The 112,687-nt window shown below is 71.3% G+C and carries 104 protein-coding genes, 1 tRNA gene and 1 pseudogene (1 of these 106 cut by a window edge); 64 read left to right on the top strand and 42 right to left on the bottom strand.

Going from position 1 to position 112,687, the window contains the following annotated elements:
• The 9 genes from xerD to F8A92_RS03950 all read left to right on the top strand — a co-directional run.
• Positions 1-651: the 3' portion of a site-specific tyrosine recombinase XerD gene (xerD, locus tag F8A92_RS03990; RefSeq protein ID WP_153503562.1), read on the top strand. Its footprint begins 282 nt before the window's first position; 651 of the gene's 933 nt are visible here — the last part of the coding sequence; its start codon lies beyond the left edge, outside the window; its stop codon occupies positions 649-651.
• A 362-nt stretch (positions 652-1,013) separates the two neighbouring features.
• Complete coding sequence (locus F8A92_RS03985; protein ID WP_456064326.1) at positions 1,014-1,886, top strand: ParA family protein; 873 nt, start codon at positions 1,014-1,016, stop codon at positions 1,884-1,886.
• On the top strand, positions 1,883-2,863 hold the full coding sequence (locus tag F8A92_RS03980) for a segregation and condensation protein A (protein WP_228389172.1): 981 nt from the start codon (positions 1,883-1,885) through the stop codon (positions 2,861-2,863). The genes F8A92_RS03985 and F8A92_RS03980 overlap by 4 nt, the downstream gene beginning before the upstream one ends.
• Complete coding sequence (locus F8A92_RS03975; protein ID WP_153503558.1) at positions 2,860-4,044, top strand: SMC-Scp complex subunit ScpB; 1,185 nt, start codon at positions 2,860-2,862, stop codon at positions 4,042-4,044. The genes F8A92_RS03980 and F8A92_RS03975 overlap by 4 nt, the downstream gene beginning before the upstream one ends.
• A complete protein-coding gene (locus F8A92_RS03970; protein ID WP_153503556.1) occupies positions 4,044-4,907 on the top strand; it encodes a pseudouridine synthase in 864 nt (287 codons plus the stop codon). The genes F8A92_RS03975 and F8A92_RS03970 overlap by 1 nt, the downstream gene beginning before the upstream one ends.
• 156 nt (positions 4,908-5,063) lie before the next feature.
• Entirely contained in the window at positions 5,064-5,465 is a 402-nt protein-coding gene (gene aroH, locus F8A92_RS03965; RefSeq protein WP_228389171.1) for a chorismate mutase, read from the top strand.
• Positions 5,462-6,145 carry a (d)CMP kinase gene (gene cmk, locus F8A92_RS03960; RefSeq protein ID WP_153503554.1) on the top strand — a complete coding sequence of 228 codons (684 nt, stop codon included), beginning with the start codon at positions 5,462-5,464 and terminating at the stop codon, positions 6,143-6,145. The genes aroH and cmk overlap by 4 nt, the downstream gene beginning before the upstream one ends.
• Positions 6,142-7,545, top strand: a complete 1,404-nt coding sequence (gene der, locus F8A92_RS03955) for a ribosome biogenesis GTPase Der (RefSeq protein ID WP_153503552.1) — start codon at positions 6,142-6,144, stop codon at positions 7,543-7,545. Before cmk ends, der begins: the two co-directional genes overlap by 4 nt.
• 242 nt (positions 7,546-7,787) lie before the next feature.
• Positions 7,788-9,413 carry a nuclease-related domain-containing DEAD/DEAH box helicase gene (locus F8A92_RS03950; RefSeq protein WP_153503550.1) on the top strand — a complete coding sequence of 542 codons (1,626 nt, stop codon included), beginning with the start codon at positions 7,788-7,790 and terminating at the stop codon, positions 9,411-9,413.
• Between the two features lie 196 nt (positions 9,414-9,609).
• On the opposite strand, the gene F8A92_RS03945 is transcribed toward F8A92_RS03950, so the two are convergent.
• Entirely contained in the window at positions 9,610-10,620 is a 1,011-nt protein-coding gene (locus tag F8A92_RS03945; RefSeq protein WP_153503548.1) for an LLM class flavin-dependent oxidoreductase, read from the bottom strand.
• A gap of 86 nt (positions 10,621-10,706) precedes the next feature.
• On the opposite strand from F8A92_RS03945, the gene F8A92_RS03940 reads away from it, so the two are divergent.
• Both F8A92_RS03940 and F8A92_RS03935 read left to right on the top strand, forming a co-directional pair.
• A complete protein-coding gene (locus F8A92_RS03940) occupies positions 10,707-11,717 on the top strand; it encodes an NADP-dependent oxidoreductase (RefSeq protein ID WP_153503546.1) in 1,011 nt (336 codons plus the stop codon).
• A complete protein-coding gene (locus F8A92_RS03935; RefSeq protein ID WP_153503544.1) occupies positions 11,714-12,481 on the top strand; it encodes an enoyl-CoA hydratase/isomerase family protein in 768 nt (255 codons plus the stop codon). Before F8A92_RS03940 ends, F8A92_RS03935 begins: the two co-directional genes overlap by 4 nt.
• A gap of 354 nt (positions 12,482-12,835) precedes the next feature.
• Here the strand turns inward: F8A92_RS03935 and F8A92_RS03930 are convergent, their stop codons facing one another.
• Genes F8A92_RS03930 through F8A92_RS03915 form a run of 4 tightly spaced genes read right to left on the bottom strand, consistent with a single transcriptional unit; the run spans position 12,836 to position 16,531 of the window.
• Positions 12,836-13,804: a glycine betaine ABC transporter substrate-binding protein gene (locus F8A92_RS03930; protein WP_153503542.1), complete on the bottom strand. Its 969-nt coding sequence runs from the start codon at positions 13,802-13,804 to the stop codon at positions 12,836-12,838.
• A gap of 41 nt (positions 13,805-13,845) precedes the next feature.
• Positions 13,846-14,646, bottom strand: a complete 801-nt coding sequence (locus tag F8A92_RS03925; protein ID WP_228389170.1) for an ABC transporter permease — start codon at positions 14,644-14,646, stop codon at positions 13,846-13,848.
• Complete coding sequence (locus tag F8A92_RS03920) at positions 14,643-15,890, bottom strand: betaine/proline/choline family ABC transporter ATP-binding protein (protein WP_153503540.1); 1,248 nt, start codon at positions 15,888-15,890, stop codon at positions 14,643-14,645. Before F8A92_RS03920 ends, F8A92_RS03925 begins: the two co-directional genes overlap by 4 nt.
• On the bottom strand, positions 15,887-16,531 hold the full coding sequence (locus F8A92_RS03915; RefSeq protein ID WP_153503538.1) for an ABC transporter permease: 645 nt from the start codon (positions 16,529-16,531) through the stop codon (positions 15,887-15,889). Before F8A92_RS03915 ends, F8A92_RS03920 begins: the two co-directional genes overlap by 4 nt.
• 165 nt (positions 16,532-16,696) lie before the next feature.
• On the opposite strand from F8A92_RS03915, the gene ligD reads away from it, so the two are divergent.
• From ligD to F8A92_RS03900, 3 genes are all read left to right on the top strand, one after another.
• Positions 16,697-17,695, top strand: a complete 999-nt coding sequence (gene ligD, locus F8A92_RS03910) for a non-homologous end-joining DNA ligase (RefSeq protein ID WP_153503536.1) — start codon at positions 16,697-16,699, stop codon at positions 17,693-17,695.
• A 17-nt stretch (positions 17,696-17,712) separates the two neighbouring features.
• Positions 17,713-18,471 (top strand): SDR family oxidoreductase, encoded by a 759-nt coding sequence (locus F8A92_RS03905; RefSeq protein WP_153503534.1) that lies wholly within the window; start codon positions 17,713-17,715, stop codon positions 18,469-18,471.
• An 86-nt stretch (positions 18,472-18,557) separates the two neighbouring features.
• Positions 18,558-18,631 (top strand) — tRNA-Pro (locus F8A92_RS03900).
• Positions 18,632-18,655: 24 nt separating this feature from the next.
• On the opposite strand, the gene F8A92_RS03895 is transcribed toward F8A92_RS03900, so the two are convergent.
• From F8A92_RS03895 to F8A92_RS03885, 3 genes are all read right to left on the bottom strand, one after another.
• Positions 18,656-19,528 (bottom strand): LLM class flavin-dependent oxidoreductase, encoded by an 873-nt coding sequence (locus tag F8A92_RS03895; RefSeq protein ID WP_153503532.1) that lies wholly within the window; start codon positions 19,526-19,528, stop codon positions 18,656-18,658.
• Between the two features lie 34 nt (positions 19,529-19,562).
• Positions 19,563-20,330, bottom strand: a complete 768-nt coding sequence (locus F8A92_RS03890) for an alpha/beta fold hydrolase (protein ID WP_153503531.1) — start codon at positions 20,328-20,330, stop codon at positions 19,563-19,565.
• Between the two features lie 77 nt (positions 20,331-20,407).
• A complete protein-coding gene (locus tag F8A92_RS03885) occupies positions 20,408-20,812 on the bottom strand; it encodes a nuclear transport factor 2 family protein (RefSeq protein ID WP_153503529.1) in 405 nt (134 codons plus the stop codon).
• Between the two features lie 153 nt (positions 20,813-20,965).
• Here F8A92_RS03885 and F8A92_RS03880 point away from each other — a divergent pair, with 153 nt between their 5' ends.
• From F8A92_RS03880 to F8A92_RS03865, 4 genes are all read left to right on the top strand, one after another.
• Positions 20,966-22,684 carry a class I adenylate-forming enzyme family protein gene (locus F8A92_RS03880; protein WP_153503527.1) on the top strand — a complete coding sequence of 573 codons (1,719 nt, stop codon included), beginning with the start codon at positions 20,966-20,968 and terminating at the stop codon, positions 22,682-22,684.
• A gap of 4 nt (positions 22,685-22,688) precedes the next feature.
• Complete coding sequence (locus F8A92_RS03875) at positions 22,689-23,456, top strand: enoyl-CoA hydratase/isomerase family protein (protein WP_153503525.1); 768 nt, start codon at positions 22,689-22,691, stop codon at positions 23,454-23,456.
• Between the two features lie 95 nt (positions 23,457-23,551).
• Entirely contained in the window at positions 23,552-24,139 is a 588-nt protein-coding gene (locus tag F8A92_RS03870; protein ID WP_153503523.1) for a hypothetical protein, read from the top strand.
• Positions 24,136-24,336, top strand: a complete 201-nt coding sequence (locus F8A92_RS03865) for a DUF6186 family protein (protein WP_153503521.1) — start codon at positions 24,136-24,138, stop codon at positions 24,334-24,336. The genes F8A92_RS03870 and F8A92_RS03865 overlap by 4 nt, the downstream gene beginning before the upstream one ends.
• Positions 24,337-24,427: 91 nt before the next feature.
• Here F8A92_RS03865 and F8A92_RS03860 read toward each other — a convergent pair whose 3' ends face one another.
• Positions 24,428-24,808 (bottom strand): YchJ family protein, encoded by a 381-nt coding sequence (locus F8A92_RS03860; protein ID WP_153503519.1) that lies wholly within the window; start codon positions 24,806-24,808, stop codon positions 24,428-24,430.
• Positions 24,808-25,758 (bottom strand): NADP-dependent oxidoreductase, encoded by a 951-nt coding sequence (locus F8A92_RS03855; protein WP_153503517.1) that lies wholly within the window; start codon positions 25,756-25,758, stop codon positions 24,808-24,810. Before F8A92_RS03855 ends, F8A92_RS03860 begins: the two co-directional genes overlap by 1 nt.
• Positions 25,759-26,179: 421 nt before the next feature.
• On the opposite strand from F8A92_RS03855, the gene F8A92_RS03850 reads away from it, so the two are divergent.
• The 6 genes and pseudogenes from F8A92_RS03850 (at position 26,180) to F8A92_RS03830 (ending at position 32,161) form a co-directional block, all read left to right on the top strand.
• A complete protein-coding gene (locus F8A92_RS03850) occupies positions 26,180-27,241 on the top strand; it encodes a GAF domain-containing protein (RefSeq protein ID WP_153503515.1) in 1,062 nt (353 codons plus the stop codon).
• Entirely contained in the window at positions 27,238-28,065 is an 828-nt protein-coding gene (locus tag F8A92_RS03845; protein ID WP_228389169.1) for a glycosyltransferase, read from the top strand. Before F8A92_RS03850 ends, F8A92_RS03845 begins: the two co-directional genes overlap by 4 nt.
• Positions 28,002-28,418, top strand: coding sequence for a glycosyltransferase (locus F8A92_RS18880; protein ID WP_228389168.1), 417 nt, complete (start codon positions 28,002-28,004; stop codon positions 28,416-28,418). The genes F8A92_RS03845 and F8A92_RS18880 overlap by 64 nt, the downstream gene beginning before the upstream one ends.
• Positions 28,419-28,484: 66 nt before the next feature.
• Positions 28,485-30,710: pseudogene (locus F8A92_RS19255) on the top strand (hypothetical protein); the annotation flags it as partial.
• A gap of 45 nt (positions 30,711-30,755) precedes the next feature.
• Positions 30,756-30,986 (top strand): glycosyl hydrolase family 65 protein, encoded by a 231-nt coding sequence (locus F8A92_RS18870; protein ID WP_228389175.1) that lies wholly within the window; start codon positions 30,756-30,758, stop codon positions 30,984-30,986.
• Positions 30,983-32,161, top strand: coding sequence for an STAS domain-containing protein (locus F8A92_RS03830; RefSeq protein ID WP_153503510.1), 1,179 nt, complete (start codon positions 30,983-30,985; stop codon positions 32,159-32,161). The genes F8A92_RS18870 and F8A92_RS03830 overlap by 4 nt, the downstream gene beginning before the upstream one ends.
• An 8-nt stretch (positions 32,162-32,169) precedes the next feature.
• Here F8A92_RS03830 and F8A92_RS03825 read toward each other — a convergent pair whose 3' ends face one another.
• From F8A92_RS03825 to F8A92_RS03800, 6 genes are all read right to left on the bottom strand, one after another.
• On the bottom strand, positions 32,170-33,174 hold the full coding sequence (locus F8A92_RS03825) for a zinc-dependent alcohol dehydrogenase family protein (protein ID WP_228389167.1): 1,005 nt from the start codon (positions 33,172-33,174) through the stop codon (positions 32,170-32,172).
• Positions 33,171-35,567, bottom strand: coding sequence for a phosphoenolpyruvate synthase (gene ppsA / locus F8A92_RS03820; RefSeq protein WP_228389166.1), 2,397 nt, complete (start codon positions 35,565-35,567; stop codon positions 33,171-33,173). Before ppsA ends, F8A92_RS03825 begins: the two co-directional genes overlap by 4 nt.
• A gap of 128 nt (positions 35,568-35,695) precedes the next feature.
• A complete protein-coding gene (locus F8A92_RS03815; protein ID WP_153503508.1) occupies positions 35,696-36,523 on the bottom strand; it encodes an acyl-CoA thioesterase in 828 nt (275 codons plus the stop codon).
• A 64-nt stretch (positions 36,524-36,587) separates the two neighbouring features.
• A complete protein-coding gene (locus F8A92_RS03810) occupies positions 36,588-37,058 on the bottom strand; it encodes an SRPBCC family protein (protein WP_153503506.1) in 471 nt (156 codons plus the stop codon).
• A 59-nt stretch (positions 37,059-37,117) separates the two neighbouring features.
• Positions 37,118-38,077, bottom strand: a complete 960-nt coding sequence (locus tag F8A92_RS03805; protein WP_153503504.1) for an SDR family NAD(P)-dependent oxidoreductase — start codon at positions 38,075-38,077, stop codon at positions 37,118-37,120.
• Positions 38,078-38,111: 34 nt separating this feature from the next.
• Positions 38,112-39,572, bottom strand: coding sequence for a flavin-containing monooxygenase (locus tag F8A92_RS03800; protein WP_153503503.1), 1,461 nt, complete (start codon positions 39,570-39,572; stop codon positions 38,112-38,114).
• A gap of 364 nt (positions 39,573-39,936) precedes the next feature.
• Between F8A92_RS03800 and F8A92_RS03795 the strand changes: the two genes are divergently transcribed.
• Positions 39,937-42,204, top strand: coding sequence for a CaiB/BaiF CoA-transferase family protein (locus F8A92_RS03795; RefSeq protein WP_194291346.1), 2,268 nt, complete (start codon positions 39,937-39,939; stop codon positions 42,202-42,204).
• A gap of 54 nt (positions 42,205-42,258) precedes the next feature.
• On the top strand, positions 42,259-42,849 hold the full coding sequence (locus tag F8A92_RS03790) for an acyltransferase (protein WP_153503499.1): 591 nt from the start codon (positions 42,259-42,261) through the stop codon (positions 42,847-42,849).
• A gap of 226 nt (positions 42,850-43,075) precedes the next feature.
• Here F8A92_RS03790 and F8A92_RS03785 read toward each other — a convergent pair whose 3' ends face one another.
• Positions 43,076-44,401, bottom strand: coding sequence for a UDP-glucose dehydrogenase family protein (locus F8A92_RS03785; RefSeq protein WP_153503497.1), 1,326 nt, complete (start codon positions 44,399-44,401; stop codon positions 43,076-43,078).
• Positions 44,402-44,685: 284 nt separating this feature from the next.
• Between F8A92_RS03785 and F8A92_RS03780 the strand changes: the two genes are divergently transcribed.
• From F8A92_RS03780 to F8A92_RS03725, 12 genes are read left to right on the top strand one after another with little or no spacing between them, the layout of a single operon-like run.
• Entirely contained in the window at positions 44,686-45,747 is a 1,062-nt protein-coding gene (locus tag F8A92_RS03780; RefSeq protein WP_153503496.1) for a Gfo/Idh/MocA family protein, read from the top strand.
• Complete coding sequence (locus tag F8A92_RS03775; protein WP_153503494.1) at positions 45,744-46,736, top strand: NAD-dependent epimerase/dehydratase family protein; 993 nt, start codon at positions 45,744-45,746, stop codon at positions 46,734-46,736. Before F8A92_RS03780 ends, F8A92_RS03775 begins: the two co-directional genes overlap by 4 nt.
• Positions 46,736-47,872, top strand: coding sequence for a DegT/DnrJ/EryC1/StrS family aminotransferase (locus F8A92_RS03770; RefSeq protein ID WP_153503492.1), 1,137 nt, complete (start codon positions 46,736-46,738; stop codon positions 47,870-47,872). The genes F8A92_RS03775 and F8A92_RS03770 overlap by 1 nt, the downstream gene beginning before the upstream one ends.
• 5 nt (positions 47,873-47,877) lie before the next feature.
• On the top strand, positions 47,878-48,498 hold the full coding sequence (locus F8A92_RS03765) for a NeuD/PglB/VioB family sugar acetyltransferase (protein WP_153503573.1): 621 nt from the start codon (positions 47,878-47,880) through the stop codon (positions 48,496-48,498).
• A gap of 3 nt (positions 48,499-48,501) precedes the next feature.
• On the top strand, positions 48,502-49,614 hold the full coding sequence (locus F8A92_RS03760; protein ID WP_153503491.1) for a DegT/DnrJ/EryC1/StrS family aminotransferase: 1,113 nt from the start codon (positions 48,502-48,504) through the stop codon (positions 49,612-49,614).
• On the top strand, positions 49,611-51,068 hold the full coding sequence (locus tag F8A92_RS03755) for an oligosaccharide flippase family protein (protein ID WP_153503489.1): 1,458 nt from the start codon (positions 49,611-49,613) through the stop codon (positions 51,066-51,068). Before F8A92_RS03760 ends, F8A92_RS03755 begins: the two co-directional genes overlap by 4 nt.
• The gene (locus F8A92_RS03750; protein ID WP_153503487.1) at positions 51,065-53,452 is read left to right on the top strand and encodes a glycosyltransferase family 4 protein; all 2,388 of its coding nucleotides are present in this window, start codon (positions 51,065-51,067) and stop codon (positions 53,450-53,452) included. The genes F8A92_RS03755 and F8A92_RS03750 overlap by 4 nt, the downstream gene beginning before the upstream one ends.
• Positions 53,449-54,792, top strand: coding sequence for a glycosyltransferase family 4 protein (locus F8A92_RS03745; protein ID WP_153503485.1), 1,344 nt, complete (start codon positions 53,449-53,451; stop codon positions 54,790-54,792). Before F8A92_RS03750 ends, F8A92_RS03745 begins: the two co-directional genes overlap by 4 nt.
• A complete protein-coding gene (locus F8A92_RS03740; protein WP_153503483.1) occupies positions 54,792-56,339 on the top strand; it encodes an acyl-CoA ligase (AMP-forming), exosortase A system-associated in 1,548 nt (515 codons plus the stop codon). The genes F8A92_RS03745 and F8A92_RS03740 overlap by 1 nt, the downstream gene beginning before the upstream one ends.
• Positions 56,336-57,562, top strand: a complete 1,227-nt coding sequence (locus F8A92_RS03735; protein ID WP_153503481.1) for a pyridoxal-dependent decarboxylase, exosortase A system-associated — start codon at positions 56,336-56,338, stop codon at positions 57,560-57,562. Before F8A92_RS03740 ends, F8A92_RS03735 begins: the two co-directional genes overlap by 4 nt.
• A gap of 20 nt (positions 57,563-57,582) precedes the next feature.
• Positions 57,583-57,843 carry an acyl carrier protein gene (locus F8A92_RS03730; RefSeq protein ID WP_153503479.1) on the top strand — a complete coding sequence of 87 codons (261 nt, stop codon included), beginning with the start codon at positions 57,583-57,585 and terminating at the stop codon, positions 57,841-57,843.
• Between the two features lie 2 nt (positions 57,844-57,845).
• A complete protein-coding gene (locus F8A92_RS03725) occupies positions 57,846-59,582 on the top strand; it encodes an asparagine synthase-related protein (RefSeq protein ID WP_153503477.1) in 1,737 nt (578 codons plus the stop codon).
• Here F8A92_RS03725 and F8A92_RS03720 read toward each other — a convergent pair.
• The 4 genes from F8A92_RS03720 to F8A92_RS03705 are packed head-to-tail and all read right to left on the bottom strand — an operon-like array spanning position 59,579 to position 63,870.
• Positions 59,579-60,781 carry a glycosyltransferase family 4 protein gene (locus tag F8A92_RS03720; RefSeq protein WP_228389165.1) on the bottom strand — a complete coding sequence of 401 codons (1,203 nt, stop codon included), beginning with the start codon at positions 60,779-60,781 and terminating at the stop codon, positions 59,579-59,581. The two genes, F8A92_RS03725 and F8A92_RS03720, sit on opposite strands and share 4 nt — an antisense overlap.
• A 19-nt stretch (positions 60,782-60,800) precedes the next feature.
• Complete coding sequence (locus F8A92_RS03715; RefSeq protein WP_194291345.1) at positions 60,801-61,700, bottom strand: glycosyltransferase family 2 protein; 900 nt, start codon at positions 61,698-61,700, stop codon at positions 60,801-60,803.
• A 5-nt stretch (positions 61,701-61,705) separates the two neighbouring features.
• Positions 61,706-63,013, bottom strand: a complete 1,308-nt coding sequence (locus tag F8A92_RS03710) for an O-antigen ligase family protein (RefSeq protein WP_153503471.1) — start codon at positions 63,011-63,013, stop codon at positions 61,706-61,708.
• On the bottom strand, positions 63,010-63,870 hold the full coding sequence (locus F8A92_RS03705; RefSeq protein WP_153503469.1) for a hypothetical protein: 861 nt from the start codon (positions 63,868-63,870) through the stop codon (positions 63,010-63,012). The genes F8A92_RS03710 and F8A92_RS03705 overlap by 4 nt, the downstream gene beginning before the upstream one ends.
• Positions 63,871-63,932: 62 nt before the next feature.
• Here F8A92_RS03705 and F8A92_RS03700 point away from each other — a divergent pair, with 62 nt between their 5' ends.
• Both F8A92_RS03700 and F8A92_RS03695 read left to right on the top strand, forming a co-directional pair.
• Positions 63,933-64,607 carry a hypothetical protein gene (locus tag F8A92_RS03700; RefSeq protein WP_194291344.1) on the top strand — a complete coding sequence of 225 codons (675 nt, stop codon included), beginning with the start codon at positions 63,933-63,935 and terminating at the stop codon, positions 64,605-64,607.
• The gene (locus F8A92_RS03695) at positions 64,608-65,474 is read left to right on the top strand and encodes a hypothetical protein (RefSeq protein WP_153503467.1); all 867 of its coding nucleotides are present in this window, start codon (positions 64,608-64,610) and stop codon (positions 65,472-65,474) included. It begins immediately after the preceding gene.
• 40 nt (positions 65,475-65,514) lie between these two features.
• Here the strand turns inward: F8A92_RS03695 and F8A92_RS03690 are convergent, their stop codons facing one another.
• Positions 65,515-67,107 carry a DUF4082 domain-containing protein gene (locus F8A92_RS03690; protein ID WP_153503465.1) on the bottom strand — a complete coding sequence of 531 codons (1,593 nt, stop codon included), beginning with the start codon at positions 67,105-67,107 and terminating at the stop codon, positions 65,515-65,517.
• Between the two features lie 184 nt (positions 67,108-67,291).
• On the opposite strand from F8A92_RS03690, the gene F8A92_RS03685 reads away from it, so the two are divergent.
• Positions 67,292-67,708: a VanZ family protein gene (locus tag F8A92_RS03685; RefSeq protein WP_194291343.1), complete on the top strand. Its 417-nt coding sequence runs from the start codon at positions 67,292-67,294 to the stop codon at positions 67,706-67,708.
• Here the strand turns inward: F8A92_RS03685 and F8A92_RS03680 are convergent.
• A complete protein-coding gene (locus tag F8A92_RS03680) occupies positions 67,692-68,345 on the bottom strand; it encodes a polysaccharide deacetylase family protein (protein WP_153503461.1) in 654 nt (217 codons plus the stop codon). The genes F8A92_RS03685 and F8A92_RS03680 overlap by 17 nt on opposite strands.
• Positions 68,342-69,193 (bottom strand): glycosyltransferase, encoded by an 852-nt coding sequence (locus tag F8A92_RS03675; RefSeq protein ID WP_153503459.1) that lies wholly within the window; start codon positions 69,191-69,193, stop codon positions 68,342-68,344. Before F8A92_RS03675 ends, F8A92_RS03680 begins: the two co-directional genes overlap by 4 nt.
• Positions 69,194-69,376: 183 nt before the next feature.
• Here F8A92_RS03675 and F8A92_RS03670 point away from each other — a divergent pair, with 183 nt between their 5' ends.
• Together F8A92_RS03670 and F8A92_RS03665 are read left to right on the top strand one after the other, a co-directional pair.
• A complete protein-coding gene (locus F8A92_RS03670) occupies positions 69,377-70,069 on the top strand; it encodes a hypothetical protein (RefSeq protein ID WP_153503457.1) in 693 nt (230 codons plus the stop codon).
• Positions 70,066-71,865 (top strand): hypothetical protein, encoded by a 1,800-nt coding sequence (locus F8A92_RS03665; protein WP_153503455.1) that lies wholly within the window; start codon positions 70,066-70,068, stop codon positions 71,863-71,865. The genes F8A92_RS03670 and F8A92_RS03665 overlap by 4 nt, the downstream gene beginning before the upstream one ends.
• 95 nt (positions 71,866-71,960) lie before the next feature.
• Here the strand turns inward: F8A92_RS03665 and F8A92_RS03660 are convergent, their stop codons facing one another.
• The 5 genes from F8A92_RS03660 to F8A92_RS03645 are packed head-to-tail and all read right to left on the bottom strand — an operon-like array spanning position 71,961 to position 76,626.
• Entirely contained in the window at positions 71,961-73,214 is a 1,254-nt protein-coding gene (locus F8A92_RS03660; protein ID WP_153503453.1) for a dihydrolipoamide acetyltransferase family protein, read from the bottom strand.
• Positions 73,214-73,588: a transketolase C-terminal domain-containing protein gene (locus F8A92_RS19430; RefSeq protein WP_228389174.1), complete on the bottom strand. Its 375-nt coding sequence runs from the start codon at positions 73,586-73,588 to the stop codon at positions 73,214-73,216. Before F8A92_RS19430 ends, F8A92_RS03660 begins: the two co-directional genes overlap by 1 nt.
• A 21-nt stretch (positions 73,589-73,609) precedes the next feature.
• Positions 73,610-74,227, bottom strand: a complete 618-nt coding sequence (locus tag F8A92_RS19425; protein ID WP_228389164.1) for an alpha-ketoacid dehydrogenase subunit beta — start codon at positions 74,225-74,227, stop codon at positions 73,610-73,612.
• Positions 74,224-75,477: a thiamine pyrophosphate-dependent enzyme gene (locus F8A92_RS03650; protein ID WP_228389163.1), complete on the bottom strand. Its 1,254-nt coding sequence runs from the start codon at positions 75,475-75,477 to the stop codon at positions 74,224-74,226. Before F8A92_RS03650 ends, F8A92_RS19425 begins: the two co-directional genes overlap by 4 nt.
• Positions 75,478-75,528: 51 nt before the next feature.
• Positions 75,529-76,626: a CaiB/BaiF CoA transferase family protein gene (locus tag F8A92_RS03645; RefSeq protein ID WP_153503451.1), complete on the bottom strand. Its 1,098-nt coding sequence runs from the start codon at positions 76,624-76,626 to the stop codon at positions 75,529-75,531.
• A 158-nt stretch (positions 76,627-76,784) separates the two neighbouring features.
• Between F8A92_RS03645 and F8A92_RS03640 the strand changes: the two genes are divergently transcribed.
• Complete coding sequence (locus F8A92_RS03640; RefSeq protein WP_153503449.1) at positions 76,785-77,933, top strand: alkaline phosphatase family protein; 1,149 nt, start codon at positions 76,785-76,787, stop codon at positions 77,931-77,933.
• A gap of 34 nt (positions 77,934-77,967) precedes the next feature.
• Here F8A92_RS03640 and F8A92_RS03635 read toward each other — a convergent pair whose 3' ends face one another.
• Entirely contained in the window at positions 77,968-78,759 is a 792-nt protein-coding gene (locus tag F8A92_RS03635) for an SDR family oxidoreductase (RefSeq protein WP_153503448.1), read from the bottom strand.
• Between the two features lie 79 nt (positions 78,760-78,838).
• On the opposite strand from F8A92_RS03635, the gene F8A92_RS03630 reads away from it, so the two are divergent.
• From F8A92_RS03630 to F8A92_RS03610, 6 genes are all read left to right on the top strand, one after another.
• Positions 78,839-79,477 carry an MBL fold metallo-hydrolase gene (locus F8A92_RS03630; RefSeq protein WP_153503446.1) on the top strand — a complete coding sequence of 213 codons (639 nt, stop codon included), beginning with the start codon at positions 78,839-78,841 and terminating at the stop codon, positions 79,475-79,477.
• A gap of 2 nt (positions 79,478-79,479) precedes the next feature.
• On the top strand, positions 79,480-79,710 hold the full coding sequence (locus tag F8A92_RS18855; protein WP_228389162.1) for an NAD(P)/FAD-dependent oxidoreductase: 231 nt from the start codon (positions 79,480-79,482) through the stop codon (positions 79,708-79,710).
• Positions 79,689-80,666 carry an NAD(P)/FAD-dependent oxidoreductase gene (locus tag F8A92_RS03625; protein ID WP_228389161.1) on the top strand — a complete coding sequence of 326 codons (978 nt, stop codon included), beginning with the start codon at positions 79,689-79,691 and terminating at the stop codon, positions 80,664-80,666. The genes F8A92_RS18855 and F8A92_RS03625 overlap by 22 nt, the downstream gene beginning before the upstream one ends.
• Positions 80,667-80,724: 58 nt before the next feature.
• Entirely contained in the window at positions 80,725-81,981 is a 1,257-nt protein-coding gene (locus tag F8A92_RS03620) for an acyl-CoA dehydrogenase family protein (protein ID WP_228389160.1), read from the top strand.
• Complete coding sequence (locus F8A92_RS03615; protein ID WP_153503444.1) at positions 81,978-83,114, top strand: acyl-CoA dehydrogenase family protein; 1,137 nt, start codon at positions 81,978-81,980, stop codon at positions 83,112-83,114. The genes F8A92_RS03620 and F8A92_RS03615 overlap by 4 nt, the downstream gene beginning before the upstream one ends.
• A gap of 80 nt (positions 83,115-83,194) precedes the next feature.
• Positions 83,195-84,730 (top strand): AMP-binding protein, encoded by a 1,536-nt coding sequence (locus F8A92_RS03610; protein ID WP_153503443.1) that lies wholly within the window; start codon positions 83,195-83,197, stop codon positions 84,728-84,730.
• Here the strand turns inward: F8A92_RS03610 and F8A92_RS03605 are convergent.
• Positions 84,727-86,124 (bottom strand): phosphotransferase family protein, encoded by a 1,398-nt coding sequence (locus F8A92_RS03605; protein WP_153503441.1) that lies wholly within the window; start codon positions 86,122-86,124, stop codon positions 84,727-84,729. The two genes, F8A92_RS03610 and F8A92_RS03605, sit on opposite strands and share 4 nt — an antisense overlap.
• An 84-nt stretch (positions 86,125-86,208) precedes the next feature.
• On the opposite strand from F8A92_RS03605, the gene F8A92_RS03600 reads away from it, so the two are divergent.
• Both F8A92_RS03600 and F8A92_RS03595 read left to right on the top strand, forming a co-directional pair.
• Positions 86,209-87,468, top strand: a complete 1,260-nt coding sequence (locus tag F8A92_RS03600) for an acyl-CoA dehydrogenase family protein (RefSeq protein WP_153503439.1) — start codon at positions 86,209-86,211, stop codon at positions 87,466-87,468.
• Positions 87,469-87,504: 36 nt separating this feature from the next.
• Positions 87,505-87,816, top strand: coding sequence for a putative quinol monooxygenase (locus F8A92_RS03595; RefSeq protein WP_153503437.1), 312 nt, complete (start codon positions 87,505-87,507; stop codon positions 87,814-87,816).
• A 990-nt stretch (positions 87,817-88,806) separates the two neighbouring features.
• Here F8A92_RS03595 and F8A92_RS03590 read toward each other — a convergent pair.
• A complete protein-coding gene (locus F8A92_RS03590) occupies positions 88,807-89,613 on the bottom strand; it encodes an SDR family NAD(P)-dependent oxidoreductase (protein ID WP_153503435.1) in 807 nt (268 codons plus the stop codon).
• 110 nt (positions 89,614-89,723) lie between these two features.
• Between F8A92_RS03590 and F8A92_RS03585 the strand changes: the two genes are divergently transcribed.
• Complete coding sequence (locus F8A92_RS03585) at positions 89,724-90,479, top strand: SDR family NAD(P)-dependent oxidoreductase (RefSeq protein WP_153503433.1); 756 nt, start codon at positions 89,724-89,726, stop codon at positions 90,477-90,479.
• A 130-nt stretch (positions 90,480-90,609) separates the two neighbouring features.
• Here F8A92_RS03585 and F8A92_RS03580 read toward each other — a convergent pair whose 3' ends face one another.
• Positions 90,610-91,878: an ABC transporter substrate-binding protein gene (locus F8A92_RS03580; RefSeq protein ID WP_153503431.1), complete on the bottom strand. Its 1,269-nt coding sequence runs from the start codon at positions 91,876-91,878 to the stop codon at positions 90,610-90,612.
• A 109-nt stretch (positions 91,879-91,987) separates the two neighbouring features.
• Here F8A92_RS03580 and F8A92_RS03575 point away from each other — a divergent pair, with 109 nt between their 5' ends.
• Genes F8A92_RS03575 through F8A92_RS03565 form a run of 3 tightly spaced genes read left to right on the top strand, consistent with a single transcriptional unit; the run spans position 91,988 to position 95,138 of the window.
• Complete coding sequence (locus F8A92_RS03575; RefSeq protein WP_153503429.1) at positions 91,988-93,001, top strand: phosphotransferase family protein; 1,014 nt, start codon at positions 91,988-91,990, stop codon at positions 92,999-93,001.
• A gap of 29 nt (positions 93,002-93,030) precedes the next feature.
• Positions 93,031-94,326: an acyl-CoA dehydrogenase family protein gene (locus F8A92_RS03570; protein WP_153503427.1), complete on the top strand. Its 1,296-nt coding sequence runs from the start codon at positions 93,031-93,033 to the stop codon at positions 94,324-94,326.
• A gap of 23 nt (positions 94,327-94,349) precedes the next feature.
• Positions 94,350-95,138 carry a hotdog family protein gene (locus tag F8A92_RS03565; protein ID WP_153503425.1) on the top strand — a complete coding sequence of 263 codons (789 nt, stop codon included), beginning with the start codon at positions 94,350-94,352 and terminating at the stop codon, positions 95,136-95,138.
• 20 nt (positions 95,139-95,158) lie between these two features.
• Here F8A92_RS03565 and F8A92_RS03560 read toward each other — a convergent pair whose 3' ends face one another.
• Both F8A92_RS03560 and F8A92_RS03555 read right to left on the bottom strand, forming a co-directional pair.
• Positions 95,159-95,974: an enoyl-CoA hydratase/isomerase family protein gene (locus F8A92_RS03560; protein ID WP_153503423.1), complete on the bottom strand. Its 816-nt coding sequence runs from the start codon at positions 95,972-95,974 to the stop codon at positions 95,159-95,161.
• On the bottom strand, positions 95,971-97,425 hold the full coding sequence (locus F8A92_RS03555) for a class I adenylate-forming enzyme family protein (protein WP_153503421.1): 1,455 nt from the start codon (positions 97,423-97,425) through the stop codon (positions 95,971-95,973). Before F8A92_RS03555 ends, F8A92_RS03560 begins: the two co-directional genes overlap by 4 nt.
• A gap of 81 nt (positions 97,426-97,506) precedes the next feature.
• On the opposite strand from F8A92_RS03555, the gene F8A92_RS03550 reads away from it, so the two are divergent.
• Entirely contained in the window at positions 97,507-99,873 is a 2,367-nt protein-coding gene (locus F8A92_RS03550; protein WP_153503419.1) for a xanthine dehydrogenase family protein molybdopterin-binding subunit, read from the top strand.
• Between the two features lies 1 nt (position 99,874).
• Here the strand turns inward: F8A92_RS03550 and F8A92_RS03545 are convergent, their stop codons facing one another.
• Entirely contained in the window at positions 99,875-101,458 is a 1,584-nt protein-coding gene (locus F8A92_RS03545) for a bifunctional NAD(P)/FAD-dependent oxidoreductase/class I SAM-dependent methyltransferase (protein ID WP_153503417.1), read from the bottom strand.
• 71 nt (positions 101,459-101,529) lie between these two features.
• Between F8A92_RS03545 and F8A92_RS03540 the strand changes: the two genes are divergently transcribed.
• Both F8A92_RS03540 and F8A92_RS03535 read left to right on the top strand, forming a co-directional pair.
• Complete coding sequence (locus F8A92_RS03540; RefSeq protein WP_153503415.1) at positions 101,530-102,102, top strand: helix-turn-helix domain-containing protein; 573 nt, start codon at positions 101,530-101,532, stop codon at positions 102,100-102,102.
• 100 nt (positions 102,103-102,202) lie between these two features.
• The gene (locus F8A92_RS03535; protein WP_153503413.1) at positions 102,203-102,751 is read left to right on the top strand and encodes a type 1 glutamine amidotransferase domain-containing protein; all 549 of its coding nucleotides are present in this window, start codon (positions 102,203-102,205) and stop codon (positions 102,749-102,751) included.
• 75 nt (positions 102,752-102,826) lie between these two features.
• Here the strand turns inward: F8A92_RS03535 and F8A92_RS03530 are convergent, their stop codons facing one another.
• Positions 102,827-103,384, bottom strand: coding sequence for a Dps family protein (locus F8A92_RS03530; protein ID WP_153503412.1), 558 nt, complete (start codon positions 103,382-103,384; stop codon positions 102,827-102,829).
• A gap of 160 nt (positions 103,385-103,544) precedes the next feature.
• On the opposite strand from F8A92_RS03530, the gene F8A92_RS03525 reads away from it, so the two are divergent.
• The 3 genes from F8A92_RS03525 (at position 103,545) to F8A92_RS03515 (ending at position 106,395) form a co-directional block, all read left to right on the top strand.
• Entirely contained in the window at positions 103,545-103,805 is a 261-nt protein-coding gene (locus F8A92_RS03525) for a MarR family winged helix-turn-helix transcriptional regulator (protein WP_153503410.1), read from the top strand.
• Positions 103,806-103,921: 116 nt separating this feature from the next.
• On the top strand, positions 103,922-105,556 hold the full coding sequence (locus F8A92_RS03520) for a M23 family metallopeptidase (protein WP_153503408.1): 1,635 nt from the start codon (positions 103,922-103,924) through the stop codon (positions 105,554-105,556).
• Positions 105,553-106,395 (top strand): hypothetical protein, encoded by an 843-nt coding sequence (locus F8A92_RS03515; RefSeq protein ID WP_153503406.1) that lies wholly within the window; start codon positions 105,553-105,555, stop codon positions 106,393-106,395. The genes F8A92_RS03520 and F8A92_RS03515 overlap by 4 nt, the downstream gene beginning before the upstream one ends.
• 42 nt (positions 106,396-106,437) lie before the next feature.
• Here the strand turns inward: F8A92_RS03515 and F8A92_RS03510 are convergent, their stop codons facing one another.
• From F8A92_RS03510 to F8A92_RS03500, 3 genes are read right to left on the bottom strand one after another with little or no spacing between them, the layout of a single operon-like run.
• Positions 106,438-107,469 carry a phosphotransferase family protein gene (locus F8A92_RS03510; protein WP_153503404.1) on the bottom strand — a complete coding sequence of 344 codons (1,032 nt, stop codon included), beginning with the start codon at positions 107,467-107,469 and terminating at the stop codon, positions 106,438-106,440.
• 41 nt (positions 107,470-107,510) lie between these two features.
• Positions 107,511-108,908: an amidase gene (locus tag F8A92_RS03505; protein WP_153503403.1), complete on the bottom strand. Its 1,398-nt coding sequence runs from the start codon at positions 108,906-108,908 to the stop codon at positions 107,511-107,513.
• On the bottom strand, positions 108,908-109,108 hold the full coding sequence (locus F8A92_RS03500; RefSeq protein ID WP_153503401.1) for a hypothetical protein: 201 nt from the start codon (positions 109,106-109,108) through the stop codon (positions 108,908-108,910). Before F8A92_RS03500 ends, F8A92_RS03505 begins: the two co-directional genes overlap by 1 nt.
• Before the next feature lie 101 nt (positions 109,109-109,209).
• Between F8A92_RS03500 and F8A92_RS03495 the strand changes: the two genes are divergently transcribed.
• Both F8A92_RS03495 and F8A92_RS03490 read left to right on the top strand, forming a co-directional pair.
• Positions 109,210-110,397, top strand: a complete 1,188-nt coding sequence (locus F8A92_RS03495) for a glycosyltransferase (RefSeq protein WP_228389159.1) — start codon at positions 109,210-109,212, stop codon at positions 110,395-110,397.
• Positions 110,394-111,128 carry a PIG-L family deacetylase gene (locus F8A92_RS03490; protein ID WP_153503399.1) on the top strand — a complete coding sequence of 245 codons (735 nt, stop codon included), beginning with the start codon at positions 110,394-110,396 and terminating at the stop codon, positions 111,126-111,128. Before F8A92_RS03495 ends, F8A92_RS03490 begins: the two co-directional genes overlap by 4 nt.
• Positions 111,129-111,135: 7 nt before the next feature.
• Here F8A92_RS03490 and F8A92_RS03485 read toward each other — a convergent pair whose 3' ends face one another.
• Positions 111,136-111,780 carry a 3-oxoacid CoA-transferase subunit B gene (locus F8A92_RS03485; protein WP_153503397.1) on the bottom strand — a complete coding sequence of 215 codons (645 nt, stop codon included), beginning with the start codon at positions 111,778-111,780 and terminating at the stop codon, positions 111,136-111,138.
• A complete protein-coding gene (locus tag F8A92_RS03480) occupies positions 111,777-112,448 on the bottom strand; it encodes a 3-oxoacid CoA-transferase subunit A (RefSeq protein WP_153503395.1) in 672 nt (223 codons plus the stop codon). The genes F8A92_RS03485 and F8A92_RS03480 overlap by 4 nt, the downstream gene beginning before the upstream one ends.
• Between the last annotated feature and the right edge of the window lie 239 nt (positions 112,449-112,687).

The following is a 112,687-nucleotide window of genomic DNA, read 5'->3' as shown; positions in this document are numbered from 1 at the left end:
TTCGCCGCCCGCGAGCGCCTCGTGGACGCCGACGTGGCGCACGACGTCCGCCCGCCCACACCGCGCAAGCGGCTGCCCAAGGCGCTCGACGTGGCCGACGTCGAGCGGCTGCTCGAGGCGGCGCTGCACGACGACTCGCCGCTGGCGCTGCGCGACCGGGCGCTGCTGGAGTTCCTGTACGGCACCGGTGCCCGCATCTCCGAGGCCCTCGGGCTGGACGTGGACGACATCGACCCGGCCACCCGGGCCGTGCGGATCCGCGGCAAGGGCGACAAGGAACGCATCGTGCCGGTGGGCTCGTTCGCCCTGCAGGCGATCGAGGCCTACCGGGTGCGCGCCCGCCCGACGCTGGCCGCGGCGGGACGCTCCACGCCGCGGCTGTTCCTTAACTCCCGCGGCGGTCCGCTGTCGCGGCAGAGCGCCTGGGCGATCCTGCGCGCCTGCGCCGAGCGCGCCCAGCTCACCGGCGACGTCTCCCCGCACAGCCTGCGGCACTCCTTCGCCACCCATCTGCTGGACGGTGGGGCCGACGTCCGCGTCGTGCAGGAGCTGCTCGGGCACGCGTCGGTCACGACGACGCAGGTCTACACCCTCGTGACTGTCGACAAGCTGCGTGAGGTCTACGCGACCAGCCACCCACGCGCCCGATAGCGGCGGACCCGCTGCTCGAGGCCGATAGACTTTGTCGGCAACCGCCCGAGAGTCCGACCGAGAGGTCTTGATACCGCATCATGTCGTACCCGCCAGATAACGCTCCTGAGCAGGACTTTCATGCCGACCTTGGGGTCGATGAGCCGCCCACCTACCGGGTCGACGAGCACCTCGATGCGGCCGATCCGGGAGCCGGTCAGGGCGCCGCACTCGGGCCGGTGACCCCCGTCGTCGAGGGCGTGTCACCGACAATGTCTCACTCTCAACCTGAGGTCGAGAGTGGATCGCACAGCGACCCTCGACGTGACCTCGAGGGTGCTCCCTCCGCGGCGGACGCGGACGCGGCGAACAGCGGGGAGGCGGTGACGACGGAGAAAAAGCGCCGCGGCGGCATGGGCGAGGACCCCGCGAAGGCACGCCAGCGTCCGCTGCCGGATCCGCGCCCCGTGCAGGCAACCGGCCCGGCCGCCGTCCTCGCGGTGTGCAACCAGAAGGGCGGCGTCGGCAAGACCACCTCGACGATCAACCTCGGCGCGGCGCTCGCGGAGTTCGGTCGCCGGGTGCTGCTGGTCGACTTCGACCCGCAGGGCGCGCTGTCGGTCGGCCTCGGCATCGCCCCGCACGATCTGGACCTCACCGTCTACAACCTGCTGGTCGACCGTGCCGCCAGCGCGCAGGACGTCGTGCTGCGCACCCGGGTCAAGAACGTCGACCTGCTGCCGGCCAACATCGACCTGTCCGCGGCCGAGATCCAGCTGGTCAACGAGGTGGCGCGCGAGCAGACCCTCGAGCGGGTGCTGCGGCCGCTGCTGCCGCAGTACGACTACATCCTCATCGACTGCCAGCCCTCGCTCGGCCTGCTCACCGTCAACGCGCTGACCGCCGCCCGCGGCGTGCTCATCCCGCTCGAGTGCGAGTACTTCTCGCTGCGCGGTGTGGCGCTGCTGATCGACACCGTCGAGAAGGTGCGCGACCGGCTGAACCCCGACCTGGAGCTCGAGGGCATCCTCGCCACCATGTACGACCCGCGCACCATCCACGCGCGCGAGGTATTCACCCGCATCGTGGAGGCGTTCGGCGACACGGTCTTCCAGACCACCATCAACCGCACCGTGCGCTTCCCGGAGACGACCGTCGCCGGTGAGCCGATCACGTCCTGGGCACCCACGTCGCCCGCCGCGGAGGCCTACCGCAACCTCGCGCGCGAGATCCTGGCCCGCGACGACCAGCCGTGACGGAGGAGGCGGGGGACGCCCCGGCGTCCGTCGGTGACGCGTGGGCGTCCCACGGCGACGCTCCGGCGTCCGACAGGGACGCTCCGGCGTCGGTCGGAGACGCGTTGGCGTCCGACGCGGGGGAGGGCTCGGCGTCCGACCAGGCCGCGCCACCGGACATGCAGCTCGCTGATCCCGAGGCGGGGCACGACCGTGCCCGGTTCACCGTGCACCTCACGAACTTCGAGGGACCGTTCGACCTGCTGCTGCAGCTGATCAGCAAGCACAAGCTCGACGTGACCGAGGTGTCGCTGTCGAAGGTCACCGACGACTTCATCGCGCACATCCGCCGCGACGGCGACTCGTGGAACCTCGCGCAGGCCACCGAGTTCCTGCTCGTCGCGGCCACCCTGCTCGACCTGAAGACCGCGCGCCTGCTGCCGAGGGCGGAGGTCGACGACGAGGAGGACCTCGCGCTGCTGGAGGCCCGCGATTTGCTGTTCGCCCGCCTGCTGCAGTACCGCGCGTACAAGCAGGTCGCCTCGGCGATCGCCGAGATGATCCGGACGGCCGGACGCCGCTACCCGCGCGGGGTGTCCCTCGAGCCGCGCTACGCGGAGGCGCTGCCCGAGCTGCTGATCGGTGTGGGACCCGAACGGTTCGCCCGCATCGCCGAGCGGGTGATGACGCCCAAGGAGCCGGAGACCGTCCGCCTGGACCATCTGCACGCGGCGCAGGTGTCGGTCGGCGAGCAGATGTCGCTGATGCGCGAGCGGTTGGCCCGAAGGAAGCAGCTCACCTTCCGGGAGCTCACCGAGGACTGCACGCATACCCTGGAGGTGGTCGCGAGGTTCCTCGGTCTGCTCGAGCTCTATCGCGACAAGGCGGTCATGTTCGAGCAGGTCGCGCCGCTGGGCGACCTGAACGTCCGCTGGTGCGCCGACGACACCGCCGAACCGCGACCGCCCGCGCACGACCCCGACGAGGAATACGCATGACCGATCCCCAGCCGCCCGACGAGCCGGCGAACGCCGAGCCGGCGACGTCCGACGACTCGACACCGTCCGACGGCTCGACACCGTCCGACGGGTCGCCGCGTCTCGACGTCGCTTCGCCTAGCGGCTCCGCTCGCTCGACGACCGTGGCGGGGCAGCCCGTCGAAGAGGGCTCGACGACCGTGGCGGGGCAGCCCGTCGACGACGGCTCGACGACCGTGGCGGGGCAGCCCGTCGACGACGGCTCGACGACCGTGCGGGAGGCGATCCAACGGTCGTCGAGCGAGCGAGGAACGAGCGACGTCGAGACGCCGCAAGCCGACAGCGTCACCGCGCCGGGTCTTGACGTCACCGCGCCGGGTCTTGACGTCTCCTCGCCGCGTCTCGACGTCGCTTCGCCTAGCGGCTCCGCTCGCTCGACGACCGTGGTGGGGCAGCCGGTCGACGACGGCTCGACGACCGTGGCGGGGCAGCCCGTCGACGAGGGCTCGACGACCGTGGTGGGGCAGCCCGTCGAGCAAGGGCAGCCGGTCGAGATCGAGCTGCCGCCACGGCCCGCCGACGGCGAGGAAGCTCGCGAGAGCGACCAGCTCATGACGATCCTGGAGTCCGACATCAACCCGGCGCTCGAATCCGTCCTGCTGGTGGTCGACACGCCCACGCCGACGGTCGACATCGCGCGCGCGATCGGCATCGGCGAGGACGTCGCGCTGGAGCACCTGCAGGCGCTGCAGGCCGAGTACGACGAGCAGGGCCGCGGCTTCCAGCTGCGCGAGGCCGCCGGTGGATGGCGGCTCTACACCCGCGAGCAGTTCGCCCCGGCCGTCGAGCGCTTCGTGCTGGACGGCCAGAAGACGCGCCTCACCCAGGCCGCGCTGGAGACCCTCGCGGTCATCGCGTACCGGCAGCCGGTGACCCGGGCCCGGGTGTCGGCGATCCGCGGCGTCAACGTCGACGGCGTCGTCCGCACCCTGCTGCTGCGCGAGCTGATCGAGGAGTCCGGGCACGAGGAGGGCTCCGGCGGCGGGTTGCTGTCGACCACCGGGCTGTTCCTGGAGAAGCTGGGGCTGCGGGACCTGGGCGAGCTGCCGCCGATCGCGCCGCTGCTGCCGGACGTGGACCCCGACATGGACGAACGACTCGAGTCCGGCTTGGCCGCGCTCGCGGATCTGGAGATGGACTGATGAGCAAGACCTACGACGTCGACCTCGGCGGCGAGTTCTACGACGAGGACGACGAGGAGTTCGCGCTCGCCGACGCCGAGTTCGATCTGCCCCGCCAGGACGCCCCGGCGGCGTCCGACGACCAGCACGACCCCCGCGGCGAGCGCCTGCAGAAGGTGCTGGCGCGCGCGGGCGTCGGCAGCCGCCGCGTCTGCGAGGACCTCATCTCGCGCGGGCAGGTCACCGTCAACGGCAAGCGCGCCTCGCTCGGGATGCGCGTCGACCCGCAGAGCGACATCGTGCAGGTGGACGGCGCGCGCATCGAGACCCGCGACGACATGGTGTACCTGGCGTTCAACAAGCCGGCCGGCGTCCTGTCGGCCATGAGCGACGACCGCGGCCGGTACACGATCGCCGACTACATCGAGTCCTACACCGAGCGCGGCATCCGGCTGTTCCACATCGGGCGGCTCGACTCCGACACCGAGGGCCTGCTGCTGCTGACCAACGACGGGGCACTCGCGCACAAGCTCGCGCACCCCTCGTTCGGCGTCCAGAAGACCTACATCGCCGAGATCATCGGCCCGGTGGCGAAGGACGTCGGCAAGCGGCTGCGCGCGGGCATCGAGCTCGAGGACGGGCCGGCGCGGGTCGACTCGTTCCGGCTCATCGAGCAGTTCGGCAACCGGGTGATGGTCGAGGTGGTGCTGCACGAGGGACGCAAGCACATCGTGCGCCGGCTGCTCGAGGCCGTCGGGCACCCCGTGCAGAGCCTCGCCCGCACGAAGTTCGGTCCGGTGCACCTGGGCGCGCAGCGCTCGGGCATCATCCGTCCGCTGAACTCCAAGGAGATCGCCGACCTGCACGCCGCCGTCCAGGAGTAGCCGGGCCCGGCCGCCGAGGCACGGCCACGCCCGACGGCCCCGACCCGGGACGTTCTGCGGGGCAGCCAGACACGGTATCCGCCCGATAGCGTCACTGGCTGCCCCGCAGAACGGCGAGCCGCAGGCACCTGGGCGCAGGCCGGTAGACTTGACCGGATGCCCTCGTCGGAAGGGCTGCGACCGGAAGGGGAAGCCGTGGCCGTGCGTGCCGTCCGTGGCGCCGTGCAGATCGACCGCGACGAGGTCGCGGCGCTGCACGAAGCGACCGCCGAGCTCGTCACCGAGGTGATGAACCGCAACGGACTCACCATCGACGACATGATCAGCGTCATCTTCACCGTGACGCCGGATCTGACGAGCGACTTCCCGGCGCATGCGGCCCGCCTCATGGGCTTCACCGACGTCCCGCTGATGTGCTCGACCGAGATCCCGGTCGCCGGCGCGATGCCGCGGGTGATCCGGTTGATGGCGCACGTCGAGACCGACAAGGCGCGCCAGGACATCCAGCACGTCTACCTCCGCGGCGCCGCCGCCCTCCGCAGGGACATCGCCCAGTGACGTTGCGTGGAGTCATCGCCATCGACGGCCCGTCCGGCTCGGGCAAGTCGAGCGTCTCGAAGGCGATCGCCCGCGAGCTGGGCATGCGTTACCTCGACACCGGTGCGATGTACCGCGCCGTCGCGTACGGCGCCGCCCTGGAGGGCATCGACGTCGAGGACACCGCCGCTGTGGAACGGTTCTCCCGCGAGATGGACCTGCCGATGCCGACCGATCCCGACGACCAGCGGATCGTCGTCAACGGCACCGACGTCACCGACGCGATCCGCACCTCGGCGGTCTCGCTGATCGTCTCCGCCGTGGCGACCAACCTCGGCGTACGCCGCGAGCTCGTGCGCCGCCAGCAGCAGATCATCGCCGGCGGCGAGATCGTCCTCGAGGGCCGCGACACCACGACGGTGGTCGCGCCGGACGCCGAGGTGCGCATCCTGATCACCGCCCACCCCGAGGCGCGTGTGGCGCGGCGGACCGCCGAGCTGCACGACGAGGTGACGAGCGCGACGATGTCGCAGACCGTCACCGAGATCGTCGACCGCGACGCCAAGGACGCCACCGTCACCAACTTCCACACCGCCGCCGACGGTGTCGTCACCCTCGACACCTCGCACCTCGATCTCGCCGGGTCCATCGACGCCGTGCTGCAGATCATCGCCGATTCCGACCGAGAGCAGGCACCGTGACCGACCCCGAGATCCCCGAGTGGGTCACCACCGAGCTGGCCGAGCTGCAGGGGGAGGGCGGCGGTGACGACGTCGAGGCGCTCGCCCCCGCACCCGTCGTCGCCGTGGTCGGGCGCCCCAACGTCGGCAAGTCGACGCTCGTCAACCGCATCCTCGGCCGGCGCGCCGCCGTCGTCCAGGACGTTCCCGGTGTCACCCGCGACCGCGTCAAGTACGACGCCAACTGGAGCGGACGCCGGTTCACGCTGATGGACACCGGCGGCTGGGAGCCCGACGCCGAAGGGCTGCAGGGCGCCGTCGCGCTGCAGGCCGAGCACGCGATGAGCACCGCCGACGTGATCCTGTTCGTCGTCGACTCCTCCGTGGGCGCCACGACGACCGACGAGGCCGCCGTCCGGTTGCTGCGCAAGGCCAAGGTCCCGGTCATCCTGGTCGCCAACAAGGTGGACGACGAGCGTGGCGAGGTCGATGCCCTGGCGCTGTGGAACCTCGGCCTCGGCGAGCCCTACCCGGTCTCCTCGCTGCACGGCCGCGGATCCGGCGACCTGCTGGACGTGCTGCTCGAGCACCTTCCCGACGCGCCGCGGGAGAGCTACGCGTCGTACGGCGGACCGCGCCGCGTGGCGCTGGTGGGCCGGCCGAACGTGGGCAAGTCCTCGCTGCTGAACAAGCTCGCGAAGGAGACCCGCTCGGTCGTCGACAACGTCGCCGGCACGACCGTCGACCCGGTCGACTCCGTCGTGTCGGTGGGCGGCGAGGACTGGCACTTCGTCGACACCGCCGGGCTGCGCAAGCGGGTCAAGAACGCCGCCGGCGCGGAGTACTACGCGTCGCTGCGCACCGCCTCGGCGATCGAGCAGGCCGAGGTGTGCGTCGTCCTGCTCGATGCGTCCGAGCCGATCAACGAGCAGGACCAGCGGATCATCTCGCAGGTGATCGAGTCCGGCCGCGCGCTCGTGCTGGCGATGAACAAGTGGGACCTCATGGACGAGGACCGCCGCGTGATGCTCGATCGCGAGATCGACCGCGAGCTGGTGCGCATCCCATGGGCGCAGCGCGTCAACATCTCGGCGCTCACCGGACGGGCGGTCGACAAGCTCGCCCCGGCCATGCGGACGGCGCTGGAGTCGTGGGACGCGCGGGTGCCCACCGGGAGGCTCAACGCCTGGCTGTCCGAGGTGGTCTCGGCGCATCCGCACCCGGTGCGCGGCGGCAAGCAGCCGCGCGTGCTGTTCGCGACCCAGGCGTCGTCCCGCCCGCCGCGGTTCATCATCTTCACCACCGGCTTCCTCGAGCCGCAGTACCTGCGGTTCCTCGAGCGGCGGATGCGCGAGGACTTCGGATTCGTCGGCTCGCCCATCCGGATCAGCGTCAAGGAGCGCAAGCGCCGCGAGCGCTGATCCGTTCCTCCCGGCCGCCCGACCGCGGGCCCGGGCGCCGGATGCGGTGGCTTTTTACCCGCTGCCGCCAGATGCGGTGGGTAGTACGCCGATAAAGCGCGATTACCGGGGCACAACCCACCGCGAGAGGGTCGCGAGACTACCGCGAGAGCGGCGGAGCGGCCGCCGGAGACGGCCGCGCGAGCCAGGCGAGACCCCGGCCGCCGGCGGAAAGCGTCGCCCTGACCTGCGAGTATCAGGCCGTGCCGATCGTGATTCCCGCCGAGCCGTCGTTCCCAACCCAGAGCGAGCAGCGCGTCTTCGAGGTGCTGCGTGCGCAGCTGTCCGAACGCGACCTGCTGATCTGCGGCCAGCGGATCTCGACCGCCGACCGCGACTACGAGATCGACTTCGTCGTCGTGCTGCACGGGCTCGGCGCCGTCGTCGTCGAGGTCAAGGGCGACGGCATCGCGGCCGGGCCCGACGGCTGGACGATGCGCTACCGCGCCGGGACCGAGCGGATCGACCCGATCGGGCAGGCCTACGACAACAGGTACGCCCTCATCACCTGGCTGCGGCAGCACTCCAGCCTGAAGAACTACTCGAGCTGGGCGCACGCCATCGTCATGCCGTTCTACGCCGTCGCCGACGACTTCGCGCTGCCGGACGCGCGCCGCGAGCAGGTCGCCGGCAGCAACGACCTGTGGCGGCTGGCGGACTTCCTGGCCGACCTGCTGCGCGACCGGTCGGTGGTGCGGCCGTTCGGCGAGGCCGACACCGAGCGGATCCGGCTCGCGCTCCGCGGACGCTCGCTCCCGCAGCGCGACCTCCAGGCGAGCGCGGCGGCGAACGACGAGCTCGTCGAGCGCCGCACCGAGCAGCAGGCGCTGATCCTGGACGTCGCGGCGATGCTGCCGCGGATCCACGTGCGCGGCGGTGCGGGCACCGGCAAGACGTGGCTCGCGGTGGAGCACGCCCGGCGGCGCGCCGCCGCGGGCGACCGGGTCGCGCTGATGTGCTACTCGCGCGGCCTCGCCGCGTGGATGCAGCGCCGCGTCGAGCAGCTGCCGGCGGGGCAGCGGCCGGCGTACGTCGGTACCTTCCACGGCCTCGGCGCGGCGTGGGGAGCGCCGATCAAGGGCGACGACGACAGCGGCTACTGGGAGAGCGAGCTGCCGGCGCTGATGGTGGAGCAGGCCCGGTCGAAGGCTCCCGGCGAGCTCTTCGACGCGATCGTGATCGACGAGGGCCAGGACTTCGCCGACGACTGGTGGCTCGCCGTCCTGGCCGCCGCAGCCCACGAGGACTCCCGCCTCGCGGTCTTCACCGACGAGGGCCAGCAGGTCTTCTCGCGGTTCGGGCGCATCCCCGCCGGTCTGGTCCCGCTGGTGCTCGACAAGAACCTGCGCAACACTCGCCAGGTCGCCGCCACGTTCCAGACGCTCGCGCCGATCAGGATGGCGCTCGGCGACCTCGACGGACCGCAGGTGCGGCTGGTCGAGTGCGCCGCGCACGACGCGCTCGACACCGCAGACGCGGAGGTCGACCTGCTGCTCGACGAATGGGCGCCCCGCGACGTCGCGCTGCTGGCCACCGGCTCGCGGCACCCCGAGCAGCGCGCCCGGCAGGAGGAGGGTCAGGACGAGTACTGGCGGTCCTTCTGGGACGACGACCAGGTGTTCTACGGCCACGTGCTGGGCTTCAAGGGGCTGGAGCGCAATGCGATCGTGCTCGCCGTGAACGACGAGCGGGATGATCCGCGCGCCACCGAGAAGCTCTACGTGGGCCTGTCGCGGGCGAGGGAGCAGCTCGTCATCTGCGCCGATCCGGCGTACATCGAGAAGGTGGGGGGCCGGGAGGTGCTCAGCAGCATGCGCGCCGGCGGCTGACCGGCCGCCGCACGACGGGCTGGATGCCGGGGGGCCGGATGCGGTGGCTTCCACCCCCTCAGGCGGGATGCGATGGCTTCCGCCGCGCTCCCGCGAGATGCGGTGGGTGGTACCCCGCTAAACCGCGATTAGCGGGGTAGTACCCACCGCGAGACGGCGAACGCGAGGCGGCTACCCAGCGGCGGGGGCGCGGCGGCTAGCGGGTCGCGGCGACCCGATCGGGCAGGCAGTGCTCGGCAACCAGCTCGAAGGAGCGCATCCACGCCTGCCGCTCGACGGCGTTCGAGACCAGGATCAGCTCGTCCGCGGCCGTCTGCTCCCGGAAGCGGGCGAGGAAGTCGCGGACCTGCGCGCCGGTCCCCACGCCGGCGTACGTCATCATGTGGTCGACCTGCATGCCGCCTGCGCCGGCGAGGTGCTCGTCGACCTCCGCGTCGGTGAGGTTGCGGCCGCGGCCGAACAGCGACCGGAAGCGGGCGCGCCGCGACAGCTCGCGCTGACGCTCGGCCTCCTCCTCGGTGTCGGCGGCGATGATGCCGGCGCCGGCGATGACGTACGGCGCGGCGAGCTGCTCGGAGGGCTCGAAGCGCTGGCGGTACACGGTGATCGCCTGGTGCAGGGCGTCGGGGGCGAAGTGCGACGCGAACGCGTACGGCAGGCCGAGCGCGGCCGCGAGCTGCGCGCCGTACAGCGAGGAGCCCAGGATGTACAGCGGCACGTGCGTTCCCTTGCCCGGGTTGGCGCTGACCCGCGGCACCCGCGACGTCTCGCCGAGGTAGCCCTGCAGCTCGAGGACGTCGTTGGGGAAGGTGTCGGCCGCGGACGCCGTACGCCGCAGCGCCTGGGTGGTGACCGGGTCGGTGCCCGGGGCGCGACCGAGGCCGAGGTCGATCCGCCCGGGGTAGAGCGTGGCGAGCGTGCCGAACTGCTCGGCGATGACCAGCGGCGAGTGGTTGGGCAGCATGACGCCGCCGGAGCCGAGCCGGATCGACTCGGTCTGCGAGGCGACGTGCCCGATCAGGACGCTGGTGGCCGAGGAGGCGATCGTCGGCATGTTGTGGTGCTCGGCGTACCAGATCCGCTGAAAACCCCACCGCTCGGCGCGTTGCGCCAGCTCGACGCTCGCGGCGAAGCTGTCGGCGACGCTCTCGCCGCGGCCGATGAGCGCCAGGTCGAGGATGGACAGTGGTACGTCGAAGGAACCCATGCCGACACTGTATGCGCGCCCGGGGATAGGTTGACCGGAGCACTCATCGCCGGCCGCAGCGCCGCGCAACCCCTTGAGGAGATCGCATGACCGACACCACCCGCATCGTCCTGGCCGGCCGCCCCACCGGTGAGCCGACGCACGACGACTTCCGCACCGAGACCGTCGCGCTGCCCGAGCCGCGGGACGGCGAGGTGCTGCTGAAGACCCGCTACCTGTCGCTGGATCCGTACATGCGCGGCCGGATGAACGACGCCAAGTCGTACGCCGCGCAGGTCGAGATCGGCGATCCGATGGTCGGCGGCACGGTGTCGGAGGTCCTCGAGTCGCGGGCCGACGGGTTCGCCCCCGGAGACGTCGTGCTGGGCTACGCCGGATGGCAGACGCACTCGGTGGAGAAGGCCGCGGGCCTGTTCAAGCTCGACCAGAAGCAGCCGCTGTCGACCGCGCTGGGCGTGCTGGGGATGCCCGGGTTCACGGCGTACGCCGGACTGCTGATCCTCGGCAAGCCGCAGCCGGGGGAGACCGTCGTGGTCGCCGCCGCCACCGGCCCGGTCGGCTCGGCCGTCGGGCAGATCGCCCGCATCAAGGGCGCGCGTGCCGTGGGCATCGCGGGCGGCCCGGAGAAGGTCGCCTACCTCAAGGAGCTCGGGTTCGACGCCGCGGTCGACCACCGCGCCGACGACTTCGTCGCGCAGCTCGAGGCGGCGACCCCGGACGGGATCGACGTGTACTTCGAGAACGTCGGCGGCAAGGTGTGGGACGCGGTGCTGCCGCGCATGAACGAGTTCGGCCGCGTGCCGGTGTGCGGTCTGGTCTCCGGGTACAACGCCACCGCGCTCCCGGAGGGCCCGAACCGGGTGCCGGCCCTGATGGGTGCGGTGCTGCAGAAGAGCCTCACGCTGCGCGGGTTCATCCAGCGCGAGTTCGCCGACCAGATGCCGCAGTTCCGCCGCGAGATGAGCCAGTGGATCGAGGAGGGCAAGGTGCAGTACCGCGAGGACATCACCGACGGCCTCGAGAACGCGGTCGACGCGTTCATCGGCATGCTGCGCGGCGCGAACTTCGGCAAGGTCGTCATCAAGGTGGCCGAGTGAGCCACACCGATCTGGTGCTGGTCGACGTCGTCGACAGCGTCGCCACCGTCTCGTTCAACAGACCCGCCAAGCTCAACGCCCTCGGTCCCGGCTCGTCCGCCGCGCTGCACGACGCGCTGCAGGCGATCTCGCGGCGGGACGACGTCCGGGCCGTGGTGCTCACCGGGGAGGGCCGGTCGTTCTGCGTCGGCCTGGACCTCGAGTCCGACTTCGGCGGGGACGTCGTCGCGACGTACGCGAGCATGCGGGAGAGCGTGGCGACCGTCCTGCTGATGCGTTCGATGCCGCAGCCGGTCATCGCCGCGGTGCAAGGGAACGCGGTCGGCGGCGGGTTCGCCTTCACGACCGCGTGCGACATCCGGATCGCCGGACGCGACGCGCGGTTCGTGGCGCCGTTCGCCTCGATCGGCATGTCGGCGGGCGATCTGGGGCTCACCTGGCTGCTGCCGCGGATCATCGGTCCGGGGCGGTCCGCGAAGGTGTTCTACACCGGCGATCCGCTCCTGGCCGACGAGGCGGCGGCGATCGGGCTGGCCGACGAGGTCGTCGACGACCCCCGCGCCCGCGCGATCGAGATCGCCACGGCGATCGCGGCCAAGCCGCCGTTCGGCGTCCGGCACTCGAAGGAGTTGCTGAACGCGAGCATTTACGGCCAGGGCTACCACGAGCACCTGGAGACCGAGCTGCGCTCGCAGGTGGTGTGCTCGCTGTCCGCCGACTTCGCGACGGCCAAGCAGCAGTTCGCCGCCGCCCGCAGGAAGTAGCGGCCGGTCTGTCGGCGTACGTCGTCTCGACGTCGCTCGTGCCTCGCTCGCTCGACGACCGTGGTCTCATGTCACGTCGGGTCGGGTGCGTCGTCTCGACGTCGCTCGTGCCTCGCTCGCTCGACGAGCGTGGTCTCATGTCACGTCGGGTCGGCTTGCGTCGTCTCGACGTCGCTCGTGCCTCGCTCGCTCGACGAGCGTGGTCAGGTCACGGTCGTCGAGCGAGCCGGAGCGCCAGCGGAGGCGACGTCGAGACATGGTGCGGAGGAATTGTCGGCTTGCGGCGTCTCGACGTCGCTCATGCCTCGCTCGCTCGACGACCGTTGCTGGCGCTCCGTCGACGGCCGTGCCGGGCTAGCCGATGAAGCCCTCGTCCTTCAGGAACTCCTTGGCGACGTCGGCTTCCTTGTCGCCGTCGATGTCGACCTTGCCGTTGAGCTCCATCATCTTCTCGTTGTCGAGCGCCTCGGCGATCTTCTTGAACATCTTCGCCAGGTCGGGGCTCTTGTCGGCCACCTCGCTGCGCACGGTCAGCGCGGCGTTGTAGGGCACGAAGAACTTCTTGTCGTCCTTGAGCGCGACCAGGTCGTTGGCCTTCACGCGGCCGTCGGTCGTGGTGATCTCGCCGACCGTGCAGTCCTTGCCGACCTGCGGGTACACCAGGTTGAAGTCGAGCTCGGTGATCTTGAACTGCATGCCGTACGCCTTCTCGACGCCGGGCAGGCCGTCGTCGCGCTGCAGGAACTCGCTGGCGGCGCAGATCGTGGACTTGTCGGCGTTCTTGTTGAGGTAGGCCGCGAGGTCGGACATCGTCTTGATCTTCTCCTTCTGGGCGACGTCCTTCTTGATCGCCAGACCGTAGGAGTTGTTGAGCGGCGACGGGCCGATCCACGTGACCTTGTTGGCCTTGTCCGCGTCCGAGACGGCCTTGAACAGGTCCGGGGGCAGATTGGTCGTGGTGTTGCCGAGGATGTTCACCCACCCGGTGCCGGTGTAGTCCCAGTACATGTCGATCTCGCCGGAGGTCAGGGCGGCGCGGACCGTCGCGGTGCCGCTGATGCCCGTCTTGTCCTCGGTCTTGCCGCCGGCGGCCTGGATCGCCGCGATCGTGATCTGGCCGAGGACCTTGTTCTCGGTGAACTCCTTCGAGCCGACGACGAAGGACTCGCCCTTCAGGTCGTAGTCCTTCGCGAGCGATCCGCCCTTCGCCGCGTCGCCGCCGCTCTGGTTCACGTTGGTGTCGCCGGCGCAGCCGGCGACGGCGAGCGCGAGCGTGGCGGCGGCCGCGGTCAGTGCGGTGCGGAACGTTCGGTGCATTCTCATCGGTTCATCTCCTGTACGGCATCGTGCGATTGCGGGTGGATTCACAGCCCCTTGGGGCGCAGCAGCTGCTCGGCGACACCGGCGAGGTAGTCGACGAGCAGGGCGAGGACGGCGGTCAGCGCGGCACCGGTCACGGTGACGAGGATGCGGTTGGTCGACAGCCCGGCGATGATGATCTTGCCGAGCCCGCCGGCATTGATGTAGGCGGCGAGCGTCGCCGTGCCGACGTTGATGACGAGCGCGGTGCGGACGCCGGCGAGGATCACCGGTACCGCGAGCGGCAGCTCCAGCTTGCGCAGCACGGCGCCGCGGGACATGCCCATGCCACGGCCGGCCTCGAGCACCGTCTCGTCGACGCCCTGGATCCCGACCATGGTGTTGCGCAGCACGGGCAGCACGGCGCACGCGACGAGCGCGATGACCGACGCGCCGAAGCCGATGTAGTTGAACGCGACGGCCATCAGCGCGATGAGGCCGATGGTGGGGACGGCCTGGCCGATGTTCGCGACCGTGATGAGTGCGCCGCGGAACCTCCGCGTCCACTGCCGGGTGAGCGCGATGCCCAGCGGGACGGCGATCGCGAGCACGATGACCGTGGAGAACACGGTGAGCAGCAGGTGCTCGCCGGTCGCCCGGAGGATGTGCTGCAGCCCGAGAGAGCGGGCCTCGATCGAGTCGATGTCCTTGGTGTTGATGGCGATCGCGATCGCGGCGATGATGCCCAGCAGGAACAGCGGCATGCCGATCCAGCGCCACACCGAGCGGCTGCGCGGCGAGGGCGCGACGACCGCCGTACCGGTCTCGGCGAGCGCCTCGTCGGGCGTCTGGGTCGTGGCGCTCACGGCAGGTCCTCGGCGTACGGCGAGCCGGCGTCGTGCACCGCTGCATCGTCCTGCGAGCCGGTCGGGATCGCGCTGCGCTGGGTCTCGATGTGCGCGGCACGCAGGTTGCGGATCGACTCGTTGATCGCGTCGATGTCCACCACGCCCTGGTAGCTGCCGCGCGAGTCGGTGACGATCGCGACCGAGTAGTTCGCGGTGACCATCTCGTTGAGGGCGTCGTTGAGCGTCGAGTGCGGCGCGACGATGGCTCCGGCGGGGGAGCCGAGCTCGCCGAGGTGCCGCTCGCCGGCCCGGTTGAGGTCGGTCGGGCTCACCCAGGTGCGGGGACGGCCATGCGCGTCCAGGACCAGCGCCGCCGAGCGGCCGGAGTCCCGGATGACGTTCATCGCCTCGGGGATCGGCGTGTCCTCGCGGACCGTCGGCCACTCCTGCAGCTGGATGTCGCGGACGCGGCTGAGGTTCAGCCGCTTGAGGGAGGCTCCCGAGCCGATGAAGTCGGCGACGAAGTCGTTCGCGGGCGAGGTGAGGATCTCCTCGGGCGTGGCGTACTGCGCGACGTGCGCGCCCTCTTGCAGGATGGCGATCCGGTCGCCCATCTTGATCGCCTCGTCGATGTCGTGGGTGACGAACACGATCGTCTTGCGCACCTCGGACTGCACCCGCAGGAACTCGTTCTGCAGCCGGTCGCGGGTGATCGGGTCGATGGCGCCGAACGGCTCGTCCATGAGCATCACGTCCGGGTCGCCGGCCAGGGCGCGGGCGACGCCGACGCGCTGGCGCTGGCCGCCGGAGAGCTCCTTGGGGTAGCGGCCACGGTAGCGGGCGGCGTCCATCCCGACCATGTCGAGCAGCTCGTCGACGCGCTCCCGGGCCCGGGCCTTGCTCCAGCCGAGCAGCTGGGGGACGGTCGCGATGTTCTGCGCGATCGTCATGTGCGGGAACAGGCCGATCTGCTGGATGACGTAGCCGATGCGCCGGCGCAGCTCATCGGGATCGGAGCCGGTGACGTCGACTCCGTCGAGCACGACGCGTCCGCTGGTCGGCTCGATGATCCGGTTGATCATCTTCATCGTCGTGGTCTTGCCGCAGCCGGAGGAGCCGACCAGCACGACGATCTCGCCGCGCGGGATCTCGAGATCCAGGCTGTCGACGGCCGGCTTGCCGGTGCCGAAGTCCTTGGTGAGCTGCTGCAGCGAGATCATCACGTCGGACGGCGGGGCGGGAGAGCTGCTGTGCTGGGTCATCGAAGTCCCTTCGAGGTGGTCAGCTTGCCGACGAGTGCGAAGAGCCCGTCGAAGATGATCGCGACGATCACGACACCGAGGATGCCCGCGAGCACCATGTTGAGCCCGACGGGCGAGCCGACCCGGCCCAGGCCGTCGAAGATCAGGACGCCGTACCCGGGGCCGAGCACGATCGACCCGATCGCGGCGATCCCGACCAGCATGACGGTGGTGACGCGGACGCCGGCCAGGATCACCGGCCAGGCGATCGGAAGCTGGATGCGCGTCAGGCGCTGGGCGGCGCTCATCCCCATGCCCTGGGCCGACTCGACGACGGCGGGGTCGACCTCGGTGAGGCCGGTGATGGTGTTGCGCACGATCGGCATCAGCCCGTACAGGGTGAGGGCGATGACGACGGGCGGGGTGCCCAGCCCGACGACGGGGAGCAGCAGGACGAAGAAGGCGAACGAGGGAACGGTCAGCAGGGTGCCGGTGATGCCGAGCGCGGCGCCGCGGAGCCGGGGAACCCGGAAGGCCAGCACGCCGATGCCGATGCCGAGCACCGTGGAGGCGACGACCGCGATAGCAACGATCATGAGGTGCTGCAGGCCGAACGTCACCATGTCGTCGCTGCGCTTCTGCAGGAACTCGAAAAACCCCACACAACCTCCTCTCGGCCCGTTCCGGGTCCGGTCCAGCCGGTGCAGCGCCACTGGCATGAGGCTGCAAGGTCCCTCGACGTTAGTCGGCTCCAGCGCTTCACAGGCGTAGAAATGCGAAACAGTTACCGAGCCGGTGCCGGACCGACCTCCGCTACGCTGCGGACCATGGGATCGAGCAAGGGCGCGTTCGGCTCGCCGGTGGAGCTCGCGGTCGGCGACCGTACCGTGCGGATCTCCAACCCCGCCCGGCCCTACTTCCCGCAGCTCGGCATCACGAAGCTCGACCTCGCGCACTACTACCTGGCGGTGGGCGAGGGGATCGTGCGTGCGCTGCGCGAACGGCCGTGCATGCTGCACCGCTTCCCGGACGGCGTCACGGACGACGCCGGCAAGATGCTGCAGAAGGTGCACCAGAAACGGCTTCCTCGCGGTGCTCCGGAATGGGTGCAGACCGTGCGGCTGCGGTTCCCGCGCTACAACCTCACGGCGGACGAGCTCTGCGTGACGGAGCTGGCCAGCGTGATCTGGGCGGTGCAGATGTCGACGGTCGAGTTTCATCCCTGGAACAGCCGGCGTGCCGACACCGAGCAGCCGGACGAGTGGCGCATCGACATCGATCCGATGCCCGATGCGCCGTTCGGCCGCGTGCGCCGTACCGCCGAGGTCGTGCGCGAGGTCCTCGACGAGCTCGGGGCGGTCGGGTGGCCGAAGACCTCGGGCGGCAACGGCATCCACGTCTACGTGCGGATCGCCCCGGAGCACGGGTTCAAGGACGTCCGGCGCGGGGCGCTGGCGTTCGCGCGCGAGGTGGAACGGCGGCTGCCGGACGACGTCACCACGACGTGGTGGCGCAAGGACCGCGACCCCGCGGCGGTGTTCATCGACTTCAACCAGAACACCCGCGACCACACGATCGCCTCGGCGTACTCGGTGCGCGGGAACCCGCTCGCCACGGTGTCCACACCGATCACTTGGGACGAGATCTCCGACGTCGAGCCGAAGGAGCTGACCGTCCGCACCGTCCCGGAGCGGTTCGCTCGGCTGGGGGACCTGCACGCCGGGATCGACGAGGCGGTCTACGACTTCACACCGCTGCTGCAGTGGGCCGAACGCGACGAAGCCACCCACGGGGAGCTGCCGGACGAGCCGGACCCGGCCGGCTGAGGAATCGAGGAGGTCGTATGACGCAGCGAGTGCTGGTCACCGCCGGGGGCAACGGAATCGGCCTGGCCGTCACGCGCGCGTTCGCCGCGACCGGTGCGCGGGTACACGTCGCCGACATCGCGCAGGACGCCGTGGCCCGGGCCGTCGAGGCCGAGGGAGTCACCGGCAGCGTCACCGACGTGGCGGACGCCGGGTCGGTCGACGCGCTGTTCGCGGACCTGCGCCGGGAGCTCGGCGGCCTCGACGTCCTGGTCAACAACGCCGGGATCGCCGGCCCGACCGCACCCGTCGACGAGCTCGCCTTCGCGGACTGGCGGGCGGTGGTGGACGTCAACCTGCATGGCACGTTCATGGTCACCCAGCGCGCGATCCCGCTGCTGAAGGAGTCGGACGCCGGCTCGATCATCACCATGTCGTCGGTCGCGGGACGCTTCGGCTACCCCAACCGGATCGCCTACTCCAGCACGAAGTGGGCGCTCGTGGGCTTCGCCAAGACGCTCGCCATGGAGCTGGGGCGGTTCGGGATCACCTCCAACACGATCCACCCCGGCGCCGTCGCCGGTGAGCGCATCGACCGCGTGTTGCGGGGCCGCGCCGAGCAGGAGGGGACGAGCCTCGAGGAGCAGCGTGCGGCGGCCCTGGCCAACCAGTCGGTCAAGGCGTTCACCGACCCGGCGGACATCGCCGCCCTCGCCGTCTTCCTCGCCGGCCCGCACGGGCGGTCGATCAGCGGCCAGGCGCTGCCCATCGACGGGGACTCCAAGTCGACGGTGTGAGCGTCCCGCCGTCTGTCACGCCGGCGCGGTGGGTTACCATTAATGGCCGGTTCCGCGTGCGGGGCCGGACGGTGAGCGATCACCGGCGAGCTGTGGCGCAGTTTGGTAGCGCACCTGACTGGGGGTCAGGGGGCCGCAGGTTCAAATCCTGTCAGCTCGACAAGTGAAAGCCTGGGTCAACAAGTCAATCGTTGGCCTTCCGACCCACCGCGTCGAGCAAGTGGACGATCTCCGTGGCGGTCATGCCGGTCGGATACACGCACGGCACCGTGACGCCGGCGTCCCGGTAGCCGGCGAGCGTGTCGACGACTTCGGCGGCGTCCAGGCGCATGCAGGTCTTCGCGACCACCGCGTCGGCGTCGGTGAGGCCCTGGCTCAGGAAGTGCTTGCGGTAGTTCGGTAGTCGATCGTTGTAGGACGCAGCATCAGCGCGGACATCTCCCGGCGGACCGACCCGGACGAACAGTGCCGACGCGACCCCGTCCTTGCCGGACGCCCGCGCGGTCTCGGTGAGGCGCGCGACCGTCGTGCGGGCCTTCGCGAGCGTGAGCCAGTTGAGCACGGCGCCATCGGCCTCGGCTGCAGCGAGGTCGATCATCTTGGGTCCCAGCGCCCCGACCATGACCGGATATCCCGCGCCGAACGCGATGTCGCTCTCGGCCGCGTCGAGGTCGTCGAGATACGACCTGAGGTGACCGAGCGGTGACGACGGGTACGGCAGGCCGAGCGCCTCGATCGCGGGTCGATGCGACACGCCGATGCCCATGATGAACCGTCCGCCGGACTGCTCATTGATGGTTGCGGCCAGCAGCCCCGCGAGGCGACCGGGTCGCACGAGGGTCACCGCGACGCCCGGTCCGACCTGCAGCGCGCTCGTTGCCTGCAGGGCGGCGGACGACGTGATAAACGGATCGCGCCCGGTCGTCCCCGGGCCGGGGAGCAGACCCGTCTCGGGCAGGTACAGGTGCGAGAACCCGGCGTCTTCCGCGGCGGCGGCGATCGTGGCGACGTCGGCGGCAGCAACAGACTTGAGCACGAGTCCAAGATGGGACGACATAGGCAGCCTCCTTCTAATCCGGCGGCGCGGAGCCCTACAGGTCGCGCAGGAAGTCGGTCACGGCGGCGTTGAACAGCTCCGGTTGGTCGATGTTCGCGGCATGGCCGGCGTCCGGGATCACGACCTTCCGGGCACCGGGAATCTTGGCGACCATGTAGTCGGTCCCGGCGAGGTACCCCACGTCGTTCGCACCGACGACCACGAGAGTCGGCACGGCGATCCTCGGCAGGGAGCTGATGACCCGCGCGTCCCGCTGGGCAAGCACGCCGCGAGCGGCGTGCGCCAACGCCTTCGGATTGTCGTGCACGGCGCGAACGACCTCTGCGGACTGCGACGCCTCCGGATCATCGCTGCCCTTCTCGACCGCGATGGCTTCGACGTGCTGATTCCACGCGTTGCGTGACTCGTCGCTCTTGTAGCCTGGGCCGGTGTCTTGCAGCAGCAACGCGGCGACACGCTCCGGATGGGCGAGGTAGTAGGCCATGGAGAGGTATCCACCGAGGGACATGCCGGCGACGATCACCTTCGGCGCGTCGAGCAGATCGACGAGCGCGTCGATGTCGGCGACGTTGATCGCCTCGCTGTAGCCCTCTGGGCTTCCGGGATCGCCGCTCTGGCCGTGGCCTCGCTGGTCGTAGGTGAGCACCGGGCGGTTCTCCGAGAGCGCGGCGATGTTGGGCTCCCACATCGCTGCGGTAGCCGAGTATCCGTGCGTGATGACCATCGGCGTCCCCGCGGCGTCGGGATTGTGGATCTCGTACGCGAGGCGTACTCCGTCATCGCGGGTCAGGAACTGGCGCATCGTGATTTCCTTCCATCTGGCTGAGGCAGCCACCGGCGCGGCGCCTCCGGCTCGGGGCTTCGGTCGGCACACGCGGCTCAGGCGTCGATGAACGTCGCCCGCGCGTGGTCGGTGTCCATGTACTCCTTGACCGCGGCGATCTTGCCGTCCCGCACCGTGAACAGGAAGTGGTACTGGTTGCGGTAGGAGCGACCGCTGCGCGTCTCCGCCGACGACTCGGCCTCGACCGCGACCCGGTCGCCCTCGGCGGTCATCGCGGTCGGCGTGATCGCGATCTTGCCGTCCTGGCAGGCCGACAGCAGACCCGGCAGACCCTTGGCGAAGACCTCCTTGGGAGCGGTGCCCGACATCCCCTTGATGCGCCCGGCGGTCCACCAGGTCGCGTCGTCGCTCATCGCGCCCAGCACCGCGTCGACGTCCCCGCTGCTGAAGGCCTCGAGGAAGCTCGTCACGGTCTGCTTGTTGTCCTGCTCCTGGCTCATCTGCGCTCCTCGTTCCGCCGCTGCATCTCCTGGTCAACGTATGCCACACCAGCCGCCGAGAAAATTCAATAGCGGTGCGAACCTTTCCGGTACGGTGCGGATAACCGATCGACGACGCCGTCGACGCTCTGTCGACGCGGCAGGAGGCCACGCATGGTGCAGGATCCCGCAGGCGGTACGACCGCTCTGAGTCCGCGCGAGGAGGCGGTCGCGCGGCTGACCGCCCCGGGCGCGGACTTCGAGATCACCGAGCGCGAGGTCCGCGGCATCCCGATGCGGGTGTTCACCGCCGGACCGCAGACCCTTCGCGACGTGTTCCTGCAGACCCGGCAGTACGGCGACCTGCCCTTCCTCATCTACGAGAACGAGCGGGTCTCCTTCGCCGAGCACGCCGCGCTGGTCGCCGGTCTGGCAACGAGGCTGCGCGACGACTACGGCCTGCGCAAGGGCGACCGGCTGGGCATCGCGATGCGCAACTACCCGGAGTGGGTCCCGGTGTTCTTCGCGGCCCAGGTCCTGGGGGTGATCGTCGTGCCGTTCAACGCCTGGTGGACCGCCGAGGAGCTGCGCTACGCGGTCGCCGACAGCACCCCGTCCCTCGTCGTCGCGGACGGCGAACGCGCGGCGCTCATGGTCCCGATCTGCGCCGAGCTCGGCCAGGTACCGGTGGTCGCCGTCCGCGTCGCGGAGCCGGTCGCCGGCACGATCGCCTGGGAGGAGCTCACCGGTGGCCTCGACCCGGCCGCGGCACTGCCGGAGGCGCAGATCGACCCGGACGACGACGCGACGATCCTCTACACCTCCGGCACGACCGGTCGGCCCAAGGGCGCCATCGGCACGCACCGCAACCACTGCACCAATCTGCTCAACACCCAGCTCGGTCGCGCGGTCACGATGGCGATGCAGCCGCAGCCCGTCGCTCTCCCGACGACCCAGCCGGGCACACTGTGCCCGTTCCCGCTGTTCCATATCGCCGGCATGTCCACGATGATCGCGACGGCGTCCGGCGGCAGCAAGCTGGTTCTCATGTACAAGTGGGATGTAGCCGTGGCGCGGCGGCACATCAAGGACGAGCAGCTCACCGCGGTCGCCGCCGTGCCGACGATCGTGAAGGAGCTCGTCGAGGACGAGGGCGGCGACCCTGGCGATCTGGCGAGCCTCGTCGGTCTGGCCAGCGGTGGGGCGGCGGTGCCGCACGACCTGATCACCCGCATCGAGACGCAGTTCCAGCGGAAGGTGTCCCCGGCGAACGGCTACGGGCTGACCGAGACGACGTCCGCGATCGTCAGCAACTCGGGCCAGGACTACTTCGACCACCCGGACTCCGTCGGGCGGCCGCAACCGGGCGCCGATCTCCTCGTCGTCGGCCCGGACGGCGAACCGGTGCCCGAGGGCGAGGTCGGCGAGCTCTGGTTCCGCGGCCCGAACGTGGTGCGCGGCTACTGGAACAACCCGGACGCGACGGCCGCGGCGTTCGAGGGCGGCTGGTTCCGCACCGGCGACCTCGGCAAGTACGTCGATGGGTTCGTCTACGTCGTCGACCGGCTCAAGGACGTGATCATCCGCGGCGGCGAGAACATCTACTGCGTCGAGGTGGAGAACGCGCTGTTCGAGCACCCGTCGGTGCTCGACGTCGCCCTGGTCGGCGTCCCCGACGACCAGCTCGGCGAGGTCGCCGTCGCCGTCGTCGTGCCGCGGCCCGGAGCCAGGGTGAGCGAGCCCGAGCTGCAGGACCACGTCGCCGGGCAGCTCGCCAGGTTCAAGGTGCCGGCCGCGGTGATCATCCGCGACGAGCCGCTGCCGCGGACCGCCACCGGCAAGGCGCTCAAGCGCCAGCTACGGACCGAAGTTCTCGACCAGAAGGGCGCCTGAGGGCATGAACAGCATCCTCTACACCGAGACCGATCACGTCGGCGTGATCACCCTGAACCGCCCCGAGGTGCACAACGCGCTGAGCCACGAGGCGTACGCCGAGCTGACCGACTGCGTGCGCTCGACCACCGCCCGGGCCTTGGTGATCACCGGCGCCGGGAAGTCGTTCTGCTCGGGCGACGACGTCCGCTCGGTGATGGGCGCGGGGGAGCGCAAGCCGCCGACCGAGGGCCGGGAGCCGCGGCTCACGCCGGCGGCCGACGCGCTGCTGCACACCGACGTACCGGTCATCGCGGCGGTCAACGGCACCGCGGTCGGGTGGGGCGTCGAGCTGGCGCTGATGGCCGACATCCGCATCGCGTCGCGGCGGGCCCGCTTCGGCGAGCTGTTCGTCAAGCGGGGGCTGTGCAGCGACGTGGCCGGCCTCGGACTGCTGGCCGGGGTCGTCGGACGCTCGAACGCCGCCGAGCTGCTGTTCACCGGAGAGCTGATCGACGCCGACCGGGCGAAGCAGATCGGGCTCGTGCGGGACGTCGTCGACGAGGAGCAGCTCATGCCGAGCGCGCTCGAGCTCGCGGGACGGATCGCGGCGAACCCGCCGCTGGCGGTCGCCGCGCTCAAGCGCGGGCTGCGCAAGGCGTTGGATCCCGACTGGACCGAGCTCGGCCTGTGGGTGTCCCGGACGCTCGGCGAGCTCTTCGCCACCGAGGACCACCGCGAGGGCGTCCGGTCGTTCCTGGAGAAGCGCGAGCCGACGTACGTCGGACGCTGATCGTGCCGTATTCCCGCGATGCAGCGTTCTCGCGGCATCGCGGGAACCTATCGCCGCGCGCCGGGACGCCGGCGCGGCTGCCCTAGGCTGCAGGCATGGCCCGCGAGCGCCGGACGACGTCGGGTCGGTTCTTCGACCCCACGGTGCCCATCCTGCTGATCACGCTCCTCGTGCACGTCGTCCGGCAGGACGTCGTGGACATCGCAGTGTTCGCCGGCGTCGTCGCGTTGATCGCCGTGGACCACGCGCGGCCCGTCCCGGTCGTGGACGTCCGGTGGCCCGCGGTCCCCTGGTGGGGGGTGGCGGCCTGCTGCGTGACGATCGGCGCGGTGGGTGTGCTGCCGATCGGCAGCACACCGGTGCGCATCATGCTCGTCGCGATCGGGCTGCTCGCGGCGGTCGCTGTCCTGACCGCGCCGCGAGGCGCTCCTGGCGCCGGCCCCGACGTCGCCGCCCGGTGGTGGGCATGGCCGGCGGTGCTGGTGCTGCTGGCGCTCATCGAGCTCGTGAGCTTCCTGCTGCAACCCGACCCGCAGACCGGCAGCTACGCCAACCCCACGCTGTCCACGCTGCTCGACCCGGTGCTCGCCGAGCCGGCGGCGCGCCTCGTCGCCCTCACCCTGTGGTCGGCGTCCGGCTGGTGGCTGCTGCGCACGATCCGCCGGCCGGGGGACCGGCGATGAGCAGCCACGTCTGGACCGTCGCGGGCTACCTCGCGGTGGTGCTGCTGCTCGCGGCGATCGAGGTCGCGGGCCGCCGCGGACGCGGCCGCTGGATCACCCTCGCGGAGGCGATGCGGCGGGCGACGCGGCACCGCGCCGCGCAGATCGGGCTGGTGCTGGCCTGGTGGTGGGTCGGCTGGCACTTCTTCGGCGGCTGACCAGCGCGCAGGTTCCGCCGTTCGCGGCGTACTTCGGTACCGATTCGGCCGGTTTCCGGTACCGAAGTACGCCGCGAGCCGAGGATGCCGTTCAGGACTCGGAGACCGGCGCGACGTAGTGCCAGCGGCCCGCGTGGCGCAGGAATCCGGAGTGCTCGTGGACGTCGCCCTTCAGTGGCCCGATGGCGTACGACGCGCTGAACTCGACGACGCCCTCGTCGTCGTCCTCGCCGCCCTCGACCGTCGACAGGATCCGCAGGTCGCTCCACGTGAGCCCCTCGATGGAGACGTCCTGCGGTCGGGTCCGCGGGTGCCAGGTACGGAAGATGTAGTCCGACAACCCGATGGCGAACGCCGAGTAGCGGCTGCGCATCAGCTCCTCCGCGGTGCGGGCCGCGCGGACGCCGTCGTGCAGCGGCTCGCAGCAGTCGGCGTACGCGCCGTTGCCGCAGGGGCAGGCACTCGAGGACATCAGAACTCCAGGATGATGCGCCCGCGTACGCCGCCCTTGGCGAGCAGCTGCTGCGCTTCGGCGGACTGCTCCGCCGGGAAGGTCTTCGCCACGCGGAGGGTGACCACGCCGTCCTCGGCCTGCTGGCGCAGCCGGTCCAGCGCGGCATGGTTCTCGGCGTAGTCGCGCACCATCACCGGGAAGAACTGCAGCCGCCGCTCACCGTTGCCCTTCCAGAACCGGACGGTGGCGACCTTGCCGTCGTCCTTCACGGCCGACAGCGCCTTCTCGTCCAGGACGGCGCCGTCGGCGAGGGCGTCGACGCCCTCCGGGAAGTGCTCGCGGAACCGCTCGGCGACGTCGTCGCCGCGGCGGACGACGATGTCGGCGCCGAGGTCGCGCACCAGCTGCTCGTCGGCCTCGGACGAGTCGGCGACGACGGTGAGCCCGTCCGCCTTCGCCAGCTGGATCACGTACCCGCCGAACGCTCCGGCGGCTCCCGTGACGGCGAGGGTCTGGCCGGGCTTGAGGGCGAGCAGGTCGAGCGCGAGGCGGGCGGTCAGCCCGTTCATCGGCAGCGTGGCGGCCTCGGCGTGGCTGGTGCCGGCCGGGGCGAGCGTCACGGACACCGCCGGCAGCACGATGCTCTCGCGGTACGCGCCGTGCGTGCCGGAGGGCACGACGATGCCCATCACCCGGTCGCCGACCTGCACGCCGGTCTGCACGCCGGGCCCGACCTCGTCGATGACACCGGCGATGTCCATCCCGGGCACCTGCGGGAACGTCGGCGTCTCGCCCTTGCGCACCCGGGAACCGAGCGGGATGTAGGTGTCGGTCGGGTTCACCGCCGCCGCGTGCACCCGCACCCGCACCTGGCCGGTGCCGGCGTGCTCGATCGGGACCTCGACCAGCTGCAGATTCTGGGCTCCGCCGAACTCCATGACGCCTGCGGCCCGGGTGGTCTCGTTCATCGCTCACTCCTTGATAGCGGGGTTCGCCGAGCCTATAACGGCGTACCGAGCCACTCGCCGCCACTCGCGCGGCCGGCCGGGGCTCACCCGCCCGGGTCCTGCGGCCCCGCCGATAGGAACGGGACCTAGGACCCTATTGGCAGCAGGCTCCCTCTGGCGTAATGGATCCATCACCACCGGGAACGGTGCGGGAGACCGCTACAGCTGTCCGGCAGTGAGTTGAGGGCATGGCGCGAGCGGGGGGCCCGCGCCATGCCCTCAGCGGTGCCCGGCCTCCCCCGCCGAGCAGGCGCCGATCTTGACCGCGGGCCCCGAAAGGGCGATGCTCAAGGACGTGCGCTGAAGAAGCAGCCTCGGACGTGTCGGCACTGCCGCGACACGAGGGGTCGGTGCACCGCTGCCGGGTGATCGGGGGTGGGCTGTGCCCGCTGCGCAGGCGGAGATCGTCGACGAGCTCCTCGTGCCCGCGGCCACCCTGGCCCTGGTACACAGCCATCGCTCGCCGACCCGGTACCGCGCCCAGCGGGCCGAGCACTTCTCACAGGCTGTCCGCGCCGTCATCAGGGATCCGGGCATCGCGTCGCGCGCGCAGGCGGCCGGCGCCCGCACCCGCACGACGTCGCTGCGCCGCTTCCTGCCCTCGGTGGTCGAGCAGCTCATGGCGCTGACCGGCGCCGACACAGCCACCGTCCAGATCGTCGACCCGGGCGGAGGAGCGTTGCGCGTCGTCGCGCACGCCGGGCTGGCGCAGCGGGTCGTGCAGGAGTTCGGCGTCCTCGAGGACGACCGAACGGTGTCCGGTACCGCCGCACGCACCGGGCGACAGGTGGCGGTCGGCGATCTGCATTCCGACCCCAGGTTCGCGCCCATCCAGCCGCTGGCCGACCAGACCCGCTTCCGAGCGGTACTGGCCACGCCGCTGTTCGACCTCGCCGGCCGCCTGATGGGGGTCGCGAACGCGCTGTGGCACGACCCCGTCGCGCTCGACCGGGCGCTGGTGCAGACGGTCGGGCTGTACGCCGACTTCGCCGGCGAGCAGCTGCGACGGCTGGTCGCCGGCCCCGCCGGGACCCCGGTCGACGACGGCGCCGACGGCAGCCCCGACCCGGTCGCCGCAGCCATGATCACGGCCCTCACGACCCCGCTCGCGCGCGACGCCGCGCCCACCGGCGGGGTATCGCCCGCCGGCCGGATGCCGCCGGGCGACGGGAGGCGCGACCGTGACCCGCGGGACCTCGACCCGCAGCTCACCGAGCTGCTGATCGGCCGCCTGCTGCGCATGCAGCTCGGCATCGCCGGGCTCGGCAGCCTGCTCACCAGTCCCGAGGCGACGGCCCGGCTCGCCACCGTCAGCGACGAGGTCGAGCGCATCCTCCAGGCGGTACGCCGGCACGTCGCGGGCGGCGCAGCCGACCGAGCCGACGGCCCCAGCCCGCCGGGGACGAGCCCGGGGGCGCACGTTCGGGACTTCGGTCCCTGGTGACACCGGCGGCAGCGCTGAACCGTAATGCGTCGGGGAGCAGCGCGCGGCGCCGCCAAACGCCCGCCGGCCCGATCGCGCCGCCGTGGGTCACCGTCCCGCCGGCGGCGTACGGCGGGACCGAGTCGGTCGTCGACAACCTGGCCCGCGGCCTGCGCGAGGCCGGTCACGACGTCGTGCTGTTCACCGTCGGGTCCTCGAGCAGCCCGGTGGAGCGCCGGTCGCTGTTCGCCGATCCCGCCACGCCGTGGGGCGCGGCGATCCCCGAGGCGGCGCACGTGCTCGCGGCGTACGAGTCGCTCGGCGACGTCGACATCATCCACGACCACACCGAGCTCGGTCCGCTCGTCGCGGGCCGCTCCCAGGTGACCCGGGTCCCTATCGTCTGCACCGCGCACGGGCGATTCACCGACCTCACCCGCCCGGTCTACGCCGAGATCGCCCGCACGGCCGCGATCGTGGCGATCTCCGCCGACCAGGCGGCCCGCGCCGGCGTACCGATCAGCGCGGTGATCCACCACGGCATCGACACCGCGGCGTACCTGCCCGGCGACGGCACCGGAGGCTACGTCGCGTTCGTCGGCCGCATGAGCGCGGACAAGGGCGTCGACCGTGCCGTGCGGATCGCGCGGAAAGCCGGCTGGCCGCTGCGCCTGGTCACCAAGATGCGCGGGACGCCACCGAGGTCGCGTACTTCAAGGAGCACGTGCGGCACCTGCTCGACGAGCCGCCCCTGGAGCTACCCCTGGCCGAGCGGATCGAGGTGCTGCGCAACGCCGCCGCGCTCGTCAACCCCATCTGCTGGGACGAGCCGTTCGGTCTCGTGATGGCCGAGTCACTCGCCACCGGGACCCCGGTCGTCGCGTATCGGCGCGGGGCGGCCCCGGAGATCGTCACCCACGGACTCACCGGGTTCCTGTGCGACGACCAGCGTGATGCCGTGGCGGCGCTCTGCGAGATCCAGCGCCTCGACCGCCGGGACTGCCGCCAGGACGCGGAGCGGCGCTTCGGCGTCGACCGGATGGTCCGCGAGTACGTCGCGTTGTACGAGGAGATCATCCACACCTACTCCAGCCGCGGCTTCCTGCACCGGGTACGGGCACCGCGCCGCGACCGCGACCTTATGAACGGCCTCGATCGGCCGGGCGCGGGGTCCGACAGCGCGGAGACGGCGTCGTGAGCGCGCCGCGCTGCCGCGAGACGCCCGGATCACCGCCGCGGCGGCCTATCGAGTGAGCATGGGCCGATGGACGCGCAACCGGCGCTGCAGCGCACCTTCGAGGCGATCATCCTCGACCGGAGCGCGCTCGGTGGCGAGCGAGCGGGGCCGCGGTCGAGGATCGGGCGGCTGGTCGCGCGCGGCGCGACGGTGGTCGTCGCCGGCGTGGAGCCGGCCGAGGTCGCCCGGCTCGGCGTCCCGGCCGGGCACGGCGAGCTGCTGCTCGTCCCGCGCTCGCCCCGCGCCGTCTACCGGGCGACGCCGCGAGGCCCGCGGCCGGTCCCACCCGCACCGACCGACCGGGCATCAGGCACGACGGCCGAGTCGCGGACGCTCCGGTTGCTCGGCGACGCCGGGATAACGCCCGGCCTGGTGCTCGTCGTCGCGTGCCCCGACGGCTTGACGGAGGGACCGTCCAGCAGTCCCGCCCTGCGCCTGGGGCGGCAGCTGCCGGGCAGCACCATCGTCGACGTCCGCCGACCGGCTTGCGAGACGGCGCCCCAGGTGCCGTCGACCGGGCCGGCCGGCTGCCCGGACGGCGCACCAGGCGACACCGACGGAGGGTACGCCGGCATCGTCGCCGGCCTGCTGGACGAGCAGCTCCATCGGCGCCGGACCCGCCGGCTCCCCCACGTGGACGAGGACGCGGAATGGGTGATCGTCGACGACGACTCGGTCCCGGCCCGGCGGCGGGTCGTCGACTGCCTGTTCACGGTCTCCGACGGCCGCGTCGCCACCCGAGCCACGTCGGAGGACACCACGTCGGACACCGAGCCGCTCGTCCTGGCCGCCGGTGTCTACGTGGGCCAGGGGGAGTCCCAGGAGCTGCTTCCGGGACCGTTCTGGCCGGCGATGCGGCTGGGCTCCGTCGAGACCCGCCGACGGCGGGTCCTCGACCTGCGTGCCGGGCTCATGCTGCGCGAGGACGTCCGGGACGGCATCATCCTGCTGCATCGCGACAGCACGTCTCGTTCCGCTCCGTTGCAGATGGTGGAGCGGATCGCCGCGTACGCCACCTCCGAGCGTCGCCATCCGCTGCACGGGCGTCCCGAGCGGCTGCTGCGTGCGGCGATGGACGGCGGCTTCGACGCGCTGCTGCGTCGTCACCGGTCGGCCTGGGCCCGACGGTGGCGCGACGTCGGCGTCGAGATCGTCGGTGATCCCGAGCTGCAGCTGGCGGCGCGATTCGCGCTGTTCCAGCTATGGGGTGTCGTGCACGGCGACGGCGAGTCCGCGATCGGCGCGCGAGGGCTCACCGGCAAGGCGTACCGCGGCCACGTGTTCTGGGACGCCGACGTCTTCATGCTGCCGGCGCTCGCGACGATGTCGCCGCGGGCCGCGCGATCGATGCTCGAATACCGGTTGCGCCGGCTTCCGCAGGCGCGCGCCATCGCCCAGATCCATGCGTTCGACGGCGCCCGCTTCCCCTGGGAGTCGGCCCGTGACGGTACCGACGTCACCCCACGATCGGCCAGCATCGGCGGTCTGCTCATGCTGATCCGCACCGGTGAGCTCGAGGAGCACATCGTCGCGGACGTCGCCTGGGCGGCCGAGCATTACGCCGCCTGGACCGGCGATCACCGTTGGCTGCACGACCGCGGGTACCCGCTCGTCGTCGAGACGGCCCGCTACTGGGCCTCGCGCTGCCGCCGGGACCGGGACGGCTCGGTGCACATCGACCGGGTGATGGGCCCGGACGAGTACCACGACCGCGTCGACGACAACGCGTTCACCAACGTGATGGCGCGCTGGAACCTCCGCCGCGGCGCCGACCTGCTGGAGCGCATCGACGGCTCCGACGGAGCGCGCCAGGAGGCGGCTGCCTGGCGCGCCCTCGCGGCTGGGATGTTCGACGGCTAAGACGCCGCGACCGGCCTCTACGAGCAGTTCGCCGGATACCTGGCACTCGAGCCGCTGATGGCCGCCGACCTCGGACGCCGCCCGATCGCGGCCGACCTGCTGCTGTCTCGAGAGCGGTTGCTGCGCTCGCAGATCATCAAGCAGCCAGACGTGCTGATGCTCCACCACCTGCTGCCGGACGACGTGGCGCCCGGGTCACTGGAGCCGAACCTGGCCTTCTACGAGCCGCGCACGACGCACGGCTCCTCGCTCTCGCCCGGCATCGCCGCCGCGCTGCTCGCGCGTGCCGGGCGGACCGCCGAGGCGGTCGACATGCTGCGCACGACGCTGCGCATCGACCTCGACGACCTGACCGGCACCACGGCCTCGGGGTTGCACTTCGCGGCGCTGGCCGCGGCCTGGCAGGCCCTCGTCCACGGCTTCGCGGGTCTGCGGGTCGTGGACGGCGCTCTGCTGATCGACCCCCGCTTGCCGGAGTCGTGGCAGCGGCTCGACCTCCGGCTGCGCTGCCTCGGGCGTCGGCTGCGGGTCAACGTCTGCGCCGACCGGGTGACCGTGCACACCGACGGGCCGCTCGGGCTGCGCGCCGCCGATGGCGTGCGGCTGATCGACGGCCGGGCCGTCCTCGAGCCGGCACCGTCCGGCTGGAAGGTGGTGGCACCGACATGAGCAGGATCGTCGCGGTCGTAGACGAGGTGGACCGCGCCGAGCGGATCGTCGCCGTGGCACGGACCTACAGCCGGCTGCTGCACGCCTCGCTCGTCCTGCTGGCGAACCCCCGCGTGGAGCAGCGGCTCGTCTCCGCGGAGCCTGCCGAGGACCAGGAGGTACGCCCGTTCGACGGCAGCGTCCCGTCGGACCTCGCGGCCGAGCTCGTCGGCCTGGATCCCCGGCTCACCGTTCTGCCGTGCGGCGCGGATGCGACCGAAGGGTGTCTCGGGCTGCTGGGTGCCTACCCCGGCTGGCTGCTGGCAGTGCCGGGCGGCGGCGTGACCGCCCCGGCGAAGGACGTGCGCGCCCTGAGCCACCCGTTGCGCATCCTGGCGCCCATCGATGGCACCGCCGGCGCGGCCTCGGTGGCCCGCGCGGCGGTCCGGATGCTCGGAGTCGCCGGTGAGGAGGCCATCCTGCTGCACGTGTTCGAGAGGTCGACCGCACCGGCCTTCTGGGACCAGAGCGCCCACGCGCAGCGCGCTTGGGAGACCGAGTTCCGGGCCCGGCTGTGGAAACCGGCCGCCACCCGGCTCGAGCTGCGGCTCGATGATCCCGATCGGGGCGCACGACGGGCTCGTCGAGCGGGTGGGGCGAGCGCGGGACCTTCGGCACTAGTCGCCCGCGCCGCCGCTGCAGCATCCTGGGTGCGATCGAGCAGACCGGCGACCCGGATGCGGCGCACACCGCGTCCGGTGTTCGCCCGTAGGACGCAGGAGCAGCAACACGTGCGAGCCCAATCATCGACCGCGGACGCGTGCGTCATCAGCATCGACCACTGCCCGGAACGCCGGATCGTGCTGATCAGCATGTGGGGGACCGTCGGCAGCGACGCGCTCGATCGGCTGTCGGAAGCGGTCGAGGAGGCCATCGGTCTCCATCCGCGGTGGGTGCTGATCGATCTCGGCACCGCCCGGCTGGATCCGGACGGGCTGGCCCTGCTGCACCTCACCCGCCGCAAGCTGGCCCGGCACCACGTCAGATTGGCGGTGACGGGCATCTCGCGGCGGGTCCGCGGCGCGCTCGAACGCATCGGCGAGTCGCCGCGCTGCCCGTTCTACACCACCGTGGACGTCGCCATTGCCGCGATCGACGCCTTGGAGTCGCCCTCGTCGCTGGTCGGTCTGGCGTAGCGGACGGCTCATCCGACGGCGATCACCAGCGACCCCGCGGCGGCCCCGGATCTCAGGTCGTCCAGCGCCTGGGCGGTCTGCTCGAACGGGTACACGGTGACTGCCGGCTTCAGCGCGAGGTGCTCGGCCAGCCGCAGGAAGGCCTCGCCGTCGGCTCGCGTGTTCGCGGTGACAGTGCGCAGGTCCCGCTCGCCGAAGAGATGCTCTGCGTACCGCATCGCCGGTATGTCGGTCATGTGGATGCCGGCGAGGGTCACGGTTCCGCCACGCACGGTGGCCCGCAGCGCGGCCGGGACGATCTCGCCGGCCGGCGCGAAGACGATCGCCGAATCCAGCTCGACCGGCGGCGTGTCGAATGTGTCGCCCACGAACGCGGCGCCGTGCTCCTCGGCGAGCCGCCGGTTGGCCGCGCCACGGGTCATCACGAAGATCTCGGCGCCCATCGCCGTGGCCAGCGCCGCCGTGATGTGGCCGCTCGAGCCGTATCCGTAGATGCCCAGCCGACCGCCCGGTGGCAGCGCGGCCCGCGCCAGCGCCCGATAGCCGATGATGCCCGCGCACAGCATCGGTGCCAGGTGCAGCGGATCGGCGTCCGCGGGCAGCCGGTAGGCGAACGCTTCCGGGACGGTCACCAGGTCGGCGTACCCGCCGTCGGCGTCCCAGCCGGTGAACTGGGCCTTCGGGCACAGGTTCTCGCGGCCGGAGCGGCACCAACGACACACTCCGCAGGTGAGGCGCAGCCAGGCGATCCCGACGCGGTCGCCGGTGCGCAGCTCCTGCACGTCGCTGCCGGTGCCGTCGACGGTGCCGACGACCTGGTGACCGGGGATCACGCGGGGGCGGTGGACCGGCAGCTCCTGGTCGACGACGTGCAGGTCGGTGCGGCACACGCCGCAGGCCTGCACCCGCACGAGCACCTCGCCGGGAGCGGGCGTCGGCGTGGCCGCCTGGGCGCGGACGACGGTGCCGGGAGACCGGTCGGTCCGCCACGCGCGCATCGTCTCGTCGCTCACGGCGCCGGGGATCCGCTCTTCGACCGCTGCTCGACCTCGGCGATCTTCGGGATGGTTCTCAGCACGGAGTCGGGGTTCAGCGAGATGGAGTCGATTCCCTGCGTCACCAGGAACTCCGCGAAGTCGAGGTGGTTGCTCGGCCCCTGGCCGCAGATCCCGATCTTGATGCCGGCGTCATGGGCGGCGGCGACCACCATGCTGATCATCCGGGTGACCGCCTCGTTGCGCTCGTCGAACAGGTGCGCCAGCTGCTCGGAGTCGCGGTCGATCCCCAGCACCAGCTGGGTGAGGTCGTTCGAGCCGATCGAGAAGCCGTCGAACCGGGTGGCGAACTGCTCCGCGAGGATGACGTTGGAGGGGATCTCGCACATCATGTAGACCTGCAGATCGTTCTCTCCGCGGCGCAGCCCGTGCGCCGCCATCAGCTCCAGCACCCGGTCGGCCTCCGCGACGGTGCGGCAGAACGGGATCATCACGACGATGTTGGTGAACCCGATCCGCTCCCGCACCCGCCTCAGGGCGCGGCACTCGAGGGCGAAGCCCTCCCGGTAGCGCTCGTCGTAGTACCGCGACGCGCCGCGGAACCCCAGCATCGGGTTGGCCTCCGGCTCCTCGAAGGCCCCTCCGCCGAGCAGGTGGGCGTACTCGTTCGTCTTGAAGTCGCTGAGCCGCACGATCACCGGGCGCGGGTAGTACGGCGCGCTGATCTTGGCCAGACCGGTGGCCAGGGTCTCCACGAAGTACTCGGTGGGGTCGTCGAAGCCGTGCGTCAGCTCGCTGATGCGGCGGCCCTCGTCCCGGTCGGTGACGCGCTCGGGATGGACGAGCGCCATCGGGTGCACGCGGATCAGGTCGTTGATGATGAACTCCATCCGCGCCAGCCCGACTCCCGCGGTCGGCAGCCGCCACCACTTGAACGCGGCCGCGGGGCTCGCGATGTTGACCATGATGCTCGTGCTGGTCTCGGGCAGCTGCTCGAGATCGACCTTCTCCGTCCGGTGCTCGAGCTCCCCGGCGTACACGTGGCCGCGATCGCCTTCGGCGCAGGAAAGCGTGATCATCGCGCCGTCCTCGATGACGTCCAGCGCGTTGCCCGTGCCGACCACGGCGGGTACGCCGAGCTCGCGGCTGATGATCGCCGCGTGGCTGGTGGAGCCGCCGTGCTCGGTCACGATGCCGCCGGCGCGCGCCATGACCGGCACCCAGTCGGGGTCCGTCATCTCGGTGACGAGGATGGAGCCGTCGACGAACCGCCCGATGTCGCCGATCGCCCGCAGCACGCACGCCGGACCGGTCGCGACGGAGTCGCCGATGGCGGCGCCGGACACGAGCAGCTCGCCGCGCCCGAGGAGGCGGTGTACGGCGAACTGGGTCTGGCTGCGGTTGGCCTGCACCGTCTCGGGACGTGCCTGGACGATGAAGAGTTCACCGCCGGGATCGTCCTTAGCCCACTCGATGTCCATCGGGCCGCCGTAGTGACGTTCGATGAGCACCGACCACCGGGCCAGCTGCAGGATCTCGTCGTCGCTGAGGACCAGGGAGCGACGCTCCCGCTCGGTCGTCTCCACCAGGCGGGTGCGGGCGCCGTTGCCGCGGCCGTAGATCAGCTTGCGCTTCTTGGCGCCCGCGGTCCGCTCGATGATCGGCCGCACGGCCGGCTCCGGCAGCAGGGGCTTGTAGACCACGTACTTGTCGGGGTTCACCATGCCCTGCACGACCGTCTCGCCCAGGCCCCAGGTGGCGCTGACGATCACGGCGTCCGGGAACCCGGACTCGGTGTCGACGGTGAAGATCACCCCCGAGGCGCTGGACCGCACCATCCGCTGTACGCCGATGGAGAGGGCGACGTCGAGGTCGTCGAAGCCCTTGGCGCCACGGTAGGCGATCGCGCGGTCGGTGAACAAGGAGGCGAAGCAGCTGCGGCACGTCTCCAGGACGGCGTGCTCCCCGGAGACGTTCAGGAAGGACTCCTGCTGACCGGCGAACGCGGCGTCGGGGAGGTCCTCCGCGGTGGCGCTGCTGCGGACCGCCACGGGGAGCGGCCGAACGCCCTCTCGCTCACCCAGCTCGCGGTAGTGGGAGAGGATCGCCTCCTCCACCGGCGCCGGGATCTCCGCCGCGAGGATCAGCTCGCGAACCGCTTGCCCGGTGTCGTGCAGGGACGCGGTCCCCGAGCGGTAGGCGTCGATGTGCCCCCGGATCGCGGGTTCGAGGTCGTTCGCGCGGAGCACCTCGCGATAGGAGTGCGCCGTCACGGCGAACCCCCCGGGCACCCGGATACCGTCGCTCGCCAGCGAGCCCATCATCTCGCCGAGGGAGGCGTTCTTGCCGCCGACCCGCGGAAGGTCCTTCAGTGACGTTTCCTCCAGCCACATGACGTACTGCTGGTGCACGACGACTCCCTCGTCCCGGTGGAGATGCCACGGGTACAGTGGTGGGGAGCCATATTGGGAGTATCAGAACTGCATCAGGAGGTCAACAGCGGCGGTGCGCCCGGCGCCGACGTCGTGGCCGGGTGCGGCTAGTCGGCCACCTCGGCGTCGTCGCCCTCGGGCGTGAAGCCGCGGGGCATCCGCAAGAGGACCTCCTGGTTCATGGAGGCGAGCAGCCGCCCGTCGGCGTCGCTGATGCGGCCCTGCGTCAGGGCCCGGCTCTGCGCGTTGCTGGTCGGGACGACGTCGACGTACACCCAGTCGTCCATGCGCGGCGCGCGGTGGAACCACAGCGTGTGGTCGAGGCTCATCGCGGCGTGCTCGAGACCCGGGACGTCGACGTGCCGGGCGGTGCGGATGACGGTCAGGTCACTGATCGTCAGCAGCGCCGCGTGCTGGAGGTAGGGCTCGTCGCCGACCGGCCGGGCAAGCCGGATCCAGTAGGGGTGCAGGCGGCGACGACCGTCCCACTCGTGCACGGTGCGCAGCTCGAAGTCGTCCATGATGGGGAAGCGTCGCTCGGGCGCGATCTCGTAGCAGTCCTCCGGTGGGGCGGCGGGCGCCGGGTGCGGGGCCTGCCAGTCGTCGCCGTCCTCGCCGGTGTGCATCGACACGGTGGCGCGCAGCAGCTCGCGGCCGGCCTGGTGCATGACGACCTGCCGGCTGCTGAACGATCCGCCGTCGCGGACCCGCGGGACGTCGAGGGTGACGTCGACATCCGGGACGCCGGCGCGCAGGAAGCTGGCGTGGATGGAGTTCGCGGGACGGTCGCCCGGGACGGTCCGCATCGCCGCCACGAACGCCTGCCCCAGCAGGTAGCCGCCGTACAGCCGGTCGCCGCCGACCGCGGCGGGCGCCTGGAACGAATCGGTGGCTACCTCGCGCAGGTCGAGGACGTCGTGCAGGGTGAGTGGCATAGGGGCACCTTCGAGAGCGGATGGGCGAGCTGCGGGCCGTGCGGTGTGCCGGCCAGGACGGAGATCAGGACTGCTCGGCGAGCGTGGCCAGGCGGTCGAGCGAGGCGCGGAGCATCGCGGCGGACGTCGAGCGAGCGCGCTCCAGCCGGGTGGGGTCCTCCAGCCGGGTCCAGTCGTAGGTGTGCGTCACCGTCGCGCCGCCGTCGGGGGCCGGGTCGACCTCCCAACGCCACAGCTGGCCGAACGGGGGAGCGTCCTCCATCGCCGGCTGCCAGGCGATCCGGTGCCCCTCGTCGAACTCCACGACGTGATTGACCCGTACGCCGCTGTCGCCGGTCAGCCTCGTGCGGAACCGGTCGCCGACCGCCCGTACGCGCTGTCCCTCCGCGGCCTCGGCGATGTTGCCGTTGCCGTCCCAGTCGGCGTGCCGGGCGGGGTCGGCGATCAGCTCGAAGATCACCGCAGCGGGCGCCGCGATGGCGCGGCTGGCGGTGACGACGCGGTTCTCGGCGGACGTGGCAGGGTTGTCAGGCATGGCTCTATCTCATCGGCGGAGGTGTGTGCTCGTCAACTCGGGCCGGCGGCCGGGAGGCGTCAGCTGGAGCCGAGCTGCCAGCCGACCTCGTTGACGAACGAGTCGTAGAACTCCTGGGTGTAGGCGTTCTCCGGGTCCCGCCGCACGCGTCGGTCGAGCTCGTGGGCGTCCGCGCCGACGAGGATCCGCCATTGGTCGGTGCGCACCCCGTCGAGGATGATCGTGGCGGCCTCTCGCGCGGTCGTCGGCGCCTTCTCCTCGAAGCCGCGGGCCGCGTCGGCGACCACCGTCTGGACGTCGTCGTCGCTCATGCCCGCGGCGTCCCGGCCGTCGAGCGCGAGGCGGGCCCGGACCGCGACCAGCTCCTCGGGGGTCAGGGACGCGTCGTCCCGGTTCGAGTGCACCTTGCGGCTGTTGGTCACGATGCCGGTCCCGATGTGCCCGGGCATCACGACGGCGCAGGTCACGTGGGGCGCGTTCATCCTCAGGTCGGTGATCAGCGCCTCGGTGAGCCCCTTGACCGCGAACTTCGCCGCCGAGTACGCCGTGTGCGGGGTGTGCGTGCCGATGGTCGCCCAGAAGCCGTTGACGCTCGCGGTGTTGACGATCTTCGCTTCGGGCGCCGCGATCAGCGACGGCAGGAAGGCGCGGATCCCGTTCACCACGCCGAAGAAGTCCACCGCGAAGGTGCGGTCCCAGGCCTCGCGGGCACTGGCCACCAGCGACCCGCCGCCGCTGATCCCGGCGTTGTTGAACAGCAGGTGCACCTGGTCGGTCGCGTGCTGCTCGAGGACGTCGGCGGCGAAGCCGAGCATCGCCTGCTCGTCGGCGACGTCGACGAGGTGCGTGGTGACCAGCGGCGCATCGGCCGGCAGGGCCGCGACGGTCTGGTCGAGACCCGACCGGGACACGTCGCACGCGGCCACCTGGCATCCTGCGGCAGCGAGCTGGAGCGTGAGCTCGCGCCCCATCCCGTCGCCCGCTCCGGTCACCACGGCAATTCGTCCGTCGAGCTCCATACGTCGTCCTCTTTCCAGGAATCAGGTGTGCGGGTCAGCTGTAGATGAGGCCGTCGTCGAGGTCGGCGACGGGGAGCGTGTGCCGCTCCTCGTGGAACTCCTTCATGTGCACCCAGGGCTCGCGGTCGCCCTGCTTGAACATCTTCTCCTGCGACCGCATCATGTAGCCCGAGCTGACGTTCTCGGGGTCCATGAACGGCAGCAGCGGCATGTCGGCGTCCTGCGGCCGCAGGCGCGGCACCACGACCGTCGCGTGCTTGGCCTTCATGTGCTCGAGCATCCGGACGACGTACTGGCTCACCAGGTCGGCCCGCAGCGTCCAGCTCGCGCGGAAGTAGCCGAAGATGTAGGCCATGTTCGGCACGTCACTGATCATGATGCCGCGATGCGTCAGCTTGGTGCTGAAGTCCACTGGCGCACCGTCGAGGCTGAAGTCCATGCCGCCGAACAGCTCGAGGTCGAACCCGGTCGCGGTCACGATGATGTCCGCCGCGATCTCCTCGCCGGACGACGTGCGGATCCCGGTCGGGGTGAAGGTCTCGATCGTGTCGGTGACGACCGACGCCTTGCCCTGGCTGATCGAGTGGAACATGTCGCCGTCGGGAATGACGGCGATGCGCTGCTGCCACGGGCGGTACGGCGGGTTGAAGTGCTTCTCGACCTCGAAGCCCTCGGGCAGGTAGGGCCGCATGCCGTCCAGCAGCAGGGTGCGGACCGCGTCGGGCTGCTCGGTGGAGTTCTTGATGATCTCCTCGCCCTGCGCGAAGTACGCGCGCCGCACGATCTCGTGCGTCCACTCGTCGGGGGTGTCGAGGCTGCGCAGCGTCTCGGCGAGCTCGTGGGTCTTCGGGCGCGGCAGGAAGAACGTCGGCGTGCGCTGCAGCATCGTCACGTGCTCGGCCGTCTCGGCCATCGCCGGCACCAGCGTGGCCGCCGTCGCGCCGGAGCCGATGACCACGACGCGCTTGCCCGCGTAGTCGAGATCCTCCGGCCACTGCTGCGGGTGCACGATCGGGCCGGTGAACTGCTCCATACCGGACCAGGTCGGGGTGTAGCCCGCGGAGTGCCCGTAGTAGCCCTGGCACATCCACAGGAACGGGGTCGTGTATCGGATGACCTCGCCGTCCCGCGCCACCTCGACGGTCCAAAGCGCGTCGTCCGAGGACCAGCTCGCCGACGTGGCGCGGGTGCGGTAGCTGATCAGCGGCGCGAGGTCGTTCTCGGCGATGACCTCCTCGAGGTAGCTGCGGATCTCGCCGGCGGTGGCGATCGCCGGTCCCCGCCACGGCTTGAAGGAGTACCCGAACGTGAACAGGTCGCTGTCCGAGCGCGCCCCGGGGTAGCGGTGCGTCCACCAGGTGCCGCCGGGGCCGTCGAGGGCGTCGACGACCTCGAAGGACCGGTCCGGCAGGTCCCGGCGCAGGTGGTAGGCGGCGCCGATGCCGGAGATGCCGGCTCCGACGATCAGGACGTCGACCTTTCGCTCTTCGACCATGCCGCGGCCTCCGTGATCTAGTTCGCAGTGCTAGGGATTCCTCGGAGCCTAACCCCATGCGGCCGAGACCGCGAGACCTGTACCGAGCGAACGATCGCTCGCGGGGCCGCGACCCGCCTCTCCGGACGATCAAGGTGCCTACTTGTGCAGCGTCTGGCCTGCATAAGTAGGCATTTCAGCGGCGTCATGAGCGCCTCCGGCTCGGGTTCACCGCGGCGGCGTCCGATCGGCTTCCCGGGGCGATTCGCCAGCTCGTCGCCGCATGTGCCGAGGCCGCCGCGTAGTAGGTTGGCGCCAGGCGCGACCCCCGACGCGGCGGGTCGGGAACGCGTCGACGACGCCAGTGTTGCCGGAAGGATTGCCCATGACGCACGCGCTCGACGGCCTACGGGTTCTCGACCTGTCCACCGCGATCGCGCCCGCGGTCACCTCGATGCTGCTCGCGGACTACGGCGCGGACGTCGTGCGCGTCGAGGACGCCGACCGGCCGTCGCGCCGTGACGACCCCGGGTTCGCCACCTGGGACCGCAACAAGCGGCTGGTGCGGGTCTCCGGTGACCGGTCAGAGACGCTCGCCGCTCTGGTCGCGGCCGCCGACCTCGTGATCACCGGTCGGGCGCCGGACGAGGTGGTGTCGGCGGCCGATCTCGAGGCGATGCGGTCCTCGGCGTCCGCCGAGCAGGTGCTGCTGGCCATGCCGCCGTTCCTGGACAGCTGCCCCTGGGCCTCCGCTCGTGAGTCGAACGAGCTGTTGTCCGCCGCGTTGGGGATCTCGCTGCGTCAGTCGTCGGCGACGGACCGCCCAATCGACCCGGTGTACCGGCACATCCTCTACCTGCAAGGCGTGTGGGCGGCGACCTGCGCGTTGTCCGCCCTGCGCCGCGCGGAGTCCGGCGGCGGGCAGACCGTCACCGTCGGCGGCGCCCACGCGGCGGCGATCGCCGGCTGCGCGACCTCGGTCGTCGACCCCGACAACCTCACGATCACGCCTCCCGCGGGCAACGGCGGACCGAACGCGACGTACACCCCATACCAGTGTGCGGACGGTGAGTGGCTGTTCGTGGGCGCGTTGACGCCGAAGTTCCAGCACGCCTTCTTCGCGCTGCTCGGCATCGCCGACCTGGTCGATGATCCGCGCATCGCCGGTGATCTGGACGCGATCCTGCTGCAGCCGAACCGGGGCTGGGTGCGGGAGCGCATCGCCGACGTCCTGCGCACCCGCGACAGGGACGACTGGCTCGCCCGGCTGCACGAGGTGGGCGTCCCGGCCGGACCCGTCCTCGACCGGGCCGCATGGCTCGACCACCCCCAGGTGCGCGCGATCGGCATGGCGGTCGAGGTGGCCGATCCCTGCCGCGGAGAGGTCCTGATGCCGGGCATCCCGATGGCGCTCGAGCGGACTCCCGGAGCCATCCGGACGGCCGCTTCCTCCGAGCCGGTCGACCCCAGTTCCCTGGGATGGAGCGACCGTCCCGCGAGCACGGCGCCGGGGCGGTCGGCCGAGACGCCGACCGGCGAGGGGCCGTTCGCCGGGTTGCGGGTGCTCGATCTGGGCACCGTGCTCGCCGGACCGCTGGCCGGCAGCCTGCTGGCCGAGCTCGGCGCCGACGTCATCAAGGTCGAGCCACCTGCCGGCGATCCCTTCCGCACCAAGGGATTCATGTACAACCGCGGCATGCGGTCTCTGTCGGTCGACCTGCGCAGCGCCGACGGCCGTGAGCTCTTCTGCGACCTCGCGCGCGAGGCAGACGTGGTGATCGACAACTTCCGGCCCGGCGTCCTCGACCGGCTCGGTATCGACTACGCGACGCTGTCCGGTCTGAACCCCGGCATCATCACCGTCTCCTTCACCGGCTACGGCGAGGCGGGACCGCTGCGCGCGGAGCCGGGGTTCGATCCGGTGCTGCAGGCGATGAGCGGCATGATGCGGGCACAGGGCGGCGACGGTGACCCGGTGTTCCTGACCATGGCCGTCAACGACATCGCCTCCGCGGTCCTGGGCACGTTCGCGGCCGCCGTCGCGCTCTACCACCGGGGCAGCAGCGGCCACGGGCAGCGCGTCACCGGCTCGCTGGCCGCCACGTCGGTGTTCATGCAGTCAGGGGAGCTCACGCGCATCGTCGGCCGGCCCGCGGCCCGCGTCGGGGGACCTGAGTATCCCGGACCGGACGAGCTCGACCGGTTGTACGCGGCCCGCGACGGCTGGATCCGGCTGCAGTGCGCGGCCGCCGACCGCGGGCGGCTCACGGCCCTGGTGGGCGAGGATCTCGAAGCGGGCATCGCCGCCCAGGAGCGCGACCCGCTGCTGGCGCGGCTGCGCGAGCGGGGGATCGACGCGGCGGCGGCGCCGCATCCCAACGAGCTCATCGAGGCGACCGACCTGATCGACCGCGAGCTGATCCAGGAGCAGACGCGCCCCAACGGCCGTCCCTACTTCGCCCCCGGGCGGCTGGCGTGGTTCGAGCGGACGCAGCGCAGCGGCGCGAGCGGCCCACCGGGGCTCGGGGAGCACAGCGCGGAGATCGCAGCCGCCGCCGGCCGCTCGGCCGCGGACATCGACCGCCTCGTCGTCGCTGGTGTCGTCGTCGCCGGGGAGCCGATGGCACTCGACAACTTCGTCAGCTACCGCTAGAAACGTCATCATCGCGGCGGCGTGTGCCGCCGCCGGGCGATCGGGGGACCCGCCATGACCAACGAGCCGACGACGCCGGACGGCGTGTTCGTGCACCCGGACGGCCGCTGCCTCAGCGCGTCGGTCGGCCGCGGGACGCGCGTCTGGGGCTTCGCCCAGGTGCTGGAGGGCGCGACCGTCGGACGCGACTGCAACATCTGCGGCGGCGCGTACGTCGAGGGCGGCGCGAGCGTCGGCGACCGGGTCACCGTGAAGAACGGCGTGCTGATCTTCGAGGGCGTCCACGTCGCCGACGACGTCTTCCTCGGTCCCGGCGTGGTGTTCACCAACGACCTTCGACCTCGGGCGCACATCAAGCGCGGTGGCGACGCTCTCCTGCAGACGATCGTCGAGCAGGGTGCCACCCTCGGCGCCGGCACGGTGGTGGTCTGCGGAATCACCATCGGCCACGACGCGTTCAGCGGCGCCGGGGCGGTCGTCACGGCCGACGTACCGCCGCACGCGTTCGTCGTCGGCTCGCCGGCGCGGCAGATCGGCTGGGTCTGCCGGTGCGGCGAACGGCTCCCGGCCGACCTGGCGTGCGAGTGCGGCCGACGCTACATCGCCGACGGAAATACGATCCGCGAGCTCGAGCCCCAGCCCTGACCCGCACGCTCGTCGAGCGCCACTTCACGGTCGTCGAGCGAGCCGGAGCGCCAGCGGAGGCGACGTCGAGACGTGGTGCGGTCGAGTGTCGTCTTGCGGCGTCTCGCCGTCGCTCGCCCCAGGGGGCTCGCTCGCTCGACGACCGTTGAGGGTGCGCGACGACCGTTGACGGGCTCGGCGTCCGTTGAGGGGTCGTCCGGCGACCGTTGACGGCGCGGATGCGGCGCTAGGGGCGGCCCATGCCGAAGTAGCGCCACCCGGCGGCCCGCCAGGCGGCGGCGTCCAGACAGTTGCGCCCGTCGACGACGACCTTGCCGCGCACCAGGGACGCCGCATGCTCGGGCGGCATCTGGCGGCGGTACTCGTCCCACTCGGTGACCAGCACGACAACGTCGGCGTCGCGGAGCGCCGCATCCCGATCGTCGATATAGGTCAGATGCGGGTGCACGCGTCGCGCGTTGTCGAGGGCGGCCGGGTCGGTGACGACGACCTGGCCGCCGAGCCCGTGCAGCCGCACCGCGACGTCGAGGGCGGGGGAGTCGCGGATGTCGTCGCTGTGCGGCTTGAACGACGCGCCGAGCACCGCGATGCGCTTGCCGTGCACCGAGCCGTCGAGCGCCTCCAGCACCAGCTGGACGGCGCGCTCGCGTCGCCGCAGGTTGATCGCGTCCATCTCGCGGAGGAAGGCCACCGACTCCGAGCGCCCGAGCTCCTCGGCGCGCGCGGCGAAGGCGCGGATGTCCTTGGGCAGGCAACCGCCGCCGAAGCCGATCCCCGCGCCGAGGAACCGGCGTCCGATGCGACCGTCATGCCCGATCGCGTCGGCGAGCAGCGTGACGTCCGCGCCGGTCGCCTCGGATATCTCGGCCATCGCATTGATGAAGGAGATCTTGGTCGCCAGGAACGCGTTAGCGGCGACCTTCACCAGCTCGGCCGTCGCGTAGTCGGTCACCAGGAACGGCGTCTGCTTCTCGACGGCGGGCCGGTAGGCGTCACGCAGCTGCTCGATTGCGCGCGCGCCGTGTTCGGTCGGGCTCCCGTCGACCGTCTCGACCCCGACCACGATGCGGTCGGGGTCGATGGTGTCCTTGACGGCCCAGCCCTCGCGCAGGAACTCCGGGTTCCAGGCGAGGGTCGCGCCGGTATCCCGTACCCGCCGCGCGAGCCCGGCCGCGGTGCCCACCGGAACCGTCGACTTGCCGGCGACGACGTCCCCGGGCCGCAGGTGCGGCAGCAGGCCGTCCATCGCGGCGTCCACGTACGTCAGGTCGGCGGCGTACCCGCCGGCCTGCTGCGGGGTGCCCACGCTGACGAAGTGCACGTCGGAGCCGGCCGCCGCGCGGATGTCGGTCGTGAACCGCAGGTTGTGGCCGGCGACGCCGGTCTGCAGGATCTCGCTGAGGCCGGGCTCGAAGAACGGCGCGGTCCCGGCCGCCAGGGCGCACACCTTCGCCTCGTCGGTGTCGATGCCGACCACGTCGTGGCCGATGGACGCCATCGCGGCGGCGTGCACCGCACCGAGGTAGCCGCAACCAATGACCGACATACGCATCTGGACGCCCCCGAGGCCCGACGAGAACGCGGGCTGGGCGCCGCGCCACCCTCACTGTAGGGGGCGCCGCGCGGATGTCCACCCGGGACCGCCCAATGCCGCAGAATCGCGGCCTGACCTCGTAAAAGTGCGGGGTATTCGATCCCGGATTCCGGTGCTATGTTCAACCCGCGCACCCGTGAGGGTTCGTGCTGTGCGGGGGCGGGGTCACGATCGAGCGGGGGCTCGACGGGTCGTCCTCGCTGCATTCATCGCCACGCGATGCACAACGGGGGAACTACGAAGTGACTGACAGACTCAACGTCGCCGTCGTCGGAGCCGGGTACTGGGGACCCAACCTGGCCCGCAACTTTCGCGCGAGCACCGACTGGAACCTGGCCACGATCTGCGACCTGGACGGCAGCCGGGCCCAGCGGGTGGCCGACAGCCTCGGCGGCGTTCCGACGTCCACCAGCCTCGAGCAGGTGCTCGCCGATCCGGCGATAGACGCCGTGGCGATCGCCACGCCGGCGCGCACCCACCACCCGATCGTGCTCGCCGCCCTGGACGCCGGAAAGCACGTGATGGTCGAGAAGCCGCTCGCGGACACCCGCGAGCACGGCGCGGAGATGGTCGAGCGCGCTCGCGCCGGGGGCCTCGTGCTGATGGCCGACCACACCTACTGCTACACCCCCGCCGTGATGAAGATCCGCGAGCTGATCGCCGACGGCTCGCTCGGCGACATCCTGTTCATCGACAGCGTGCGCATCAACCTCGGCCTCATCCAGCCGGACGTCGACGTCTTCTGGGACCTGGCCCCGCACGACCTCTCGATCCTCGACTTCATCCTGCCCGGCGGCATCGACGTGCCCGTCGTCGCGGCCCAGGGTGCCGATCCGCTCGCCACCGGCAAGGCCTGCGTCGGCTACCTGACGCTGCCGCTGTCCGGAGGCGCGATCGCGCACGTGCACGTCAACTGGTTGAGCCCCACGAAGATCCGCCAGATGGTCATCGGCGGCACCCGTCGCACGCTCGTGTGGGACGACCTCAACCCGCAGCAGCGGCTGAGCGTGTACGACCGCGGCGTCGACCTCGAGCTGCAGTCGAAGGAGACGGCGGACTCCCGCGCGGCGAACATCTCCTACCGGCTCGGAGACACCTGGTCGCCTGCCCTCCCGGAGCGGGAGGCGCTGTCGAACGTGGCCGCCGAGCTGGCCTCCGCGATCCGCGAGGGACGCGATGCCCGCACCAGCGGGGAATCCGGGCTGCGGGTGCTGTCGGTCCTCGAGGCCGCCGGCGCGAGCCTCGCCGACGGCGGCGCACCTCAGACGATCCAGACGGCGATCCACGCGGGAGGCACGGCATGAGCAGCATCGAAGGCGCGCGGATCCTGGTGACCGGCGGCGCCGGCACCATCGGCTCGACACTCGTCGACCAACTGGTGGACGCCGGCGCCGCCCAGGTCGACGTCCTCGACAACCTGGTTCGCGGGCGCCGCGCCAACCTCGACGTCGCCCTTGCGTCGGGCCGCGTGCAGCTGATCGACGGTGACATCCGCGACGCGCGGCTGGTCGATGAGCTGACGGCCGGCAAGGACATCGTGTTCCACCAGGCCGCGATCCGGATCACCCAGTGCGCGGAGGAACCGCGCCTCGCGCTGGAGGTCCTGGTCGACGGGACGTTCAACGTCGTCGAGTCGGCTGCGCGGCACAAGGTCGGCAAGCTCGTCGCCGCCTCCAGCGCCTCGGTGTACGGCATGGCCGAGACCTTCCCGACCGATGAGCGTCACCACCACGAGAACAACGACACGCTGTACGGCGCCGCGAAGACCTTCAACGAGGGCCTGGTGCGCTCCTTCCGCGCCATGCAGGGCATCGACTACGTCCTGCTCCGGTACTTCAACGTGTACGGGCCGCGCATGGACGTGCACGGGCTGTACACCGAGGTGCTGGTGCGGTGGATGGAGCGGATCGCCGACGGCAAGCCGCCGCTGATCTTCGGCGACGGCACCCAGACAATGGACTTCGTCTGCGTCCCCGACATCGCCCGGGCCAATGTGCTCGCCGCAGGCAGCGACGTCGTGGAGGGCACCTACAACATCGCCAGCGGGACCGAGACCAGCCTGCTCGAGCTGGCGCAGACCCTGCTGAAGGCGATGGGCTCCGACCTCGGCGTCGAGCACGGCCCCGAGCGCGCCGTCAACGGCGTCGTCCGGCGGCTCGCCGACACCACCGCCGCGCGACGAGACCTCGGCTTCGAGGCCACCATCGGCCTGGAGGAGGGGCTCCGCCAGCTGGTCGACTGGTGGCGTCCGCTGCGCGAGGAGATCGCGGCCGGGCGGTCGGTGCCGGCCTGATGAGCGAGCGCATCAATGTCATGCTGCCGTGGCTGGGCGAGGAGGAGTCCAAGGCGCTCGCCGAGGTGATCGAGAGCGGATGGGTGGCCCAGGGCCCTCGCGTCGCTCGGTTCGAGAGCGAGTTCGCGGCAGTGATGCAGGCCGAGCACGCGGTCGCGGTCACCAGCTGCACCACGGCCCTGCACCTCGCACTCATCGTCGCCGGGATCGGTCCGGGCGACGACGTCGTCGTGCCGTCGTTCTCGTTCATCGCGACCACGAACGTCGTCCGGTACGTCGGCGCCAACCCGATCTTCGCCGACGTGGACGCCGCGACGGGCAACCTCACCGCCGACACGATCGAGGCGGTCCGGACGCCCGCCACCCGCGCCGTCATCGCGGTCGACCAGGGCGGCGTGCCGGTCGACCTCGACGCGATCCGCGCGGTGACCGACCCGCTGGGCATCCTGGTCCTCGAGGACGCCGCATGCGGCGCCGGTTCGACCTACCGCGGCCGGCCGGTGGGGGCGGGTGCCGAGATCGCCGCCTGGTCGTTCCATCCGCGCAAGCTGCTCACGACCGGTGAAGGCGGGATGATCACCACCTCGCGGGCGGACTGGGCCGACCGGGCCCGCCACCTGCGCGAGCACGCGATGAGCGTGTCGGCGGCCGACCGGCACCGGTCCGTGCTGCCGCCGGCGGAGGAGTACGTCGAGCTCGGGTACAACTTCCGGATGACCGACCTGCAGGCCGCCGTGGGCCTCGTGCAGCTCGGCAGGCTGCCGGCGATCGTCACCCGGCGTCGCGAGATCGCGGGCCGCTATCAAGCGGCGATCGCCGACATCCCAGGATTGCGGGCGGTCGCCGACCCGGAGTACGGCACGAGCAACTTCCAGTCGTTCTGGGTGGAGGTCGAGGCCGGGTATCCCACCGACCGCGACGGGCTGCTCGCGGCACTCGCGGCCGCCGGCGTCTCGGCGCGACGCGGAATCATGGCCGCCCACCGGCAGCCGCCGTACCGTGAGCTCGCGCGGTCCGGTTGCCTGGCGGTGACCGAGCGGCTCACCGATCACACCCTGATCCTGCCGGTCTATCACCAGCTGAGCGCCGCGGACCAGGACCGGGTCATCGCCGTCCTGCGTAGGCCGGCCGGGTGACGGCGATGGCCGGGGGAGTGCTCCTCGTCGGCGCCAGTGGGCTGACCCGCGAGGTCATCGCCTCCGGGATCGAGGACGTCGTCGGCGTCCTCGACGACGATCCGGCGCTCGCGGGAACCTGCCTCGCCGGCGTGCCGGTGATCGGTCCGGTCGAGCTCGCCGCCCGCCGAGACGAGCGCCTGCTGATCGGCATCGGCCCGAGCGGGGTACGCCGCACGGTGGTCGAGCGGCTGACGTCGCTGGGCGTCCGCGACGATCGGTACGCGACCTACCTCGCGCCGAGCGTGCGGGTCGGGACCGGCAGCACGGTCGGCGCCGGCTCGATCGTGCTGGACGGGTGCGTGCTGACCGCCGATGTACGCGTCGGGCGGCACGTCGTCCTGATGCCCAGCTGCACGCTCACCCACGACGACGAGCTGGACGACTTCGTCACCCTCGCCGCCGGCGTGCGGCTCGGCGGCGGCGTGCGCGTCCAGTCGGCGGCATACGTCGGGATGAACGCGAGTGCCCGGCAGGGCGTGACCATCGGTGCCGGCGCAATCGTCGGGATGGGGGCCGTCGTACTCGGCGACGTGCCGTATGCACAGACATGGGTCGGCGTGCCGGCCGTGGAACTGAAGGAGTAGCACGTGAGCAACAGCGTTCCGTTTCTCGACATCGCCTCGCAGCAGGCCGAGATCGCCGACGAGGTGCTTCCGGTGTGGCAGGCGCAGTTCGCGTCCGCCGCATTCGTCGGCGGCCCCGAGGTGAGCGGGTTCGAGTCCGAGTACGCCGATTACATCGGCGTCGAGCACGTGATCGGGGTGTCGAACGGCACCGACGCGCTCGAGCTCTCGTTCCGCGCGCTGGGAGTCGGCCCCGGCGACGAGGTCATCATGCCCGCCAACACGTTCATCGCCACCGCCGAGGCGGCCTCGCGCATCGGGGCGGTGCCTGTGCTCGTCGACGTGGACGACGAGCACCTGCTGATCGACCCCGACGCGATCACCGCCGCCATCACCGCGCGCACCCGCGCGATCGCCCCGGTGCACCTGTACGGGCAGACGGCTCCGATGCAGCGGATCCGGCAGATCGCCGACGCGGCCGGCATCCCGGTGGTGGAGGACGCCGCCCAGTCCCAGGGCGCCTCGTCCGTCGACGGACGGGCCGGAGCGCTCGGCACGATCGCCGGGACCAGCTTCTACCCGGGCAAGAACCTGGGCGCCGCCGGGGACGGCGGTGCGGTGCTGACCGACGACCCCGAGCTCGCCGCCGTCGTCCGCAGCCTCGCGGCGCACGGCAGCTCGGTGAAGTACGTGCACGACCGGATCGGCATGAATGCCCGCCTGGACGCCGTCCAGGCCGCCGTGCTGCGGGCGAAGCTGCGCCGCCTGGACAAGTGGAACGCGGCCCGTCGGGACGCCGCCGATCGGTACGCCGAGCTGCTCGGCGACATCGACGGCGTGCGGCTCCCGTCGGTGCTACCGGGCAACCAGGACGTCTGGCACCTGTACGTCGTGCGCGTCGAGAACCGCGACCGGGTGATGGCGCAGATGCTGGAGGCCGGGATCGGCGTCGCGCTGCACTACCCGACCCCGGTGCACCTCACGGACGCGTACGCGCCGCTCGGCTACCGCCGAGGACAGTTCCCGGTCGCCGAGACCGCCGCCGACCGCATCCTCTCGCTGCCGATGTTCCCGCACCTGCGGCCCGAGCAGCAGGAGCGGGTCTGCGCTGCATTGCGAGACTCCCTGTCGGCATGATGGTCCAGCCGGCCGAGGATTCCGTCACCCGGCGCGCGTCGCGCGCGTTCGGGTGGAGCTTCGGCAATACCGTGGCCGCGCGGCTCGGGACCTTGACCATCGGCATCGCCCTCGCCCGCGTGCTCGGCCCGGAGGAGTTCGGGATCTTCGCGATCGCGACCGTGACCCTGCTGGCGATCCTGAGCTTCAACGAGCTCGGAGTCAGCCTCGCCATCATCCGGTGGCGTGACGATCCGGCGACCATCGCGCCGACGGTCAACACGGTGGCGGCCCTCAGCAGCGGCCTGCTCACCGCCGCCGTCATGCTCGCCGCTCCCGGGATCGCCTCTCTCCTGGGCGATCCGCGCGCCACCACGGTGATCCGCGTGCTGGCCGTGTCGATCCTGCTCGACGGTCTGGTCGCGACGTCCGCGGCGGTCATGCAGCGCGAGTTCATGCAGAAGCAGCGCACGATCGCCGACCAGGTCAACACCTGGCTGGGTGCCGGTCTGTCGCTGCTGCTGGCGCTGCTCGGCTGGGGCGCGATGAGCCTGGCCATCGGCCGGCTGGCGGGGAGCCTCGTGCACGGTGCGCTGCTGGTGCACTGGTCGCCGATCGGGTACCGGTTCGGCTGGGATCGCGACATCGCCCGCCGGCTGTTTCGTTTCGGGATGCCCCTGGCGGCCTCCAGCATCGTCGTCTTCGCGTCGGGGTACGTCGACCAGATGATCGTCGGCGCCGTCGCCGGCGCGCAGGCACTCGGCTTCTATGTGCTGGCCTTCAACCTCGCGAGCTGGCCGGTCTCGATCTTCTCGCTGCCGCTGCGCGCGGTCGCCCCCGCGGCCTTCTCGGCGCTGAAGGACGAGCCGGAGCGCATGACCCGGAACTTCACCCGAGTCCTCACGCTGCTGTCCTGCGTAGCGTTGCCGGCGTGCCTCGCCGTCAGCGGTGCCGCCGGACCGGTCGTCCACTTCGTGTACGGCGCCGCATGGGCCCCCGCCGCGCACGTGCTCGTCTGGATGGCCGCCTTCGCGGCGCTCAAGATCTGGTTCGAGCTGGCGTACGACTACGTCGTCGTGCAGGGCAAGCCGGGTTTCCTGCTGGTCGTGCAGATCAGCTCGTTCGCGGTGGCGCTTCCCCTGATGCTGTGGGCCGTTCGCCAGGGCGGTGGCCCGGCCGTCGCCGCCGTGCAGTTCCTCGTGGGTGTCGTCGTCGTCGTACCGCTGTACGTGCTCGGGCTGCAGCGCATCGGCGTTCGCCCGGGACGCGTGCTCTGCGCCGTGCTGTTGCCGGTCGGCGCCGGGCTGGTCGCCTGGCTCGTCGGCTGGCAGCTCGCGCGGGCGCTCACGCCCGCGTTCGTGGCGGCGTCGGCCGCCGGGCTCGTCGCGGTGCTGATCATCGCCGCTCTTGCGTGGTGGCAGCGCAACGACCTGCGGCTGCTGCGCGCGGCGGCCGCTGGGCGGGGGATCGCGTGAAGATCCTCGTGTACCCGCACGACCTCGACATGGGCGGCAGCCAGATCAACGCCATCGAGCTGGCTGCCGAGGTGAGCCGCCAGGGGCACGAGTGCGTGGTATTCGGGCGGCGGGGCAGCCTGTGCGCGCGGATCGACGAGCTCGGCCTGGAGTTCATCGAGTCGCCGGACCCGGGACGACGGCCCTCGCCGCGCGTCGCCCGCACGCTGCGGGACCTGGTGCACGAGCGGGGTATCGACGTCCTCCACGGCTACGAGTGGCCGCCCGGCATGGAGGCCGCTCTCGCGGCCGAGTGGGCGCCCGAGGTGGCCGCGGTCTGCACGGTCATGTCGATGGCGGTGGCGCCCTTCCTGCCGCGGCGGCTGCCGTTGGTGGTCGGCACTGCGCAGATCAGCGCGGCCGAGCAGGCCGGCGGCCGGCTGAACGTGAACCTGATCGAGCCGCCGGTCGATCTGCGGCACAACGCGCCGCACGTCACCGGGGAGGCGGCCGCGCAGCTGCGTGCCGAGCTGGGTCTGGACGACCGGCCCGTGGTGGCCAGCGTGAGCCGGCTGGTACCGGACCTGAAGGCCGAGGGGATCCTCACCGCCATCGAGACGGCCGCCCGGATGGCTGCGACGGCTCCGTTCCAGCTGCTGATCGTGGGAGACGGCAAGGCGCGGACGCAGATCGAGCAGGCGGCGGAGGAGGCGAACCGGCGCATCGGGACACCGAGCGTGTTCCTCACCGGAGAGCTCGCGGATCCACGGCCGGCGTACGACGCCGCCGACGTCATGCTCGGGATGGGCGGGTCGGCGTTGCGTTCCCTGGCCTTCGGCAAGCCGCTCGTCGTGCAGGGGGAGCGCGGCTACTTCCGAACGCTCACCCCCGACAGCGCCGACGAGTTCCGCTGGCAGGGCTGGTACGGCGTCGGCGACGGCGCGGAGAGCGGCCCGGCAGCCCTCGAGCGGGAGCTGGCGCCGCTGCTCACCGACCGCGCACGCCGGTCCGACCTCGGCGGATTCGGGCTGGACGTGGTCCGGGACTTCTCGCTGGAGACCGCAGCGGGTCGCCAGATCACCGTCTACCGCGACGCCGTCGCGGGACGGGCGGCGGCCCGGCGCCGTCCGCTCGACGCCGCCCGGTCGGTCACCCAGCTGGGCAGCTACTACGTCGGTCAGCGGGTCGCCCGGCTCCGGGGTACCGGACGCGCCGACGACTTCAACGCCGACCCGGTCGCGGCGCGAGCCCGGACGGCTCGCGGCGGACGGCGCGCCGGCGACCGACGCGGCCCAATCCTGTACTTCCCCGGAGTCGGCTGGGACACCATCGCCGGCACGGACCGGCATCTGGCGACGGCGCTTGCCGAGCACGCCGACGTGGTGTGGGTCGACACCCCGCACTCGGTCGTGCGGCGCCGCGACCGGGTCATCCCGCTCGTGAGCCACCCGCACCCGGGCATCGTGCGGTTGCGAGCACCGGTCGCCGCCGGCGTCCAGCGGCCCGGGTTGCGCGAGATCGCCAGCCGACGTCGCGCGGAGGTCGCGCGCGACTACCTGCGGGCGCACGACCTGCGGCCACGGGCCGTCATCGCCTCGACGTCCGCCCCGATGCTGGACGTCCTGCAGGATCTTCCCGGTACGCGGGTGTACTACGCCACGGACGACTTCGCCGAGGCCGCCCCGATGTGGGGCGTGAGCCGGGCCTACCTGAGCGCAGCCCGCGAACGCAACCTGCGGTCGGCGGATCTGGTGCTCGCGGTGACGCCCGAGCTCGCCCGGCATCTGCAGCGCGGTCCCAGCAGCCCGCGGTGGTTGCCCAACGCCGCGGAGCTCGATCGGTTCGCCGATATCGCCGCCGTCACCCCGGCGGAGATCCCGTTGTGCGGCCCCGTGGCCGGTGTCGTGGGGCAGTTCAACTCCCGGACCGACCTGACGTATCTCGAGGCGGTGCACCGCCTCGGCATCGACCTGCTGCTGGTCGGGCCGCGGTGGTTCGTCACGGATGGCGAGAACGCCGCCTTCGACCGGCTCGCCGCCGCGCCGGGCGTGCACTGGGTCGATCAGCGGCCGCGCAGCGAGCTCCCGTCGTTCCTGCGGGCGATCTCGGTGGGCCTCACGCCGTACGCCGACTCGATGTTCAACCGGCGCAGCTACCCACTGAAGACGCTCGAGTACCTGGCGGCCGGGCTGCCGGTCGTGACGACCGACGTAGCGCCGACCCGTGGGCTGGACCCTCGCTTCGTCCGTCCGGCCGGCACCCCGGAGGAGTTCGGCCGCGCCGTCAGCCGGCTCCTCGGCGCCCCGCGTGATGGCGGCGCCATCGCTCAGTCGGTCGCCGGGGACGGCTGGGACGCGCGCGCCGATCAGCTTCTCGCCTGGCTCGATGAGGAAGGAACCCCGTGAACGACGTACCCCCCACCAGGACCGGACCGCACGTCCTGATCATCGTCCAGAACCTGCCGGTGCCGCTGGACCGGCGCGTCTGGCTCGAGTGCAACGCGCTGACCGCCCGCGGCTACCGGGTCAGCGTCATCTGCCCGAAGGGACCCGGTGATCCGGGATTCCAGACGATCGACGGCATCGACATCTACAAGTACGCGCCGGCCCCCGAGGCCGAGGGCATCCTCGGGTTCGCCTGGGAGTTCGCGTACAGCTGGGTGCGTACCGCGGTGCTGTCGCTGAAGGTGTGGCGCCGTGCCCGGTTCGACGTGATCCAGGCGTGCAACCCACCGGACACGTTCTGGCTGCTCGCGCGGCTGTGGCAGCCGCGCGGGGTGCGCTTCGTCTTCGACCACCACGACCTCAACCCCGAGCTGTTCATCTCGCGCTTCGGCCGGCCGCAGGGCCGCGGCAAAAGGCTGCAGTATGCCGGTCTGAAGTGGCTCGAGCGGCGCACCTTCCGCACCGCCGACCGGATCATCTCCACGAACGAGTCCTACAAGGCGATCGCCGTGCGGCGCGGCGGACGCCGCCCCGGCCACGTGACGGTCGTCCGCAGCGGGCCGGACACCCGCAAGATGCGGCCGATCTACCCCCAGCACCCGCGCGCGACCGACGCGACCGAGCTGGTGTACCTCGGCATCATGGGGCCGCAGGACGGTGTCGACCAGGTGCTTCTGGTGATGGACGAGCTGGTCCATCGCCGCGGCCGCACGACGGTGCACGCCACCCTCCTGGGCTTCGGCGACTGCCTGGAGGACCTCAAGAAGCAGTGCACGGAGCTCGGCCTCGACGGCCACGTCACGTTCACCGGACGGGTCGACCGGACCGGCATCGCGGAGTACCTCAGCCGGGCGGACATCGGCGTGTGCCCCGATCTGAAGACCCCGCTGAACGACCTGTCGACGATGAACAAGACGATGGAGTACATGTGCTACGCCCTGCCGTCCGTGTCGTTCGACCTCGACGAGACTCGGGTCTCGGGCGCCGACACGGTGCGCTACGTGCCCTCCGGTGACATCGGGGCGTTCGCCGATGAGGTCGAGCGGCTGATCGACGACCCGCAGCTGCGGGTCGAGATGGGCCTGAAGGCTCGCGAGCGTGTCGCGGGCTCCCTCGACTGGCGTCCGCAGGCCGAGGCATACGTGTCCGTGCTGGACGACGTGACCGGGTTCAGCCGGCCGGGCCCTGCCGTGCCCGAGGACGGGTGCGGCGCGACGAGCGACCCGGAGGGCCGCAGGTACGTCGACCTGACCGACGAGGCCGAGCTGTCCCGGTTCATCCTCGCGCGGAGGGCCCGCTGATGCGCGCCGCGTTGCACGACCTCGTCTCCGGCGCCGCCGCGCGAACGCCGGACGCTCCGGCGCTGACCTACAAGGCGGACACCGTCACCTACGGCGAGCTGTGGGACGCCGTGCAGGGCGCCGCCTGCCAGCTGGTCGGCTGCGGCGTACGCCGCGGCGACCGGGTGGCGATCTACCTGGAGAAGCGGATCGAGACGGTGACGGCGATGTTCGCCGCCTCGCTGGCGGGCGCGCTGTTCGTGCCGATCAACCACGTGCTGAAGGCCCCGCAGGTCGGTCACATCCTCGCCGACTGCGGCGCGCGTGTGCTGATCACGTCGCCGGACCGGCTCGCGCAGCTCGCCGACGCGCTCGCCGGATCGGCGATCGAGCGGGTCGTCGTCGTCGGTGAGCCACCCGCCGAGCTCGCGGTGGTGACCGACGCGTGGGCCGATCACGGGTCGCCGTTCGCGGTCCCGCTGGCACGCGTCGACCTCGACCCCGTCGCCATCCTGTACACCTCCGGCAGCACGGGAAAGCCCAAGGGCGTGGTGCTCAGCCACCGCAACCTGATCGTCGGTGCCGAGAGCGTCAGCAGCTACCTGCGCAACACCGCGGACGACGTCATCCTCAGCGTGCTGCCGCTCAGCTTCGACGCCGGGCTGAGCCAGGTCACCACCGCGTTCGCCGTCGGCGCGCACTGCGTGCTGATGAACTACCTGCTGCCCCGCGAGGTCCCGAAGCTGTGCGCGAAGCACGGCGTCACCGGCCTCACCTGCGTGCCGCCGCTGTGGTTGCAGATCCTCGATGCGCCCTGGCCGCCCGAGGTCGCGGCCCGGCTGCGGTACTTCGCGAACACCGGCGGCCGGATGCCGCGCACCGCCCTCGACCGGCTCCGGGGCATCTTCACCGAGGCGGCGCCGTACCTGATGTACGGGCTGACCGAGGCGTTCCGCTCGACCTACCTCGATCCTTGCGAGGTCGACCGCCGGCCCGACTCGATCGGCAAGGCGATCCCCAACGCGGAGATCCTGGTGATGCGTCCCGACGGCACCGAGTGCGACGCGGGCGAGCACGGCGAGCTCGTGCACCGCGGGCCGCTGGTCGCGCTCGGCTACTGGAACGACCCGGTGCGCACCGCGGAGCGGTACCGCGCGATCCCGCGCGCGGGCGAGGACTGGCGCACGCCCGAGCTGGCGGTGTGGTCCGGCGACACCGTGGTCAAGGACGCCGAGGGCTTCTTGTACTTCGTCGGGCGCACCGACGACATGATCAAGACCTCCGGCTACCGGGTCAGCCCCACCGAGGTGGAGGAGGCCGCGTACGCGACCGGTCTGGTTCGGGACGCCGTCGCGGTCGGCGTCGACGACGCGGTGCTCGGCCAGCGGATCGTGCTCGTCGTCGCCGCGGCCGGCGCTGGTCTGGAGACCGACGCGGTGATCACCGCGATGCGCAAGCAGCTGCCGCTGTACATGGTGCCCTCGCGGGTCGAGGTCCGCGGTGATCTGCCACGCTCACCGAACGGCAAGTTCGACCGTGCGCTGATCAAGTCGGAGGTGACGTCATGAGTCCGCACGAGCACGTCGCCCGGTTCGGTGCCCGTGGCGGTGAGCTCTGCGTCGGCGGCGTCTCGCTGACCCGGCTGGCCGCGCGGGTCGGGTCGACGCCGTTCTTCGCCTACGACCGGCGGCTGCTCGACGATCGGGTCGCCGAGCTGCGCGCCGCGCTGCCGCAGCGTCTCGAGCTCAGCTACGCGATGAAGGCGAACCCGATGCCCGCGCTGGTGGGGCACCTCGCCTCGCGAGTCGACCGCGTCGACGTCGCGTCGGCGGGGGAGATGCACGTCGCGCTCGATGCCGGCCTCCGGCCGAACCGGGTCAGCTTCGCGGGCCCGGGCAAGACGCCGGCCGAGATCCGGCAGGCGGTGGCGGCCGGCATCATCATTGAGGTCGAGTCCCCGACGCAGCTCGGCGGCGCCGTCCGCGCCGGCGAGGAGCTCGGCATCACCCCTGTGACGGCGATCCGCGTCAACCCGGACTTCGCCGTGAAGGGATCGGGCATGCGGATGGGTGGCGGTCCTCAGCAGTTCGGCATCGACGCCGAGGACGTGCCGGCGCTGCTGCGTGAGGCCGCCGCGATGGACGTCGAGGTGCTCGGCTTCCATGTGTTCGCCGGTTCGCAGAACCTGAACGCGGACGTCATCGCGGAGGCGCAGCGGCGCACCGTCGACCTGGTGGCGGGTCTCGCTGAGGGACTGTCCGCGCCGGCGCGCTACCTGAACCTGGGGGGCGGGTTCGGGATCCCGTACACCGAGCGCGACCGGCCCCTCGACCTCGCGGCGGTGAGCGGACCGCTGGGCGAGCTGGTGACCGGCCCGATCGCCGAGCGGTTCCCGGAGGCGACGCCGGTGATCGAGCTCGGCCGGTACCTCGTCGGCGAGTGCGGCGTCTACGTCAGCCAGGTCGTCGACCGCAAGCAGTCGCGGGGCCGCAGCTACCTGGTCCTCGACGGCGGGATGCACCAGCAGCTCGCGGCGTCCGGCAATTTCGGGCAGGCGATCCGCCGGAACTACCCGCTCGTCGTCGGCAACCGTATCGACGATGATCCGGCGGGCGCGATGCACGTGGTCGGTTGCCTGTGCACGCCGCTCGACCTGCTGGGCAGCGACGTGCCGCTGCCCGATGCCGAGATCGGCGATCTCGTCGTGATCTTCCAGCAGGGCGCGTACGGGCTGACCGCCAGCCCCACCGCGTTCCTCGGCCATCCGGCGCCGGTGGAAGTGCTCGTCTAGACATATGGAAAGGATCTGACATGCCCAGCACTCTTGATGAGGTACGCGCCGTGCTCATCGACACCCTCGACCTGCCTCAGGCGCCCGCCGACCTCACGGCCGGAACGGCGCTGTTCGGCGCGATCCCCGAGCTCGACTCGCTCGGCGTCGTCTCGCTGGTGGCCGCGATCGAGGACCGCTTCGACATCGTGATCGACGACGACGAGTTCGGTGAGGAGCTCTTCGAGACCGTCGGCTCGCTGACCGACTTCGTCGACTCCAAGCTCGCCGCGGTGTCGTAGCGATGTCCGGGCCCGCGCAGCCCACGGCGTTCTTCGCCGCGCTCGGCTCCACCGCGCCTCGGCGGTCGCTCACGGACGGCTGGCACTGCCGCGTCGCTGGCCCGGCGCGTCTGTGGAGCACTCCTGCAGCCGAGTCGTCGGTGCCGGAGAACACCGTGGTGCTGTCGAAGGTCTGTCGCGACACGCGCGGCACCGTGCCGCTTGCCGAGATCGACGAGCAGCTGCGCCGCTCGCCGCAAGATCTGGTCCGCCTGCAGCCGCCCTTCGGTGCCGTGCACGCCGACGGCGCCGGAGTGACGATGGTCGCCGACTCGATGGGCTTTCAGCAGCTGTTCCACACCGACCCTGAGGGCAGCGGCGCCCCGGTGATGTCGAGCAGTGCGCTGCTCGCCGGCCAGGCGCTCCACGCCCCCCTCGACCGAGTGGCGGTGGCGGTACAGTCGCTGCTCGGCTGGCAGCTGGGCCAACGCACCCTGTTCGAGGGGGTCCGCAAGCTCGAGCCGGGCGCCGTGGGCAGGCTCGGCGATGCCGGGCTGCAGATCACCCCGGCGGCCCCCGCGCGGCGGGCGCCGATCACTCTCGACCGGGCCGTGTCGGAGGCGGCGACGCTGCTGCGCGCCTCCCTGAACGCGGTCCTCGACGACCATCCGGACGCCGTCCTGCAGCTGACCGGCGGCATGGACTCCCGGCTGCTGCTGAGCGCGGTGCCCGAGAACCGGCGACGAGGGCTGCGGGTGATGACCCTGGCCGTACCCGGCAGTGCCGACGTCGCGGTCGCCCGCGCCCTCAGCGAACGCTACGGGATGCGGCACGATGTGCACGGGCTGGCCGACATACAGCAGATCGAGCCGGAGTCGGCGTGGGCGCGCTGCGTCGCCGAGTCGTCGGCGCTGGACGCGATGGCCGATCCGGTGGCGCTGTCCGCGCAGCGCATCGCCGAGCAGGCGTTCGAGCAGGGGGTCAGGATCTCCGGTCTCGGTGGCGAGGTCGCGCGGGGGTTCTACTACCTCGGCCGCGTCCGCGAACGTGGCTACAGCCGGGCGGACGTCGACCGGCTGGCCTCCTGGCGGATGTTCGTCAACGATGCCGTCGAGACCGACCTGCTGGCCCCGGACTTCGCGGCCTGGGCACGCGACACCGCACAGCAGGAGGTGTACGCGGCGATGCGCGATGGTGGGCCCGAATGGTTCCGCGCCGCCGACGAGCTGTACCTGCGTCATCGCATGCAGCGGTGGGCCGGCGCCACCGACACCGCGGTCGCCGACCGGCGGATCGTGATCAACCCGATGCTCGACGCCGGGTTCCTCGACATCGCCGCACGGTTGCGCCCCGCGGACAAGGCCCGCTCTCGATTCCTGGCGCGGCTGCAGATGGAGCTCGACCCCGAGCTCGGCCGGGTCCCGCTCGACAATCGACCGGCGCCGGCCGTCTACGCCGACCCGCCACGGTGGCAGTCGGTGCTGGACGCGGTCAGCCTCGGCAACCGCGTCGCGCGCAAGGCGCTTCAGCGGGTGCGCCACGGCAACCGGCCGCCGGCCGGTGGCGACGTGATGGCCGCGAAGGTCGTGCAGCACTGGCGTGACCGGCCGGAGATCGTCGACCCGCTGCGGTCCGTCGACCTGATCGACCCCGGGTGGTTGGATCGAGTGCTGGGCAGGTCGGTGGAGCCACGACCCAGCTCGGTCGCGCTGCTGACCAACTTGATCGTCGCGCTCGAACCGGATCGGCAGCTCCGCTAGGCGCCTGCTGCCGCGACCTCGCGGTAGTAGGCGGTCATCCGCGCGGCGCGCTGCGACCAGAGGTGGGTGGAGGCGACATGCTCTCGGCCGGCCGATCCCATGCGCAGCCGTAGCTCCGGGTCGCCGACCAGCCTGCGAAGCGCCGTGGCGCAGTCGGCCGCGAGCTGCGCCGGGCTTGTCGCCTCCAGCCGGACGGCGCACGCGTCGGTCACGTTCGCGCCGGGTCCGCCGCGCCGGCAGACGATGACCGGCAGCCCGAACGACATCGCCTCGAGCGCGACATTGCCACCTGGCTCGCGATAGCTCGGGAAGACGAACACGTCCGCCTCGCGGTAGTAGTCGTCGACGGCCGCGCGCGGCAGCTTGCCGTGGAACGCGACGCGGTCGGCGACACCGACCTCAGCGGCGAGCCTCTCGCAGGCGGCACGGTCGTTGCCGTCACCGACCACATCGAGGCGCACCTCGACGTCGCGCAGCTCGGCGAGGGCGCGGATCACGTCGCGCAGCCCCTTGGTGCGGACGATCCGGCCGACGTACAGCAGACGCACCGGGCCGCTGCGTCCCGCACGGTCGACGGGTGCTGGGATGTCGTGAACCGCTGTCTCGCTCATGATCTCGAAGCGCCGCACCCGCAGGCCGCTGACGAACTCGGGCACGTACTCGGCGACGCCGAGGACCAGCGCAGCCGATTCGTAGGTGGCGCGCAGCAGCCGGTCGTGCTCGATCCGCCAGGAGTCCAGCCGGCGCAGCCGCTGCCACCAGGGGGTGGCGCCTTCCTCCTCTGCGAACGCCGGGGGAGAGTCGAGACTGCCGCCCACCGGGCCGATGATCAGCGGGATGCCGGAGCCCGTCGCCGGTGACGGGTAGCGCATGGCGACCGGCACGGGCTGATGAGCGACGTCGAATCGCTCCTCGGCCCGGTGCCGGCGAATCCACCTTCGTGCCCGGATGAAGAAGGGGAGGTACCCGGGCTGCAGGAGGCTGTTGAACCGCTCAAACCTGCCGACACCGGCCGGCTCCTGCCACTCGATCACCCGCGCGCCGGGAAGCTGCCGCGACATCGGCGTGTGGCCCCGCTTGTAGGTCGTGAGAAGCGTCAGCTCGTGCCGCTCGGCGATGAGCGTCGCCCACTGCGCGGCGACCCATGCCTCGCCGACGTCCTCACCGTCACAGGCCGGGGCGATCATCAGGACCTTCATCAGCGCAGCACTCCCGTCGTCACCGAGGTAGCAGGTGGTCGTTCGCGCCCAGGGCCGGCGGCCGGGCAGCCGGGCGGAGCAGGGCGCGAAGGGTGGGCCACGACTTGCGGTGGCCGAGGGCGGCGCGGCGCAGCTCCACGAGCACGGTGAGCGCGAAGTAGATCCAGGCCAGCGCGGTGCCGCGACGCCGCCGGTACAGCCGCACCCGGTTCAGGATCTTCATCGTGTGCGTCGTCGCGCTCTCGCCCGACCCGCCGCCGACGTGCATCGCGCCCGCGGCGGGGGTGTAGACGGTTCGCCAGCCGGCGTCCTTCGCCCGGAGGCTGAAGTCGGTCTCCTCGGAGTACAGGAAGTACGACTCGTCCATCCCGCCGAGGCGGGCGTAGCAGGCGGTGTCGATGAGCAGGACGGCGCCGACGGCCCACTCGACCTCGTGCTCGCTCTGGTATTCCTCGGGGCCCTCGATCCGCTCGGCGAACGCGGGGCGACGCGTGAAGGACAGCCCGCCGACCCGCCCCATCGTCGGTCCACGACGGAGTGTCGGTGAGAGCGAGCCGTCCTCCTCACGGATCCGCGGCGCGACGACGGCGGTGCCCGGGGACCGGAGCACATCGAGCATGACCGGCACGGAGCCGGGGTCCAACGCGGCGTCGGGGTTGAGGATCAGTACCGCCTCGGACTCGGGAGAGGCGCGGACGGCGCGGTTCATGCCCGCCGCGTAACCGTCGTTGACGGAGCGCACGACTGTGCAGTCGTCGCGCTGCCCGAGAAGCTCGAGCGTCCGGTCCGTCGATCCGTTGTCGACCACGACCACGGAGTAGCGCAACGCGCCCATCGCCGCGGGAATGCTGTCGAGCAGGGCAGCGATGTGTCGCTCACTGTTGTAGGTGACGACCACTGCGGCGATATCCACTGGCACGCTGGTCATCGTAGGACGTAGGGCTCGACGACCATCAGCGCCTGCCGGTGTAGCGCGCCGGCGAGCCCGAGCACGAAGAAGAGCGTGCCCATGGTCATCGGGAACGCGAAGGCATCGAACATGAACAGGCACGAGAAGCCGGCGCAGACCGAGCCGATGAGGGCCATGGCCAGGTCGCGGCTCGCGGGGTCCTGCAGGCCGGACCGCAGGCTCAGCAGGACCGAGACGGCCGTCAGGCCCACGAGCAGGAACGCGACCGTGCCGACGATGCCGACGGTGACCAGCAGCAGCAGGTACTGGTTGTCGAAGATGCGGTATTTCGGCAGGAAGGTCCCCAGCCCGCGACCGAACCACGGGTCGCGCCCGATGAACTCGAACGCCAGCGAGAAGCTGTCGGTGCGGGACGCGATGCTGGGGTCCTCGGCGGCCCCGGTGAACAGGCCGATGAGCGAGTTCAGGAAGTTGGGTGCGATGACCATCATCGCGAGGATTCCGGCGACGCCGACGCCGATCATGCGGAGGCGCCGCACCCGTGGCCAGCTGATGAGGCAGAAGGTGAGGCCGATGGCCGCGCCGAGATATGCGGAGCGCGACGAGGTGAGGGGGATGATCGCGGCCAGCGCCAGCGCAGGTGCCCAGCGCACGGTGGTTCTGCGATGCGTATGGAAGAAGCCGACGTGCAGCGCGATGGGGAGCAGCATCGCCAGCAGCACGCCGTACTCGATCGGATGAATCGCGGTCCCCGCCGGTCGCGGATAGCCGCCGCGGGTCGTGAGCCCGTACGCGGGGGCGCTGAACAGCCCTGGGATGCTGAGCCGGTCCACCCACAGCTGGCGCGTGGCGACCTGGATCAGGCCGAGCACGGCGATCAGCCCGCCGCAGACGGTGAGCCGCCAGATCAAGGTGTCGAGCCGCCCGCGGTCGTGGACGCCGTCCTGGGTCAGCAGGAGGGTTCCCGACCAGGATGCCAGCGCGAGCAGCGCGACGTCCGCCGGGCTGAGCTCGTCGGGGCTCAAGGGGCCGGACACCGCGAGCACGAAGCTCACGCCGACGCTCAGCACGAACACGCCGAGCGCCGCGCGGATCGGGTGCAGCCGGGTCGATCGCGGGCGGTCGACGCCGAGGAACAGGATCATCCACAGCAGCAGGCTGCCGAGCCCGAACAGCATCGACGGCGCGCCGGCGCTGCCGAGCGGGCCCAGCACCAGCCGTGAGGGGATGAACAGCAGCAAGATCAGGTAGCACGTCAGCCAACCGACCGCGTCGATCCTCGCGATCACGCGGTCGATGAGCAGCGGCAGCGATCTGCTCAATGCTGCCGCCCGCTCTCGACCGGCTGCGGGTCGGCGGCTTCCTCCTCGGCGGCCGAGGGAGCAGGTTCGTCAACAGGCGTCTCGCGGTCGCTATCGGTCGGCGCACCCTCACCGGCAGGTGCGCCCGGCTCGGGCTCGCTCGATTCACCCGGCTCGGTCCCGGACCCCGCGGCGGCGTCCGTCGCCGCCTCTGGTGCGGCCTCCCGCGTTCCCCGTCGGCCGGCGGCGCGCCGGCGTCTCGGCGGCGTCCCCTCGCGTCGTGCCCGGCGGCGCAGGACAAGTGAATCGACGGCGTACCCGACCAGCCCGGTGGCGACGAGGCCGAGAACGAGCGCGGCGATCACCATGCGGACCATGCCGGACCGGTCCACGGTCGGCTTGCTGTCGACGGTCAACGGCATCGAGGTGATGACCGCATCGGCCGGCGCATTGACCGCGGTCTGGAGCCGAGCGAGCTCGACAGGGATCTGCTTGACGAAGTGATCGAGCGCTGTCATGGCCTCCTGCGCACTCCTGGCCGTGATGTCGACGGCGATGACCGGGCCGCGGGTGGAGTCGTCGATCCCGATCTGGTACTCCGCCGTCGGCGCGACCTTGGCGACCTCCGCGCGGGCGGGGGCGCCGGAGAAGTATGCGACGAGGATCCCGGCGGGTTGCTCCAGCCCGCTCAGCAGCAGGAACGGGTTGCCGCCCGCTCCGACGGCCGACGTCGACGGGAGCAGCAGGATGAGACCGCGTGTCTGGTAGTCCGGGGGGCTTGCCTTCGCCGCACCGAAGACCATCGCTGCGGTCAGCATGAGCCCGACCAGAACGACGTACCACCGTCGACCGAGCGCACGCACGAACTCGAGCACCACTGGCTTCCCCCTCGCCCCTCGTACGGACTATCCATACAATAGTTCGCGGAGGCCGCGACGCTATGACGTTCTGGGAACTAACCCGCGCCTTGCTGCGGTTTTGGGTGGTCCTGGTGCTCGGGGCGGCGATTACCGCCGGCGCCGGGCTGCTCGTGATCCGCACCCCTGCGGTCTACTACTGCCGTGCCGAGCTGGTCTTCCTCGCGCCGACCAGCACCCTGTACCCGAACGCGTTACGCACGCAGTCCGAGGACCTCATCGACACCGCCGGCGTCGTCGCCAAGCGCGTGTCGGGTCCGGACAAGGTCACCAAGTTCGCGTCGCCCGACGTGACGCTCGTCGGGATGGGGATCCGTGACGGCTGGTCGCTGCGGCTGCCGGACACCGGCGGCCAGTGGGCGACCAACTTCGCGACCCAGGTGCTCCTGCTGGACATCGTCGGCCCGACGGCGGAGGTGGTCCAGAAGCGGCAGAACCAGATCACCGGCCGGGTGAGCGCGGAGCTGGACCAGCTGCAACGCGCCGCCGGAGTGGACCCGGTCAACGACATCACGATGATCCCCGCGCCGGAGTCGACCACCATCCACGAGATGAGCGGCAACCGGCCGCGCACGGCCGCGATGACCGCGCTGCTCGGGATGGGCGTCACGACGGCGGTCGTCGTGGTGCTGCATCGGCGACGACAGCAGGCCGTCGACCGCGCGGCGGCTGAGGCGATGGAAACGGTCGGCGCCTAGATGGCCACGTCCATCGCCGCCTCGGTCCGCCCGATCACGGCCGCCGACACGCAGCGCGTCGCGGAGTTCCTGCACCGCCATCTCAACCCCGGTGTCTCGCCTGCGCGGTGGCGCGCGGTGATGACGCCGCCGTGGCCGATGTCCGGACCGAACCGCGGGCAGATGCTCGTCACGGACGCCGGCCAGATCGTCGGCGCGTACCTCGCGGTGTACTCCACACGCCCGGAGCCGGAGCGCACGGTATGCAACCTTGCCGCCTTCTGCGTGCTGGAGCCGTACCGGCCCCTGGCACTGCGGCTGATCCGGGCCAACCTGCGCGCCAGGGGGACGGTGTTCACCGACCTGTCGCCGAGCGGAACGGTGCCCGCGATGAACGAGCGGCTGGGGTTCGCGCACCTCGACGTGGCGACCAGGCTGGTGGTCAACGCGCCGCGCCCGGCAGCCGGCTACCGCGTGGTGTCGCTGCCGGCCGAGATCGAACCGGTGCTGTCTCCGGTGGATGCCGGGTTGTACCGCGATCACCGCGATGCGGCGGCCGCGCGGCACCTGGTGGTGATCGCTCCGGCGGGTGGCCATGGCTACCTGATGTACCGGCGTGACCGCCGAAAGCGGCTGGCGCTGTTCGCCTCGCCGTTGTACGTCGGCGGTGATCCCGAGGTGCTTCGAGCGGGGTGGGGGGCAGTGGCGGCGCATCTGCTGCGCCGTGGCCTGCCGATGACCCTCGCGGAACGCCGCGTCCTGGGCTTCACGCCGCCCGGGCCCGGGCGTGCGCTCGCGGCGCCCCGGCCGAAGATGTACCGGCCGGCCGCAGCGGACCCGAACGGGATCGACTACCTCTACAGCGAGCTGGCCCTGCTCGAGTGGTGATCCCGAGCAGGGCCAGCTGGCGTGCTGTCAGCAGTGGCGGCTAGTTGGCCGGCGGGACCGCCTTGCCGTCGTCCCACAGGTTGTTCGACCACACGTTGCCGGGCGCATTGGAATCGAAGGACGTGATCGGTCCCCAGATCCCGCACTGCCCGCCGGGTCCGCGCATGAAGATGTTGTTGGTGAACTTGATGTTGTTGACACCCTGCGAGTACGGCTTGCCGGGTGTCGAACCGCCGTACGCGCAGTAGCCCATCGAGCCGTAGGGCCCACCGTCGATCAGGTTGTTCTCGATGGTGTTGTTCTGCACGATCGCGAAGTCGCCGTAGCCGGTGAGAGCCGCGGAGCAGCCGGCGTCCGGCGGCACCGGGGTCGCGTCACACGTGATCGTGTTGTGCTTGATCACGCTGCCCGCTCCCATCCGGACCGCCGACTCGTGGTCGATGCCCCGCTGGTCGGTGTACTGCCCGTGCAGGTACGAATCCTGCACCGTGCAGTTCGCAGCGCAGTTGATCGACCGGCTGCCGCCGGTCACCTCGACGCGGGTCGCCACGAAGTTCACGTCACCGATACCGGTGGCCGCCGCCTGCGGCATGCGGACCTCGCTGTCGGTCAGCGTGAACGATCCGTTGAAGTAGTCCGGGTCGCTGTAGATCGTGCCGTTGATGACCGAGTTCGTGATCGTGATGCCCTGCGCGAGGATGCGCATGTCGCAGTTGATGATCTTCTTGTCGATCACGACGTTGTTCGTCTGGATCGTGCAGGGTCCGGTGTACGTCGTCAGGGCCGTCCCATCGGGCACGCCGGTGGTCGCCGCGGATGGGAAGCTGCGTCCCAGCACGACCTTCGCGCCGGTGCTGCCGGACGGCGCCGTGGTCGTCGTCGGTGCCGCCTTCGTGGTCGTGGGCGCCGGCTGGGCCGTGGTCGTGGTCGGTGCCGGCTTCGTGGTCGTGGGCGCCGGCTGCGTGGTGGTGGTGGGCGCGGCCGTCGTGGTCGGTGCCGGCTGCGCCGGCGTGGTCGTGGGCGCCGGCTGGGCACCGGCGACCGGCGCGTACACGACGTCGACGAGGTAGTTGGTGCTGTTCCAGCTCGAGGTCGGGAACGAGCTCTTCGACCCGTACGTGTACACGCCCGCGTTGGCGGGCAGGGCGAAGCCGTTCTGGGTCCGCTGCGCGGCGAAGTCGCCCTCGATGGACGGGTAGCCGCCCTTCGGGGCGAAGTACGAGGCCACGTAGGTCTTGCCGGCGGCGAGGCTCACCGGGGTCTTCAGGGGGACCGTCCGCCACCCGGTGCTTCCCGAAGCCCGGAAGTTCACCTTGGCGAGGACGTCGCCGCTGGCGCTCCACAGCGTCGCGCGGGTCACGCCCGCCGACTGGGCGCTCTGGTAGTACTGCAGCGCGGTCACCTGCCCGGACTGCTGCGGGCTGAACTTGACACCGAGCTCGACACCGACGCGGTCGGGATCGGCGGCGACGGTGGGCGTCAACGTGTCGGCGAGGATGCCCTGGGTGGCCGCCGGTGCGGCGTTGGCGGCGGGGATGGCGGCGAGAACGCCGCCCGCGAGCAGCATGGCCAGGAGGTAGGCGAGTCCGAAGCGGCGTCGCCGCACGAGGTTATAGGGATTGCGGTACGTCATAACTATCCTTGTGGGGGATTGGGGGCATTGGAGTATCCCCAGGAATACCCGTAATAGTACGGGTGTTGAGATGGGGGTCACTCGTGTATCTACTTTCCCGCAAGGCAAGGCGCATGTAATGAGGCGCCCGACCAGGTCAGCGGCCGCTCCTGCCAGCGAGCGCCGAATGCGCAGGTGGGCGACCGTGGGACTGATCGGCTATGGCGTCGTGGTCGTGGCGGTGCTGATGCTACCGGTGTCCTATGGCGGCATCGTGAATTGGCTCACAGTGCGGCTCCAGGGGATTACCGGGTGGGCCGCCATCCGCTCGGGATGGGTGGAGTTTGCCGCCAACATCCTGATGTTCGTGCCGTTGGGCTGCTTGCTGAGCCTGCTCGCGCGGCGGCGCTGGCACGGCACGGTCCTGGCCCTGGCGCTCTCGGTCGCCGCGGAGATCGCGCAGATCGTCATTCCGTCCCGCCAGCCGAGCCTGCGGGACGTCCTCGGCAACTTCTCCGGCGCGGCGGTCGGTGCGGTGCTCGCCTGGCTGCTGGTGGCGTGGGCGCGGCGGCGCGATCGCCGGGCGGACCCCGGGACCTCGTTGGCTAGCGAAGCCGCTTGACGGCGCTCGCGACGAAGTTCCTGCCTGCGGTCGCCGACGGACGACCGGGCAGGACGCGCCGCAGAGACGCGACCGAATCCGCGGCGGTGACGCTGTACCGCGGCTGCAGCCACCAGCCGGGCAGGCTCGGGTAGCGGTCGCTGGTGGATACCGTGCGGTACCCGCAGGCCTTCAGCCGCCGCAGCGTCGTGCGGTCGTACCTCCCGAGCGGCAGGGCCGCATGCTCGATCGGTGCGCCACAGGCCTCGGCCAGGGCGCTACGGGCGTCGACGAGCTCGCGGCGAGACTCGGCGTCGCTCAACCCGCGCCACGGCACGTGTGCCCAGCCGTGGCTCCCGATGGTCATCCCCGCGCTGCGCAGCTCCCGGAGGTCCTCGGCGCTGAGGCTCGCCGCATCGTCCAGGCGGCCGGCCAGGGCGAAGAAGGTCGCCGACAGGCCGCGCTCGCGCAGGGCAGGCAGCGCCGCCTCGACGTCCGAGCGGTTCCCGTCGTCGAAGCTCAGCCGGACGTTCGGGACGCCGGCGACGGCATCGAGCATGCTCAGGAACGTCGCCTCGGCGACCCAGTAGCGGGCCTCTCCCGGTTCCCGCTCCGACGTGCAGGTACCAATGCCGTGGAAGCAGATGTTGACGATCATCGGGCCGGTCCCTTCGCTCCGCGGGTCGAGGAGTCGCGGCCCCACCCGGTGGCGCCCTCGCGTCGCGCGAGCGCCCCGGCCAGGACCGTGATCAGGACGTACGGGACGGCGGCCACGGCCAGCCGCGGCTCGCGCAGCACGACGTCGCGGAGCCAGGACCACCTGGCCGACGGCCGGACGGCGGCCGCAAGGTCACCCGCGCCGGCCGCCGCGCGCAGCTGCGCGTTGCCGCGGCGGACCCGGATCAGCCGGGCGAGCAGGTCCCGCGTGCGGTACGGCGCCTCGACGCGGATCTCGACCGTCGGCACCTGCACCTTCTCGGCCGGGGCGAACAGCGAGTCGAGGAACAGGTCGTCGGCGATCAGCGTCGGGAACTGCTCGAACCTGCCGCGTCCCGCCTCGCTCAGCGCGATCACGCCGCGCCCGAACAGCCCGGTGCGGAACGCCGGCAGCCGCTCGTTGATCGCGAAGTAGGCCTTCACGAGCAGGGGCCGACCGCGCGTGTCGATGCGACGGCGGGGCACGGCCGCCGCCACCCCCGGAGCGGCCAGAGCCGCGCAGAGGTCGCGGAGCGCGCCGTCCGGCACGACGATGTCCGCGTCCAGGTAGATGCGCGGAAAGGTGGACGCGGCGGCGTCGCCGGCGTTCAGCGCGCCGGCCTTGCCCGGTTCGGCGCGCTCGATCACCGTCACCGGCCGTTCCCGGGCGATGTCCGCGGTTCGGTCCGAGCAGCCGTTGGCGCTGACGACGACCTCGAGCGGGTGGCCATCGGATTGCGCGAGCAGCGCATCCAGGCAGCTGCCGATGACCGATTCCTCGTCGTGCGCGGCGATGATAACGGTGGTCATGGGTGTCCTGTCGTCCGTCGCGTCGGGATGCCTCGGATCCTAGCGCCGACCGCGCGAGTGCTCCTAGGCCTGCCGCGCCGCGCGCGCATGTGGGGCGATCGTGAGGCGCCGGGTTAGCCTCAATGCGCAGCGGTACCCCCCACGGCTGCCGGTCGCCCCCGTGACGGGCCCGAAGGAGCGTCGATGCCTCGCACGTGGCGATCGAGATCAACCGTCCTGCTGCTCGTCGCGCTGACCGCGACCGGATGCGCGGCGCCGGGCGCGTCCGAGCCGGGCGTCACGGCCTCGTCCAGCCCGGCCGGCGCCTCCCCGAGCGGCAGCGCCGCGGCGCCGCCGTCCGCGAGCGCGACCGCGAGCGCGAGCGGCGGCACGCCGACCGGCTCCACCGCCATCGAGCCGACGGTGAGCGTGCCGCCCACGGTGTCGCCGAAGGCCGGCCAGGAGCAGTTCCCGCCGCTGCTGGTGCTCGGGCCGATCAAGGAGGCCGGCACCGGCAGCGCCACACTCGACGGCGTCACCATCCAGACGCCCGGCGGATTCGCGCAGACCTCCACCGCGCCGCCGACCTTCACCGGCACCGGTCCCGCGACCGGCCGGACCGGCACGATCACCCTGTCGTCGACGGCCGCGCAGAGCACCGACGCGATCGCCGAGCTGAAGACGGTGGCGCCCGCGGCGCGCTTCGGCAAGGTGACGATCCCGCACGCGCTGGACGCCGCGATGAGCGAGGCGATCTCGGACGGCGTGCAGACCTGGCGGCTGCTGGTCATCACGCCCGCGAAGCGGGCGGTGACCGTCGCCGTGGCGGCGCCTCCCGCGGCGTACGACGACCTGCTGCTGGTCCAGTCGCTCAGCTCGATCGAGATCGCCGCATGAGGCACCCGCGGTTCGTCCGCGCCGGCGCGGCCGTCGTCATCGCCGTCTGCGCGCTCGCGGTCGGTGCCCTCGGCCGGCAGCCCGAACCGGCCTCGGCGACCCTCGCCGACGTCCCCGCCGCGATCTCGTCCGGCGTCTCGAGCGCCGCGAGCAAGGGCATCACGCAGTACGTCGCCGTGATCGACCGAGCCACCGGCCAGCTGGTGGGCTCGACGGCGAACTGCCACACGCCGGTGGCCAGCGAGTCGCTGTTCAAGCTCTTCGAGGCCGCCTACTACCTCCGCGCGTACGGCGGCAGCCTGCCCGCGGGGCTGTCGAACGAGCTGCGCTACATGATCGCCTACAGCGACGACGCGATCGCCAGCAAGTACTGGCGCGCCGACATCACCGGGAACATCGCCTCGGTCTACGGGCTCAGCAACACCTACAACAACCCGAGCCGCCCGGGCTACTGGGGCGCGACCCGCGTGAGCGCCTGCGACATGGCGACCTTCATGTGGCGGATGAGCAACGACCCGCTCGTCGCCGGATGGCTGATGGACGCGATGCGCGGCTCGACGACGTACGGCTCGGACGGCTTCAACCAGTACTTCGGCTGGAACACCCTGGACGGGGACCACGGGGCCAAGCAGGGCTGGGGCAATGACTCGAGCTGGACCGGCGGACCGGCGATCCACTCGGTCGGCTTCAGCGACAAGCTCCTCGGCGCGGTCCTGTCCACCGGCCCGGACAACAGCGCCACGTTCGCCGCGATGCGCGACGCCTCGACCTTCACCACGAAGCAGGTCGTCGCCGCGTCTCGCGCCAACCCGCCGTCCATCCCCGGCTACGACAACCCGACCAGCGCGGTCGGCGCCTTCGAGCAGAGCGGCACCGTCTACTTCGACGGCTGGGCCTTCGACGGCAACAACCTCGCCTGGGCGATGCCCGTGACGGTCTCGATCGACGGCGGAGCGAGCAGCACGTCCACCATCGCCGCGCTGCCGTCGCCCGAGCTGGCCGCGATGGGCATCCCCGGCAACCACCGGTTCTTCGCGGCCTGGTCGCCGACGAACACCGGCTACCACCGGGCGTGCCTGAACCTGCCCAACTACGGAGCGGGGTCGGCGCAGTACGGCGTGTCCTGCATCGACGTGTACGTCCAGGAGCATCCGGAGCGCGACGACCCCCAGGGCTACGTCACCGGCACCACGGTCTCGGCCGACGGAATCGTCAAGGTCACCGGCTACGCGTACGACCCCAGCAACCTCTACGCCTCGACCGCGACGTGGCTGGCATGGGACGGCAGGCTCGTCGGTACCCCGATCGCCAACGCGGCCACCCCGAGCCTCGCTCCGTACGGGATCCCCGGCGCGCACGGCATCCAGGCCTCCTTCGCGGCCGCGACCGGCGGTCCGCACCAGCTGTGCCTGTACGTCGTGAACATCGGCTTCGGCAAGAACGTGTGGACCAGCTGCCGGACCGTCACCGTGCCTCCTGAGTCGATCTACGACCCGCGGGGCGACTTCACCATCACCGACAGCGCCGGGGGCATCACTGCGGTCGGGTGGGCGTTCGACCAGTCCGCCTTCGGCACGCCGGTGACGATCATGTGGACCGTCGACGGCACGGTCACGGCCTACTCGTCCGCGTCGCTGCCGAGCGAGTACCTCTATCCGTACGGCGTCGGCGGCCAGCACGGCGTGCTCACCCGGCTCAACGCGGGCCCCGGCAAGCACTCGGTGTGCATGTTCGCGATCAACTTCGGGAGCGGCACCGACCAGCTGACCACGTGCCGGGACGTCACCGTCTCGTAGCCGGTGCCGGACGCTCGGCGCCCCTCCAGGACTCAGTCGCCCGATCGCCGAAGACCGAGGTACGCTGCGCGCGGGTGTGTTGCGCGCCCGCGCCGTCATCGGCCGATGAACAGCAGCGCAGGCGTCTGCAGCAGCTCCTTGATGTGGGCGATGAACTGCGCGGCGACGGCCCCGTCGACGATGCGGTGATCGAACGACGACGACAGGTTCATCACCGACCGGTTCTGCGGCCGGCCGTCGACGAGCCGCAGCTCGTCGCTGATCCGGTTCACGCCGATGATGGCCACCTCGGGAGCGTTGATGACCGGTGTGCTGACCACTCCGCCGAGGGCGCCCAGGCTGGTGATCGTGATCGTCGAGCCGGTCAGCTCGCTCAGGGTGATCGTGCCGCGGGTGGCCGACTCGGCGAGCCGCGCGATCTCCGCAGCGTGGCTCCATAGGTCCCCGTCCTGCGCGTTCCGCAGCACCGGCACCATCAGTCCATGAGGCGTCTGGGTGGCGATGCCCAGGTGGACGTCATTGAATCGCTCGAGCGTCTCCGAGGCGGCGTCGTACCGCGCGTTGAGCTCGGGCCGATCGGCGAGCGCCAGCGTCACGGCCCGCACCAGGAACGGCAGCAGGGTGAGGTGTGGCCGCCCGTCGCCCGACGCGTTCAGGCGCGCGCGCAATGCCTCCAGGGCGTCGACCTCGACCGCCTCCACATACGTGAAGTGCGGGATCTGGTGCGCCTCCTGCATCCGCCGGGCGATGTTCCGCCGCAGGCCGGTGAGCCGGGTGCGCTCGACGCCGTCGGCGGGGCGGGACGGCGCTCGCGGGTGGCGGCCGCCCTGCGCTGCGACGAGCTGCGCGTCGAGGTCTGCGTGCAGCACCCGTCCGTCCGGACCGGTGCCGCGGACGGCGGCGAGATCGATGCCCAGATCCCTGGCTCGCTTGCGAACGGCGGGTGCGGCGAGGGCACGTCGATCGCCGGCAGGGATGCGCGACGCCACGTCCGCCGGGGGTGTCGCGGCCGCCGCATCGGTCACCGGCGGCGCGTCGGTCACGGACGCCGCCTCGGTGACGGGCGGTGCCCCGGGCAGCGCCGGCCGCGGGTCGGATGCGCTCTCCGTCGCGAGGTCGACCCAGAGCAGGGGCGCGCCGACCGCCACGAAGTCGCCGACCTTCGCACCGAGGCGCAGCACGGTGCCGGACACGGGAGAGGGCAGCTCGACGGTGGCCTTGTCGGTCATCACCTCGGCGAACGGCTCGTCCTCCTCGAGCAGGTCGCCGACATCCACGCGCCAGGTGACGACCTCGGCCTGGGCGACACCCTCGCCGACGTCCGGCAGCTTGATCGCGAACTCGGCCATCACGCCTCCAGGACTCGGGCGAACGCGGCGGCGACCCGCTTCGGGCCGGGGAAGTAGTCCCACTCCTGCGCGTGCGGGTACGGCGTGTCCCATCCGGTCACCCGCTCGATCGGGGCCTCCAGGTCGTAGAAGCAGCGCTCCTGCACCTGGGCCGCGAGCTCGGCGCCGAACCCGCTGGTGCGGGTGGCCTCGTGCACGATCACGCAGCGCCCCGTCTTGCGGACGGACGCGACGATCGCGTCGACGTCGAGGGGCAGCAGCGTGCGCAGGTCGAGCACCTCGGCATCCACCCCGGACTCGCGGGCGGCGGTCAGCGCGACGTGCACCATCGTGCCGTACGCGAGCACCGTGACGTCGGCGCCGTCCCGCCGGATCGCCGCCTTCCCCAGCGGGACCTAGAAGTAGCCCTCGGGCACCTCTCCCAGTGGATGATCGGTCCACGGCTGGATCTGCGCCTCGTGGTGGCCGTCGAACGGCCCGTTGTAGATCCGCTTGGGCTCGAGGAAGATGACCGGGTCGTTGTCCTCGATCGCCGAGATGAGCAACCCCTTCGCGTCGTAGGGATTCGACGGGATGACCGTCGTGAGCCCGCAGACGTGCGTGAAGATGCCCTCGGGGCTCTGGCTGTGCGTCTGGCCCCCGTGGATCCCGCCCCCGCAGGGCATCCGGACCACCAGTGGCGCGGTGTACTCGGCGCTGGAGCGGTAGCGCAGGCGGGCCGCCTCGGAGATGATCTGGTCGAGCCCGGGATAGACGTAGTCGGCGAACTGGATCTCGGCGACCGGGCGCAGCCCGTAGGCGCCCATCCCGACCGCGAGCCCGATGATGCCGCCCTCGGCGATCGGCGTGTCGAACACCCGGCTGGTGCCGTACTTCGCCTGCAGGCCGTCGGTGCAGCGAAACACCCCACCGAAGTAGCCGACGTCCTCGCCGAACACCACGACGCGGTCGTCGCGCTCGAGCATCACGTCCATGGCCGAGCGCAGCGCCTGGTTCATCGACATGGCCGTCATCGCAAGCCCTCCATCCAGCGGCGCTGCTCGACCAGGTGCGGGGGCAGCTCCTCGAAGACGTCGTCGAAGATGCTCCGCGCGGGGCTGGTGCGCTCGTCCAGCAGCGAGCCGTACTGCTCGGCCTCCTTGGCGGCCCGCCGGACCTCGTCGCGGGCCTGCTCGACGAGCTCGCCGTGCTGCTGCTCCGACCACTCGCCGATCGCGATCAGGTGCCGCTTCAGCCGATCGATCGGATCGCCGAGCGGCCAGGCAGCCGACTCGTCGGCCGGGCGATAACGCGACGGGTCGTCGGACGTCGAGTGGGCGGCCACCCGGTAGGTGACCCACTCGATGACGGTCGCGCCGTGGTTGGCCCTGGCTCGCTCCGCGGCCCAGCGGGTCGCGGCGACCACGGCCAGGTAGTCGTTGGCGTCGACCCGCAGCGCGGGCAGGCCGTAGCCGATCGCCCGCGCGGCGAAGGTCGTGTGCTCGCCGGAGGCGATCGACTGGAACGTGGAGATCGCCCACTGGTTGTTGACGACGTTGAGGATCACCGGCGCGCGGTACGTCGCGGCGAACGTCAGGGCGTGATGGAAGTCGGCCTCGGCGGTCGCGCCTTCCCCCACGACTCCGGACGCGATCCGCGTGTCGCCGCGGATCGAGGACGCGACGGCCCAGCCGACCGCCTGCACGTACTGGGTCGCGAGGTTGCCGGAGATGGTGAAGAAGTCGACGTCCTTCGCCGAGTACATGATCGGCATCTGCCTGCCGTGCAAGGGATCACGCTCGTTCGAGAGCACCTGGCACATCATGCTGACCAGCGGCCACCCGCGCGCGATCAGCCAGCCCTGCTGGCGGTACGTCGGGAAGAACATGTCGCCGGGCCGCAGCGCCAGCGCGTGGCCGACGGCGAACGCCTCCTCGCCGGTGCACTGCATGTAGAACGAGGTCTTGCCCTGGCGGTGCGCGGTGAGCATGCGCGCGTCGTACGCGCGGGTGAGCACCATCGCGCGCAGCCCGGCGCGCAGCTCCTCGGCGCCGACGGAGGGCGCCCAGTCCCCGACGGCCCGCCCGTCGTCGTCCAGGACCCGCACCAGCGAATAGGCGTAGTCCGGGATGTCGGCCGCCGCGACGGCCGGATCGGGCCTCGGGACGGCGCCGGCAGGTGGAATCGGCAGATACGAGAAATCGGGGCGATCACCGGGCCGTGCCGGAGGGCTCGGCAGGTGGAATCGCAATCCGTCGTCTGGAGTGCTGCGTTGCGCATCCACACCCTCAGTTCACCACTAACCGGCGCCATCGGCCAGAGGCTCGCCCCTCGGCTAGAGGGTGATGCCCCAATCGGCCACGACCGAGTCGTTTCCCTCCCCGGCCGGGCCCGGGGTGCTCGGCAGCCCCGGAGCGCTCCGTGAGAAGTGCGGTGCCGGGCCGGCCTGCGGCGTGCCCGCCAGCTCGATGACCGAGCCGCGCGCCCGCAGGTGCTCGTTCTGGGCCGCCTCGTCGAAGTCGAGCACGGGCGTCACGCAGGCGTCCGTACCGGCGAAGTGCGCGGCCCAGTCGTCGCGGGTCCGCGTGGCGAAGATGGCGGCCAGCTTCTCCGACATCTCCGGCCAGGTGCTCTTGTCCAGCTGCGGCGGGATGCCGGTGAGCTCCAGGCCCGTCACCAGGTCGGCGTAGAACTGCGGCTCGATCGCGCCCACCGCGACGAACTTGCCGTCCGAGCAGGTGTACGTGCGGTAGAAGTGCGCGGCCCCGTCGAGGATGTTGTCCTGGCGCCGGTTCCGCCAGGCACCGTTGGCCAGCAGCGACCAGATGGGCTGGCTCAGCGAGGCCACGCCGTCGACGATGGCCGCGTCCACGACCTGGCCGCGGCCCGAGGACTGTCGCTCGAAGAGTGCCGCGAGGATGCCGAGCACCAGGTACAGCGACCCGCCGCCGAAGTCACCGACCAGGTTCAGCGGGGGAGCGGGCGGCGCGTCGGGGGTCCCCATCGCGTGCAGGGCGCCGGTGAGACCGATGTAGTTGATGTCGTGCCCGACCGACGACGCCAGCGGACCGTCCTGGCCCCACCCGGTCATCCGCGCGTAGATCAGCCCGGGGTTCGAGTCCGCGAAGTCGTCCGGGCCGTAGCCCAGCCGTTCGGTGACGCCGGGACGGAAGCCGTCGATGACGACGTCGGCCTTGGCGATCAGCGCCTTGACCAGAGCCAGCCCGTCCTCGGTCTTCACGTTGGCGGCGACGGAGCGCACGCCCCGGCGTCCCCACTCGATCGATCCCTCGGGCCCGATCTTCAGCCCGCCCGATGGGCGCTCGACGCGGACGACGTCCGCGCCCAGGTCGGCCAGCAGCATCGCGCCGTGCGGTCCCGGGCCGATGCCGCCGAGCTCGACAACTCGAAGTCCAGTCAGTGGGCCAGGCATAGATTCTCCTCGATAGTCAGCGGGCTCCGGCGAGGTCGCCGGGCGTGGTGGCCCTCACGTTACTGACGGCCGAGCGCCGCACCCGCGGGGGTCGCAATCGCCGCGCGCCGGGAACCCGCGATGGGCAGCGCGCCGGGATCCGTGCCAGATTGGCTGTCATGACAGCCTTCCTGCCCAGCTACGGCGACCGCTCGCTCGCCGAGGTGATGCCGGCCGTGCTCCGCGCCCTCGAGGTGCCGTCCTTCGCCGGTGCATCGGCCCTCCCGATCCCACCGGCCCGCGCGGTCGCGGTGCTGCTCGTCGACGGCCTGGGCAGCGAGCTGCTCGCCGCGCACGCCGGCGACGCGCCGTTCCTGAGCTCGGTGCGCGACCTCGGCCCGCTGACCGCGGGCTTCCCGTCGAGCACGTCGATCAGCCTGACCAGCCTGGGAACCGGCCGGCCGCCGGGCGCGCACGGCGTGCTCGGGATCGCGATGCGCGCGGACGACGGGACGATGATCGACACGCTGCGTTGGGCGCGGCACGGCGTCGACCAGCACGTCGATCTGCGCGACACCGTCGTCCCGGAGACGGTGCAGGCGCAGCCGACCGTCTGGGAGATCGCGGCGGGGGCCGGAATCGCGACCTCGATCGTGGGCCCGCGCGCGTTCCGGCGCTCGGGGCTCAGCCGGGCGGCGCTGCGCGGCGGTGACTACCGCGGTGCGGTCGCCCTCGGCGACCTCGTCGCGGAGGTTGCGGCCGGCGTCGGCGGGTCGGGCCGGCGGCTGTGCTACGCCTACCACGCCGACCTCGACACCCTCGGCCATCTGCACGGTCCCGGCTCCGTGCCGTGGCGGAACCAGCTGCGGCTGATCGACCGGCTCGCGGTGATGATCGCCGAGTCGCTGCCGCGGGACGGGCAGCTGCTGATCACCGGTGACCACGGCATGGTGGCCGTCGAGGAGCGCATCGACGCCGATCTCGTTCCGGAGCTGCAGGACGGGGTCGAGGCGCTCGGCGGCGATCCGCGGGCGCGGCACGTCTACGTCCGCGACGGCGCGGCCGACGACGTGCTCGCCGCCTGGCGGGAGACGCTGGGTCCGCACGCGTGGGTGGTCTCGCGGGAGGAGGCGATCGGCAACGGGTGGTTCGGCCCGGTCGACGACGCCGTGCGGGCGCGCATCGGCGACGTGGTGGCCGCGCTGGCCGGCCGGAGCGCGGTGGTCCGGTCGCGGGCCGAGCCGATGCTGTCGCGGCTGGTCGGCCAGCACGGCTCGCTCACCACGGCCGAGCAGCAGGTGCCCCTGCTGTTCGCCACCGCGGGCTGAGGCGAGCGAGCCGGGCCGGCCGACGCGCGGAGGACTACTTGGGGGGCATCCGGATCGCGCCGTCGAGCCGGATGACCTGGCCGTTGAAGTAGCAGTTGCGGTTGAGCTCGAGCACCAGCGAGGCGAATTCGCTCGGGCGTCCGAGCCGCTTCGGGAACGGCACCGAGCGGTTCAGCCCCTCGAAGACCTGCGGCGCGCGGTCCTTCACGGCCAGCATCGGCGGGGTCTCGAAGATGCCGGGCAGGATGGTGTTGGCGCGGATGCCCAGATCCATCAGGTCGCGCGCCAGCGGAAGCGCGAGGCCCGCGACGCCGGCCTTCGCCGATCCGTAGCAGATCTGGCCGATCTGCGCGTCCTGCGCCGCGACCGAGCCGGTCAGCGTGATGCACCCGCGCTCGTCGTCCTCCATCGGCTCCAGGCCCGCCATGCCCAGTGCCGACAGCGATGCCATCCGGTACGACGCGACGAGGATGCCCTCCGCGGAGAAGGCGAAGTCCTCGGTGGGCAGCCGGGTGAGCTCGCCGGTGTCGCGGTTGCGCCGCAGGGTCTTCCCGCCGCGAGAGACCTGCGCGCAGTGCACGAGGATCCGCTCCTGGCCGTTGGCGGCGCGCGCCTCCTCGAACCCGGCGACCGCACTGTCCTCGTCGGTGACGTCGACCTTGTGGAACGTCGCGCCGATCTCCTTGGCGACCTGCTTGCCGCCGTCCTCGTTGAGGTCGAAGATCGCGACCTTGACGCCCTGCTCCGCCAGGGCCGTCGCCGTCGCGCGCGCGAGCCCCGACGCGCCTCCGGTGACGACGGCCGAGACGTTGCTGTCGAGCTTCATGACAATCCTCCATCAGATCGTTAGCACTGCTAGGTAATTTGCCGGAGCATAGCGCGCGATCGTCGGTACGGTGAAGTGCATGAAGATCACCCATCTCGGCCATGCGGCCGTCCTCGTCGAGACCGCCGGCGCGCGGATCCTGATCGACCCCGGGAGCTTCGCCGACGCCTGGCACGGCCTGACCGGACTGGACGCCGTCGTGGTCACCCACCAGCACCCGGACCACGTCGATCCCCAGCATCTGCCGGCGCTGCTCGCCGCCAACCCGGACGCGCGCGTGCTCGTCGAGCCCTCGGTACCCGACGCGGTCGACCTGCCCGGGGCGGTCGCGCTGCCCAGCGGTGACGCCACGAGCGTCGGCCGCGTCCGCGTCGAGGCGGTCGGCGGAGAGCACGCGGTCATCCACCGCGACATCCCGCAGATCGGCAACGTCGGCATCGTGCTGCGCAGCGAGGGCGAGCCGACGCTGTTCCACCCGGGCGACTCCCTGGCGGCGTCCCCCGGCGGGATCGACGTCCTCGCCCTGCCGATCATGGGTCCCTGGGCGGCGCTGAAGGAGCACATCGACTTCATCCGGCAGGTCGGCGCCGCGCAGGCGTTCCCGATCCACGAGGGCCTGCTCAACGAGCGAGGCTTCGGCCTGTACTTCTCCCGCGCCGGCGACATGACCGACACCGACGTGCACGACTGGCGCGACGGGCAGCCGCACGCGGTGTAGCCATGGACACCTACGAGCTGGTCATCATCGGTAGCGGTCCGGGCGGGGTCGGCGCGGCGAACGCGTACATCGCGGCCGGCGGGCCGACGCCGGTCCTGCTGCTCACCGGCGAGCACGTGCCGCCGTACGACCGGCCGCCGCTGAGCAAGGAGAAGCTGCGTGCGCCGGCCCCGCCCGAGCCCCACCGCTCGACGCGCCGGCGGACGTCGAGGTGCGCCTCGGCGCCACCGTGACCGGGGTCGACCTCGACTCGCGGGTCGTCCGGCTCGGGGAGCAGCAGGTGTCCTTCACGAAGCTGGTGCTCGCACCGGGCAGCAGCTCGAAGCCGCTGCCGGACGTACCCGACGGGTCCGAGCTGTACTACCTGCGGTCGTTCGCCGACCTGCAACGGCTGCACGAGGCGGCCGGCCACGCGCGTACCGCCGCGGTGATCGGCTCGGGCTTCATCGGCTGCGAGGCCGCGATCTCCCTGGCGATGCGCGGCATCGACGTCACCATGATCAGCCCCGAGCCCGCGCCCCAGCAGAGCCGCCTGGGAGAGCACGCGGCCGGCGTGATCGCGGGCATCCTGCGCGGCTACGGCGTCGACGTGCGGGCGGGTACCGAGATCGGGTCGCTGCACGCGCCGCGGACGCTGCACCTCAGCGACGGGACGACGCTCGAGCCGGACCTGATCCTCGCCGCCGTCGGCGCCGCGCCGGCCACCGGCTTCCTGGACCCCGCCGCGCTGCAGCTGCACGAGGGACGCGTCGTCGTCGACAGCCACATGCGCACGCTGGTCGACGGCGTGTACGCCGTCGGGGACGCGGCTCGCGCCGAGAACGCGCTCACCGGCCGGCCACTGCCGGTCGAGCACTGGGACGACGCGGACTCCATGGGGCAGGTCGCCGGGGCGGACGCCGCCGGCACCGAGGCCCGGTGGGATGCGGTGCCCGGCTTCTGGACCCAGCTCGGTGAGCACACCCTGATGTACTCCGCCTGGGGAGACGGGTTCGACGCGGTGCAGATCGTCGAGCGGCCCGGTGGCTTCACCGCCTGGTACGGAACCGACGGGGCGCTGGTCGGCGTGCTGGCCTACAACGCTGAGGACGACTACGACCGGGGCCGCGCGCTGCTCGTACAGGGTGCGACCCTCGAGGCCGCGGTGCACGGCGCGCAGCCGGATTCCGCCGACGACGAGGGCGCGTAGCGGGCGGTCCGCGCGGGGTGAACGTGACATACGTGTCAGGTTTATGCACAATGGCGGGATGACCCATGCCAGCACGCCGGTGGACGAGACGCTGACCGAGGACGAGATCGCCTTTCGGGACGAAGTCCGCGCCTTCCTGGACGAGCACCTGACCGACGACCTGCGGAGGGCCGGCCGGCTCTCCACGAGCGTGTATCCCGACCACGAGGCCAGCATGCAGTGGCAGGAGATCCTGCGCGGTCGTGGCTGGGCCGCGCCGTCCTGGCCGGTCGAGTACGGCGGCTGCGACTGGTCGCCGACCCAGCACTACATCTTCAGCCGGGAGCTCACGCTGGCCGGCGCGCCCGGCCTGTCGCCGATGGGCATCCGGATGGTCTCGTACGCGATCATGCGCTACGGGACGCAGGAGCAGAAGGACTATTTCCTGCCGCGCATCCTGACCGGCGAGGTGTTCTTCTGCCAGGGCTACTCCGAGCCCGAGGCGGGCTCGGACCTGGCCGCGCTGGCGACCCGCGGGGAGATCGACGGCGACGACCTCGTCGTGACCGGCAGCAAGATCTGGACGACGCACGCGACGGAGGCGAACTGGATCTTCTGCCTGGTGCGCACGTCGCGCGGCGAGACCAAGCAGCGCGGCATCACCTTCGTGCTGATCGACATGACCAGCCCGGGCATCGAGGTGCAGCCGCTGGTGATGTCCTCCGGCGAGCGGGTGCAGAACCAGGTGTTCTTCGACGGCGTCCGCGTCCCGCTCGCGAACGTGCTGGGGGAGGTCGATGACGGCTGGAGCGTCGCGAAGTACCTGCTGCTGTTCGAGCGGGGTGGATCGGCCGCCTCCCCGGGGCTGAAGGTGCGCGCCGACGCGATCCGCGAGCAGGCCGCGTCGCAGACCGGGCCCGACGGCGGGCCGCTGTCGGAGGACCCCTCGTTCGTACGGCGCCTCGCCGAGCTCGAGATCAGGATCGACGTGCTGGACGCGCTCGAGCGGCGGGTGCTCGCCGCGCTGACCAGCGGCGCCGACCCGGGCACCGCGTCGTCGATGCAGAAGATCCTGTCGACGGAGCTCAGCCAGGACCTCACGCACTTCGCGCTGGAGACCGCCGGGCCGATCGGGCGCGCGTACCAGCCGCACGCCACCAAGCCCGGCGGCCCGGTGGTCAACTTCGTGCCGCCGGACGACGGATACGTGGCGGGCCAGGATTGGCAGGCGGCCGCCTCGAGCCGGTACTTCAACGACCGCGCCGGGTCCATCTACGCGGGCAGCAACGAGATCCAGCGCAACATCATCGCCAAGGCTCGTTGGGGGCTCTCATGACTATTCAGCTCACCGACGAGCACGATCAGCTGCGTCAGTACCTCACCCGCTACCTCTCCACGAGCTACGACCTCGAGGCGAGCCGGGACGCCGCGAAGAACGGCGCGGGATGGCAACCGCAGGTATGGCGAGACCTGGCCGACCGGCTGGGCGTGCTGGGCGCCGCACTGCCGATCGAGGCCGGCGGCGACGGCGGCGGGGCGGCCGAGTCGCTGGTGATCACCGAGGCACTCGGGCGCGCGCTGGTGGTCGAGCCGTACGTCGACACCGTCGTGCTCGCGGGGACCCTGCTGCACGCGCTCGCGGGCGAGTCGTCGTACGACGCGCTCGCGCAGATCGCCTCGGGACAGGCGATCTGGGCGGTCGCCGGCCTGGAGCCGGCCGGCGGCTACTGCTTCCACGACGTCACGACGACCGCGCGACGGGACGGCGACGGATGGCTGCTGAGCGGTGCGAAGTCGATCGTCACCACGGCGCCGATCGCCACCGACCTGCTGGTGATCGCGCGCACCGACGGTGGGCGACGAGATCGCCACGGTCTCAGCGTCTTCCGCGTGTCGATGGGGGAGAGCGCCCCCGCGGGCCTCGTGCTGCACCGGCTGCGCACCTACGACGACCGGCCGGCCGCCGACATCGCGCTGCGCGACGTGCGGATCGGCGCCGACGCGCTGATCGGGGCCGAGGGGGAGGCGTGGGACGCGATCGATCTGGCCGTCGACGCGGCCACCGCGGCGGTGTGCAGCGAGGCGGTGGGGTGTATGCGCAAGCTGCTCGACGACACCGTCGGCTACACCAAGCAGCGCGAGCAGTTCGGGCGCCCGATCGCCTCGTTCCAGGCGTTGCAGCACCGCATGGTCGACATGTACCTGCACGTCGAGCAGGCCTCCGCGGCGGCCGAGATCGCCTACGGCGCGCTGGACGGCACGGCGGAGCGGCGTCATCGTGCCGTCTCCGCCGCGAAGGTCACCGTCGCCCGGGCCGCGAAGCTCGTGGGGCAGGAAGCGGTCCAGCTGCACGGCGGGATGGGCATGACCGAGGAGCTGGCGGTCGGGCACTACTTCAAGCGGCTCACCGCCGTGGAGAACGAGTACGGATCCGTGGAGCAGCACCTTCGACGCTACGCGGGCCGCTGACATGTGAGGGGGTTCACAACTCCCGCGGCACCGGTTAGGTTGAGGCGCAACTGATCAGGGCGTCAACTCGGAGGCTCGTCGTGACCGAACCGCTCGTCTACACCGGAGACACCCCGCGACCGATAGCCGAGGTCAAGGAGCGAGCGGCCCGCATCGCCGGCGGCCTGAGCGGCCTCGGAATGCAGCAGAACGACCGCTACGCGATCGTCATGCGCAACGAGGTCGGCTTCGTGGAGGCCACGCTGGCCGGCGGCTTCATCGGCGCCGTCCCGGTGCCGGTCAACTGGCACTGGACCGGCGACGACCTGCGCCACCTGCTCAGCAACAGCGGGGTCAAGGTGGCCATCGTGCACACCGATCTGCTGGGGCCGGTGCTGCGGCACAAGCCCGACCACGTGCAGATCATCGAGGCCGTCACCGCTCCCGAGGTCGCGGCCGCCTACGGGCTCGGCGACGTGGGGGCCACCGGCGACCACACCACGCTCGAGGAGCTCGCGACGCAGTCCGCACCCGTCCTCGACCCGAACCCGGTGCCGCCGTCCAGCGTCATCTACACCTCCGGGACGACCGGTCTCGCCAAGGGCATCATGCGCGACCCGATGGATCCGGCCTGGGTTCCCGAGCTGGCCGCCGCGGTCATGGACCTGCTGAAGTTCCAGCCCGGCGAGTCGACCCTGGTTCCCGCGCCGATGTACCACTCGTCGCCGAACGTGCATTTCATCTGGGCGGTGTCGCTGGGCGTCACCACGCACATCATGCCGCGCTTCAGCCCGACGGAGTTCATGCGGATGGTCGACCAGTACAAGATCACCTCGACGCAGATGGTGCCGGTGATGTTCCGTCGGCTGCTCGCCGTGCCGGAGGAGGAGCGGGCGGCGTACGACGTCTCGAGCCTGAAGGCGATCGTGCATGCCGCGGCCCCGTGCCCGTCGGACCTCAAGAAGGCGATGATCGACTGGCTCGGGCCGATCATCTACGAGTACTACGGCGGCTCGGAGGGCGGCGCCTGGACGTACGCCGACAGCGCAGACTCCCTCGCGCACCCCGGCACCGTCGGCCGGCCGTGGCGCGACTGCCGCATCGCGATCGTCGACCCCGCGACGCGTGAGGAGGTGCCCGCCGGCGAGACCGGGATGGTGTACGGACGGCCCGGCGGCTTCTGGCCGGATTTCACCTATATCGGCAATGACGAGAAGCGCCGCGAGATGGCGTGGGACGACTTCTTCACGGTCGGCGACATCGGGCACGTCGACGAGGAGGGCTTCCTGTACCTCTCCGACCGAGCCAACGACATGGTGATCTCCGGCGGGGTCAACATCTACCCGGCGGAGATCGAGGCGGGCCTGCACAACCTCGACGGCGTCGAGGATGTCGCAGTGTTCGGCATCCCCGACCCGGACATGGGCGAGGCTCTGGCGGCGCACGTGCAACCGAAGGCGGGTGCGCAGCTGACGGAGGACGACGTCCGACGGCACGTGCGCGAGACGCTCGCGGCGTACAAGGTCCCGAAGGTCGTGGTGTTCGAGGAGAAGCTGCCCCGAGAGGACACCGGCAAGCTGTTCAAGCGGCGGCTGAAGGCGCCCTACTGGGAGGGCGCCCAGCGCATCTCCGGCTAGTCCAGCACCCGCTCGGATCCGGACGGGCCGCTCACGCGGAAGGCCTCGGACGGCGCCGGATACCCGAGATACTTGGGATTCCAGACGAGCAGCCGACCCTCGACGCCCGCGCGCACGGCATCCACCATCGCGTCGGTGACGGGCTCGCCGGCGCGGATCGCGTCGGCGAGGTCGGCCTCGGTGCGGTAGCCGGCCCGCTGCAGGGCCGCGGCCAGGTCGTCCTCGTGCCGCCGGCCGTCGACGAGCTCGCGACGTACGACGTTGAGCGCGCTGCGCAGCAGCCGATCGCTGTAGACGGTGCTCTCGGCGCGCTCGTCGACGATCGCGTCGAGGATGTCGGTGACCGTCGGGGCGCCGAACATCGTCCCCGCGCCCTCGGCCGCGGACGACCGGGCCCCGGCATCGGCCGCGTGCGGCTCGGCGAGCCCGAGCGCTACCAGCACGTCGAACTCGTTCTCGGCGAACCGCCGCCCGATCAACGCCAGCTCGAGGGACTGCTCGTCCCCCTCCAGGTGACGTGCCGCCTGGCGCCGGCACATGATGCCCCATCTGATGGAGCCGTAGACCGACCACCAGAGCACGTCCAGCTCCGCCGGCCGCCACCCGGCGACCCCGGCGTACCCGTCGAGCAGATCCGCGACCTCTCCGAAGCCGCCCACCGGTGCCGCGCCGCCGAATCGCCACGCCTTGGTGCTCACCCATCCGAGGTCCTCGAGCGGATCGCCGATATGCGCCAGCTCCCAGTCCAGCAGCGCGGCGAGGTGTCCCTCGTGCACGATGATGTTGCCGTGGCGGAAGTCGCCGTGCACGACGACCGCTCCGTGCCGCGCCGGCGGGTTCTCGCGCAGCCATCGCCACCCGAGCTCCATCGCGGGGGACGGCGCTCCCTTGCGGTACTGGACCTCGAAGTCGGCGACGTCGTCGACCTCCGGCAGTCCTGCGGCCTCCCGGGGAATCCGATGGACGGTCGCGATAGCGGCGCCCAGCTCCCGAGCGAGCGTGGCGGGATCGGCGCGCACCGCGGGATCGCGCAGGATCCGTTGCGGCAGCGTCTCACCGACCACGCACTCCATGATCACGTGCGGCGACCCGATCCCGTCGTCGGCGCCCGCGACGACCACGCCCGGCACGGGCGCCCCTTGGGCGTGGGCCGCGGTGAGGACCGCGGCCTCGAGCGCCATCCGCTCGGGCTTCGGTGCCTCCGGCGGGTCCGCGCGCAGCACGAGCCGCACCGGATCGTGTCCGGGGGAGGTGGCCGTGAAGCGCCAGATCGCCTTGCTCGCTCCCATCGACACCGGTTCGATGTCCGAGATGGTCACCGGCCGCTGCCACGCGTCGCTCAGTCGCGTGGCCAGCGCCGGCAGCAGGCGCGCAGTCTTGGGGTCGTGGGTCATGCCGTTCACCTTGCCTGTCCCTACGGTAAGTTGACAAGTCAGTCAGGTCTGTGTGGGAATGGGCACGGCGAACGGAGTGAGGACATGACGACCAACCAGGTGGCCGAGAGCACCAAGGACCTGCTCGCGCGGATGGACCAGTTCATCGAGCGCGAGATCAAGCCCCTGCAGGCGCAGGACGACAACGAGCGATTCTTCGACCATCGGCGCGAGTACGAACGCACCGACTGGGAGAACGGCGGCATCCCGCGACGCGAGTGGGAGGACCTGCTGCGGGAGATGAAGAACCGCGCCGACAAGGCCGGGTTCTTCCGGCACGACCTGCCCAAGGAGGTCGGCGGCAACGAGTCGACCAACCTCGAGATGGCGATCATCCGCGAGCACCTGGCGCGCAAGGGCCTCGGTCTGCACAACGACCTGCAGGACGAGTCGTCCATCGTCGGCAACCACTCCGGCGTCCACATGCTCACCAAGTTCGGCACCCAGGAGCAGAAGGACGAGCTCATCGAGAAGTGCCTGACCGGCCAGGCCGGCATCGGGTTCGGCCTGACCGAGCCAGACCACGGCTCGGACGCGACCTGGATGGAGACCCAGGCGGTTCGCGAGGGCGACGACTGGATCATCAACGGCGCGAAGCGCTGGAACACCGGCATGCACCGCGCCAGCCACGACGTGATCTTCGCGCGGACCTCGGGCAAGGACGGCGAGGCTCGCGGCATCACCGCGTTCCTGGTCCCGACCAGCACCGAAGGGTTCAGCGTCGACTTCTTCCGCTGGACGTTCAACATGCCCTCCGACCACGCCGACGTCTCGCTGCGCGACGTCCGCGTGCCGAGCTCGGCGATCGTCGGCGAGGAGGGGCACGGCCTCGACGTCGCTCAGGGCTTCGTGCACGAGAACCGCATCCGGCAGGCCGCGTCGAGCCTCGGCGCGGGGGAGCACTGCATCGATCTCGCCGTCCAGTACGCACGCAAGCGCGTCACCTTCGGTGAGCCGCTGGCACGACGCCAGGCGGTGCAGTGGCCCCTGGTCGAGCTGGCGACGGAGGCGGAGATGCTGCGCGCCCTGATCCGGCAGACGGCGTCCGAGCTGGACGAGCGCCACCACCTCGAGGTCAGCGATAAGGTGGCGATGTGCAACTACCGCGCCAACCGGTTCTGCTGCGATGCTGCGGATCGCGCAATGCAGATCCACGGCGGTGTCGGCTACAGCCGGCACATGCCGTTCGAGCACATCTACCGTCATCACCGCCGGTACCGGATCACCGAGGGCGCGGAGGAGATCCAGATGCGCAAGGTCGCCGGTTACCTCTTCGGATTCGCCGGTCCGAACAAGTCCAAGTAACGCCAGCAGCCGGCCGTCGCCGGAGAAGGAGCAAGCATGTCGATCGTGATCTTCGTCGAGTACACCCCGAAGGAAGGGCAGAAGGACGCCCTCCTGGAGGCGCTGACCGCCGGTGCGCCCAGCGTGCACGCCGAGCCGGGCTGCGAGAAGTACGCCTTCCACACCTCGAAGGAGAAGGTGTACCTCATCGAGTCGTGGGCGTCGAAGGAAGAGCTCGCGGCCCACGGCGAGGGCGAGCCGCTGAAGGCGCTGCGTGACGCGACCGCCGACCTGCTCGCGGAGGCGCCCAAGCTGACCATGTTGCGCCCCGCGCCGTCCGGGGACAGCAGCAAGGGGCAGCTCGCCTAGGGATCACCCCAGAAACGCCGATCCGGCACATCCAGCCAGGGCTGGATGTGCCGGATCGTTCTTTCGTGTGCGCCCCTCGAGCAAGGGTCCTTCTCTCCGGACGCCTAGCAAACGCGGACGCCACGGTCGTCGAGCGAGCGAGGAACGAGTCCCTCGGCGGTGGGGACCGTTTCATGGTCGTCGAGCGAGCGAGGTACGAGCGACGTCGAGACGACGCGAGCCGACAGCGGCAGCCGCGGCCCGTTCCACGGTCGTCGAGCGAGCGAGGTACGAGCGACGTCGAGACGACGCGAGCCGACAGCGGCAGCCGCGGCCCGTTCCACGGTCGTCGAGCGAGCGAGGTACGAGCGACGTCGAGACGACGCGAGCCGACAGCGGCAGCCGCGGCCCGTTCCACGGTCGTCGAGCGAGCGAGGGACGAGCGATGTCGAGACGACGCAAGCCGACAGCGGCAGCCGCGACCCGTTCCATGGTCGACGAGCGACGTCGAGACGAAGCAAGCCGACAGCGGCGGCCGCGGCCTTTCCATGGTCGTCGAGCGAGCGAGGGACGAGCGACGTCGAGACGTCGGGAGCCGACAGTGTTGCCGCGCCGCGTCTCGACGTCGCCTTCGCCTAGCGGCTTCGGCTCGCTCGACGACCGTGTGGGTCGGCGACCCGTTCGGCGGGTCGGTAAGCGGAGTCGTTCGAGCTCCGTCGCCAGCGACAGTCGCGACCATCTCCATGGTCGTCGAGCGAGCGAGGGACGAGCGACGTCGAGACGTCGGGAGCCGACAGCGGCGGCCGCGGCCTTTCCATGGTCGTCGAGCGAGCGAGGAACGAGCGACGTCGAGACGTCGGGAGCCGACAGTGTCGCCGCGCCGCGTCTCGACGTCGCCTTCGCCTAGCGGCTTCGGCTCGCTCGACGACCGTGGGGTCTCGGCTCGCTCGACGGGCGTGGGGTTTCGGCCGCGGTTGCGCGACCGTGTGGGGCGGCGACCCTTCGGCGGATCTAGGTGTGCCGGATGGTCATCCCGCCGTCCACCGGGATGATCGCGCCGGTCACGAAGCTCGATGCGGGCAGGCAGAGGTTGAGCGTCATCTGCGCGACCTCCTCCGCGTCGCCGTACCGGCGCAGCGGGACCCGCGCCTTGGCGTACGCCGCCTTCTTCTCCGGGTCGTACTTGGACGTCATGGCGGTGTTGATCGGGCCGGGGCAGATCGCGTTGACGGTGACGCCGTGGTACCCGAGCTCGACGGCCAGCGACTTGGTGAGGCCGACGACGCCGGCCTTGGACGCGGCGTACGAGAGCAGCCCGCGCTGCGCGACTATCGCCTCCGTGGAAGCGATGTTGACGATGCGTGGCGAGGAGCTCTTCAGCAGGTGCGGAAGTGCCAGCCGCACCAGCCGCGCATGCGCGGTGAGGTTGATCGCCAACACCTGCTCCCAGACCGACTCGAACTCGTCGTCGTCCTGCACCGTGGTGTTCGGGCGCGAGGTCCCGGCGTTGTTGATCACGATGTCCAGCTGACCGGCCCACTCCACCGCCTGCGACACCAGGTGCCGGAGGTCCTCCGGCTTCGAGACGTCGCACACCACGCCCAGGGCGGAATCGTCGCCATACTTGTCTTTCAGCACCGAGACGACTGCCTCGACGCGGTCCTCGCCGAGGTCGGCGACGACGACTCGGGCGCCCTCGGAGGCGAGCAGGGCTGCCGTGGCACGGCCCATCCCGCTGGCCGCGCCGGTGACGATGGCGCTCTTGCCCTTGATCGAGCGGTCGAGATGGGGGAGGAATTCTTCGGGGGAATCGGTCATGCATCGAACATAGGCGGATACCGGCCCGTAGCCAAGAAGTTAGAGGTGCGAACATCCCGCCGTCGCGGTACCTTCGGACGGAATCCCTTCTACGTCTCCCAAGGAGCGCCATGAGCACTCAGAATCCCGATCTGACCGGCAAAGTAGCCATCGTGACCGGCGGCAGCCGCGGCCTCGGACGGGAGATGTCGCTGGCCTTCGCCGACGCGGGCGCGGACGTCGTTATCGCCAGCCGCAAGCTCGAGACGTGCGAGGAGGTCGCCGGGCTGGTGCGCGAACGCGGCCGCAAGGCGCTGGCCGTCAGCGCGCACATGGGCCGCTGGGACGAGGCCGCACGGCTCGCGGATCTCGCCTACGAGGAGTTCGGTCGCGTCGACGTGCTCGTCAACAATGCCGGCAAATCGCCGCTGTACGACTCGCTCGGCGACATCGACGAGGGCTACATGGACGCCGTCCTCGGGCTGAACTTCAAGGTGCCGTTCCGGCTATCGGTGCTCGTCGGCGAGCGCATGCGGGCGGACGGCGGCGGAAGCATCATCAACGTCTCGAGCGTCAACTCCTACCGCCCCGACACGTACTCGTTGCCCTACAGTGCGGCCAAGGCGGCGTTGAACGTGATGACGCAGGGGCTGGCCGAGGCGCTCGGTCCCACGGTCCGGGTCAACGTGATCGCTCCGGGCGGCTTCGAGACCGACATCGCCACCAACTGGGCCGACGGCATCCGCGAGCGCCTTGAGAAGTCGACCAGCCTGCAGCGCACCGCGCAGCCGCACGAGATCGTCGGCCCCGCGCTGTTCCTGGCCAGCGACATGTCCAGCTACGTCACCGGCGCGGTGCTGCGCGCGGACGGCGGCTTCATCGGCTAGCGACGCATCGATCGGGGCCAGTGCGAAAGCGGGCTTCGTCGCTCGAAGAGGGGAAGTTTCCCCGCCTTCGGCGACGAAGCCCGCTTTCGCTGCGCCGGGCGGGTAGCGCTGGCTACCCGACCGGCTGCGGTTACTTCTGGTACGGCGCCTTGTAGGCCTTGGCCTCGTCGGACATGAAGAGCTTGCCGACCTCCTTGGTGCCGCCCTCGGCGGAGGCGTCGAGCTGGCTGATGTACGTCTCGCGGGTCGTCGGTGCTCCCGGGTCGGAGAAGTCGAGGGTGCCCGACAGCCCGTCGGTCTTGACGTTGTCGACCTTCTCGCGCGCCTTCATGACGCCGGCGCGGGTCAGGTCGCCGGCGCTGCACGCCTCCTTGAGGATCGCCTCCCACGCCTTGCCGGCGAGGTAGCCGACGAAGATCGTGCTGGACGCCGGATCGGCGACCTTCAGCGCCTTGAACTCGTCACGGACGGTCTTCGCGGTCGGGCTGTCCAGCGTCCACGAGGCCGCCGAGGCCGACAGGTAGAAGTTGTCCTTCATCGCGGCGACCACCTCGGGGTTGGCGGTCAGCGTCGGCGCGTACGTCGGACCCCAGCCCAGCAGCGGCATGTTCATGCTCTGGGCCTTCATCTGCACGCCGATCGAGGAGACGGTGGCCGGAGACGTCATCGCGGTCATCAGCGTCACGCCGTCCGACTTCAGCTTCGTGACGGTCGCGGTCATGTCGGTGTCGGTGGCCGCGATCGGCGACTCCACGACGGTGATGTTGTGCTTCTTCGCGTACGCCTTGACGCCGGCCATGGCGTTCTCGCCGGCCTCGTTGCTCAGGAAGATCGCGCCGATCTTGTCGCCGTCCTTGAGCTTGCCCTGCTTCTGCATGTACGCGAGGCCGTTGAGCATCTCGATGTCGTACGTCGCCGTCGTGGAGATGATCGTGCCGGTGTCCAGGTTGTTCGAGGCCATCGAGGGGACCGCGGCCAGCATCTTGTCGGAGCTGAGCTTGGTCTTCAGGGCGGCGAGCATCGGCGAGCCCAGCAGCTGCATCAGGCCCAGGTCGTTGGTGACCATCTGGCTGTACAGCGGCACCGCGTTGTCGGCCTTGTAGCCGTGATCCTTCACGTCGAGCTCGATCTTGCGTCCGCAGACGCCGCCCGCGTCGTTGACCTCCTTCGCCCAGATCTGGTGCCCGTAGAGCGCCGAGAGACCGCCGGACTTGAACGGCCCGGAGGTATCGGTGAGCACGCCGAGCGAGATCTTGTCGGCGGTGACGCCGATATCGGTCTTCACTGAGCCGCCGCCGCCCTTGGACGGGCTGTCATCGGCCGCCTTGTTGGAGCAGCCGGTGAGGGCCAGCGTGATCGCGCTGGCTGCTCCGGTGAGGGCGATGAAGGACTTGCGCATGTGGCCTCCGCGAGGTCAAGGTGACTGGTGTATCAGGTGATGGTAGGACTGGTGTGACCAATTGCCTAGACCTGTCCCGAAGTCCGGGCAGGTGTCGCGAGGAGCACGGGTGACCGACCAGATAACCGAGCAGCTGCAACGGTGGGCAGAGACCGAGCGCGGACCCGAGGCGACGGTCGGTGCGGTACGGCCGATGCCCGGCCACGCCGGGCTCAGCTTCGGATTCGAGGTCCGCACCGGCGACCGTCCGGACGAGCGGCTCGTGGTCCGGCTCGCCCCGCCGGGGGTGCGGCGGCGCGGGAACACCGACGTGCTGCGTCAGGTGCCGGTGCTGCAGGCCATGGATCGCGCCGGCGTCCCCGTCGCGCCGGTCGTGTGGTCCTCCGACGATCCGGCGATCTTCGGCACGGACGCGTACGTGCAGCGGTTCGTCGAGGGCGCGCCGCTGCGTTTCGACGAGGGCCGCTGGACCCCGGGTGACGGCGATCCACTGCCCTTTCTGAGCAGCCAGATCCGCGCCCTGGCACAGATCCACGCCGTCGACTGGCGCGCCGAGCTCGCCGGGTGGGAGAGCCCCAAGGAGCTGGACGCCGAGATCGAGCACTGGCGTGCGCTGCAGCCGAAGATGGCGGAGGAGCACACGTCCGTGCTGGCCGACCGGCTCGCCGACGCCCTGCTGGCGAGCCGCCCGGATGCGCCGGACGTCGGCGTCTTCCACGGCGACTTCCATCCCACGAACGTGCTGTTCCGGGACGACGCGAGCGTCAGCGCCGTCGTCGACTGGGAGATCTGCGGCATCGGCGCCCAGCTGCTGGACATCGCCTGGCTGTCGATGATGCTCGACGGCCGGTGCTGGGACCTGCCGGCGAACCGCGGCCTGCAGGGCGACGTCGACTCGGCGTGGCTGCTGGAGCGGTACCAGGCCGAGAGCGGCCGCGACGTGAGCGACGCGGCCTGGTTCAAGGCGCTGTCCTGCTACCGCTTCGGCGTCATCACCGGGTTCAACCTGCGCCTGCACCGCACCGGCAAGCGCGACGACCCGCACTGGGAGGACATCGGGTCCTCGTGCGCCGCGCTGCTCGAGCGGGGTCTGCACCTGCTCGAGCACCCGGGCGACTTCTAGCCAGCCACCACGACAACCAGGAGCGACACGTGTGGGACTTCGAGACCGAGCCGGACTACCAGGCCAAGCTGGACTGGGCTAACGCCTTCGTCCGTGCGGAGGTCGAGCCGCTCGACCACGTCTTCGTCACGCCGTACGACAAGGGCGACACCGAGATGATGGAGCGGGTCCGACCGCTGCAGCAGAAGGTCAAGGACGCCGGCCTGTGGGCCTGCCACCTCGAGCCCGAGTACGGCGGCCAGGGCTACGGGCAGGTGAAGCTCGCGCTGCTGAACGAGATCCTCGGACGGTCCCGATTCGCGCCATCGGTGTTCGGCTGCCAGGCGCCCGACTCGGGAAACGCCGAGATCCTCGCGAAGTACGGCACCCCCGAGCAGAAGGAGCGCTTCCTGCAGCCGTTGCTGGACGGCGAGATCTCGTCCTGCTACTCGATGACCGAGCCGCACGCCGGCGCCGACCCGACGCTGTTCACCACCACGGCGGTCCGCGACGGCGACGGCTGGGTGATCAACGGCGAGAAGTGGTTCTCCTCGAACGCCCGGTACGCGGCGTTCTACCTGGTCATGGTCAAGACGAACACCGAGGTCGATGCGCATCGAGGAATGTCGATGTTCATCGTGCCCGCGGACACGCCGGGGATCGAGATCGTGCGCAATGTGCCGATAGCAGGCGAGTCCGAGGAGCACGGCACCCACGCCTACATCCGCTACCGCGACGTGCGGGTGCCGCTGGAGAACCTGCTCGGCAACGAGGGTGACGGGTTCGAGGTGGCGCAGACGCGCCTCGGCGGCGGCCGGATCCACCACGGGATGCGCACGATCGCCGAGGTGCGCAAGGCCTTCGACCTGATGCTCGAGCGGGCCGTCTCCCGCACGACGCGCTCGGGACGCCTCGCCGACCTGCAGGCCACGCAGGAGAAGATCGCGGACTCGTGGATCCAGATCGAGCAGTTCCGGCTGCTCCTGCTGCGCACCGCATGGCTCATCGACAAGCACCAGGACTACCGCGTGGTGCGCAAGGACATCGCCGCGGTCAAGGTCATCATGCCGACGGTATTCCACGACGTGGTCCAGCGCGCCATGCAGCTGCACGGCGCGCTGGGCATCTCCGGCGACATGCCGTTCGCCGAGATGATGGTGTCGGCGCAGGTGATGGCGATCGCCGACGGACCGACCGAGGTGCACAAGTGGACCCTCGCGCGGGCGCTGCTGCGCGACGTCGAACCGGGCGAGCCGCGCTTCGGCTCGGGCTACCTGCCCACCCTGCGGGAGCAGGCCATCGAGCACCTCGGGCTGTCCCTCGACCGCGCCGCGGCCGAGGTCTAGCCGGCGACCGGGAGGAGAACGCCATGATCACCCGCGATCTGATCGCCTACAACACCGCAACGCAGTCCACCAACAAGATCCACGACGACGAGACGGCCCGCCGGTTCGGCTTCACCGGCGGGCTCGTCCCCGGCGTCGAGGTGCACGGCTACCTGTCGTGGGGCCCGGTCAGCACCTGGGGAGAGCAATGGCTCACCCGGGGGCGCATGACGTCGCGGTACCGGACGCCGACGTACGACGGGGACACGGTCACCGTGACGTTCGATCCGGCGACGGGCGAGGGCACCGTCGGGCACGGCGGCCGTGTCGATGCGACCGCGGCCGCCGCCGTGTCGGATCTGCTGCCCGTCGCACCCGCCCTGGTCGACTACCCGGACCTCGAGCCGCCGCCGCTCGACGAGCGCCCCGCCGCGTCGCCGCATTCCCTGGCCCGCGGGCGGCACCTGGGCGCCATCTCGGTCGCCTTCCCCGACGCGAAGGCGGACCGCTACCTGGACGACGTCCGCGAGGTGCTGCCGATCTACACCGACCTCGGCGTCGCGCACCCGGGATGGGTGCTGGGCCTGGCCAACGAGCTGCTGATGGCGAACGTCGTGCTCGGTCCGTGGATCCACGTCGGCAGCACGGTGCAGAACTTCGCGATGATCGGCACCGGGGCGCGGGTCAGCTGCCGCGGACGGGTGGCCGACCAGTACGAGAAGTCCGGTCACCGCTTCGTCGAGCTCGACGTGGCGGTGTTCGCCGACGACCAGCCGGTCACGCACATCGCGCACGTCGCCATCTACGAGCCGCGCCAGGTACGCGAGGCCTGAGCGCGGCGTCCGGAGACGCCTCAGGCGCCGTCGAAGCGGGCGTCGCGCCACTGGATCGCCGCGCGCATCCCGCGTTCGCGCGCGACGTCCATGAACGCGCGCTTGTCCGGCGAGCCGTGCGACTCGATCGTGTGATCGACGTCCAGCGCCGTGCGCAGCGCCGTCGGGAGCCCCTGGATCTCGTAGGTGCGGTTGAGCGCCTTCTTCGTCTCGCCCATCAAATTGGGGTCGATCAACGCCATCCGCCGCGCCATGGCGAGCGCGGACGTCACGTGCTCGCCGGGCTCGACGAGCTTGCTGACCATGCCCATCGCGAGCGCGTCCGAGGCCGAGACCTGGTCGTCGCCGGTGAGGATCACCCGCTTGGCGTGCTTCGGCGAGGTGAGCCAGGGAAGCAGCATCGTGACGATGCCCGCGCCGAACTTCAGCTCCGGCTCACCGAACACCGAGTCGGACGTGGCGACGGTGATGTCGCACGACATCGCGAGCTCGAAGGCGCCGGCGAGACAGTGCCCGTGCACCGCCGCGATGGTCGGCTTGGGGCAGTTCCAGAACCGCATCGTGGTCTCAAAGTCGAGGTCGAGGATCTCGCGCCACACCTGGGCGCCCTCGGGACGCTGCTCCATCTGCGCCTTGAGGTCGAACCCGGAGGAGAAGGCCCGGCCGCGTCCGCTGACCACGATCACCCGGACGTCGGAGCGGTCCTCGAGGTCGTCCATCGCCGCGTTGATCTCGCGCAGGCAGTGCGCGTCGAGCGCGTTGAGCCGCTCGGGCCGGTCGAGCTCGAGATGCGCGACGTGCGCCTCGACGCCGACGGCGATCGTCTCGTAGGTCATGTGTCTCGCCTTTCGGTGGTGGTGCGCGGTGATCGCGCGGTGGCGCGCAGCGCGCCACGGTCGGACTTGCCGGTCCGGCCGAGGGGCAGCTCCGCGACCACCTCGATGACGTCCGGGTGCTTGAACCGCTCGAGGTAGCGGGTCAGGTGCGCCCGCAGCGCGGTCTCGTCGATGGTGCGGGCGCCGCGGGGGACCACGAGGGCGTGGATCCGCTCGCCGATCACCGGGTCGGGGACGCCGGCCACCAGGGCGGCCGCCACGTCCGGGTGGCGGCCGAGCGCGAGCTCGACCTCGGCCGGGGTGACCTTGTTGCCACCGCGGTTGATGACGTCCTTGAGCCGCCCGCGCAGCTCGACGAGGCCGTCCGGGAGCGCCACGGCCAGATCGCCGGTGCGAAACCACCCGTCGTCGTACGCCGCGGCGGTGGTCTCCGGCGCGTCCAGGTAGCCGTGCATCAGGTAGGGCGAGCGCAGCTGCAGCTCCCCGACGCCGTCCTGGTCGGCGTGCGCGATGCGGAAGGTGACGCCGGGGGACGGCGCTCCGATGCAACCGGGGTGGGCGGCGGCCTGGGCCGGGAAGGCGAAGAAGTCGCAGGTGGTTGTCTCGGTGAGCCCGTAGATGTCGACCAGGGTGGCGGACTCGAACAGCGCCCGGATCTCCGCGGCGAGGGTGACGCCGAGCTGCTCACCGCCGATCAGGACGCTGCGCAGGTGCGGCGTCGTCGCGGCGCCGGGCGTGGCACGCTCGCCGGCCAGCAGCAGCCGCATCATGGTCGGCACCAGCGCCACCCGGCTGATCCGCTGCTCGGCCAGCACACCCAGGAAGCCGTCGCGCTCGAAGCGGTCGCGCACGACCAGGGTGCCGCCGCGCAGCAGGGTCAGCAGGCACACCCACATCCCGAAGCTGAAGGTCAGGTTGAGGACCAGCAACGTCCGGTCGTCCGGCCGGAAAGCCAGCAGGGAGTCGATCGCATCGATCTTGTCGGCGAGCTGCCGATGACCGACCACCACGCCCTTGGGTGGTCCGGTCGAGCCCGAGGTGAACACGATGAGCGCGGCGTCGGCCAGCAGTGGTCGGGGGGCCGGCGGCGGCCCGGCGCAGCCGACCGGTTGGTCCGCGAGCGAGTCGATGACGAAGCGAGCGCCGGTGCGCTCGCGGATCGACGCGGCCAGCTCGGGGGGCGTGGTGCGGTGGAGGGGGACGGCCACCGCGCCGCTGCGCCAGACGGCCAGCAGCGCCGCGATGTCGCCGGGCTCGTTCGAGACGAGCACGCAGACCGGCTCGTCGACGGCGATGCCGGCGTGCGTGAGACCCGACTCGATCGCGCGCGCCTCCTCGAGCAGCTGCGCGTAGGTCAGCGACCGGCGCGTACCGGCGATGGCAGTGTCGTCGGGATGCCGCAGGCAGGCCGACGTCAGCAGCTCGCCGAGTCGGCGTTCGGAAGCGTCCATGTCCGCTCCTCGCTCAGATCGTTCGCCGAGAATCCGGCGTGGGGTTTCGCGAAACCGCAACCTGACTCTAGTGTCATACCCATGGCTGGTTCGATACTTGGTACAGAGGTTCGTCGGCTCGAGGATCCCGAGATCCTTTTGGGCAAAGGGATCTACGTCGGTGACATAACACAGGACGGGATGGCGTACGTCGCCTTCACGCGTTCGACGGTCGCCCACGGCACGATCACGTCGATCGATACGAGCGAGGCCGAGGGGATGCCGGGCGTCCTGAAGGTGTACACGGCGCAGAATCTCGGCGTCGAGCCGTTCGAGCTCGTCTTCCCCGTGGCGAAGCCGCTCGCGCGGCCGCCGCTGGCGGACGGGCGGGTCAAGTTCGTCGGCGAGGCGGTCGCCGCCGTCGTCGCCACCTCGCCGGGGGAGGCGGCCGACGCGGCCGAGACGATCTTCGCCGACATCGAGCCGCTGCCGTCGGTCACTGACATCGAGAAGGCCACCGCGGACGATGCTCCGGTGATCCTCGAGGCCCTGGGCAAGAACGTCGTCACCGGCTACTACGACCCGACGGACCCGCTCGACGACGCCGAGGTCGTGGTTAAGGCCCGGCTGCTGAACCAGCGCGTCGCGGCCGCTCCGATGGAGGCGCAGGGCGTGCTCGCCGTGCCGCCGAAGGACGGCGAGCCGCTGACCGTGTACGCAAGCTCCCAGGGTGCGCACTGGGTCAAGGGGATGATCCAGGGCGCGTTCGGCCTCGCCGACGACCAGGTTCGGGTGATCACCCCCCAGGTGGGCGGCGCCTTCGGCGCGAAGTTCAGCCTTCCGCACGAGGGCGCGGTCGCGATCAAGGCGGCCATGGACCTGGGCCGCCCGGTGCAGTGGATCGAGACCCGCTCGGAGAACTTCACCGGCATGCCGCACGGCCGCGCGCAGCTGCAGTGGGTCGAGATGGGGTTCAAGAAGGACGGCACCGTCACCGGCCTGCGGTGCCACGTGATCGGCGACGGCGGCGCCTACGGCGGCTTCGGCGGCGGGCTCTTCGGCTCGACGAAGATGATGGCGCAGGGCGTCTACAACATCCCGAAGATCGCCTTCTCCGCGGCGTTCGTGCTGACCAACACCACGCAGACCGGTGCCTTCCGCGGTGCGGGTCGCCCGGAGGCGACGGCGCTGCTGGAGCGGCTGATGGACATGGGGGCCGCCGAGCTGGCGATGGACCCGGTGGAGATCCGCCGCAAGAACTTCATTCCGCCGTTCACCGAGCCGATGTCGACGATCGTCGGCGCCCCCTACGACAGCGGCGACTACGCCAAGCCGCTGGAGAAGGCGCTCGAGGTCGCCGGCTACGACGAGCTGCGGGCCGAGCAGGCCGAGCGGCGGCGTCGTGGCGACCGGGTGCAGCTCGGCATCGGCGTCAGCGCGTACGTCGAGATCACCGCCGGCCTCGGTCCGAGCGAGTGGGGCAGCGTGACGGTCGAGGACGACGGCAGCGCGACCATGCGGGTCGGCACGGCGTCGCACGGCCAGGGTCATCACACCGCCTTCGCGATGCTGGTCTCCGAGCAGCTCGGCATCCCGGTCGAGCAGGTCAAGCTGGTGCACAACGACACCCGCGAGGTGCCCCAGGGCTTCGGCACCGGCGGCTCCCGGTCGCTGCAGGTGGGCGGCAACGCGGTGCGCAACGCCGCGGTGGAGGTGCTGGCGCGCGCCAAGCGCCTGGCCGCCGAGAAGCTGGAGGCGAACGCCGACGACATCGTCGTCACCGACGACGGCGGCCTCGGCGTGGCGGGTGTCCCCGGGCAGTCGGTCGGCTGGGCCGAGCTCGCCGCGCTGGCCAAGCGCGACGGCGGCGAGCCGCTGGAGTGGGCCGGGGTGTGGGACGGTCCCGGACCGTCGTTCCCCTTCGGCGCCCACGTCTCGGTCGTCGAGGTCGACCTCGACACCGGCCGGGTGACGCCCCGCCGGCACGTCGCGGTCGATGACTGCGGGCGGATCCTCAACCCGATGCTGGTGCGCGGTCAGCAGCACGGCGGCATCGCGCAGGGCCTCGCGCAGTCGCTGTTCGAGGAGGTCGTCTACGACGAGGACGGCAACCCGGTCACCGTCGCCCTCGGCGACTACGGCGTGCCGTCCGCGGCCGACCTTCCCGAGTTCACCGCCATCAACACCGAGACCCCCGCTCCGGGGAACCCCATCGGCGCCAAGGGCATCGGCGAGTCCGGCACGATCGGCGCGACGCCGGCCGTGCACTCGGCGGTCATCGACGCGATCTCCTACCTCGGCGTCCGGCACATCGACATGCCGTGCACGCCGGAGAAGGTATGGCGTGCGGTCGCCCAGGCCGAGGCCGGCGAGAAGGCGCAGATCTGGAGCGATCCGCCGGCCTTCTTCACCGGTCTGGACCAGGTGCGGGCGACCGAGCCCGGTGGCGCGGAGGCCGTGCAGGCCTGAGCTAGGCGAGCCTGCGGGCCCGCAGCACGATGTCGTCGACGTGGTGCTGCGGGCCCGTCGCGGTGTGCGGCCGCGGCCGCCTCTCGTGCGTCTCGAGCACCCAATCGGCGGACGTCGTGATCGCGGCCGCGATGTTGTCGGTGCTCAGGTAGGCGTCGGGATCGAACGGCACTCCGCCCTCGTGGCCGCGCGCCGCCTGGCGCATCGGCTCGGGGTCGTGCGCGACCACCAGCAGGGTGCCGCCCGCGGCAACGGCGCTCATCAGGTTGCCGGCCGCACGATCGTCGGGGGTCCGCGGGATCGACGCATAGTGCGCCGTCACGAGGTCGAAGCCGCCGCGCCGGAACGGGTCGACGGCGTTGGCGTCGGCGCGGACGCACGCCACAGCGACGCCGCGGTCCGCGGCGTGCCCGGAGAGCCGGGACAGCGCCGCGGTCGAGATGTCGGTCGCGGTGACCTGCCACCCGCGCTCGGCGAGCCAGACGGCGTCGCCGCCCTCCCCGGCGCCCACGTCGAGGGCCCGTCCGGGACGCAGCCCGGAGACCTCGGCGACCAGCGCGCCGTTCGGCCGTCCGCTCCACATCTGGCCTGTCGCGTAGCGGGCATCCCAGTCCTCCGCGGTGGCCGAGCGGCGCGCCGCGTCCGCGATGTCCTCGTTCGCCAGGGAGTAGGCGATCGCCGCGCCCACCTTCGAGCCGTCGGCAGCGGCCTGGAGCACCTGCTGGCCGGGGTCGACGAGATTGCCGGCGGCGTACAGCCCGGCGACCGACGTCTCGCCCAGGGCGTCGCGCTCGACCACCTCGCCGAGGCCGCTGGGGTGCGCGGTGGTGCGCGGCCCGAGGGCCGCGAACGGCTCGATGCGCGGCGCGAAGGCGCTGCTGATCGCGACGGCATCGGCGCCCAGCACCGTGCCGTCGCCCAGCTCCACCGCGGTGAGCCTGCCGTTCTCGCTGAGGACCCGTCGCGCGACGGCCTCGACGATCCGCACGCCGGCGCCGCGCAGCGCCCCGAGCTCCTCGGCGGCTCTGTCGACGCCGGGGTGCAGGACGAGGGTGTGGCGGTCGGTCAGCTGGCGGAACAGTGCGGCGGTGTGCAGAGCCGCCGGGTGGTCGGCGATCTGCACGACACGTCGGTCCCGTACCTCGTAGCCGTGGCAGAAGGGGCAGTGGATGACGCTCGTGCCCCAGTGCTCGGTGAGTCCGTCGATGGCCGGCAGCCGGTCGACGATTCCGGTCGCGGCGAGCACCCGCCGGGCGATGATCGCGTGCCCGCCCTGCGTGGTGACGCGGAAGGCGCCGTCCGCGAGCCGCTCGGCAGTGATCGCCCGCCCGGAGAGGATCTCCGCGCCGTACCGGCGCAGGTCGTCGCGCCCGGCGGCGAGCAGCTCCGTCGGCGGCCGGCCCTCGTAGCCGAGATAGCTGTGCAGGTGCGTGGCGGGCGCGTTGCGCGGCTCGCCGGAGTCGATCAGGAGCACCGCGCGGCGCTGTCGCGCAAGCTGCAGCGCACCGGCGAGCCCGGCAGCGGAGGCGCCGATGACGGCGACGTCGCAGTGCCGGTCGATGTGGGAGACGGTGTGGTTCGGCATGCATACCAGGCTATGATCGACCGACAGATCCGCAAGGCTCCTTGCGGGATCCGCAAGGAAGTGGGCGCAGCATGGCGGAGAGCGATGTGGTCGAGCAGGCGGTGCGAAGCCGGTTACGCAGCCTGCGGACGACGCTGGGGATGTCGCTGGACCAGGCGGCGGCGGCGGCGCGATTGAGCCCGTCGACCATCAGCCGCATCGAGACCGGCAAGCGGGCGATCAGCCTGGACGTGCTCGTCCCGCTCGCCCGGGCCCTGCAGGTGGATCTCGACACGCTGCTCGACGTCAGCGCGGACGACGACGTGATCATCCGGCCGGTCGCCCATCGCGCGGGCACGCGAACGACATGGATGCTGAGCCGGTCGACGGGCAGCACCGTGGCGATCAAGATGCGCCTCGAAGAGGCTGATCGGATGCCCCCGCAGCGGGTCCACCCGGGTCACGACTGGTTCGTCGTCATCGAGGGCCGGATCCGGCTCCGCCTCGGCGAGCGCGAGATCGTCGTGGAGACCGGAGAGGCAGCGGAGTTCGCGACGATGACGCCGCACGCCTTCGCGGCCCTCGACGGACCGGCGGAACTGATCATGATCTTCGGAAGGGACGGCGAGCGGGCCCACGTGCACCGCGCGGATGCGGCCGAGTGAGCACGCCGTGAGGGAGCGCACGCCGCGGCGGCGGACGACGGCGCGCGGAGGCAAACGCATATAGCGTCGATCGGACCCACCCCAGCCAAAAGGGAGAGCGATGACCAAGCAACAGCGAGCACTTGTCGCGGTGACCGACTTCGGTGTCGAGGAGCCGGAGCTGCTCACGCCGGTCGGCAAGCTACGGGCCGCCGGCGTCGAGGTGACCGTCGCGAGCGACAGCGGCAAGACCATCCAGACGGTCCAGGGCGACAAGGACTGGGCGTCGACCTACGAGCCGGACTCGGCGCTGGACGACGTGAGCGCCGACGACTTCGACGTGCTGGTGCTGCCGGGCGGGACCGTCAACGCCGACAACGCCCGCGGCAACGAGCAGCTGCAATCCCTGATCAACGCCTTCGCCTCGGCCGCCAAGCCGATCGCGGCGATCTGCCACGCCCCCTGGACGTTGATCGACGCCGGGCGCGCAGAGGGCAAGAAGCTGACCTCGTATCCCAGTCTGCGGCTGGACCTGCAGAACGCCGGCTCGACCTGGGTCGACGAGGAGCTCGTGCGCTGCACCGCGAACGACTGGGTGCTGCTCACCTCGCGCAATCCCGATGACCTGGATGCCTTCTGCTCCGGAATTCTCGACGAGCTCGGGACTTGACCGAGGCGGTCTGACGACGAGGCCCGCGGAACCGACTGGTTCCGCGGGCCTCGCGATTCGCTGCGCTGCGGGCGATCAGGCCTTGGACTCCGCCTTCTTCGCCGCGCTGCGCTCCGTGCGCTCGCCTTCGGTCGACAGCGTGCCCGACGCGTCCTCGAGGTGCGCGCGGATGAACCACTGGTACTGCTCGAGCTCCGCGACCTGACCGATCAGCATGTCCTCGGAAATCGGATCGATCTCGCCGACCTTCTCGATCGCCTTGCGGAAGTCCTCCAGAACGCCGGTATACACCAGATCCAGCGCGCCAAGATGCTCCATCACATCGGCCCGCATGATGTCGTAGTCGTCCCAGGAGCGATCGCGCACGAGCGCGCCGGGGGTGCCGACGGGGGCGACGCCCAGGGTCGCGATCCGCTCGGCCACGACGTCCACCATCGCCCGGACACCGGCGATCTGGGGGTCGAGCATGGTGTGCACGCCGATGAACGTCGGGCCGACGACATTCCAGTGCGCGTGCTTGAGCGTTAGCTGCAGGTCGTTGAGCGCGTGCAGCCGGCCCTGCAGCTCGGCGGCGACGGCGTGCCCGTCCTTGAGGCTGAGTCCCGGTACGGTGAACGTGTTCTTCCTAGCCATGCTTCCTCCTGGATGATCGGCGACGCCGACGCGTCAATCTGCTCACGCTGCGGTCGGCGGACCGCGAACGCGGTCTCTCGGGCCACCCTATGACAGCTTGCTGCGGCGGTGCCGCGCATCGGCCTAGGCTGGTCGCGAAACGGCTGGAAAGGTGAATCGCATGACCGACGCGGACGTCACGCTGAACCCCGAGCAGAGCTCGCTGCTGGCACTGATCGCCCGGTGGGACGGCAGCACGCCGATCACCGCGGGCGACCTCGCCGACCGGCTCGGCTACGAAGAGATCGCCGTCGTGCGCGCGATCGAGGCCCTGCGCGGATTCGGGTACGTGGCGACCGAGCCGAACCCGACCAACCCGGGCCAGCCGGAGGTCATCACCGCCTTGACCGCGGCCGGGCGGGACAGAGTGTCGCGCGTCTAGAGGACACGCCGGACGCGCACTGAAGTGTGAGCAGAGTCACTGCGGATGTGAAGTCGGCATGACGTCACTCCGATAAACTTTCGTTTCACCTGCCACATAGATCTCAGGAAGAACGAATGCGGCTCACTTCAGCGATCGCGGCGGCCTGCCTGCTGCTGCTCGGCGCAGCGACCCCGGCCGTCGCCGGCCCCGTCACGGCGACGACCTCCGCAGCGCCGACATCGCAGCCGGCATCCTCGGCCCCCACGTCCGCTGCTGCCTCGCCCAGCAAGGCCGCGCCGTCCACCGGCGCCGCGCCGTCGTCCGCATCCGGCCCCGCCCCGTCGTCCGCCCCGACGACGACCTCATCCGCCGCGGCGCCCACGTCCCAGGTGGCCACCGCGGCGGCGTCGCAGAACAACAATCCGTACGGCTACCTGTCGTTCTCCGTCTCCCCGGGGCAGATCCATTTCGACGGGTACGCGCTCGATCCGAGCGACTACAACGCCCCCGTCACGGCGATCCTGACGATCAACGGGGACATCGTCGCCTACACGGTCGCCAACCGGCCCTCGCCGCAGCTGTACCCGTACGGCGTGGCCGCGCCGCACGGGCTCAACGGCACGCTGCCAACCAGCCTGGGTGGTGGTACGGCGAGCGTGTGCATGTTCCTGATCAATGTCGGTCCCGGCGCGCACGCCCAGGAGTGCTTTGCGGTCAAGGTCGCCTCGATGTCGCCCAGCGGCGGCGTCTCGGCCACCTTCGACAACCGCGGCAACATCAACATCACGGCGTACGCCTACGATCCCAGCTCCTACACGACATCGCTCGGGGTGTGGCTGGTGGACAACGGCTCACTGAAGGCGGCGACCATCGCCAACGAGCCTCAGCCGAGCCTCGTCCCGTACGGCATCGGCGGTCAGCACGGCGCATCGACGTCGTACTTCGCCGGTACGGCGGGGAAGCACGACATCTGTGTCTACGCGATCAACATCGGCGCGGGGGAGAACGCCTGGGTCGCCTGCCAGACGGTCATCGTGACCGAGACCGGCGGCTTCAACGATCCCCGCGGCGACTTCTCGATCGTCGACGACAACGGCGGGGTCAGCGTGGTGGGCTGGGCCTTCGACGCCAACGCCTACAACCAGCCGACGACGGTGATGTGGACCGTCGACGGTGCGATCGTCACCTACTCGGTCGCCAACCTCGCGTCGCCGTACCTGGGCCTGCCCGGCAATCACGCGACGGTGGCACGCGTGAACGCGCCGGCGGGCAAGCGCTCGGTGTGCATGTTCGTCGGCAATCTCGGGCCGGGCGCCTCACAGCTGGTCAAGTGCGCCGACGTGACCGTGAAGTCCGGATGGACGCTGCCGGTCAAGGATGCCCGGTACACCTCCTGCTACTGCGCGCGCTGGGGGACGTTCCACAACGGCATCGACCTCGCGGCCGCGAGTGGTACGCCGATGTACGCCGCGGCAGACGGCGTGGTGACGTCCGCCGGCCCGGTGAACGGCTACGGCAACCTCATCGTCATCAAGCACCCCGCGAGCGGGACCTACACGGCGTACGCCCACATGTACTCGGTCGGCGTGTACGTCGGCCAGTACGTCAGCATGGGGCAGCAGATCGCCACCGTCGGCGCGTACGGCAATATCACCGGACCGCACCTGCACCTGGAGATGTGGTACGGACCGGATCTCTACCAGGGCCGGCTCGATCCCGCCGTCTGGCTGGCCGACCACGGCGTGCAGCTGCCGCCGTACACGCCATGACCCGCTGCGCCGCGCGGAGCGCCCTCGCCGTCACGGCGATCGCGGCGGCGTCCAGCGTGCTCCTCGCATCGTGCACCACGGGGGCGCCGTCCGCCGACGCACCGGCCACGACGGCACCGGCCGCGGCCTCCTCGGCCACCGGCGCGGAGCCGACGGCGCAGAGCACTCCTGGGGCGCCCTCGGCGGCGCCGACCAACAGCGCGGCGGACGAGGCGCACGGCACCGTGACGGCGACCGGTACCGCCGGACCCCTCGAGCCGGCGCTGCTCGCCGGCGGCGACGTCCCGGGCTTCGCCCAGACGTCCAAGGGCGACCTCGAGCAGGCGGCGGCCCAGGCGGAGTCCGCCTCGGCCGCAACCGCGGCGCTCGCCGTCCAGCCGGCCCAGTGCGAGGCGATCGTCAAGTCGCTCATCACCCGCGCATCCGGCATCTACCAGGCCATGAGCACCGGCGCCGTGCAAGGGTTCGCCTCGAGCACCGGCCAGCTCCTCACCGAGGCCATCGTGAAGGCGCCCGACGCCGCGGCGTACGTCGTCGACGACGCGGGCCTGGCCGGCTGCCCGACCGTGACGGCGACGACCGGCCCGACCCAGGCGAAGATCACCATCGAGCCGCTCTCGCTGCAGCTCGGCGAGGCGTCGACCGGTGCGTTCCTCACGCAGACCGTCAACGTCGGCGGCGGCGCGATCACCACCGTGACCGGGAACGTGTCGATCACGAAGAACGGCACGGTCGTCGCGCTGGCGCTCACCGGTGCCACCGACCAGCCGGCCGAGCTGAAGGCGTTGCTGGCCACGACGGCGCAGAAGGCCTACGCGAAGGCCGAACCCGCGCTGTAGCGGGCTCATACCTCCCGCAGCATCGGCAGGGTCGAGGGCGGCCTATCCGGCCAGGTCGGACTCCGCCGCGGCGAGCGCCCCGGCGATGGTCTGGTCGAGCACCCGGAAGTCGTAGCCGTCGTCGCCCATGGCGCCGACCTGGTAACGATGCCGGACGCCGAGCTGGATGCACGCGCCCCGCCAGCGCTGGAAGGCGACGTAGTAGTCGAGGCGGGAGATGTCGTGGCCGCTCGCCGCGGCGTACCGCTCGGCGACCTCGCGCCGGGTCAGGAAGCCGCCGGCCTGGGTCGGCGTGGACGTCGTCGCGGCGAACGACGACTCGCCCGGCTCGCCCCAGGTGCTGAGCATCCAGCCGAGGTCGGCCATGCAGTCGCCGACGGTCGCGAGCTCCCAGTCGAAGATGGCGAGGATGTTGCCCTGCGCGTCGAACGAGAGGTTGCCGATGCGGTAGTCGCCGTGCGCGATTCCGGTGACCTGCGGCGGTACGTCGTCCACCAGCCGCTGCGCGATGCGCACGACCTGGTCGGTCTCCGGCGGCATCACCGCCTGCACCTGGGCGGTCCAGCGCTCCACCTGCCGGGCGATGTAGCCCGTGGTCTTGCGCGAGCCCGGGACGTCGAGGGTGTTGACGTCGAGGGAGTGCAGCGCGGCGAGCACGTCGGCGGCCTGCTCGCTGGCGTGCTTGCGCGACTCCATCGGAAGCTTCTCGGCGGCTGCCGCGTCGCCGAGGACGATGCCGTCGATGTACTCCATCGCGTAGAAGTCGGCGCCGGTGACGTCGTGGTCGGAGCAGAAGGCCAGCGGCTGCGCCACCGGCACGCCGGTCCCGCGCAGCGCGGAGACGAACTTCCACTCGCGGCTCATGTCGTGCGCCGACTCGAGCACGCTGCCGGTCGGCGGACGCCGCAGTGCCATCTTCGTGCCCGCGGCGTCGGTGACGAGGTAGGTCAGGTTGGACCGGCCGCCCGCGATCAGGGTGAACTCTGCAGGTCCGGTGAAGCCCTCGACGTTGTCGGCGAGCCAGCGGGTGACGGCGTCCCGGTCGATACCGGCGATGGTGGCTGAGTCAGGCATGGCTAGACAATAACCGACCGAACGCTTGCTAGGGACCGGGGTCAGCCGAGCGGCGGCAGACCGCCGGTGGGCCGTCCGGGCTCCTCGACCGCGGCCGCCGCGCGCAGCACCGTGGGCTCGGCGAACGGCCGGCCGATCAGCTGCAGGCCGATGGGCAGACCGGCGTCGTTGAACCCGCACGGCACGGAGGCCGCGGGCAGGCCGGTGAGGTTGCCCGGCGCGCTGGTGCGCACGTAGGCGTTGATGACCGGCTCTCCCGGGTCGCCGGCGAACTCCTGCTGCCCGACGCGCGCCGCGACCTGGGGGAGCGTCGGGGCGGCGATGAGGTCCAGCCCGTTGGCCGCGAACAGGTCGCGCCAGCCGTCCTGCAGGAGGGTTCGCGCGCGTAGCGCCTTGATGTAGTCGGTTGCCAGCACCATCTCGCCGACCTCCAGCAGCAGCCGCACGTCGTGCTCGATGTCCTCGCCGCGCTCGCGCAGGCGTTGCTGGTGGTAGGCGCTCGCCTCGGCGAGGAAGATCGCGTACTCTGCCGGCATGTAGGCGGTCGGCAGCGGAATCTCGACCTCGCGCACCGTCGCGCCGAGTCCCGCGAGCCGCTCGATCGCGGCGCGCACGGCGGACTCGACCTGCGGGTCGACGCCGTCGAAGAAGTAGTTCGTCGGGACGCCGATCGTCAGGTCGCCCACCCCGCCGTCGAGGGCCGCGGAGTAATCCGGCACGGCGACGTCGACGGTGGCCGGATCGCTGCGGTCGTAGCCGGCGACCGCCTGCAGCATCGCCGCGGCGTCCGCGACCGTGCGCGCCATCGGGCCGACGTGGTCCAGCGCCCAGCTCAAGGAGGCGATACCGGTGCGCGACACCCGGCCGTACGTAGGCTTGAGCCCCACGACGCCGTTGACCGACGACGGGATGCGGATCGAGCCGCCGGTGTCGGTGCCGACGGCCAGCTGGCACATCCCGGCGGCGAGCGCCGCGCCCGACCCGCCGCTGGAGCCTCCCGGAATGTGGTCGGTGTTCCAGGGGTTGCGGGTGGTCGGCGTGATCACGCCGAACGCGAACTCGTGCGTGTGCGTCTTGCCGACCATGATCGCGCCCGCCCCCTGCAGGCGCCGCACGATCGCCGCGTCGGACGTCGGGACGTAGTCGCTGCGGCTCTTGCTGCTCGAGGTGGTGGGGACGCCGGCCGTCTCGACGAGGTCCTTGACGCCGACGGTGATGCCGTGCAGCGGACCGCGGTAGTCGCCGCGGCCGATCTCCTGCTCGGCGCGCCGTGCCGCGTCGCGCGCGTGCTCGGCGGTCACGGTCACGAAGGCGTGGACCCGGTCGTCGACCGCCGCGATGCGGTCGAGCACCGAATCGACCAGCTCGACCGGCGACAACGCCTTCGCCTTGATCTGCGCCGCCGCCTCGGTGGCGCTGAGCTCGTACGGCTCGCTCATCACTCCCACCTCGCATCGAACGCGGTGGCGACCGGCGTCTCGGCCAGGTCGAGGTCGTCGAGCTGATCGAACAGCTCGCTGACCAGGTCGAGCATTGGGGCGACGAGCTCGTGCCGGTCGGCGGCCAGCGACAGCCGTGCGTGCGCGCTCAGGTGGGTCAGCGCCGCGCCCGCGGTGCTGGTTCGGGCAGGAAAGTCCACGATGGCCTCCGAGGTGGGGATCGGCGTATCGCGAATCGTGCCAAGCGGCCCGAGACGCCCGCAACCGTAGTTGAAAGTACAAGCACATATACAGTGCGTGGGTGAAGTCTCGCCCCCTGCGGATCGCCTACGTGTCTCTGCATACCTCGCCGACCGACGACCCCGGGACCGGGGACGCCGGCGGCATGAACATCGTGGAGCTCAACCAGGCCGTCGCGCTCGGGCGCCTCGGGCACCGCGTCGACCTCATCACCCGTCGCGCCGATCCGGCGAGCCCCGCGACGTCGCATCTCGCGCCGGGCGTCGCGCTGCGGCTGCTGGACGCGGGTCCGCCGCACGCCATGGCCAAGAGCGCGCAGGAGGCCGTGATCGGCGAGTTCGCCGCCGAGCTGGCGACGCTCGAGCCGTACGACGTCGTCGTCTCGCAGCACTGGATGTCCGGCATCGCCGCGCTGCCGGTGGCGCGCACCTGGGGCGTGCCGCACGCGCAGAGCTACCACTCGATCGCGGCCCCGGTCGGCGCCGACCTGGCGGAGGGCGAGCCGCCGGAGTCGCCGGGCCGCGAACCCGGTGAGCGGCGGCTGGCTCGCGAGTCCGACGCGATCATCGCGATCAGCGAGGCGGAGGCGAGCACCGTGCGCACCCGGCTGGGCGCGCCTCCGGAGAAGGTGCACATCGTGCCTCCGGGGGTGGACCACGACATCTTCCGGCCGGTCCGCGAGCGACGCCACCACCGGTACATCGCCTTCGCCGCTCGACTCCAGCCGTTGAAGGCACCCGACCTCGCCATCCGCGCCCTCGCGGAGGTCGCCCCGGAGCACCGTCCCGAGCTGTGGATCGCCGGCGACGTCTCCCAGGACTTCGCCGACTACCGCGGCAGCCTGTCCACCCTCGTCTCCCGGCTGGGGCTCGGGGGCGCGGTGCACTTCATCGGCTCCTTCGACCGCATGGGGCTGGCCCGGTTCTTCGCAGAGGCGGCGCTCACGGTCGTCCCGTCGTACTCCGAGACGTTCGGGCTGGTCGCCCTCGAGTCGGCCGCGTGCGGCACGCCGGTGATCGCCTCGGGCTCCGGCGGTCTGCGCGAGTCGGTCGCCGACGGACGCTCCGGGACATTGCTGGCGACCCGGGACCCGCAGGCGTGGGGAGCCGAGATCGAGCGGCTGCTGACCGACCGTGCGGCGTACGAGGCGCTGGTCGCCGGAGCGATCGAGCACGCCGCCCACTTCGACTGGGAGCACTCCGCCGACGGCGTCGAGCGCGTGCTGCGATCGCTCGTGGAGCGCCGATGACCGAAGCCTGGGAGTCCGCCCGGCGGGTGCTGATGGTCCACGCGCACCCCGACGACGAGACGCTGGCCACCGGCGTGCTGATCGCCGATCTGGTGGAGCGGGGCGTCACGGTCGGGCTCGTGACGTCCTCGCGCGGCGAGCGGGGCGAGATCGTCGAGGGCGTGCTGGACCCGGGGCAGGTCCAGCGGCTCAGCGCGATCCGCGAGGGCGAGCTGCAGGCCGCCGCGGACCGTCTGGGCATCGCCTGGCGGGCGTACCTCGGCGGCCCGGGCGCTCGCGCACCCGAGCGCCCCGCGCGTCGCTACGAGGACTCCGGGATGCGCTGGGTCCGTCCGGGGCTGGCCGGGCCGGCGGACGACGCGTCCGAGGACGCCCTCACGGCCGCGCCGCTCGAGGAGGTCGCGGCCGACGTGGCGGCCGCGATCGCCGCGTTCGGCGCGGACGTGGTCGTCACGTACGACGCCGACGGCGGATACGGTCACCCCGACCACGTGCGCTGCCACGAGGCGACCGCCGTCGCCTGCCGCACCACGGGCGTGCCGATGTACGTCGTGCGTCGCGAGCCCGGCGACGACGACCCGGTCGTCGTCGACGGTCGGCGCCACCTGGCGCTGGTCCAGCACGCGCTGCGGGCGCACCGCACCCAGCTGACGGTGGTCGGGTCGGACGTCGTGCACAGCGGCGGCCAGCGCGAGCCGATCGTCACCCGGGTCTCGCTACGCCCCTGGTGAGAGCGGCTCAGCCGCGCAGCGGCGCGGCGGTCCGGTCCTTGGCGTAGTCGAGGTCGATGCCCGGCGCCAGCTCGAGCACCTCGAAGCCGTCCCCGGCGACGGCGAACACGCCCAGGTCGGTGTACACCCGGTCGACGACCGTCATCGCGGTGAGCGGGTACTGGCACCGCTCGACGAGCTTGCTGCGGCCCTTCGCGTCGGTGTGCGTCATCGTCACGTACACCTTCTTCGCGCCGACCGCGAGATCCATCGCGCCGCCGACGCCCGGCAGGCGGGACTGGTCACCGGTCGACCAGTTCGCCAGGTCGCCGTTCATCGCGACCTCGAAGCCACCGAGCACCGACACGTCGAGGTGCCCGCCGCGCATGATCATGAAGGAGTCGGTGTGGTGGAAGTACGACCCGCCCTCGAGCAGCGTGATCGGTTCCTTGCCCGCGTTGATGAGGTCCCAGTCCTCGTCGCCGGGCGCCGGGGCCGGGCCCATGCCGAGGATGCCGTTCTCGGAGTGCAGCAGGATCTCCTTGTCGGCCGGCAGCGCGTTGCCGACCGCGGTCGGCATGCCGATGCCGAGGTTCACGTACGCACCGTCCGGGATGTCCTGCGCCACGCGGGCGGCGATCTCGGGTCGGCTCCAGCCGGTCGTCGCGCTCATGCGCCCACCTCCACAACCTTGTCGACGAAGATGCCCGGCGTCACGATGACCTCCGGGTCGAGCTCGCCGAGCTCGACGAAACGGTCGACCTCCACGACGGTGACGGTCGCGGCGCTCGCCATCGTCGGGCCGAAGTTGCGCGCCGCCTTGTGATAGGTCAGGTTGCCCCACCGGTCCGCGAGCCGCGCCTTGATCAGCGCGAAGTCGCCCGGGAGCGGATCCTCCAGGACGTGCACGCGGCCGTTGATCATCCGCGTCTCCTTGCCCTCCGCGAGCTGGGTGCCGCCCGCGGTCGGCGTGAAGAAGCCGCCCAGCCCGGCGCCTGCGGCCCGCATCCGCTCGCTCATGGTGCCCTGCGGCACCAGTTCGAGCTCGAACGCGCCCTCGACCCAGCGCTGGTGCACCCAGTGCGCGTTGTCCACCGAGCGAGGATACGAGCACACCAGCCGGGCGATGCGCTTCTCCCAGATCAAGGTGGCGATCGGGCTGCCGTCGCCACCGGCGTTGTTCGTGACCAGCGTCAGGTCCTTCGCGCCGGAGTCCAGCAGGGCGCCGATCAGGTCCACCGGCATGCCGGCCGCACCGAACCCGCCCAGCAGAATGGTCTGCCCGTCCTTGACACCCTCGAGCGCCTCGGCGCACGAGGCGACTCTCTTGTCGATCGCCATACAGTCTCCTCCGCTCGTCACCGGAAGTTTAGCCTCGCTAAGGACTCGTCTCACAGGCTGCACCTAGAGATCGCTCAGGCCATCCAAAGAGCGCCGGCGGACCGTGAGGTCATGGACACCACACCCCGTCATCCGCAGCCCACCCGCCCGCCCCAGCCCGCCCGGTTCCCGGCCCCGAGCGCGCGCCTGTACGGCGCGGCGCCCGCCGGAGCGCCCACCGCGCCCGCCGCCGGATACCC

This window comes from Cumulibacter manganitolerans (genome assembly GCF_009602465.1).
GTDB classification, from domain to species: Bacteria; Actinomycetota; Actinomycetes; order Mycobacteriales; family Antricoccaceae; genus Cumulibacter; species Cumulibacter manganitolerans.
The sequence above is the reverse complement of the archived record's forward strand: the minus strand, read 5'-3'. Positions and strand labels throughout refer to the sequence as shown.

What these genes read in the sequence shown, in the direction of transcription:
- F8A92_RS03975 (WP_153503558.1), top strand. Translation starts at nt 2,860, where the DNA reads ATGACCGATCCCCAGCCGCCCGACGAGCCGGCGAACGCCGAGCCGGCG.
- F8A92_RS03970 (WP_153503556.1), top strand. Translation starts at nt 4,044, where the DNA reads ATGAGCAAGACCTACGACGTCGACCTCGGCGGCGAGTTCTACGACGAG.
- aroH (WP_228389171.1), top strand. Translation starts at nt 5,064, where the DNA reads ATGCCCTCGTCGGAAGGGCTGCGACCGGAAGGGGAAGCCGTGGCCGTG.
- F8A92_RS03945 (WP_153503548.1), bottom strand. Translation starts at nt 10,620, where the DNA reads ATGGGTTCCTTCGACGTACCACTGTCCATCCTCGACCTGGCGCTCATC.
- F8A92_RS03940 (WP_153503546.1), top strand. Translation starts at nt 10,707, where the DNA reads ATGACCGACACCACCCGCATCGTCCTGGCCGGCCGCCCCACCGGTGAG.
- F8A92_RS03930 (WP_153503542.1), bottom strand. Translation starts at nt 13,804, where the DNA reads ATGAGAATGCACCGAACGTTCCGCACCGCACTGACCGCGGCCGCCGCC.
- F8A92_RS03920 (WP_153503540.1), bottom strand. Translation starts at nt 15,890, where the DNA reads ATGACCCAGCACAGCAGCTCTCCCGCCCCGCCGTCCGACGTGATGATC.
- ligD (WP_153503536.1), top strand. Translation starts at nt 16,697, where the DNA reads ATGGGATCGAGCAAGGGCGCGTTCGGCTCGCCGGTGGAGCTCGCGGTC.
- F8A92_RS03905 (WP_153503534.1), top strand. Translation starts at nt 17,713, where the DNA reads ATGACGCAGCGAGTGCTGGTCACCGCCGGGGGCAACGGAATCGGCCTG.
- F8A92_RS03895 (WP_153503532.1), bottom strand. Translation starts at nt 19,528, where the DNA reads ATGTCGTCCCATCTTGGACTCGTGCTCAAGTCTGTTGCTGCCGCCGAC.
- F8A92_RS03890 (WP_153503531.1), bottom strand. Translation starts at nt 20,330, where the DNA reads ATGCGCCAGTTCCTGACCCGCGATGACGGAGTACGCCTCGCGTACGAG.
- F8A92_RS03885 (WP_153503529.1), bottom strand. Translation starts at nt 20,812, where the DNA reads ATGAGCCAGGAGCAGGACAACAAGCAGACCGTGACGAGCTTCCTCGAG.
- F8A92_RS03880 (WP_153503527.1), top strand. Translation starts at nt 20,966, where the DNA reads ATGGTGCAGGATCCCGCAGGCGGTACGACCGCTCTGAGTCCGCGCGAG.
- F8A92_RS03875 (WP_153503525.1), top strand. Translation starts at nt 22,689, where the DNA reads ATGAACAGCATCCTCTACACCGAGACCGATCACGTCGGCGTGATCACC.
- F8A92_RS03870 (WP_153503523.1), top strand. Translation starts at nt 23,552, where the DNA reads ATGGCCCGCGAGCGCCGGACGACGTCGGGTCGGTTCTTCGACCCCACG.
- F8A92_RS03865 (WP_153503521.1), top strand. Translation starts at nt 24,136, where the DNA reads ATGAGCAGCCACGTCTGGACCGTCGCGGGCTACCTCGCGGTGGTGCTG.
- F8A92_RS03860 (WP_153503519.1), bottom strand. Translation starts at nt 24,808, where the DNA reads ATGTCCTCGAGTGCCTGCCCCTGCGGCAACGGCGCGTACGCCGACTGC.
- F8A92_RS03855 (WP_153503517.1), bottom strand. Translation starts at nt 25,758, where the DNA reads ATGAACGAGACCACCCGGGCCGCAGGCGTCATGGAGTTCGGCGGAGCC.
- F8A92_RS03830 (WP_153503510.1), top strand. Translation starts at nt 30,983, where the DNA reads ATGAGCAGGATCGTCGCGGTCGTAGACGAGGTGGACCGCGCCGAGCGG.
- F8A92_RS03815 (WP_153503508.1), bottom strand. Translation starts at nt 36,523, where the DNA reads ATGCCACTCACCCTGCACGACGTCCTCGACCTGCGCGAGGTAGCCACC.
- F8A92_RS03810 (WP_153503506.1), bottom strand. Translation starts at nt 37,058, where the DNA reads ATGCCTGACAACCCTGCCACGTCCGCCGAGAACCGCGTCGTCACCGCC.
- F8A92_RS03805 (WP_153503504.1), bottom strand. Translation starts at nt 38,077, where the DNA reads ATGGAGCTCGACGGACGAATTGCCGTGGTGACCGGAGCGGGCGACGGG.
- F8A92_RS03800 (WP_153503503.1), bottom strand. Translation starts at nt 39,572, where the DNA reads ATGGTCGAAGAGCGAAAGGTCGACGTCCTGATCGTCGGAGCCGGCATC.
- F8A92_RS03795 (WP_194291346.1), top strand. Translation starts at nt 39,937, where the DNA reads ATGACGCACGCGCTCGACGGCCTACGGGTTCTCGACCTGTCCACCGCG.
- F8A92_RS03790 (WP_153503499.1), top strand. Translation starts at nt 42,259, where the DNA reads ATGACCAACGAGCCGACGACGCCGGACGGCGTGTTCGTGCACCCGGAC.
- F8A92_RS03785 (WP_153503497.1), bottom strand. Translation starts at nt 44,401, where the DNA reads ATGCGTATGTCGGTCATTGGTTGCGGCTACCTCGGTGCGGTGCACGCC.
- F8A92_RS03775 (WP_153503494.1), top strand. Translation starts at nt 45,744, where the DNA reads ATGAGCAGCATCGAAGGCGCGCGGATCCTGGTGACCGGCGGCGCCGGC.
- F8A92_RS03770 (WP_153503492.1), top strand. Translation starts at nt 46,736, where the DNA reads ATGAGCGAGCGCATCAATGTCATGCTGCCGTGGCTGGGCGAGGAGGAG.
- F8A92_RS03765 (WP_153503573.1), top strand. Translation starts at nt 47,878, where the DNA reads ATGGCCGGGGGAGTGCTCCTCGTCGGCGCCAGTGGGCTGACCCGCGAG.
- F8A92_RS03755 (WP_153503489.1), top strand. Translation starts at nt 49,611, where the DNA reads ATGATGGTCCAGCCGGCCGAGGATTCCGTCACCCGGCGCGCGTCGCGC.
- F8A92_RS03740 (WP_153503483.1), top strand. Translation starts at nt 54,792, where the DNA reads ATGCGCGCCGCGTTGCACGACCTCGTCTCCGGCGCCGCCGCGCGAACG.
- F8A92_RS03735 (WP_153503481.1), top strand. Translation starts at nt 56,336, where the DNA reads ATGAGTCCGCACGAGCACGTCGCCCGGTTCGGTGCCCGTGGCGGTGAG.
- F8A92_RS03730 (WP_153503479.1), top strand. Translation starts at nt 57,583, where the DNA reads ATGCCCAGCACTCTTGATGAGGTACGCGCCGTGCTCATCGACACCCTC.
- F8A92_RS03725 (WP_153503477.1), top strand. Translation starts at nt 57,846, where the DNA reads ATGTCCGGGCCCGCGCAGCCCACGGCGTTCTTCGCCGCGCTCGGCTCC.
- F8A92_RS03720 (WP_228389165.1), bottom strand. Translation starts at nt 60,781, where the DNA reads ATGAAGGTCCTGATGATCGCCCCGGCCTGTGACGGTGAGGACGTCGGC.
- F8A92_RS03700 (WP_194291344.1), top strand. Translation starts at nt 63,933, where the DNA reads ATGACGTTCTGGGAACTAACCCGCGCCTTGCTGCGGTTTTGGGTGGTC.
- F8A92_RS03695 (WP_153503467.1), top strand. Translation starts at nt 64,608, where the DNA reads ATGGCCACGTCCATCGCCGCCTCGGTCCGCCCGATCACGGCCGCCGAC.
- F8A92_RS03690 (WP_153503465.1), bottom strand. Translation starts at nt 67,107, where the DNA reads ATGACGTACCGCAATCCCTATAACCTCGTGCGGCGACGCCGCTTCGGA.
- F8A92_RS03680 (WP_153503461.1), bottom strand. Translation starts at nt 68,345, where the DNA reads ATGATCGTCAACATCTGCTTCCACGGCATTGGTACCTGCACGTCGGAG.
- F8A92_RS03675 (WP_153503459.1), bottom strand. Translation starts at nt 69,193, where the DNA reads ATGACCACCGTTATCATCGCCGCGCACGACGAGGAATCGGTCATCGGC.
- F8A92_RS03670 (WP_153503457.1), top strand. Translation starts at nt 69,377, where the DNA reads ATGCCTCGCACGTGGCGATCGAGATCAACCGTCCTGCTGCTCGTCGCG.
- F8A92_RS03665 (WP_153503455.1), top strand. Translation starts at nt 70,066, where the DNA reads ATGAGGCACCCGCGGTTCGTCCGCGCCGGCGCGGCCGTCGTCATCGCC.
- F8A92_RS03660 (WP_153503453.1), bottom strand. Translation starts at nt 73,214, where the DNA reads ATGGCCGAGTTCGCGATCAAGCTGCCGGACGTCGGCGAGGGTGTCGCC.
- F8A92_RS19425 (WP_228389164.1), bottom strand. Translation starts at nt 74,227, where the DNA reads ATGACGGCCATGTCGATGAACCAGGCGCTGCGCTCGGCCATGGACGTG.
- F8A92_RS03645 (WP_153503451.1), bottom strand. Translation starts at nt 76,626, where the DNA reads ATGCCTGGCCCACTGACTGGACTTCGAGTTGTCGAGCTCGGCGGCATC.
- F8A92_RS03640 (WP_153503449.1), top strand. Translation starts at nt 76,785, where the DNA reads ATGACAGCCTTCCTGCCCAGCTACGGCGACCGCTCGCTCGCCGAGGTG.
- F8A92_RS03635 (WP_153503448.1), bottom strand. Translation starts at nt 78,759, where the DNA reads ATGAAGCTCGACAGCAACGTCTCGGCCGTCGTCACCGGAGGCGCGTCG.
- F8A92_RS03630 (WP_153503446.1), top strand. Translation starts at nt 78,839, where the DNA reads ATGAAGATCACCCATCTCGGCCATGCGGCCGTCCTCGTCGAGACCGCC.
- F8A92_RS18855 (WP_228389162.1), top strand. Translation starts at nt 79,480, where the DNA reads ATGGACACCTACGAGCTGGTCATCATCGGTAGCGGTCCGGGCGGGGTC.
- F8A92_RS03620 (WP_228389160.1), top strand. Translation starts at nt 80,725, where the DNA reads ATGACCCATGCCAGCACGCCGGTGGACGAGACGCTGACCGAGGACGAG.
- F8A92_RS03615 (WP_153503444.1), top strand. Translation starts at nt 81,978, where the DNA reads ATGACTATTCAGCTCACCGACGAGCACGATCAGCTGCGTCAGTACCTC.
- F8A92_RS03605 (WP_153503441.1), bottom strand. Translation starts at nt 86,124, where the DNA reads ATGACCCACGACCCCAAGACTGCGCGCCTGCTGCCGGCGCTGGCCACG.
- F8A92_RS03600 (WP_153503439.1), top strand. Translation starts at nt 86,209, where the DNA reads ATGACGACCAACCAGGTGGCCGAGAGCACCAAGGACCTGCTCGCGCGG.
- F8A92_RS03595 (WP_153503437.1), top strand. Translation starts at nt 87,505, where the DNA reads ATGTCGATCGTGATCTTCGTCGAGTACACCCCGAAGGAAGGGCAGAAG.
- F8A92_RS03590 (WP_153503435.1), bottom strand. Translation starts at nt 89,613, where the DNA reads ATGACCGATTCCCCCGAAGAATTCCTCCCCCATCTCGACCGCTCGATC.
- F8A92_RS03585 (WP_153503433.1), top strand. Translation starts at nt 89,724, where the DNA reads ATGAGCACTCAGAATCCCGATCTGACCGGCAAAGTAGCCATCGTGACC.
- F8A92_RS03580 (WP_153503431.1), bottom strand. Translation starts at nt 91,878, where the DNA reads ATGCGCAAGTCCTTCATCGCCCTCACCGGAGCAGCCAGCGCGATCACG.
- F8A92_RS03565 (WP_153503425.1), top strand. Translation starts at nt 94,350, where the DNA reads ATGATCACCCGCGATCTGATCGCCTACAACACCGCAACGCAGTCCACC.
- F8A92_RS03560 (WP_153503423.1), bottom strand. Translation starts at nt 95,974, where the DNA reads ATGACCTACGAGACGATCGCCGTCGGCGTCGAGGCGCACGTCGCGCAT.
- F8A92_RS03555 (WP_153503421.1), bottom strand. Translation starts at nt 97,425, where the DNA reads ATGGACGCTTCCGAACGCCGACTCGGCGAGCTGCTGACGTCGGCCTGC.
- F8A92_RS03550 (WP_153503419.1), top strand. Translation starts at nt 97,507, where the DNA reads ATGGCTGGTTCGATACTTGGTACAGAGGTTCGTCGGCTCGAGGATCCC.
- F8A92_RS03545 (WP_153503417.1), bottom strand. Translation starts at nt 101,458, where the DNA reads ATGCCGAACCACACCGTCTCCCACATCGACCGGCACTGCGACGTCGCC.
- F8A92_RS03540 (WP_153503415.1), top strand. Translation starts at nt 101,530, where the DNA reads ATGGCGGAGAGCGATGTGGTCGAGCAGGCGGTGCGAAGCCGGTTACGC.
- F8A92_RS03535 (WP_153503413.1), top strand. Translation starts at nt 102,203, where the DNA reads ATGACCAAGCAACAGCGAGCACTTGTCGCGGTGACCGACTTCGGTGTC.
- F8A92_RS03530 (WP_153503412.1), bottom strand. Translation starts at nt 103,384, where the DNA reads ATGGCTAGGAAGAACACGTTCACCGTACCGGGACTCAGCCTCAAGGAC.
- F8A92_RS03525 (WP_153503410.1), top strand. Translation starts at nt 103,545, where the DNA reads ATGACCGACGCGGACGTCACGCTGAACCCCGAGCAGAGCTCGCTGCTG.
- F8A92_RS03520 (WP_153503408.1), top strand. Translation starts at nt 103,922, where the DNA reads ATGCGGCTCACTTCAGCGATCGCGGCGGCCTGCCTGCTGCTGCTCGGC.
- F8A92_RS03515 (WP_153503406.1), top strand. Translation starts at nt 105,553, where the DNA reads ATGACCCGCTGCGCCGCGCGGAGCGCCCTCGCCGTCACGGCGATCGCG.
- F8A92_RS03510 (WP_153503404.1), bottom strand. Translation starts at nt 107,469, where the DNA reads ATGCCTGACTCAGCCACCATCGCCGGTATCGACCGGGACGCCGTCACC.
- F8A92_RS03505 (WP_153503403.1), bottom strand. Translation starts at nt 108,908, where the DNA reads ATGAGCGAGCCGTACGAGCTCAGCGCCACCGAGGCGGCGGCGCAGATC.
- F8A92_RS03490 (WP_153503399.1), top strand. Translation starts at nt 110,394, where the DNA reads ATGACCGAAGCCTGGGAGTCCGCCCGGCGGGTGCTGATGGTCCACGCG.
- F8A92_RS03485 (WP_153503397.1), bottom strand. Translation starts at nt 111,780, where the DNA reads ATGAGCGCGACGACCGGCTGGAGCCGACCCGAGATCGCCGCCCGCGTG.
- F8A92_RS03480 (WP_153503395.1), bottom strand. Translation starts at nt 112,448, where the DNA reads ATGGCGATCGACAAGAGAGTCGCCTCGTGCGCCGAGGCGCTCGAGGGT.